93 protein-coding genes, 3 tRNA genes and 1 pseudogene (1 of these 97 cut by a window edge) are annotated in these 115343 nt (G+C 45.4%); 38 read left to right on the top strand and 59 right to left on the bottom strand.

Annotation, left to right across the window (positions count from 1 at the left end; all coding sequences use genetic code 11):
• Positions 1-960, bottom strand: partial view of a glycerol-3-phosphate dehydrogenase gene (gene glpD / locus F941_RS04490; RefSeq protein WP_005008317.1) — the 5' portion only. The gene continues 573 nt to the left of window position 1, outside the view; only the first 960 of its 1533 coding nucleotides appear in the window; it begins with the start codon at positions 958-960; its stop codon lies beyond the left edge, outside the window.
• A gap of 256 nt (positions 961-1216) precedes the next feature.
• Here glpD and F941_RS04485 point away from each other — a divergent pair, with 256 nt between their 5' ends.
• The 3 genes from F941_RS04485 to F941_RS04475 all read left to right on the top strand — a co-directional run bounded on the left by F941_RS04485 (position 1217) and on the right by F941_RS04475 (position 4696).
• Entirely contained in the window at positions 1217-2536 is a 1320-nt protein-coding gene (locus tag F941_RS04485; protein ID WP_018572421.1) for an MFS transporter, read from the top strand.
• A gap of 236 nt (positions 2537-2772) precedes the next feature.
• Positions 2773-4104, top strand: coding sequence for an MFS transporter (locus F941_RS04480; RefSeq protein WP_018572420.1), 1332 nt, complete (start codon positions 2773-2775; stop codon positions 4102-4104).
• Between the two features lie 160 nt (positions 4105-4264).
• Positions 4265-4696, top strand: coding sequence for a hypothetical protein (locus tag F941_RS04475; protein WP_005008311.1), 432 nt, complete (start codon positions 4265-4267; stop codon positions 4694-4696).
• 104 nt (positions 4697-4800) lie between these two features.
• Here F941_RS04475 and F941_RS04470 read toward each other — a convergent pair whose 3' ends face one another.
• The gene (locus tag F941_RS04470) at positions 4801-5469 is read right to left on the bottom strand and encodes a class I SAM-dependent methyltransferase (RefSeq protein ID WP_005008309.1); all 669 of its coding nucleotides are present in this window, start codon (positions 5467-5469) and stop codon (positions 4801-4803) included.
• 167 nt (positions 5470-5636) lie between these two features.
• Positions 5637-6485, bottom strand: coding sequence for a bifunctional methylenetetrahydrofolate dehydrogenase/methenyltetrahydrofolate cyclohydrolase FolD (gene folD, locus F941_RS04465; protein WP_005008308.1), 849 nt, complete (start codon positions 6483-6485; stop codon positions 5637-5639).
• Between the two features lie 152 nt (positions 6486-6637).
• Here folD and F941_RS04460 point away from each other — a divergent pair.
• Both F941_RS04460 and F941_RS04455 read left to right on the top strand, forming a co-directional pair.
• A tRNA-Cys gene (locus tag F941_RS04460) sits at positions 6638-6711 on the top strand.
• Between the two features lie 14 nt (positions 6712-6725).
• Positions 6726-6811 (top strand) — tRNA-Leu (locus F941_RS04455).
• Between the two features lie 140 nt (positions 6812-6951).
• On the opposite strand, the pseudogene F941_RS16365 reads toward F941_RS04455, so the two are convergent.
• The 3 genes and pseudogenes from F941_RS16365 to F941_RS04440 all read right to left on the bottom strand — a co-directional run bounded on the left by F941_RS16365 (position 6952) and on the right by F941_RS04440 (position 9425).
• A pseudogene (locus F941_RS16365) lies at positions 6952-7854 on the bottom strand (helix-turn-helix transcriptional regulator).
• A gap of 146 nt (positions 7855-8000) precedes the next feature.
• The gene (locus F941_RS04445) at positions 8001-8198 is read right to left on the bottom strand and encodes a hypothetical protein (protein WP_005008301.1); all 198 of its coding nucleotides are present in this window, start codon (positions 8196-8198) and stop codon (positions 8001-8003) included.
• A gap of 234 nt (positions 8199-8432) precedes the next feature.
• Entirely contained in the window at positions 8433-9425 is a 993-nt protein-coding gene (locus tag F941_RS04440) for an NAD(P)H-quinone oxidoreductase (RefSeq protein ID WP_005008299.1), read from the bottom strand.
• 131 nt (positions 9426-9556) lie between these two features.
• Between F941_RS04440 and F941_RS04435 the strand changes: the two genes are divergently transcribed.
• On the top strand, positions 9557-10012 hold the full coding sequence (locus tag F941_RS04435) for an N-acetyltransferase (protein ID WP_018572419.1): 456 nt from the start codon (positions 9557-9559) through the stop codon (positions 10010-10012).
• Positions 10013-10089: 77 nt separating this feature from the next.
• Positions 10090-10437, top strand: a complete 348-nt coding sequence (locus F941_RS04430; protein WP_005008296.1) for a thioredoxin family protein — start codon at positions 10090-10092, stop codon at positions 10435-10437.
• Positions 10438-10443: 6 nt separating this feature from the next.
• Here the strand turns inward: F941_RS04430 and F941_RS04425 are convergent, their stop codons facing one another.
• From F941_RS04425 to F941_RS04415, 3 genes are read right to left on the bottom strand one after another with little or no spacing between them, the layout of a single operon-like run.
• The gene (locus F941_RS04425) at positions 10444-10704 is read right to left on the bottom strand and encodes a DUF2798 domain-containing protein (protein WP_005008292.1); all 261 of its coding nucleotides are present in this window, start codon (positions 10702-10704) and stop codon (positions 10444-10446) included.
• Positions 10697-11038, bottom strand: coding sequence for a DUF3861 domain-containing protein (locus tag F941_RS04420; RefSeq protein ID WP_005008290.1), 342 nt, complete (start codon positions 11036-11038; stop codon positions 10697-10699). Before F941_RS04420 ends, F941_RS04425 begins: the two co-directional genes overlap by 8 nt.
• The gene (locus F941_RS04415; RefSeq protein ID WP_005008289.1) at positions 11035-11565 is read right to left on the bottom strand and encodes a PadR family transcriptional regulator; all 531 of its coding nucleotides are present in this window, start codon (positions 11563-11565) and stop codon (positions 11035-11037) included. The genes F941_RS04420 and F941_RS04415 overlap by 4 nt, the downstream gene beginning before the upstream one ends.
• Before the next feature lie 296 nt (positions 11566-11861).
• Between F941_RS04415 and F941_RS04410 the strand changes: the two genes are divergently transcribed.
• Positions 11862-13019: a sterol desaturase family protein gene (locus F941_RS04410; RefSeq protein WP_026253298.1), complete on the top strand. Its 1158-nt coding sequence runs from the start codon at positions 11862-11864 to the stop codon at positions 13017-13019.
• 144 nt (positions 13020-13163) lie between these two features.
• Here the strand turns inward: F941_RS04410 and F941_RS04405 are convergent, their stop codons facing one another.
• From F941_RS04405 to cysD, 4 genes are all read right to left on the bottom strand, one after another.
• Positions 13164-13775 (bottom strand): DUF4276 family protein, encoded by a 612-nt coding sequence (locus F941_RS04405; RefSeq protein WP_005008285.1) that lies wholly within the window; start codon positions 13773-13775, stop codon positions 13164-13166.
• Between the two features lie 9 nt (positions 13776-13784).
• A complete protein-coding gene (locus tag F941_RS04400) occupies positions 13785-14939 on the bottom strand; it encodes an AAA family ATPase (RefSeq protein ID WP_005008284.1) in 1155 nt (384 codons plus the stop codon).
• A gap of 123 nt (positions 14940-15062) precedes the next feature.
• Complete coding sequence (cysN, locus tag F941_RS04395) at positions 15063-16676, bottom strand: sulfate adenylyltransferase subunit CysN (RefSeq protein WP_005008283.1); 1614 nt, start codon at positions 16674-16676, stop codon at positions 15063-15065.
• A 113-nt stretch (positions 16677-16789) separates the two neighbouring features.
• Positions 16790-17704: a sulfate adenylyltransferase subunit CysD gene (gene cysD, locus F941_RS04390; RefSeq protein ID WP_005008282.1), complete on the bottom strand. Its 915-nt coding sequence runs from the start codon at positions 17702-17704 to the stop codon at positions 16790-16792.
• 323 nt (positions 17705-18027) lie between these two features.
• Between cysD and F941_RS04385 the strand changes: the two genes are divergently transcribed.
• The 4 genes from F941_RS04385 to pgaB (F941_RS04370) all read left to right on the top strand — a co-directional run bounded on the left by F941_RS04385 (position 18028) and on the right by pgaB (F941_RS04370) (position 23017).
• Positions 18028-18570, top strand: a complete 543-nt coding sequence (locus tag F941_RS04385) for a hypothetical protein (RefSeq protein ID WP_005008281.1) — start codon at positions 18028-18030, stop codon at positions 18568-18570.
• A 474-nt stretch (positions 18571-19044) separates the two neighbouring features.
• Positions 19045-19686, top strand: a complete 642-nt coding sequence (locus F941_RS04380) for a YqiJ family protein (protein WP_005008280.1) — start codon at positions 19045-19047, stop codon at positions 19684-19686.
• Positions 19687-19782: 96 nt separating this feature from the next.
• On the top strand, positions 19783-21492 hold the full coding sequence (locus F941_RS04375) for a flotillin family protein (RefSeq protein WP_005008279.1): 1710 nt from the start codon (positions 19783-19785) through the stop codon (positions 21490-21492).
• 349 nt (positions 21493-21841) lie between these two features.
• Positions 21842-23017, top strand: a complete 1176-nt coding sequence (pgaB, locus tag F941_RS04370) for a poly-beta-1,6-N-acetyl-D-glucosamine N-deacetylase PgaB (RefSeq protein ID WP_154649273.1) — start codon at positions 21842-21844, stop codon at positions 23015-23017.
• 57 nt (positions 23018-23074) lie between these two features.
• Here pgaB (F941_RS04370) and pgaD read toward each other — a convergent pair whose 3' ends face one another.
• The 13 genes from pgaD to sdhC form a co-directional block, all read right to left on the bottom strand.
• Positions 23075-23677 (bottom strand): poly-beta-1,6-N-acetyl-D-glucosamine biosynthesis protein PgaD, encoded by a 603-nt coding sequence (pgaD, locus tag F941_RS04365; protein ID WP_005008274.1) that lies wholly within the window; start codon positions 23675-23677, stop codon positions 23075-23077.
• Positions 23664-24941, bottom strand: coding sequence for a poly-beta-1,6-N-acetyl-D-glucosamine synthase (pgaC, locus tag F941_RS04360; protein WP_005008270.1), 1278 nt, complete (start codon positions 24939-24941; stop codon positions 23664-23666). Before pgaC ends, pgaD begins: the two co-directional genes overlap by 14 nt.
• Complete coding sequence (gene pgaB, locus F941_RS04355; protein ID WP_005008267.1) at positions 24941-26809, bottom strand: poly-beta-1,6-N-acetyl-D-glucosamine N-deacetylase PgaB; 1869 nt, start codon at positions 26807-26809, stop codon at positions 24941-24943. The genes pgaC and pgaB (F941_RS04355) overlap by 1 nt, the downstream gene beginning before the upstream one ends.
• Entirely contained in the window at positions 26809-29265 is a 2457-nt protein-coding gene (pgaA, locus tag F941_RS04350; RefSeq protein ID WP_005008266.1) for a poly-beta-1,6 N-acetyl-D-glucosamine export porin PgaA, read from the bottom strand. Before pgaA ends, pgaB (F941_RS04355) begins: the two co-directional genes overlap by 1 nt.
• A 249-nt stretch (positions 29266-29514) precedes the next feature.
• On the bottom strand, positions 29515-30405 hold the full coding sequence (sucD, locus tag F941_RS04345) for a succinate--CoA ligase subunit alpha (protein ID WP_005008265.1): 891 nt from the start codon (positions 30403-30405) through the stop codon (positions 29515-29517).
• 12 nt (positions 30406-30417) lie between these two features.
• Positions 30418-31584, bottom strand: a complete 1167-nt coding sequence (gene sucC / locus F941_RS04340; RefSeq protein ID WP_005008264.1) for an ADP-forming succinate--CoA ligase subunit beta — start codon at positions 31582-31584, stop codon at positions 30418-30420.
• 174 nt (positions 31585-31758) lie between these two features.
• Complete coding sequence (gene lpdA, locus F941_RS04335) at positions 31759-33195, bottom strand: dihydrolipoyl dehydrogenase (protein WP_005008263.1); 1437 nt, start codon at positions 33193-33195, stop codon at positions 31759-31761.
• Positions 33196-33255: 60 nt separating this feature from the next.
• Positions 33256-34473, bottom strand: a complete 1218-nt coding sequence (gene odhB / locus F941_RS04330) for a 2-oxoglutarate dehydrogenase complex dihydrolipoyllysine-residue succinyltransferase (protein WP_005008262.1) — start codon at positions 34471-34473, stop codon at positions 33256-33258.
• Between the two features lie 16 nt (positions 34474-34489).
• Positions 34490-37312, bottom strand: a complete 2823-nt coding sequence (locus F941_RS04325; protein WP_005008259.1) for a 2-oxoglutarate dehydrogenase E1 component — start codon at positions 37310-37312, stop codon at positions 34490-34492.
• Between the two features lie 844 nt (positions 37313-38156).
• The gene (locus F941_RS04315; protein ID WP_005008258.1) at positions 38157-38867 is read right to left on the bottom strand and encodes a succinate dehydrogenase iron-sulfur subunit; all 711 of its coding nucleotides are present in this window, start codon (positions 38865-38867) and stop codon (positions 38157-38159) included.
• A 14-nt stretch (positions 38868-38881) separates the two neighbouring features.
• Positions 38882-40780 carry a succinate dehydrogenase flavoprotein subunit gene (sdhA, locus tag F941_RS04310; RefSeq protein ID WP_005008257.1) on the bottom strand — a complete coding sequence of 633 codons (1899 nt, stop codon included), beginning with the start codon at positions 40778-40780 and terminating at the stop codon, positions 38882-38884.
• A gap of 12 nt (positions 40781-40792) precedes the next feature.
• A complete protein-coding gene (gene sdhD / locus F941_RS04305) occupies positions 40793-41158 on the bottom strand; it encodes a succinate dehydrogenase, hydrophobic membrane anchor protein (protein WP_004651296.1) in 366 nt (121 codons plus the stop codon).
• The gene (sdhC, locus tag F941_RS04300) at positions 41158-41556 is read right to left on the bottom strand and encodes a succinate dehydrogenase, cytochrome b556 subunit (protein WP_035361753.1); all 399 of its coding nucleotides are present in this window, start codon (positions 41554-41556) and stop codon (positions 41158-41160) included. The genes sdhD and sdhC overlap by 1 nt, the downstream gene beginning before the upstream one ends.
• 1022 nt (positions 41557-42578) lie before the next feature.
• Here sdhC and gltA point away from each other — a divergent pair.
• The gene (gene gltA / locus F941_RS04295) at positions 42579-43856 is read left to right on the top strand and encodes a citrate synthase (protein ID WP_005008253.1); all 1278 of its coding nucleotides are present in this window, start codon (positions 42579-42581) and stop codon (positions 43854-43856) included.
• A gap of 136 nt (positions 43857-43992) precedes the next feature.
• Here gltA and F941_RS04290 read toward each other — a convergent pair whose 3' ends face one another.
• The 5 genes from F941_RS04290 to F941_RS04270 form a co-directional block, all read right to left on the bottom strand.
• Positions 43993-45606, bottom strand: a complete 1614-nt coding sequence (locus F941_RS04290) for a flavin-containing monooxygenase (RefSeq protein ID WP_005008251.1) — start codon at positions 45604-45606, stop codon at positions 43993-43995.
• A complete protein-coding gene (locus F941_RS04285; RefSeq protein WP_005008250.1) occupies positions 45603-46466 on the bottom strand; it encodes an SDR family NAD(P)-dependent oxidoreductase in 864 nt (287 codons plus the stop codon). Before F941_RS04285 ends, F941_RS04290 begins: the two co-directional genes overlap by 4 nt.
• 35 nt (positions 46467-46501) lie before the next feature.
• Positions 46502-47458, bottom strand: coding sequence for a metal-dependent hydrolase (locus tag F941_RS04280; protein WP_005008248.1), 957 nt, complete (start codon positions 47456-47458; stop codon positions 46502-46504).
• 245 nt (positions 47459-47703) lie between these two features.
• Entirely contained in the window at positions 47704-49146 is a 1443-nt protein-coding gene (locus F941_RS04275) for a VWA domain-containing protein (RefSeq protein ID WP_005008245.1), read from the bottom strand.
• Positions 49134-50636 carry an AAA family ATPase gene (locus tag F941_RS04270; RefSeq protein ID WP_026253296.1) on the bottom strand — a complete coding sequence of 501 codons (1503 nt, stop codon included), beginning with the start codon at positions 50634-50636 and terminating at the stop codon, positions 49134-49136. The genes F941_RS04275 and F941_RS04270 overlap by 13 nt, the downstream gene beginning before the upstream one ends.
• A 132-nt stretch (positions 50637-50768) precedes the next feature.
• Between F941_RS04270 and F941_RS04265 the strand changes: the two genes are divergently transcribed.
• On the top strand, positions 50769-51278 hold the full coding sequence (locus tag F941_RS04265) for a hypothetical protein (protein WP_005008241.1): 510 nt from the start codon (positions 50769-50771) through the stop codon (positions 51276-51278).
• Positions 51279-51647: 369 nt separating this feature from the next.
• Complete coding sequence (locus F941_RS04260; protein ID WP_005008239.1) at positions 51648-53273, top strand: NAD+ synthase; 1626 nt, start codon at positions 51648-51650, stop codon at positions 53271-53273.
• 246 nt (positions 53274-53519) lie between these two features.
• Here the strand turns inward: F941_RS04260 and F941_RS04255 are convergent.
• Positions 53520-53596 (bottom strand) — tRNA-Met (locus tag F941_RS04255).
• A 181-nt stretch (positions 53597-53777) separates the two neighbouring features.
• On the opposite strand from F941_RS04255, the gene F941_RS04250 reads away from it, so the two are divergent.
• Both F941_RS04250 and F941_RS04245 read left to right on the top strand, forming a co-directional pair.
• Complete coding sequence (locus F941_RS04250) at positions 53778-54173, top strand: hypothetical protein (RefSeq protein WP_005008237.1); 396 nt, start codon at positions 53778-53780, stop codon at positions 54171-54173.
• 305 nt (positions 54174-54478) lie between these two features.
• A complete protein-coding gene (locus F941_RS04245) occupies positions 54479-54919 on the top strand; it encodes a universal stress protein (protein ID WP_005008236.1) in 441 nt (146 codons plus the stop codon).
• A 48-nt stretch (positions 54920-54967) separates the two neighbouring features.
• On the opposite strand, the gene F941_RS04240 is transcribed toward F941_RS04245, so the two are convergent.
• From F941_RS04240 to F941_RS04230, 3 genes are all read right to left on the bottom strand, one after another.
• Positions 54968-55288 carry an MGMT family protein gene (locus F941_RS04240; protein ID WP_005008234.1) on the bottom strand — a complete coding sequence of 107 codons (321 nt, stop codon included), beginning with the start codon at positions 55286-55288 and terminating at the stop codon, positions 54968-54970.
• Positions 55289-55360: 72 nt separating this feature from the next.
• Positions 55361-64597: a BapA/Bap/LapF family large adhesin gene (locus tag F941_RS04235; protein WP_005008233.1), complete on the bottom strand. Its 9237-nt coding sequence runs from the start codon at positions 64595-64597 to the stop codon at positions 55361-55363.
• A gap of 405 nt (positions 64598-65002) precedes the next feature.
• On the bottom strand, positions 65003-66502 hold the full coding sequence (locus F941_RS04230) for a cation:proton antiporter (protein ID WP_005008231.1): 1500 nt from the start codon (positions 66500-66502) through the stop codon (positions 65003-65005).
• A gap of 227 nt (positions 66503-66729) precedes the next feature.
• Between F941_RS04230 and F941_RS04225 the strand changes: the two genes are divergently transcribed.
• Positions 66730-67284 (top strand): hypothetical protein, encoded by a 555-nt coding sequence (locus tag F941_RS04225; protein WP_005008228.1) that lies wholly within the window; start codon positions 66730-66732, stop codon positions 67282-67284.
• Positions 67285-67361: 77 nt separating this feature from the next.
• Here the strand turns inward: F941_RS04225 and ypfJ are convergent, their stop codons facing one another.
• The gene (gene ypfJ, locus F941_RS04220; protein WP_005008226.1) at positions 67362-68267 is read right to left on the bottom strand and encodes a KPN_02809 family neutral zinc metallopeptidase; all 906 of its coding nucleotides are present in this window, start codon (positions 68265-68267) and stop codon (positions 67362-67364) included.
• Between the two features lie 33 nt (positions 68268-68300).
• Positions 68301-69245 carry a DUF808 domain-containing protein gene (locus F941_RS04215; protein WP_005008224.1) on the bottom strand — a complete coding sequence of 315 codons (945 nt, stop codon included), beginning with the start codon at positions 69243-69245 and terminating at the stop codon, positions 68301-68303.
• A 190-nt stretch (positions 69246-69435) separates the two neighbouring features.
• Between F941_RS04215 and trpS the strand changes: the two genes are divergently transcribed.
• Positions 69436-70449, top strand: a complete 1014-nt coding sequence (trpS, locus tag F941_RS04210) for a tryptophan--tRNA ligase (RefSeq protein WP_005008222.1) — start codon at positions 69436-69438, stop codon at positions 70447-70449.
• 160 nt (positions 70450-70609) lie between these two features.
• Here trpS and F941_RS04205 read toward each other — a convergent pair whose 3' ends face one another.
• From F941_RS04205 to lysS, 3 genes are all read right to left on the bottom strand, one after another.
• Positions 70610-70867, bottom strand: a complete 258-nt coding sequence (locus F941_RS04205; protein WP_005008219.1) for a hypothetical protein — start codon at positions 70865-70867, stop codon at positions 70610-70612.
• A gap of 16 nt (positions 70868-70883) precedes the next feature.
• Positions 70884-72353 carry a capsule assembly Wzi family protein gene (locus F941_RS04200; RefSeq protein WP_005008217.1) on the bottom strand — a complete coding sequence of 490 codons (1470 nt, stop codon included), beginning with the start codon at positions 72351-72353 and terminating at the stop codon, positions 70884-70886.
• Positions 72354-72589: 236 nt separating this feature from the next.
• Positions 72590-74119, bottom strand: coding sequence for a lysine--tRNA ligase (lysS, locus tag F941_RS04195; RefSeq protein WP_005008214.1), 1530 nt, complete (start codon positions 74117-74119; stop codon positions 72590-72592).
• Positions 74120-74564: 445 nt separating this feature from the next.
• Here lysS and F941_RS04190 point away from each other — a divergent pair, with 445 nt between their 5' ends.
• The gene (locus F941_RS04190) at positions 74565-75071 is read left to right on the top strand and encodes a YqiA/YcfP family alpha/beta fold hydrolase (RefSeq protein ID WP_005008212.1); all 507 of its coding nucleotides are present in this window, start codon (positions 74565-74567) and stop codon (positions 75069-75071) included.
• Between the two features lie 42 nt (positions 75072-75113).
• Here the strand turns inward: F941_RS04190 and F941_RS04185 are convergent, their stop codons facing one another.
• Positions 75114-75656, bottom strand: coding sequence for an adenine phosphoribosyltransferase (locus F941_RS04185; RefSeq protein ID WP_005008210.1), 543 nt, complete (start codon positions 75654-75656; stop codon positions 75114-75116).
• A gap of 494 nt (positions 75657-76150) precedes the next feature.
• On the opposite strand from F941_RS04185, the gene rubA reads away from it, so the two are divergent.
• From rubA to F941_RS04160, 5 genes are all read left to right on the top strand, one after another.
• Positions 76151-76315 carry a rubredoxin RubA gene (gene rubA, locus F941_RS04180; protein WP_005008208.1) on the top strand — a complete coding sequence of 55 codons (165 nt, stop codon included), beginning with the start codon at positions 76151-76153 and terminating at the stop codon, positions 76313-76315.
• A 78-nt stretch (positions 76316-76393) separates the two neighbouring features.
• Entirely contained in the window at positions 76394-77575 is a 1182-nt protein-coding gene (locus tag F941_RS04175) for an NAD(P)/FAD-dependent oxidoreductase (protein WP_005008207.1), read from the top strand.
• Between the two features lie 56 nt (positions 77576-77631).
• Entirely contained in the window at positions 77632-78570 is a 939-nt protein-coding gene (estB, locus tag F941_RS04170) for an esterase EstB (RefSeq protein WP_005008206.1), read from the top strand.
• 13 nt (positions 78571-78583) lie between these two features.
• Positions 78584-79489: a LysR family transcriptional regulator OxyR gene (gene oxyR / locus F941_RS04165; protein ID WP_005008203.1), complete on the top strand. Its 906-nt coding sequence runs from the start codon at positions 78584-78586 to the stop codon at positions 79487-79489.
• A gap of 685 nt (positions 79490-80174) precedes the next feature.
• Complete coding sequence (locus tag F941_RS04160) at positions 80175-80816, top strand: transcriptional regulator (protein WP_005008202.1); 642 nt, start codon at positions 80175-80177, stop codon at positions 80814-80816.
• Between the two features lie 21 nt (positions 80817-80837).
• Here F941_RS04160 and ppk1 read toward each other — a convergent pair whose 3' ends face one another.
• Together ppk1 and mtgA are read right to left on the bottom strand one after the other, a co-directional pair.
• Positions 80838-82919 carry a polyphosphate kinase 1 gene (ppk1, locus tag F941_RS04155; RefSeq protein ID WP_005008201.1) on the bottom strand — a complete coding sequence of 694 codons (2082 nt, stop codon included), beginning with the start codon at positions 82917-82919 and terminating at the stop codon, positions 80838-80840.
• Positions 82920-83044: 125 nt separating this feature from the next.
• A complete protein-coding gene (gene mtgA, locus F941_RS04150) occupies positions 83045-83719 on the bottom strand; it encodes a monofunctional biosynthetic peptidoglycan transglycosylase (RefSeq protein WP_005008198.1) in 675 nt (224 codons plus the stop codon).
• Positions 83720-83796: 77 nt separating this feature from the next.
• Between mtgA and F941_RS04145 the strand changes: the two genes are divergently transcribed.
• Complete coding sequence (locus tag F941_RS04145; RefSeq protein ID WP_005008194.1) at positions 83797-84612, top strand: rhomboid family intramembrane serine protease; 816 nt, start codon at positions 83797-83799, stop codon at positions 84610-84612.
• A 35-nt stretch (positions 84613-84647) separates the two neighbouring features.
• On the opposite strand, the gene F941_RS04140 is transcribed toward F941_RS04145, so the two are convergent.
• On the bottom strand, positions 84648-87149 hold the full coding sequence (locus F941_RS04140; RefSeq protein ID WP_005008190.1) for an ABC transporter permease: 2502 nt from the start codon (positions 87147-87149) through the stop codon (positions 84648-84650).
• Position 87150: 1 nt separating this feature from the next.
• The gene (locus F941_RS04135; RefSeq protein WP_005008188.1) at positions 87151-87876 is read right to left on the bottom strand and encodes an ABC transporter ATP-binding protein; all 726 of its coding nucleotides are present in this window, start codon (positions 87874-87876) and stop codon (positions 87151-87153) included.
• A gap of 47 nt (positions 87877-87923) precedes the next feature.
• Here F941_RS04135 and F941_RS04130 point away from each other — a divergent pair, with 47 nt between their 5' ends.
• Positions 87924-88553: an arylesterase gene (locus F941_RS04130; RefSeq protein ID WP_018572396.1), complete on the top strand. Its 630-nt coding sequence runs from the start codon at positions 87924-87926 to the stop codon at positions 88551-88553.
• 63 nt (positions 88554-88616) lie between these two features.
• Here F941_RS04130 and F941_RS04125 read toward each other — a convergent pair whose 3' ends face one another.
• Positions 88617-89231 (bottom strand): carbonic anhydrase, encoded by a 615-nt coding sequence (locus F941_RS04125; protein ID WP_005008184.1) that lies wholly within the window; start codon positions 89229-89231, stop codon positions 88617-88619.
• 415 nt (positions 89232-89646) lie between these two features.
• On the opposite strand from F941_RS04125, the gene F941_RS04120 reads away from it, so the two are divergent.
• A complete protein-coding gene (locus F941_RS04120; protein WP_005008182.1) occupies positions 89647-90681 on the top strand; it encodes an alpha/beta fold hydrolase in 1035 nt (344 codons plus the stop codon).
• Positions 90682-90720: 39 nt separating this feature from the next.
• Positions 90721-91722: a hypothetical protein gene (locus F941_RS04115; RefSeq protein WP_005008180.1), complete on the top strand. Its 1002-nt coding sequence runs from the start codon at positions 90721-90723 to the stop codon at positions 91720-91722.
• A gap of 48 nt (positions 91723-91770) precedes the next feature.
• On the opposite strand, the gene F941_RS04110 is transcribed toward F941_RS04115, so the two are convergent.
• On the bottom strand, positions 91771-93819 hold the full coding sequence (locus F941_RS04110; RefSeq protein WP_005008179.1) for a TonB-dependent receptor domain-containing protein: 2049 nt from the start codon (positions 93817-93819) through the stop codon (positions 91771-91773).
• Between the two features lie 168 nt (positions 93820-93987).
• Entirely contained in the window at positions 93988-94626 is a 639-nt protein-coding gene (gene nfuA / locus F941_RS04105; protein ID WP_005008176.1) for a Fe-S biogenesis protein NfuA, read from the bottom strand.
• Positions 94627-94784: 158 nt separating this feature from the next.
• Here nfuA and F941_RS04100 point away from each other — a divergent pair, with 158 nt between their 5' ends.
• Complete coding sequence (locus F941_RS04100; RefSeq protein ID WP_005008175.1) at positions 94785-95402, top strand: rhomboid family intramembrane serine protease; 618 nt, start codon at positions 94785-94787, stop codon at positions 95400-95402.
• Between the two features lie 106 nt (positions 95403-95508).
• On the opposite strand, the gene F941_RS04095 is transcribed toward F941_RS04100, so the two are convergent.
• The gene (locus tag F941_RS04095; RefSeq protein ID WP_005008173.1) at positions 95509-95802 is read right to left on the bottom strand and encodes a DUF7710 domain-containing protein; all 294 of its coding nucleotides are present in this window, start codon (positions 95800-95802) and stop codon (positions 95509-95511) included.
• Positions 95803-96018: 216 nt separating this feature from the next.
• Between F941_RS04095 and F941_RS16610 the strand changes: the two genes are divergently transcribed.
• Both F941_RS16610 and F941_RS04085 read left to right on the top strand, forming a co-directional pair.
• On the top strand, positions 96019-96186 hold the full coding sequence (locus F941_RS16610; protein ID WP_005008171.1) for a hypothetical protein: 168 nt from the start codon (positions 96019-96021) through the stop codon (positions 96184-96186).
• A 185-nt stretch (positions 96187-96371) separates the two neighbouring features.
• Positions 96372-97919, top strand: coding sequence for a hypothetical protein (locus F941_RS04085; RefSeq protein WP_005008169.1), 1548 nt, complete (start codon positions 96372-96374; stop codon positions 97917-97919).
• 206 nt (positions 97920-98125) lie between these two features.
• Here F941_RS04085 and F941_RS04080 read toward each other — a convergent pair whose 3' ends face one another.
• Positions 98126-99745 carry an inorganic phosphate transporter gene (locus F941_RS04080; protein ID WP_026253294.1) on the bottom strand — a complete coding sequence of 540 codons (1620 nt, stop codon included), beginning with the start codon at positions 99743-99745 and terminating at the stop codon, positions 98126-98128.
• Between the two features lie 465 nt (positions 99746-100210).
• Here F941_RS04080 and metH point away from each other — a divergent pair, with 465 nt between their 5' ends.
• Positions 100211-103900 carry a methionine synthase gene (gene metH / locus F941_RS04070; RefSeq protein WP_005008166.1) on the top strand — a complete coding sequence of 1230 codons (3690 nt, stop codon included), beginning with the start codon at positions 100211-100213 and terminating at the stop codon, positions 103898-103900.
• A 56-nt stretch (positions 103901-103956) separates the two neighbouring features.
• On the opposite strand, the gene F941_RS16160 is transcribed toward metH, so the two are convergent.
• The 6 genes from F941_RS16160 to F941_RS04050 form a co-directional block, all read right to left on the bottom strand.
• The gene (locus tag F941_RS16160; protein WP_154649272.1) at positions 103957-104901 is read right to left on the bottom strand and encodes a hypothetical protein; all 945 of its coding nucleotides are present in this window, start codon (positions 104899-104901) and stop codon (positions 103957-103959) included.
• A 65-nt stretch (positions 104902-104966) separates the two neighbouring features.
• Entirely contained in the window at positions 104967-106391 is a 1425-nt protein-coding gene (locus F941_RS16155; RefSeq protein ID WP_005008157.1) for a DEAD/DEAH box helicase family protein, read from the bottom strand.
• Positions 106392-106396: 5 nt separating this feature from the next.
• Positions 106397-107158 carry a Hachiman antiphage defense system protein HamA gene (locus F941_RS04060; RefSeq protein ID WP_005008156.1) on the bottom strand — a complete coding sequence of 254 codons (762 nt, stop codon included), beginning with the start codon at positions 107156-107158 and terminating at the stop codon, positions 106397-106399.
• Between the two features lie 221 nt (positions 107159-107379).
• Positions 107380-107613: a hypothetical protein gene (locus F941_RS16705; protein WP_005008151.1), complete on the bottom strand. Its 234-nt coding sequence runs from the start codon at positions 107611-107613 to the stop codon at positions 107380-107382.
• A gap of 18 nt (positions 107614-107631) precedes the next feature.
• Positions 107632-107835, bottom strand: coding sequence for a hypothetical protein (locus F941_RS16700; RefSeq protein WP_005008147.1), 204 nt, complete (start codon positions 107833-107835; stop codon positions 107632-107634).
• A 134-nt stretch (positions 107836-107969) separates the two neighbouring features.
• Complete coding sequence (locus tag F941_RS04050; protein ID WP_005008143.1) at positions 107970-109190, bottom strand: MFS transporter; 1221 nt, start codon at positions 109188-109190, stop codon at positions 107970-107972.
• Positions 109191-109294: 104 nt separating this feature from the next.
• Here F941_RS04050 and F941_RS04045 point away from each other — a divergent pair, with 104 nt between their 5' ends.
• Positions 109295-110077 (top strand): AraC family transcriptional regulator, encoded by a 783-nt coding sequence (locus tag F941_RS04045; protein WP_005008141.1) that lies wholly within the window; start codon positions 109295-109297, stop codon positions 110075-110077.
• 14 nt (positions 110078-110091) lie between these two features.
• On the opposite strand, the gene def is transcribed toward F941_RS04045, so the two are convergent.
• The gene (def, locus tag F941_RS04040; RefSeq protein ID WP_005008139.1) at positions 110092-110577 is read right to left on the bottom strand and encodes a peptide deformylase; all 486 of its coding nucleotides are present in this window, start codon (positions 110575-110577) and stop codon (positions 110092-110094) included.
• A gap of 149 nt (positions 110578-110726) precedes the next feature.
• Here def and F941_RS04035 point away from each other — a divergent pair, with 149 nt between their 5' ends.
• The 3 genes from F941_RS04035 (at position 110727) to F941_RS04025 (ending at position 113068) form a co-directional block, all read left to right on the top strand.
• Positions 110727-111305, top strand: coding sequence for a DedA family protein (locus F941_RS04035; RefSeq protein WP_005008135.1), 579 nt, complete (start codon positions 110727-110729; stop codon positions 111303-111305).
• An 86-nt stretch (positions 111306-111391) separates the two neighbouring features.
• Positions 111392-111595, top strand: coding sequence for a hypothetical protein (locus F941_RS04030; protein WP_005008133.1), 204 nt, complete (start codon positions 111392-111394; stop codon positions 111593-111595).
• A gap of 159 nt (positions 111596-111754) precedes the next feature.
• Positions 111755-113068 carry an MFS transporter gene (locus F941_RS04025; protein WP_005008131.1) on the top strand — a complete coding sequence of 438 codons (1314 nt, stop codon included), beginning with the start codon at positions 111755-111757 and terminating at the stop codon, positions 113066-113068.
• 117 nt (positions 113069-113185) lie between these two features.
• Here the strand turns inward: F941_RS04025 and F941_RS04020 are convergent, their stop codons facing one another.
• Both F941_RS04020 and F941_RS04010 read right to left on the bottom strand, forming a co-directional pair.
• Positions 113186-113683: a DUF2505 family protein gene (locus tag F941_RS04020; protein ID WP_005008129.1), complete on the bottom strand. Its 498-nt coding sequence runs from the start codon at positions 113681-113683 to the stop codon at positions 113186-113188.
• A 233-nt stretch (positions 113684-113916) separates the two neighbouring features.
• Positions 113917-114213 carry a hypothetical protein gene (locus F941_RS04010; RefSeq protein ID WP_005008127.1) on the bottom strand — a complete coding sequence of 99 codons (297 nt, stop codon included), beginning with the start codon at positions 114211-114213 and terminating at the stop codon, positions 113917-113919.
• Between the two features lie 210 nt (positions 114214-114423).
• Between F941_RS04010 and F941_RS04005 the strand changes: the two genes are divergently transcribed.
• Positions 114424-115221: a crotonase/enoyl-CoA hydratase family protein gene (locus F941_RS04005; RefSeq protein WP_018572391.1), complete on the top strand. Its 798-nt coding sequence runs from the start codon at positions 114424-114426 to the stop codon at positions 115219-115221.
• The last annotated feature ends 122 nt before the right edge of the window (positions 115222-115343 follow it).

Raw genomic sequence — 115343 nt, 5'->3', positions numbered from 1 at the left:
CGTGCTAATGATATCTTTACGGCTCAGCTGCGTCTTAAAGTGATCGTTGGATGCGTCCAGCAAATACGCTATTTCTTCATCGGTAATTTCAACACTGTCTGGATCGCCCAGATATTCTTTGTCTGTGGTGCCGATTAATGTGTATTTATTTAAATACGGAATCGCAAACACAATGCGCTGATCATCATTTTGCAGGATATACGCTTTTTGCCCGTCATACAGCTTCGGGACAATTAAATGGCTGCCTTGTATCAGGCGGATGCCATAAGGCGCGTTCAGATGCAAATCCTGCTGAATAAACTCAGCCACCCACGGCCCAGCAGCATTTACCAGCACTTTGGCCTGTATTTGATAAGCGCCCTGTTCTTTTTCCAATTCAATTTGCCAAACATTCTGCACCGCATTCAACTGCACTCTTTTCGCCCCAAGGCACCGCGTGCGGGTGACAGCCTTTGCGCCCAGTTCCCGCGCCTGCATCACATTCAGCACCACCAGCCGCGCATCATCCACAGCACAATCCGAATACTCAAAACCGCGGGTTATTTCAGCGTTCAAAGGGCTGTTGACAGCCTGAAAATCAACTAAATTCGACCCGGCCAAAGTTTCCCGCTTCCCCAAGTGGTCGTAGAAAAACAATCCTGTTCGAATAAGCCAAGCAGGCCGTAAATGCGGCTGATGCGGCATGATAAAACGCATGGGATGAATAATATGCGGCGCTTTCTTCAGCAACACCTCCCGCTCCGCCAGCGCTTCACGCACCAGCCGAAATTCTTTATGCTCTAAATAGCGCAAACCGCCGTGAATCAGTTTGGAACTGGCTGAAGATGTGTGTGAGGCCCAATCATCTTTTTCGCATAAAAACACTGACAGCCCCCGTCCAGCGGCATCCGCGGCAATTCCCGCGCCATTGATGCCTCCGCCAATTACTGCAATATCATAGAGGATGTGATTATCATTCATATGCGCCTCCTTCAGCAGCAGTATTTTTTATTCTTTGGCGCTCACGCGGCCATTCTTGTGATCAAGCTCCCAACATAACAAAAACTCACCGTAAACGGTACGAAATCTTTGCCTGCCAGCCTGTTTATTTAGGTGAAAATTATTTCAAATCATAACTGCCGTAGCCAAAACGCAAAGTACACTTTATATACAAATTGTTTATTTTGTTTACATTTCATTCAATTTTGAAGCATAAGATAAAGAAACAGAATAAAAAATGGATTTCATCATGACTGAAGAAATGGCAGTACAGCCTAATTTAGACACCAAAACACGGGTTAAATCCATTCTTGGCGGTTCTGCAGGCAACTTGGTGGAATGGTATGACTGGTATATCTACGCAGCATTCACCCTGTATTTTGCCCACGCTTTTTTCCCCAAAGGCAGTCAAACTGCACAATTGCTGCAAGCCGCAGCCATTTTTGCTGTCGGCTTCCTCATGCGGCCGATTGGCGCATGGATTATGGGGATTTATTCAGACAAAAAAGGACGAAAATCAGGCTTAACATTGTCTGTTACCCTCATGTGCATAGGCTCACTTTTAATTGCGGTATCGCCCACGCATGACCAAATCGGGGTCTTTGCCCCGATTATCCTTGTGGTTGCACGGCTCATTCAAGGCCTCAGCGTCGGCGGCGAATACGGCGCCAGCGCCACCTATTTAAGTGAAATGGCTGACCGGAACCGGCGCGGATTTTTTTCCAGCTTCCAGTATGTCACCTTAATTGCAGGCCAGCTTACCGCACTGTGTGTCCTGCTGATTCTGCAATGGCTGCTGACCGAGGAACAGCTGCACGACTGGGGCTGGCGCATCCCCTTCTTTATTGGCGCCTGCTTAGCCATTGTGGTCTTCCGCATCCGGCGCGGACTCATGGAAACGCAATCCTTTAAAAATGCCCAAAATGAAAAGAACCTGCCCGAATCCGGCCTCTTCACCTTGTTTAAGCACTATCCGAAAGAAGCCTTTACCGTTCTGTTTTTAACCGCCGGCGGTACATTGGCTTTCTACACCTACACCACCTATCTGCAAAAATATCTGGTAAATACATCCGGGTTCAGCAAACCCGCCGCCACGCAAATTACCACACTGGCCTTATTTATCTTTATGTGCCTGCAGCCTGCCGCCGGCGCACTGTCCGACAAAATTGGCCGCAAGCCGATCATGATCGCTTTTGGCGTCTTAGGCGTCCTCTTTACCTATGTCTTATTTGATGCCCTGGCCAATACGCAAGACTACTGGACAGCCTTCTGGCTATGCTTAGCCGGCTTAATCATAGTCACTGGCTATACATCGATTAATGCCGTAGTAAAAGCGGAAATGTTTCCTGCGCATATCCGCGCACTTGGCGTTGCATTGCCCTACGCACTGGCGAATACCCTATTTGGCGGGACTGCAGAATTCTTCGCGCTGAGCTTTAAAGAAGCCGGACATGAATCATGGTTCTTTATTTACGTCACCATTATGATTTTCATTTCACTGCTGGTATACATCTTCATGAAAGACACCAAGCATCATTCGCAAATTAAAGAGCATTAATTTCAACCCAATCCAAAAACCTCTCAGTTGAGAGGTTTTTCAGTTTTGCTTAACAGTTCACACAATAAAAACAGTACAACTGTTCAGTTACAACCCTATTATTAGACTAAAGTCTCATGATTTTATACGTGAAAAAGCGTATAAATTGCAAAATATAATTCCATCTCCCATTTTCATAAAATATATGTATTTAAGTTTTACACAGAACTTAAATGGATATGTTTTGCCTTCATTCTATGGAGAATGTTGTGTCAAACACGCCCACTCAAACTGTACCAGAGCAGTTTGACCGAAAAACTCGTGTCAAATCTATCCTTGGCGGCTCTGCCGGCAATCTAGTCGAATGGTATGACTGGTATGTCTATGCGGCATTTACCTTATACTTTGCACCGAAATTTTTTCCAGAAGGCGACAGCACTGTAAAATTGCTACAAGCCGCTGCTGTATTTGCGCTCGGCTTTCTGATGCGTCCAATTGGCGCATGGATTATGGGAATTTACGCAGACCGGAAAGGCCGTAAAGCAGGCTTAACCGTTTCAGTGTCATTAATGTGCATCGGATCTCTGATGATTGCCTGCGCGCCCACCTACGATTCAGTGGGCATGCTTGCTCCCGCAATCCTGCTGTTCGCCCGCCTGATTCAAGGCTTGAGCGTCGGCGGAGAATATGGCTCCAGTGCAACCTATCTTACTGAGATGGCAGGAAAAAATCATCGCGGCTTCTTCTCCAGCTTCCAGTATGTCACTTTAATTTCAGGCCAATTGCTCGCGCTTTGCGTCTTGATTATTCTGCAGCGCACCTTATCTGAGCAGGCGCTTGGCGACTGGGGCTGGCGTATTCCTTTCTTCATTGGCGCCTTGCTGGCCATTGTCGTGTTCTGGATCCGCCGCGGCTTAGTCGAAACGCAGTCATCAAAAGAAGCGCAGGAACAGGCCAAAAACGGCGGTCCAAAATCTAGCGCTTTGGCTTTATTCACTAAATATCCTAAACAGGCATTTACAGTGATTATGCTGACTGCCGGCGGTACTTTAGCCTTCAACACATTCACAACCTATCTGCAAAAATACTTAGTGAATACGTCTGGCTTTGAAAAAACCACTGCAACAGAAATTACGACGGCAGCCATTTTCATCTTCATGTTAATCCAGCCTGCTGTTGGCGCACTGTCCGATAAAGTTGGCCGCAAACCGATTATGATTGCCTTTGGCGTACTGGGCGTGCTGTTCACTGTGCCAATCTTTAATGCATTGGGCGGCACAACCGATGCAATGACTGCATTCTTCCTGTGCATGAGCGCAATGGTGATTGTGACTGGCTATACAGCGATTAATGCCGTAGTGAAAGCCGAACTGTTCCCTCCGCATATCCGCGCTTTGGGTGTTGCCCTGCCTTATGCAATCGCCAATACCGTTTTTGGCGGCACCGCGGAACTTGTTGCATTGAGCTTCAAAAATGCAGGTCATGAAAATTACTTCTTCTACTACATTACCTTCATGATTGGCTTGTCATTAATCACTTATATCTTTATGAAAGACACCAAAAAGCACAGCATGATTACGGATAATTAAGTTGATCCATAAAAAAAAGACCCTCGAATTCTGATGATGCGAGGGTCTTTTTTTTATGCTGTCAGCAACTGCCCAGCGGTTGAAAAATCCAGCAAATTCCACATCGAGAAAACAGCGGGCTTATGGCATACTAAAAAGATAACAACATAGGCAGATGCACATGAAAATCATATATAAGACTTTAGCTTTAGGTTTGACGGCAATCACTTTAACTGCATGCCAGAGCGCTCCACGCGCGTATAACGGGCAGTCAGGCTATCAAATTGAAAGCCAAACTGCAGATTCCGCCACTTTGGCCTACACTTTGGCTGGCCGTCAAAACCAGCAGCTGGATGCCAACAAATTACAGCGCGCCTGCCAAAAAGTACTGGGAATCAATAAAACCTTTAAGCTTAACATCTTGAGCATTAATGAAATTGCGAACCCAGCCGCCGCCCAAACAGAACAATTTGGCCGTCAAATTGGCAATAGCCGCGCCAGTTTTGGCTTATCCAACACGCCCGACCTGCGCAACTCCGATAATTTAGGCGCTCAGCAAGCTTTGGATGCCCGCCCTGCGACGTTGCGTGTGGTTCGCTACACCTGCTCTTAATCAGCCTGCTGCGCATCAACATGCTTAACATAGAGCAATGTTCTAAATAGGCAAATTTTTATGCAAAAAATAAGACGCTCGAAGCGTCTTATTTTATTCAATTTTTATAATGTTTTATAAAAACTCACATTACGGAATTCTGGCGACTCATCTAAATCGGGCCAGGTTGTTGCGCTGCGCTCATCCAGCTTTTCATACTTGGGATGGCTGAAATTTTTCACCCGGCTGTCTGCCACCCAAACTTCTGGCGCAAACTTTAAAAACTCATCCAAGAAAAATCGGTTGCATTGGTCATACAGCACATCTGCCGCCAGTAAAATATCGACTTGCTCAGCTTTATACAGATCATCCAGATATTCCAGCTTTACATCATTCAGATCCGCATTGGCGCGGCAGGCATCCAAACTGACTTGATCAATGTCGCAGCAGATCACCCGTTTTGCCCCTGCCATTTTCGCCGCAATAGCCACCACGCCTGAACCAGCGCCAAAATCCAGCACGACTTTATCTTTGACATGATGCGGCTCTGCCAGCAGCCACTGCGCCATCGCAAGGCCTGACGCCCAGCAGAAGATCCAATACGGCGTATCATTCCAGATGCGGCGAATGACCTCATCATCCAGTTTATCGGTTGGGAATACCGGCGGAATTAGCCACAAAGAAATCGGGGTTTCAGGCAATTGCTGTGCATGCAATTCACAGTGTGGAATCACATCATGCAAGGCTTTGAGAAGATGTTCAGGCGCTTTAGGGAATTGAAAAGTACAGCTCATTGGAATTTTATTTTTCGAATATGCAGAATTTTAGTGTCATAAAAGCCTAAATTAAGATTGGAAGTTCCCTCTCCTTTTTAAAGGAGAGGGTTAGGGAGAGGATTATTTATAAAAAAGCACCCTCATCCTAGCCTTCTCCCTGAGGGAGAAGGAACATCCCAATGAAATTAACCCAAAGCTTTCTCAGCAGCTTCAACCGTTTGACGAATCAGCGTGGTAATGGTCATTGGACCTACGCCGCCTGGAACTGGCGTATAGGCTGAAGCAACTTCTTCAATGCCTGCCAATTGAATATCGCCCACACCGCCGCCATCACGCGGATGGAAACCGGCATCAACCACTACTGCGCCTTGCTTGATCCAATCTTTTTGAATCAATTCCGCTTTACCGACCGCACCCACAATAATGTCTGCTTGCTTCACAAAGCTTGCTAAATCTTGCGTACGCGAGTGGCAAATGGTCACGGTCGCATTTGCTTCAAGCAGCATAGCCGCCATTGGCTTGCCCAAAATAGCTGAACGGCCAACAACTACCGCATGCTTGCCTGCAATTTCGATATTGTTTTCTTTCAGAATGGTCATGATGCCTGCAGGTGTCGCAGAACCATAGGCAGCTTCACCCATCGCCATACGGCCAAAGCCAAGGCAAGTAACGCCGTCTACGTCTTTTGCTAAAGAAATCGCATCAAAACAAGCGCGCTCATCAATTTGAGCAGGGACCGGATGCTGCAGCAAAATACCGTGCACGTCTGGATTGGCATTCAATTTTTCAATTTCAGCCAGCAATTGTTCAGTGGTGGTGTCTTTACCCAATTCAACTTTTAAAGAATCCATACCAACACGGCGGCAAGCGTTGCCTTTCATACGAACATAAGTTGCAGATGCACCATCATCTCCGACCAAAATAGTCGCAAGAATTGGGGTACGTCCTGATTTTGCTTTTAACGCTTCTACGCGAGTCAACAAATCAGCTTCAATTTGTTTTGCCAATGCACGACCATCTAAAACTAATGCCACGGCACATCTCCAAGTGTTGATATGAATCAATTTTGCACATAATACATGATTATTTTAAATATTTTCCGCTATATGCTGTTTTTATGCGCATACGAATGAATCCACTATTGTTTTTTTTTCAGAGCTTGATAATATACGCATCAACAAGACGTGGCGGGGTGGCAGAGTGGTCATGCAGCGGACTGCAACTCCGTGTACGCCGGTTCGATTCCGACCTCCGCCTCCAATCTTGTTAAAAATGCCCGAGTGGTGAAATCGGTAGACACAGGGGATTTAAAATCCCCCGCCCACAAAGCGTGCCAGTTCGAGTCTGGCCTCGGGCACCATTTTAATACTTCTTAAAATGGTGCAATAAAATTTCCAGCTTAGGCTGGTTTTTTTATGCCTAGAATTCCATGCTCTACAATTAAACCTAAAATAAAAAGAGAGCGCATGGCCCTCTTTATAAAAATAAAATTGATTTAAATCAAACCACTGGCAACAAATACTGCTGTAAATCCTGTTCCATTTTTTGTTGAAAATGCGCCGGCTGAATGATTTTAATATAAGGAATCCAAAACCGAACCAGCGGTAAAAGCTGCATCTCATGCCGGATTTGGCAACGAATCAGTAAAGTGCCTGCGGCATCTTCTTGTTCAATACTCTGTTCTGGAAATAAATGCCGCTGCTTAAAATACAAGGCTACTTCAGGCCGGACAGACACCAGCACTTCTTGTTTATGCTTTCCAAACCAGATCCCTTCATCTTCCTCAAGCTGCATTAAAATTTCAGGATCATGTGCAAACTGCATGGCCTAATGCTGTGTAACCTGATCAATTTTACTTAAACGATAAGCGCGGAGCTCCCCATCACATGAGGCAGCCAAATACCAATTTCCCTGATAGTGAATTAAGCGGTATGGCTGCACAAGCCTTAAGATGGAATTGTAAATAAAACTGATATGCTTACGTTGATGGATGGCCTCTGCAAGCACCTGAAAATGGGCAGCAAATTGCCCTGCATTTTCAAAATAATAGCCTTTGGCAGAAAAAACCTGGCTGGCGCGCTCGTCCAGCAGTCCACGCAAAAAGGACATATCCAAAGATGGATAAAGCTCACTGATTCCAGAGAGCTGGGCAAAGTTTTGAATATCCTGCAGCTTAAAACGCCCCAGATACACGGGATCCAAAAAGTACTTTTTGCTGCTTTCATCTTGAAGCAGCGGCAAATAGGTATTGAGGCGATCAAAGTCCCGCTCTACCGTCCGCGTGCTGACCTGAAATTCATGTGCCAGTTCTGCCACTCCCAATTGATATCCAGTATTTAATTTAGTCAAAATATTCGCTAAACGCTCCGCAAGGCGTTCATGTGTTGAAGCTTTACGCTTCATATTGCCCTCGCTGCACAATCAATGCTGTGCCTTTTATTTATAGTTGAATACCTAAGCATTACATTCAATATAAGCAACTGAAAAATATTAAGTAAAAAAATAACTGTTCAGCTTTCAAGCGATGTCATGTTTTATTAAAAAAGCAGTCACTGTTTTTTTGATTTCTTCTTTAGGGCAGTTTTCTGATGCGCTAAACGTTCAATATAGCGCTCCAAATGAATTAAAGCTTTATACATTTTATGTAAATCATCACGCAAAATGTAATTATAAATAACTGCCTTATGCAAGCGTTTGAGCGCACGGAAACCATGCGCAGGTGTATATGATGTCGATAAAATTTTCATGACAACCCTCTTTTCTGTTTTATTTTTCATTTAAAACCACGTAAATTTGTCAGGTTTAAATTCAGCTCCAAATGTACACCTCGTTTTTGACAGGTTGTGTCGAACAGTTGTCACTTTTTTAATCTTTGTTAAATTATTTTCATTTTTTCAGTACATTATTTTTATTTTTTGGACAAATTTAGACAAAAGAAAAGCCGACATGATGTCGGCTCTGCTTTCTATATAATAGAAATATTACAAGATTGTTACCACAACTTTCCCCACATGCTCTCCTGTATCCAGGCTTGCATGCGCATCTTGAATTTGGTCAAAGTTGAAGGTTTTATAGATCATTGGCAAACATTCACCTTTTGCCCATAACGGTACAACATGCGATTGCAAGCCTTGCGCAATTTCGGCTTTTTCTGCAGTACTGCGCGCGCGCATGGTTGAACCTGTGATCGTGAGGCGCTTCATCATAATTTGACCGAGCTTCACCTCTTTGGCTTTTGCGCCGCCTAAGAACGCGATATACACCAAGCGGCCATCACGGCGCAGTAAATTCAGATTCTTTTCTAAATACGGCGCGCCCACCATATCCAGCACCACGTCTACACCGCCATCACTGGTCGCCTCATTAATCACGTGTTCAAAATCTTGTGTCTTATAATTAATAGCTGTGGTTAGGTCTGAAATCGCTGCGGCTTTTTCATCCGAACCGACCGTTGCAAAAGTTTTAAGACCCAATGATTTGCACAGCATCAGCGCTGTCGTGCCAATGCCGCTGGCGCCGCCGTGCACCAATACAGTCTCACCTGCTTTGGCATGCGCCATTTGGAACACATTCGCCCAGACCGTAAAGAAGGTTTCCGGAATAGCGGCTGCTTGTGCAAAACTGACATTTTCAGGAATGCTGATGGTTTGGCTTTCAGGCACCACACAATATTCTGCATAACCGCCGCCATTGGTTAAACCGCAGACTTTATCGCCGGCTTTAAATAAAGTAACATCTTCACCGACAGCAACCACTTCACCCGCCACTTCCAAGCCCGGCACCGGCGTTACCCCTTTAGGCATTGGATACAAACCCTGACGCTGCAAAATGTCTGGACGGTTAATGCCAAAGGCATGCACTTTGACCAAGACTTCATCTGCTTTTGCGGCAGGTACGGCTACCGTTTCATAAGCGAGTTTATCGACACCGCCCGGCTCTGTAATAATGACTTGCTGCATGGTTTCCTGTGACATCTTATTTCCTTTTCAATTCTTGACTATTCATCTATCCAGGGCCTATTTGAACATATAAACCGAGCAGAATGAATCACTCTGAACTTATGTATAATCCCCATACTATTCATTCAGATGATACAGCGCTAAAAATGACAGTCATACGACCTGCGCAAGCTCAAGATATCCCCGCTATGCTGCAAATTTGGCTGGATTCCTCCCTGCTGGCGCATGATTTTATTCCAGCAGACTATTGGCAAAGTCAGCTCGTTTCCATGCAGCAGACCTACCTGCCCTTGGCTGAAAATTTTATTATTGAAGACCATGCTGCAGTTCTCGGTTTTGCCTCTTTGCTGCGGGATGTCTCTTACCTCGCCGCGTTGTTCATTGCGCCGCATGCGCAAGGCCGCGGCTTAGGCACTCGGTTGCTGCACGCGCTGCAGCAGCAATGCGATGCCCTTTACTTAGACGTTTATTCGGAAAATCAATCTGCTGTGCACTTCTATCAATCTCATGGGTTTTGCATAACCGGTGAAAGCACGGATGAACATACGGGACATCTCGAATACCGTATGGCATGGTCAAAACACTCTACGCCAAAAAATTAAACTTAGCTTATAATCGTTCTTCTGGATGCAGAATAGCGATTTATGCCGTCTCAACTTTACGGCATAAGGAGATAGCAATGTCTGCAGTTATCGCATACAGCGAAGACAATTACAGTGAATTTGAATGGTTTGATGGTGTTGCCGTCATTCGTTTCTATGCGGACTGGTGCGCGCCTTGCATACAGAATTTTCCTGTATTCGAGCAATGCGCGACGCAAATATCAGCACAGCGTAACAATGTTAAATTTGGCAAAGTAAATGTCGATCAATCACCCATTTTGACTTTGCGCTATAACGTCTACGGATTGCCTTCAACATTAATTTTTTACCGCGGGCAAGTTATAAAACGTATTGCTGGCGTGAAAACACTGACTGAACTTCAGGCCATGGTTGAGCATGTGATCCAAGAACACGCTGTTCGCTAGTTCAAACTATTTTGCAGAGGACTCTGGCGGCATTTGCACAAACTGCATCAGCAATTTACGCACCAATGGCAAGACAATCAGAATCAATGGAAAGGCCATCATCCACGACATGCTCCACGCATGCAGCCAAAGACCTAAAAAGCCATCAATCAACCCCTTATTCAAGAGCATGTTGAAGCATGAGATTGAGCCGCTCATGATGCCTGACAGAATCAGGGGCATCAGCCAAGTCATATGCTTGGGATGAAATTTTGGGAGATTATGCATGATTTTCACCCTGTTCTAATGCTGCCTGTTGAGCATTTTGTGTTTTAACGGTTTGTTTCAATGCCTTCATAAACTGCGAAAAATGCGGCATGAATTCTTTAAACAAAGGAATGTCTTTATTTTCCAGCAAAGTTTCACCAAACAGTTTCAGTCCAACAGCAAAAGCTTTGGTCTTTTCTTCATCCAATATGTTGGCCTTGCTGAGATGCTCTAAGACTTTAAAAATGTCATCATGGTTATAAGCATTGAACTGCAAGGCTTCTGTATAAGCAGATGGATTGCCTTGCGCATCAGCCATGTGTTTTACCGTCACTTCATATTGATGCTGTTTCATTGAGTCACCTCCATACGGCTGATTTCGACTGCCGCCTGATCTATTTTTTCTGCAATGGCAAACACTTGTTCTGGTGTCAGTTCGCAGTGCTGAATTTTGATGCGCAATGCGGCTTTCAGGTTTTCCATCGCGCGTTTGATGTCGACGTATTGTTCGTTGTTATGAATTTGCTTGCGGGTATCAAAACGGCACAGAATTTTCTTTACCGTTGCATGTTCTGCTTCGAGGTGCTGCATGCCAATTTGAGTAATGCTGTACTGTTTGCGCTCATCTGTGTTGAGTTCTGCGTGTATATACTGCTGTTCTTCTAAATAGTTTAAGGTTGGGTAAATCGTGCCAGTACTGGGGCTGTAACCGCCGCCGACCACTGCGCCGACATCTTTGATAATGTCGTAACTGAACTTAGGCGCTTGTGAGATCAGATGCAGCACCAGCAGTTTCATATGCCCGGCTTCAAACAGGCGTTTGCGCGGAGCTGAAGCTTGCTCTAAACCAGCAAGAAGTTCTGAATCAATGGCTTTAGACATAGTTAAGATACAACATACTGCAACTAAGATATATCTTAATAATATCTTTATCTGATTAAAGATGCAATACTGATTACAAAATCATCCTCCTTTTAAAAATATTGAATGCTGAAAACCGCTCAGCAATAAGCATGCGTAGCGGCAAACTGGCATCCTTTATGATCAGGCGCAGATGGATGGGCATAAGAAAAAATCGCTTCAAAGCTGCGAAAACTGTCAGTTTTGTATATAATTCAGGCATGCATTTAAAGTGTATTGATAACAAAGCCAATAACTCAATAGAAAGAATAAAAACAATGACCGACCATCTTAGAAGCAAATTTGAAAATCTTGAGCTCAACGCAGGTCATGGGAAAGTCAGCGCGTTTATGTCGATGTCCCTAGGACTCCTCAGCATCTGTGCAGCGCTCTGCTTTTTATTTCCCAGTGTTTTAACTACCCCAGAACTTCGGCCTTTATACAGCAGGCACTATGAGGTATTTTATTACTGCCTGTTGGCCGGTATTTTCATTGGTGCGGGTTTTGGCGCCTACAGCGCCATTATTAAGCAAAACAGATATGGTTTTTATGGGCTGTGTTTTTCTTTAATTGCCGTGGTTTTAGGCTGCGGCTTAATTCAAGCGCCAGCTCTGCCTGCATTGCCCTTTTATGCAGGCTTTGACTATTTTGTAATTACGCTCATTATTCTGGGTACGGTGTTTATACCGCTAGAAGGCTTTTTCGCTAAGAATAAAGATCAAAAGCTGTTGCGTGTGGGCTGGGTGACCGACATGAAATATTTTATGTTCAGCCATGTGGGAATTCAGCTGTTTTCGTTTTTAACCGTGATGCCTATTCAATACTGGATCACACATTTACCGCATAATCCGATTGTGCCTTATGTGCAGGCCCAGCCGATTTGGCTGCAGTTTATAGAACTGCTGATTGTGGTGGATTTCACCACTTATTGGCTGCACCGCGCCATGCATGAGGTGAATTTTCTGTGGCGTTTTCATGCCATTCACCATTCTAGTGAACATATGGACTGGCTGGCATCTTCGCGTTTGCATATTGTAGAAGTGATTATGACGCGCTTTATAGCCACTCTGCCTATTTTCCTTTTAGGCTTTCATACCTCTGCGGTGTTTGCTTATTTGGTGTTTATTTCCTTTCACGCCATTTTTATTCATTCGAATGTGCGCTTTCGCTTTCCGTATTTGCGCTGGCTTATTGCGACACCTGAATTTCACCATTGGCATCATTCTTCAGAAAAGCCTGCGATTGATAAAAATTATGCTGCCTTTATACCGCTTTACGATGTGGTGTTTAAGTCCGTATATATGCCGAATCATTTGGCGAGTATTTACGGCACAGTCGGCTATAAAATTCCCAATAGTTTTGTGAAGCAGTTTACTTGGCCGTTTAAGCGTTATGTAAATAAGCTGAAAAAGCGCTTTGGAAAAGATTCTGTTTGAGTGGAGTTTTGTAGCGCCTTTAATATCTGCAAAAATCTCAAAACCAGACATAATAAGGATATATCTTAATATTAATTAAAATATATCTTAATGTGCAATAGGTGATTTATCCATAAAAATATTTTAAGTTAAAAATATCCAAGATTATATTTTCTTAGAAAACATTGATAATAGATTATCAACCTCTCTTAAACTTTCGGAAATAACCAAAGCTCTATTTAAGCACCAATAATCATTTACAAAATTTCTTAGACTAATGTTGTAAGCAATTCCAACCCTACTACTCCGCACTCCCTTATCGGGTAGTAAATTTCTCTTAGTTTCATTATTAGCATATTTTCTAACTAAGTTTAATAATATCTGTTTAGCATCCTTCTCATGATCAGGATTTACAGGAAATTTATTTGCAGGAATTCCTGACCACTTAGAAAAGGCTTCAATATCAGCTAAAACCCAACTTTCAATTTCTTTAACAGCAACTAAAAGCAAAAAGTTTTGAGGAGAGTTTATTTTTCCACTCCATTCTTGCCTAAGAGATTCAACACTCTTATTTTCATCTAAATCAGTAACGATTAAAGTTGCTTTATCTGGTATCTGAGCTATATTTTTAAATGCTTCAACTTTCTTTTTCAGCTCCCCCACTCCACCAGTAACTATCACTGGATTATACGTAGATGTCGGGAAATAATATTTCATAAATTGAATACAAAATGCTTCTGATAAAGGGTCTTCACAAGCCAAAAAAAAATGTAACATTAAAACCCCTCACCACAAACCTAATTGTTCAATAAGTACAGGTCTAGTCTGAGGTAAAATAACATCAGCAACTGACAATCCAGCTTCTAAAGCAATTTTATCATTATCACTTACTGAGTTTATAGATGTTCCTTCTTTCTCAGATTTGAGAATTAAAATACTATTAGAATCAATCCCCCTATTACTTAATAAATCTTTACTATGAGTTGTTATAAAAATTTGTCTTTTATTTTTTCTATTACCTTTTAAAACTCTATCTATTAATAATGGAATTTGCTCAACAACTGCTTGATTTAGTGATAATTCAGGTTCTTCCAATAACAATAAGCCATTACTGTCTTGCAAAGACCAGAGAATACCTAATAATCTTAAAGTACCATCAGAAAAACTATCTTCTCTTTGCCAACCTGCATTCGGCCTATGATGCTCATATTTAGCTTCCAGATGAGGATGTCCCATTTCATCTTTAATAAATCTTAACTCTTTAAATTGAGGAACTGCTTGCGATAAAGCTTTACCAATTTTAGTTAATCTAGAGTTTCTAGTTCTTTCAGGAGTTTTAGCCAATCTTTCTAAAAACCCCTGCCCGAAGGGATCATCCTCTATTCGATTTCCTCCTATTTTTTCACCATATTTTAAAAGCTGGGGAACCAAATGTAGGTAAGTAATATTTTGAAAAAAATCAGAAATCTCACGAAAGTCTTTATTAGCTCTCGTTTGCTCCAACGCTGTTTCAGTCAACAGTAATAAATCCGCTTTATCCTTTTTATCTGGTCTAGATAATTTATTTACTCCTTTGTACCAAACTTCTTCGCATGAAATAATATTCCGATGTTTCCCCTTTCCCTCAGGTTTAAACCCTAAAATATATTTCCATATAACTTCTTCATCTTCTAATTTATCAACAAAACTAACTTCCAACCTAATTTCGGTATCATTCCTCGCATGCAAACAACGTAATTTTGAAACCCCACCTCTGTCATTTACAGCTTTTTGTAAACCACCTCCCTCAGATTTTGCTATATCCCTTAAAAATCTAAAAATATCTAGAAAGTTCGATTTCCCTGCAGCATTTGCACCTAAAATATATGAAACTTGTGAAAGTTCACTTTCTGCACTGCGAAAGTTTCGCCAGTTTTTTAGTGCCACCCGCTTAATGTACATCGTTAAATTTCCAATTTTAAGTCTGCTTATCATTGATAATGAATCATATATATTTGTATTACAACTTATTACTCAAAAGAAAAACCCACCTTACGGTGGGTTCCTTCAAATAAGCTCAATCTATTACAGACGAACTAACTCAACAATTTTCTCAGCGACTTCTTCAGCAGTGTCTACTGTGTAAGTTACATCTGTGCCTTCAGCAGCATCCGTAATCACAACCACACCCGTTTCACGAACCAGCGCAACTTGCTCTGCAGAAAGACCAGCTTTCGCAATGGCAACCACACCTTGCTGAATCAGCAGGCTTTCAATCGCTTGCGCATTTTCAATCGCTTTTGCAGAAACTGTTACCGCAGCAGGTTTTTGACCTAAACGCGCAGCACGCGCTTCAGCAGTCACAGGCTCATTGTGTGCAGTCCATTCTACTGCAGACTCAACCATACCCGCACCAACAGTCACGTTGTTCAAACGGTCAATAAAAATAAATGAACCTGTGTAACGGCTGTCTTGATAACGGTCGAATACCACTGGCGCATCAAATTCGATGGTGACGTCAGCAATCGCATTAAGCTCAAGTTCTTCAACTTGCATTTTTTCCAATGTATTGACATTGGTGCGGTAGTTGATTTTAGCCACTTTGGCTGGAATCGTTTGCGTGCCAAACTTCACATTGTACAGTTTGCCCACCACCAATGGCTGATCGGTCATCCATACCACAGATGCGCGAGCAGAACGTGAAATTAACGGCTGTTCGCCTGCTTTTACCAATACGTTGCCGCGTGAAATATCAATTTCATCATTCAGCGTCAAAGTCACCGCTTGCCCTGCAACAGCATGGTCTAAGTTGCCGTCAAAAGTGACAATTTCTTTCACTGTTGAAGACTTGCCCGATGGCAATGCAGTAATGGTATCGCCGACTTTCACTTCACCCAGCGCAACCGTACCGCAGAAGCCGCGGAAGTCGAGGTTAGGACGATTGACATACTGAACTGGGAAACGAAAACCATGCTTGCTGGTATCATGCGAAATTTCAACAGTTTCCAAAGTCTCCATTAAAGTTTGACCTTGGTACCACGGTGTATTTGGCGACTTGTTCACCACGTTATCACCGTTCAGCGCAGAAATTGGCGTGAAGATAATGTTGGCAGGCTTACGGTCGCCCAATTGGTTGACGAACTCGTTGTACTCGGCCTGAATTTCATTGAAGCGCGCTTCAGAAAATTCCACCAAGTCCATTTTATTAATCGCAACCACAATGTTGCGGATGCCCAGCAGGCTGGCAATAAATGAGTGGCGGCGGGTTTGCGTCTGCACACCGTAACGCGCATCAATCAGGATAATGGCAAGATCCGCAGTCGATGCGCCTGTCGCCATGTTGCGGGTGTATTGCTCATGCCCCGGGGTGTCGGCAATGATGAACTTGCGCTTTTCCGTTGAGAAATAACGGTAAGCTACATCAATGGTAATCCCCTGCTCACGTTCAGCTTGCAGGCCATCCACCAGTAAAGCCAAATCAGGCGCATCGCCCGTCGTGCCGACTTTTTTAGAGTCGCGGGTTACCGCTTGCAATTGATCTTCATAAATCAATTTTGAATCGTAAAGCAAGCGGCCGATTAAAGTCGATTTGCCGTCATCCACGTTACCGCAAGTGAGGAAACGCAATAAGTCTTTATTTTCGTGCTGTTTTAAATAAGCCAAAATGTCTTGGCTAATAAGTTCTGATTGATGAGACATTGCTCAAAGCTCCACATATTCTTTAGAAACCGGTTTCTTAAATCCCCCTGTATCCCCCTTTTACAAAGGGGGAAATTCTCCTCTCTTTTATAAAAAGAGGCCGGGAGAGATTTCTAGAAGTAACCTTCCTGCTTTTTCTTTTCCATCGAACCTGCTTCGTCATGGTCGATCATGCGGCCTTGGCGTTCAGATGTGGTTGCTAAAAGCATCTCTTGGATAATTTCCGGCAGCGTTGTTGCAGTTGATTCAACTGCACCCGTCAATGGATAACAGCCCAAAGTACGGAAACGCACCGATTTCATTTGCGGCACTTCACCTTCGTTCAAACGCATGCGTTCATCATCCACCATGATGAGTGTACCGTTACGCTCAACCACTGGACGTTCTGCAGCCAAGTACAAAGGAACCAATTTAATATTTTCAAGGTAGATGTATTGCCAGATATCCAGCTCAGTCCAGTTCGACAATGGGAAAACACGGATGCTTTCGCCTTTGTTCACTTTGCCGTTGTACAGATTCCAAAGCTCAGGGCGCTGGTTTTTCGGGTCCCAGCGGTGTTTAGAGTCACGGAAAGAATACACACGCTCTTTGGCGCGTGATTTCTCTTCGTCACGGCGCGCGCCGCCAAAAGCAGCATCAAACTGATATTTATCAAGCGCTTGTTTTAAGCCTTGAGTTTTCATGATGTCAGTATATTTTGAACTGCCGTAATCAAATGGATTGACGCCAGCGTCTTTCCCTTCTTTGTTTTGATGCACAATCAAATCAAAGCCATGTTCTTTAGCCATGTTGTCACGGAAAGTGATCATGTCTTTAAACTTCCAGCCTGTATCGACATGCAGCAGCGGGAATGGAAGTTTGGCAGGATAAAACGCTTTCAATGCAAGATGAAGCATCACTGCAGAATCTTTACCAATAGAATAAAGCATGACTGGGTTTTCAAACTCAGCAGCAACTTCACGGATAATATGAATACTCTCAGCTTCTAGCTGTTTAAGATGAGTAAGTCTTTCCTCATTTAACGACATGGACAACACCAGCTTAGAAAAAACGTGTCCTTATGACACTTTTGAAAATTTATATTCATTATAGTGATTTAGTTATCTCAACTATTGCTTGTTTTATTATATTGATATGCAAATTCATCATATAGAAGTTTTCTGATAAAGCTTATTGAATTTGATTAATCAACAGCAGCTTAAAAATCAGCGCCAGCTATTATGCCCTGATTTACAGGAAAAAGTTCAAAAGCATGAGCAATAATGTCATAGATAAATCCTCTAAGCCAAATCTTTTCATTCCGCCTTTTCCCGCCTAGAGTACAGGCAGTTCCCCCAGCAAATGACCCACGATGCCTGATAGCCATTTTGACATTGATACTTTAAAAGCGCGTTTAGAACAAGCCAGGCTTGCAGGCTTTATCTATCTGCATAACCGCAATATGCTGACTCTGCAGGACGCATTGAATGAACACGGCGCTGCATTGAATAATTTTGCACAGCATGAATTGACTGCCGATCAGATCGGCCTGCAATTTGGACTTAGACTTTCGGATGGTCAATGGCAGTTTATGATCGGGCTGACCCACAGCAACCAAGACCGCAGCTATGAAATTGGCGCTGGCAATTTAAAAGGCGATCAGCGGGCCTTCAATCTGCTGTATGCCTTTTATAATTACCCTAAAGGCTTTTATACTGTCAGCATGCCTTTAGCCGCCAACGCGCAGCAGCTGGAAGACGCCATTGAACAGCAGCTGCTCAGCCTGCCTGCGCTCAGCTTTCTAAACAGCGCCGTAAAAACCAATCCGATGGGCCAGCAAGTGCAGTGGATGAAATCTTATCTCATTCAGGAAGCGCTGAATATGAAGGTCCGCATTCAAACCGCGCTGCTTTAAGATGCGTATGAAAAAAATTGGCCTTCAATGGCAACATCCGTCAGCCCCAGAATATGAGTGCTTCGCTGCAGCAGTGCTCATAGAAAGCCATTTTATAAAGCTTCTTTGCCGCAGAAGCTTGAGTCTAAAAAATACGGCAAACAGCGTTTTTACTGAATATGCTCATCTAAAAATAGAGCCGTGATTTTTATGATTCAGACTGCCATTAAGCCAGTGTTTCACCGCATCCGGCTTGGATACAGAATAATAAATTAATAACCGAAGGCAATAGGCTTTAACACTGCTTAAAACCCATAAATAAATACGTGATTGTGTAAATAGACAGTTCGGTATATTTTAGGACTGAAATGTGGCTCTTCTTATTCTTTTTATTATACTTTAGTAAAATTAAATGATATGTTTAGCAAATGAAAACACTTAGCCAGTTACCAGAATTTTCATATAATTTATAAGCAAAATATAGAGATAAATAGAATGTGGGAATTGATTACACACCCGTCTAATATTGTCTTCAGCATTAGCCTCTGCCTAATGTTTTTCTTTGGCCTGTTTGAAATGGTGCTGGTGCTGATCGGCGGCAGCTCGCATAGCGTGCTGGATCAATTTCTTCCTGGCGACACTGGCCATCAAACCGATTTAGCGATTGATGCTGATCAGTCTGTATTTATGAAAGTTCTGGACTGGATGTATTGGGGTCGTGTTCCGCTATTTGTTTGGCTGATTATTTTCCTGACCGTTTACAGTCTGACGGGATTCATTATTCAGGGCCTCATGCTGCATTACATCTCCATGACTTTTAGCGCCTGGCTGATTGCCCCGGCCTGCTTATTTTTATGCATGCCGCTGGTGCGTATCAGCACGCAGCTGATTGCCAGAATATTGCCGCAAGATGAAACCACCGCCATTTACAGTGATGAACTTATTGGCCGCACTGCTGTGATTGTATTAGGCCATGCGAAATTGAATTCCCCCGCTCAAGCCAAAGTTTATGATCAGTTCGGCCAATTGCACTATGTCATGGTTGAACCGGAACAGGATGAAACGTTCAAACAGGGCCAGTCTGTTGTGTTAACGCAAAAAACTCAAATTGGTTTTCAGGCAAACCCAACGGCCTAAATTTTTGATAGCACATGCCATCGCGGCGGCCCAATGAATTAAAACATGATTTAAATACAATTTTTACTTTAAAGACAACTATAGAGAAACAACAACATGCTCGATTTTATTCCAAGCGGCATACTGCTTACAGCAGGCATAATCTTTGCCGCCTTCATCTTTATCGGTTTTATTCTTGCCCGGCTTTACCGCCGTTCCAGCAAGGAAATTTCCTTTGTGCGCACGGGTTTTGGCGGAGAAAAGGTGATTTTAGGCGGCGGCGCTATTGTCTTGCCTGTCCTTCACGAAATTATTCCTGTCAACATGAATACCTTGCGTCTGGAAGTGCGCCGCGCGGATGATCAAGCATTAATTACCCGCGACCGCATGCGTGTAGATGTGATGGCTGAATTCTATGTGCGTGTAAAGCCATTAGCCGAATCTATTGCAACAGCAGCGCAAACTCTGGGTCAAAAGACCATGTCGCCCAATGAATTGAAAAATTTAGTGGAAGGCAAATTTGTGGATTCGCTGCGTGCGGTGGCTGCCGAAATGGCGATGGAAGAACTGCATGAGAAACGGGTCGACTTTGTGCAAAAAGTGCAGCAGGTGGTCTCTGAAGACCTGCATAAAAACGGTTTGGAACTGGAAACTGTGTCTTTGACGGGGCTGGATCAGACAGGATTTAAGTACTTTAATCCGCAAAATGCCTTCGATGCAGAAGGCTTGACCAAGCTGACTGAAACCATTGAAGACCGACGCCGCAAGCGCAATGCGATTGAGCAGGATGCAGACCTTGCTATCAAAACGAAAAACTTAGAAGCTGAACAGGCGCGCCTGCAAATCTTACGTGAAGAAGAATATGCCAAATTGCAGCAGGAGCGTGAAATTGCAGTGCGCCGGGCAGAACAGCTGGCAGAGATTGCAACACAGGAAGCCGGTAAAAAGCGTGAAGCTGAAGAAGCCCGCATTGCGGCAGAGCGTGAAGTGGATTTAAAGCGCATTACCGCAGCGCGTGATGTAGAAAATCAAAACATTCAAAAATCGCAAATTATTGAACAGGCGCAGGTCGAGCAGAAAAAAACCATTGAGCTGGCCGAACAGATTAGAGCCATTGCCATTGCTGAAAAATCCCGCGAAGAGTCGGAAGCCAAAGCGCAGGCTGACCGCGCCCGCGCAGAAGCGGTAAAAGCTGAAGAGGAAGTCATCACGGTCCGTGAAACACAGCGCGCGGAACGTCAAAAAGCCGTTGAATTAGTCGCAGCAAAACAGGCGGCAGAAAAGGACGCCATTGCCATTACAGTAGCGGCTGAAGCAGGCAAGCAAGCAGCAGCTGATGATGCTGAGGCCATCCGGATTGCCGCGGAAGCGTCTGCGGAACAGGCCCGCTTGAAAGCCAAAGGCGAAGCCGATGCTAAAATGCTTTTAGCGCAAGCCATGGAAAAACAGTACCAAGTTGATGCAGAAGGTACACGCGCTGTGAATGAAGCAAATAATGTGCTGTCATCTGAGCAAATTGAAATGCAGATCCGTTTAGCGATGCTGAAATACTTGCCGGAAATTATCCGTGAAAGCGTCAAGCCGATGGAAAATATTGATGACATTAAGATTCTGCAGGTAAATGGCCTGCATGGCAGCCACGGCTCTTCTTGCCAAGGCGATGCGCAGCATGACGGAAGCAATGTGGCTTTGTCCGATCAAGTCGTCAACAGCGCCCTGCGCTACCGTTCTCAAGCACCGCTGATTGACAGCTTAATGAGCGAACTGGGCATTCAGGGCGGCGACATTAATGGGCTCACCCAGAGCTTAAAGCAAAAAACGGGCTGATTCAGGCCAGCGCAATGTTCCCTTTTAAAACTGCGGCTGAATGGCCGCGGTTTTTTATAGCGGGTTGTGATGCGCCCCTATTCACAAACCCGAAAACAGCACCGGCTCTTGTAAAACCGGCATGACCGCATCAGCAACAAAGCGTCAACCAAATCACACTTTCATTCTTTCATTGCATTCCTCTATATTAACAACATCAAATACATCAAAAAAAGATCAAGAAATGCAATTCAAGCGTTCAAAAAAATCGCCAATGCGTGAGTTAAGGCCGCATAGACTGGCGCAAAAAAAACTAAGATTTAAGCCCGTTCTGCTTATGCAGTCGAAGCTGCTGAGCATATTGGCCTGCATGGGTTTAGCAATTGCAGGAACCTGCAATGCCGAAACTGTGCAAATTGCGCAGCATCCCATTCAAGACTTAGTGAAGCGCTATGCAGCGTCTGCGCCTGCGCGGCAAAAAACAGCTGAACTGCGGACTGCTCAGCAGCAGAACATGCGCATCATGCATATTGATTTAGACTACGTTTATGATGCCGACCCAATACAGCAAAAGCGCAATCTTCGGGAACTTATCCGCCGCATTCAAACCATTCAGCCCAATACTGTTTTTTTGCAGGCCTTTGCCGATCCTGATGCCAATGGTTCAGCCAATGCCGTTTATTTTCAAAACAGGCACATCCCGCTGCGCGAAGATTTATTTCACCGCGTGCTGCTGGAGATCCGCCAGCATACGCAAGTCCAGGCGGTATATGGCTGGCTGCCATTAATCGCGTGGGAATTCCCTAAAAAGTATCAATTGCAGTACGTGCAGAATAGCGGCGGAAAGAAAGGCTACATCCGCGTTTCGCCTTTTGATGCAAAAAATCTGCAGTATACCGCTGAAATATTTTTAGACTTCATTCAGCAGAACCCTGTTGACGGCATTCTGTATCATGATGATATTACCCTCAGCGATTTTGAAGATGACAGCGCGCCGGCCCATGCCGCCTATCAAAAATGGGGCTTTAACAGCGCATCCTTGATTGAGCAGCCGGAACATCCGCATCAGTTAAAATTTTCCCGCTATAAAACCGCCTATTTAGATCAATTCGCCGCAGGCATCAGCGAAATATTGAAACAGCGCGAGCCGAATCTACGCTTTGCCCGCAACATGTATGCAGAAGCCGTACTGAATCCAGACAGTGAAAAATGGTTCAGCCAATCCAATGCCGGCACCTATCAACACTATGACTATAATGCCATTATGGCGATGCCCTATATGGAAAAAGCTGACGATCACCGTCAATTTTATTTAGACTTGATTCAGCGGGCAAAAAAATACGACCCAAATTTGAGCCGTACCATTTTTGAATTGCAGGCCACTGACTGGAATCATCAAAATCAAATAGCTGATGAAGAGTTAATCGACACCATACAATTGCTGGAGCAGAATGGCGTTCAGCATATAGGCTATTATCCTGATGATTTTGTGCAAGGGCATCCGGATGCCAAGCAGCTGAAAGATGCATTTGCAAAAGCTGAATAACACAGCAGCCTGACGAATGCGGCATGCTTCCAACAGCGCTGCCGGATCATCAATTCTCTAGCGATTGATTCGATAATTTTCCAGCCGCCCTTCTTCTGAGTAATGCAGGGTCATGTTCTTGGACTGGCGCATTTTCGCAATATCGCTCGCTTGGACATTAAAGCTTTGCGCCAGAGCATCATCATTCACATTGTCTGGCGCCTTGCGCCGGTCTTTGCCATGAAAACGCACCCAGTTATAACCGGCCCAGACAAATAGGCAGCCGATCAAAATGCCAATGCAGGCCATCAGCTTCAAGATAGAAATGCCAGTCAAAGGCTGTATCTGCTCAATGACCTGCGTATACGCCACCGCGCCTTCAAACCACCAGAACATGAGGGTTAATATAGGCATAAACAGCCCCATCCAAAACATCCAGCCAACAGCCATTAAGCTATAGCCTGCAGTTTTGCGGCGTACATATTCAGGCTGGTCGATATATTCCGGCAGTTCCAGCAAAGCCTCATCTTTGATGATGTGGAATTCAGCTGTATTGGCTGGCTTCTGTACTGGACCATGAACATCGATATATTCCGGCAGTTCCAGCAATGACTCATTTTCGATAATGCGGAATTTAGCAGCATTGGCTGGCTTCTGCGCTAGATCATTAACTTGGCTCATTGTTTTCCTCCCCTCTAAAACCGCGGTCTGGGCTGACCCAGCGGGCGCGTTTCTGCGTTTTAAAAATGGTTTTCGGCAAGGCAAATACCGTTGTCAGCATGGCCAAGATCCAGAAGAACAGCGGATACCAAATCACCCAAAAATAATTGCGCAGCATGCGGTGCCTATCATAGGGCCGGTCAATCCAAAGGCTCACCAAAAATTGGATTAAACAGGTCAAACCCAAGATCACGCCATACCATTGCGGAATCAGCGATTGAATTGCCCATTCGCCTGGCAGCGAGAAAAACAGCCCATAGAAATACAGCAGAAAAATCCCAAACATGGTGTACGCCCACAGCACACTGATGATGGATTCAAAAGCAATTGGCCACATGCGCCTTAAATGCCATTTACAGATTTTCGGCAAATACGCAAACAGCACTTCAATACCGCCTTGCGCCCAGCGCAGGCGCTGCTTCCACAAGCCGTTAAACGTTTCAGGCATGTAGATATAGCACAGCGCTTGCGGCACATAGTGCAAGTCCCAATGATCAAACTGCAAGCGCCACGACACATCGATATCTTCTGTAATCATGTCATCACGCCAGTAGCCGATCCGGTCCAAGGCTGTTTTGCGGAAACCCGCTATAGCGCCTGATACCGTAAAAATACGGCCATACGTCCGCTGCGCGCGCTTTATTAAGCCAATGATTGAAGAAAATTCTCCGACTTGAATTTTGCCTAAAACGCTGGAACGGTTCACAATGCGCGGATTTCCAGTGATCGCGCCCACCCGCGGGAATCTGGTTAAATGGTGCATCATCCACAGCACAGAATGCGGATGCAGCAGCGCATCACCATCGATGCAAACCAAATACTCAAATTGGCTGACCATTGCGCCAGCCCGCAGCGCATAAGCTTTGCCCTGATTTTCCGCCAGATGCACCACGCGCAGTTTAGGATACTGTTCCGCCAGCCGGTCTAAAATTTCACCCGTCCGGTCTCGGCTGCCGTCGTTTACCGCAATCACTTCAAAGTTCGGATACTGTGTCTGCATGGCAAAACGGATGGTTTCATGCACCTGTGCTTCTTCATTAAAGCACGGCACAATAATGCTGCAGCCGGCATTACTTGGCACGGGCAATTCCGGCTGTTTCCATTCACGCTTTAAATAAAACCAGATGCCGCCGGCAATCCAAACCCATGCCATAAACAGCGGGTATAAAAAGGCAAAGCCAAAGAACAAGTCATTAAAACTCAAATCTGTTATCCATTGTTCCATTACCTGGTTCCTCCTTGCTGATAAGGATCGCGGTAGGTCAGCGGACTGCCATTCATGCTTAAATTTTTATACAGATTTTGCTGTACTCTAGCTCCATCCTGAAGCAGGTAATTATTGACGCCGATCTTTTGAATGGAGGCGGCACGCAGCATCTGATAATTCTGCTGATAGCGCTCCCAGTCTTTGCTGCTCATTTTCGGGTTAATGTCTAAACTGACAATCAAACGCTGTTTTTGCTCTGCGCCTAAGCTATTCAGCGCTTTGACAAAGGCTTTAAACGTTTCCGGCTGCTGCACCGGATTCAAGCTGATATACAAAAAATCCGATGCTGTTAAGGCCTGCATAACTAAAGGCTCTAAGCCTGCAAAGCGGTTGCCTTTTAAACTCAGCTTTAGGGCAGTCTGATTATCATTGCTGATATTGGAATAGTAATGCGCGCTCGCTTTGCTTTGCTCTTTGATGGCAATGACCTGTTTCACTTGCTGTGTACAAGCTTCGGTCCACTGCGCTTGGCTAATGGCGCAGTCCAGCGCATTGCCTGGATCTAAAATCAGTCCTTCCAATGAACTGTTGTTTTTCATTAAGTCTGCCGTCAGATCAGCTAAATTAATGCCCTGCTGCAATTCCAGACTGACCGGCAGTTCAGCATAGACCCGGTTTGAAATGCGGGTTCTCGCTTGCCATACGGTACGGTTCAGCAAGTCCTGCTGCATCGGCAGCTTCGAATTTGGAAAAAACAGCGCATCAATTTTCCCGTCGCCGTCTTGATCAATTGCAGCCTGCAGCAGCAGTGTATTGCTTTTCAATGCATTGACTTGATCCAGCAGCTGACCAAGCTTTTGGTCAAATTCCTCAGGAGTTTTGGACTGCAGTTCCGCCAAATTAAAGCTTAAAAAGCTTTTGCGCTGCTTATACGGCGCGCGGGCTTCATTGATAAAATCATCCATGTTCTGATGAATTTGTTCAGGACTCGGGTTGTCCATAATCAGTATGCGCTGATAAGTCTGAATGGAATCCGCCAAACTGACCACATTGCCTAAGCTGAAAGACATCGGCAAGCCTGCTTGACGCGCCAATCCTTCAATTTCAGGAGTAACAGCGCCATAAGGCCAAAAAATTGCCAAACTGTTAATCCCTAATTGAAGATCAAGCTCTTGTTTTGATTTTTGCAAATCATTCACAATGCGCTTTTCAAACTCTGCCGTATTTTCATAGCGGTTTGCAGCAGGCAGGTATTCCCGGGTGATTGCCGCCGGCTCCATATTTTTCTGAGGATTTGCCAAGATGCCGCGATGCAAATTATCTGAATGCGAGACAAACTCTGCCAAGCCGGACTGCTGCATTTCGCGCATTTGGCCCCAGTTCATTAAACTGCCTTCACCATACGCCTCATAAGCATCTTTGGTATTGCCGTTAATCCAGCTGGTTGGAATGGCGAATACGGCTGGATAGTTATAGGCTTTCAGCAAAGGAAAGACTTTGCTGTAGCTGCTGAGCGCGCCATCATCAAAGGTCAGCATAATGGCTTTTTCAGGCAGTTTTTGCTGCTTCAGCCGCGCCTGCATTACGTCCTGCAGGCGGATTGGCTGCCAGCCCTCACGCTTGATCCAAGCAAAAAACTGTCCTAAGTTCTGCGTGCTGATGGCATACACATCACGGTCGCCGCTTTTAGCCACATCGTCACGCACATCATGAAAAGTCAGCGTGACAAATTGATTTTGGCGCTGCTGTTCCTCACTTAAAGATAAAGGCGCATTGATCCGTACCGCGGCGGTCTTCGCTGCCTGCAGCGCAGTTGCGCTGAATGGCAGCAGCAACCCCAAGACCAAGCCTTGCTTCAAAAATAGCTGTCTAAACTGTCTTTTCATTAGAAGCGCCCCTCAAATCCAAGCGTGGCATAGGTTCGATTTTCATCATCGCCATCATACGGATGTGAACCCCAGCCTATGCCATAATTCAGTTTCCAGGTCCGGGACAGCTGCCAGTCATGCTGATAATAAATATTGTAAAGCGCTTTGCCGGAGTAGCCGTTTTGCCCAAATGTGCCTACTGTTGCTGCGAAATGCTGATTAAAATGGCGTTCATAATTGCGCCAAGTCATCCAGTCGTGTTCTAAAGTAATTTCTGCGCTGTAACTGTGCTCAGGGTTGAAATACGGCACATCAACCTGATCATTTTGGCCGTAAAAGCCGCGGACGGTTGCCGCTGTAATATGATGCGGCGACTGCTGCAGCTGCTGCTTAAAGTAGGCTGAAAGCTCCTGACGGGTATTGCCATCATCGATATCTGTCAATTGGTAAGCCGCGCCGGCTTTGCGCGATTCGTTCTGCTGCCAATTCATCCCGAACAGATACGACTGGCCTTCATGGCCTTGCGCCAAAGACTGCAGCGGAATATCCGCCTGGCTGTCATAGCCCAGCGCATAATCCCAATGATCACTCAGCCGCTGCGCCCAGTTCAGCTGCACGCCAAAACGGTCGCCATCCGTACTCTGTGACAGCAAAGCAGATGCGGCTTTACGGTCTGAAGACCATTCCAGCCCCGCACCAATGCGCTGATCTTTCAGTTTTCCCGTTTCATACTTTGCCCAGCGGTTGCTGTGATCTGCAAAAAGGCGGAAATTTTCATAGAACCAAGGACTATTGATGCGCGTCCAGTTCTCCTGTTCGCGAGAACCTTTTAAGCGCCCCAGCAGCGCGTCATTGTCTGAATCACTTTTTGAAAAAGCGCTTTGATGCTGGATCGTCGCCCGATTGCGGTCATCCAATTCCTTCTTGCTTTGCTGAACACCGGTATCTTCGCTTAAATTCTTGAACAGATATTGATTCATCGCCCGCCATGCCTGAACCTGATTCAGCGCCTGAAAGTTCTGCATGCGGTTAATTTGCGTGGCCTGACTGACTGGTTCAAGACTGTTCAACTGATCTAAAGTGCGCTGCGACTGCTCAGGCTTTTGGCGCCAGCGCTGAATCTGCGCCAAGTTGTTTTGATAGCCGATATTGCCCGCCGCTTTAGCGGTCAATTCATTAAAATACCGCTCAGCCTTGCCAAGTTCATTTCTGTAGGCATAGTTCAGGCCTTTCAGGGCAATAAATTCTGTCCGGTCATCATGCGGCGCTTTATCCACCCCTTTAGCATTACTGTACACAAAGGTTGGCAGCTGTTTATCCATTTCATCAATCAGCTGATTGGCTTCTTTAAATTTTTCCTGCTCAATCAAACTGTAATACAGCCCTGAATACACGTTATAGTCCGCATAATTTTTTTCTGCAAACAAACTCTTGTACAACTGCTCCGCCCGTTTTGGCTGACGGATTTTTAAATAGCTGTCTGCCAGCGCATGACGGACATAAGCGGGCATTTCCATCGCATCCAGCCCAGTTTTGCGTACTTGCGCAATCGCTTGCTTTGAGGCATTTCTGGCATTTAAGGCAAAAATGTATTCATAATAAAATTTGCGCTTACTGGCTTCATCCGCGGGCAAAGAGGGCTCATAAGCCTGCATATCCGCAATCACACTGTCCAAAGATGCGTAAGCCTCTACCCCTCGCTTCATATCAAATGCATTTTTGGATGCTTGAATGCCTTGCTGAATGCGCTGTGAAAATTCATTCATCTTCAAAAGATGCTGCAATGCTGGACGTGAAGCAATCATGCCGTTGGACTGGATATATTGTTCGGCTTTCACAAAATCACTGTTTTGCATTAATGCCAGCACATACTGTTCTTGAGTATCGGTATCCGTTTTTTTATCCAGCGCCAGCTGAGCGGCATGCAATGAATCGGCGGGCATGTCCAATAAACGGTAAGCATAGGCCAACTGCGATAAATAATCGGCTTCAAAAAACTGCAAATCCATCTGGGCAAACTTCTCTCGCGCCCGTTGCTTTTGCCCTGACTCAGCCAGCAATACGCCTTGCCAAATGGGCCATTGCTCAGATAAATCCGTCTGATAAAACTTTTCTGTCCACTGCAGCGCCTGATCATACTGCTTCAGATCACGCAGCCCTTTAATCACACTGACTTTGCCGTAGTCTGGGAATTCAGCCGGCACAATCTGCGTCAGATATGCGGCATCATTGGCTGAAAATTTTGCATTTGCGTAGCGCAGCGCCATATAGTCTGCGATTAGCTTCTGATTGTCTGGATACTGCTTCAATAATGCTTTTAACTGATTAAAGCCTTGATCGGTATTACCGGCACGGATTTCAGCAACACTTATTTCCCGCTGCTGATCAACAAGATCATCAGCCTGCCCTAATACTGGAAGACTCGTCAAAATCGATAAAAAGCAAAATTGGCCTAAATATGTCTTATTGATCATGATTATTCACATTAAGAAAGTTATATTTATTAGCAGCCACATAATGTGACCTGTTTCACAGTATATAGAATAAATTTGGCTAAATTTTCGCCTGAATCATCATTTTTATGTAAGAAAGTGTTTAAAAAGTGATCAACAAAAAAGAGCATCGCTATGTATTTGAAGTTTCTTATTTTTATTACAGGTACAAAAAAGCCCCTTTAAAGGGGCTTTTTCTTGCAGCTGATGAACACAGCCGAAGTCTCTTGCTTAAGCGATATTTTTATCTTTCAGCACTTGCAGCATGGTAGAACCCAATTCTGCAGGGCTGCGCGTATATGCCATTCCCGCTTTTTCAAAAGCCGCAAATTTTTCTTCAGCCGTCCCTTTTCCGCCAGAAATAATGGCGCCCGCATGCCCCATGCGTTTGCCTTTCGGCGCAGTCACGCCTGCAATATAGCCCACAACGGGTTTCGTCACATGCGCCTGAATATATTCCGCAGCCTCTTCTTCTGCCGTACCGCCAATTTCGCCAATCATGATAATGGCTTCAGTTTGCGGATCTTCCTGGAATAGCTTTAAGCAGTCAATTTGATTCATCCCCGGAATCGGGTCGCCGCCAATGCCGATACAGGTTGATTGGCCTAAACCGAGCTTCGTGGTTTGCGCCACCGCTTCATAGGTCAATGTGCCTGAACGTGAAATAATGCCGATTTTACCCGGCTGGTGAATATGGCCCGGCATAATGCCAATTTTACACTGCCCTGGCGTAATGATGCCCGGACAGTTTGGCCCAATTAAACACGCATTATTGCCATAGGTTTCTAAATAGCGCTTGGCTTTCAGCATATCCAGTGTCGGCACGCCTTCAGTAATCACGACAATCAATTCAATGCCTGAATCAATGGATTCAATAATGGAGTCCAAGACAAATGGCGCAGGCACATAAATTGAGGTAGCATTTGCACCGGTTTCTTTCACAGCTTCTTTCATGGTGTTAAACACAGGCAAATTCAGGTGGGTTTGACCGCCCTTGCCCGGCGTGACGCCGCCAACCACTTTTGTGCCGTAGGCAATCGACTGTTCCGAGTGGAATGTGCCGTTTTTACCGGTGAAGCCCTGTACCAATACTTTTGTGTCTTTATTTACTAATACGCTCATAATGGCTACTCCTTAAGCTTTTACTGCAGCAACAATTTTTTCTGCAGCATCAGCAAGGCCATTCGCAGAAATTAAAGTCAAACCTGATTCATCGAGCAATTTTGCACCCAGTTCGGAGTTATTCCCCTCCAATCGAACCACGACAGGCACAGTTACATTCACTTCCTGAACCGCAGCAATAATTGCTTCAGCAATCATGTCACAGCGTACAATACCGCCAAAAATATTAATCAAAACCCCTTTTACAGAGCTATCCGATAAAATAATTTTAAACGCTTCAATCACACGTTCTTTGGTCGCGCCGCCGCCCACATCAAGGAAGTTGGCAGGCTGCCCGCCATACAGCTTAATGATATCCATGGTTGCCATGGCAAGGCCTGCGCCATTCACCATGCAGCCAATGTTGCCTTCTAATGCCACATAGTTCAGATCAAACTCAGACGCTTTCAATTCACGCTCGTTTTCTTGCGATTTATCACGCATGGCGGCAATTTCAGGCAGACGGTACAGCGCATTCGAATCAATGCCTACTTTGGCGTCTACGCAAAGAATTTCGCCATTTTCACGCACAGACAGCGGATTAATTTCAAACAGCGCAAAATCATTTTCAATGAACGCCTGATATGCGGCCGTCATGATTTTAACAAATTGATTGATCTGTTCATTTTTCAGATTTAAAGCAAAGCCGACTTCGCGCGCTTGGAATGGCAATAGTCCAACGAGTGGATCAACTTCAACTTTAATGATTTTTTCAGGGGTTTCTTCTGCAACTTTTTCAATTTCCACACCGCCTTCAGTTGACGCCATAAAGGTCACGCGGCGGCTGGAACGGTCGACCACTGCGCCCAAGTAAAGCTCCCGCTCTACAGGGTACACATCTTCAGCCACTAAAATGCTGTTCACAGGCTGGCCATTTGAATCTGTTTGATAGGTCACCAAACGCGTACCAATAATGCTGTTGGCGTAATCTGCCGCTTCCTGAGCCGTTTTAACGACTTTTACACCGCCTGCTTTACCGCGGCCACCTGCATGCACCTGCGCTTTTAATACTGCAAATTTTCCACCCAGCTGTTCAAATGCTTTTACGGCTTCTTCTGCATTGGTGGCCAAAATGCCTTCCTGTACCGGCATTCCATATTTTTTTAATAGCGCTTTCGCTTGATACTCATGTAGATTCATCGATTAACCTTTTTATTGCTGCTTATTTACTTTTTTGTTGCGCCAAGGATGTTCTCTGTCTCAGCAAACATATTGGATTTTTTTAAACTTTCTTATCTTATTTTTAGATGATTGTTCAAATAAAAACAACCACCAAATGCAAAAAGAGCGGCCTAAGCCGCTCTTTTCTTCATCTTATTTGCGCTTACGCTGAATCGCGTGAATCGCTCGTCCATCCACTGCAAGCGCAGCTTCATGAACCACTTCTGAATAGGTCGGGTGACCGAAAGTCATCAATTGCAAATCTTCAACAGATGATACAAATTCAAGCGCAATCATGCCTTGGTGTACAATATCCGAAGCGCCAGGGCCAATGATGTGCATACCCAATAAACGGTCAGTTTTCGCATCCGCAACAAACTTCACGAAACCAGCAGATTCGTTCGCAGCCAAAGCGCGGCCGTTTACTGCAAATGGGAACTGGCCAGTTTTAACTTCATGGCCTTTCTCTTTTGCCTGCTCTTCAGTCAGACCTACCCACGCCGCTTCCGGGTGTGTGTAAATGACTGAAATGATGGTGTCGTAGTTGACTTGCGCTGCATGACCATGCATACGTTCAACAGCCATCACGCCTTCTTCCATTGCTTTATGTGCAAGCATTGGACCGCGCACCAAGTCGCCAATTGCGTATACGCCTTCAACAGAAGTTGCACACCAATCATTGACTTCAACCAAACCGCGCTCAGTCAATTTAATGCCAGAATCTTCTGCCAATAAACCTTCTGCATAAGCTTTACGGCCTACACAAACAATCAGCTTGTCAAAAACTTGAGTTTTATCATCGCCAGCTTGGTTATATTGAACAGTCACTTCACGGCCATTCACTTCTGTGCCAGCAACTTTAGCGCCAACGCGAATGTCTAGACCTTGTTTAGTCAAAAGTTTTTGGTAGTCTTTCGCCAAAGCTTTATCAGCCATTGGCAAGAATGCATCCATTGCTTCAAATACAACAACTTCAGAACCTAGGCGGCGCCATACTGAACCCAGTTCAAGACCGATTACGCCTGCACCAATCACACCTAAACGCTTAGGCACTTCTTGGAATTCCAATGCGCCAGTTGAATCAACAATTAAGTCTTCATCTACTTTAGCTACTGGAATGTTTACAGGTACAGAGCCTGTCGCAAGAATGACGAATTTAGGTTCTAAAACTTGAACTTCACTGCCTTCTAAAGGTGTGAATTCAACTTTCTTGCCCGCAAGCAATTTACCTGTGCCTTGCAGCCATTCAATGCCATTGCCTTTCAGCAGCTGTGCAACACCGCCAGTCAGGTTGTCGACAACTTTATCTTTTCGAGCCAAAAGCTTTTGAAGATCAAGCTGAACATTTTCAACTGAAATACCGTGAACATCCAAGCCATGAAGCGTGTCTTCATAGTGATGCGATGAATCAAGCAATGCTTTAGATGGAATGCAGCCGACGTTTAAGCAAGTGCCGCCTAAAGATGGCTTGCCTTTATGAACGCGTTTTTCAATGCAGGCAACTTTAAAGCCTAGCTGAGCGGCGCGGATAGCAGCTTCATAACCGCCTGGGCCGCCGCCAATTACTACAAGATCAAACTGTTGAGACATGTGTATCTCCAAAAATGGGCTTAGAGGATCGCCCTAAGCCCATGGATTTATTCTGAAGTATTAAAGATCAAGGATGAGTCGAGCTGGCTCTTCTAACAATTCTTTAATTGTTACAAGGAAGCCTACAGCTTCTTTACCATCGATTAAACGGTGGTCATAAGAAAGCGCTAGATACATCATCGGCAAGATCTCTACTTGACCATTCACCGCCATAGGGCGCTCTTGGATTTTGTGCATGCCAAGAATCGCAGTTTGCGGCGTATTCAAGATAGGTGTAGAAAGCAATGAACCGAAAGTACCGCCATTGGTAATGGTGAAGGTACCGCCAGTCATGTCTTCAATGCCCAACTTGCCGTCACGCGCTTTGCCAGCGTATGCACGGATGCCGTTTTCTACTTCTGCATAGTTCATGCGGTCTGTATCACGCAGAACAGGCACCACTAGACCGCGGTCAGAAGATACAGCAACACCGATGTCATAGAAACCGTGGTAAACGATGTCTTCGCCATCAATAGAAGCGTTTACAGCTGGGTAGCGTTTAAGCGCTTCAGTTGCAGCTTTAACAAAGAATGACATGAAGCCAAGGCGCGCGCCATGACGCTTTTCAAAAGCATCTTTGTATTGGTTGCGCATTTCCATGATTGGTTTCATGTTCACTTCGTTGAACGTAGTCAACATTGCTGTTTCTTGAGTTGCAGCAAGAAGACGTTCAGCAACACGCTTACGAAGGCGAGTCATTGGAACGCGTTTTTCAACACGTTCACCAACTGCAACGCTTAGAGGCGCAGCTGCTGGAGCAGCAGGTTTAGCTTGATGATTCGCAACATCTTCTTTCGTGATGCGGCCGCCGCGGCCAGTACCAGATACGTCAGAAGCAGCAATGCCAGTTTCTGTCAATGCTTTACGCACTGCAGGCGCTTGGTCAGAAACAGGCTGAGCACGCTCAACAACAGGCGCGTTGCCTGCTTGAGTCTGCGCAGCAGCTTGTTCTACTTTTGCTTCAGATTGAACTGCTTGAGTTTGAGCAGCGCCGGAAACAGCGCCTTCTTCAAACTGTGCAATCACTTCAGCAGAAAGCACTGTGTCGCCTTCATTTTTAATGATAGATGCAATTGTACCGTCAGCAGGAGCAACAACTTCTAAAACAACTTTATCTGTTTCAATATCGCAGATCACTTCATCACGTGATACCGCTTCACCAGGCTGTTTGTGCCAAGTTGCGATTGTGCCGTCAGCAACTGACTCTGGGAATACCGGTGCTTTAATTTCGGTTGCCATTACTAAGAATCTCCTGTTATTCAGCTACGATCGCTAAAGCGTCATTTACGAGCTGAGCTTGTTGTTTTGCATGCAAATATGGTGAACCGCAAGCCGGCGCAGCTGAAGCTTCACGGCCTGCATAACTGATGCGTACTTGTTTACCCGCTTTCATCACGTCGTCATACAGACGCGGCGCAATGAACAGCCAAGCACCTTGGTTTTTCGGCTCTTCTTGAGCCCAAACCACTTCAGTAACGTTTGGATAAGAAGCAAGCACTTCAGCAATACGCTTTTCTGGGTATGGATACAATTGTTCAATACGAACGATTGCTGTGTTGTTCAGTTCTTTTTCACGGCGTTTTTCAAGCAGATCGTAATAAACTTTACCGCCGCACAGCACAAGACGGGTTACGTCTGATTTGCTGATGCTGTCGATTTCGTCAATCACCGTCTGGAATGTGCCAGTTGCAAGCTCATCTAAAGTAGATGTTGCAAGTTTGTGACGAAGAAGAGACTTCGGCGATGTGATGATCATTGGCTTGCGGATTGGACGCAGCGCTTGACGGCGCATCGCATGGAAAATCTGTGCCGGAGTCGTCGGAGTCATCACTTGCATGTTGTCTTCAGCGCAAAGCTGTAAGAAACGTTCTAAACGTGCAGATGAATGCTCTGGACCTTGACCTTCAAAACCGTGAGGAAGAAGCATCGTCAGACCGCATACGCGTTCCCACTTGGTCTCGCCAGACGCGATGAACTGATCGATCACAACCTGTGCACAGTTTGCGAAGTCACCGAATTGCGCTTCCCAAATGACAAGGCTCTTCGGAAGCGTTGTTGCATAGCCGTATTCGAATGCAAGAACCGCCATTTCTGACAATAAAGAGTCATAAATTGCAGTGCGCGGCTGGTTTTCTTTCAAATTACATAATGGAATGTAAGTTGAACCGTCTACTTGGTTATGCAGTTTTGCATGGCGGTGTGAGAATGTACCGCGGCCAACGTCTTCACCAGTTAAGCGAACAAGGAAGCCTTCATCCAAAATAGTCGCGTATGCTAAAGTTTCAGCAGCGCCCCAGTTCAATGGCATTTCACCAGTCTGCATTTTCAGACGGTCATCAATTACTTTAGAGACTTGACGCTGCATCACGAAGCCTTCTGGAAGCTCGCGCATTTTAGTGCCAAGCTCTTTTAAGCGCTCGATTGGGAACGTTGTATCCCAGTTGTCTGTGTATTCGTGACCCAAGTAAGGCGTCCAGTCCACAAACATTTTTGTGTTTGGCTCTAGCACCAATGCATTTGCAACGTGTTTGCCTGCTTCAAGGTCAGAACGGTACTGTTCAACCATCGCATCAGCAGAAGCACGGTCTAATACACCTTGTTGAACCAATTGATCTGCATAAAGCGTACGTGTAGTCGCTTTTTTGTTGATCACTTGATACATCATTGGCTGAGTTGCAGCCGGCTCGTCCGCTTCGTTATGACCGCGGCGGCGGTAGCAGAACATGTCAATCACAACATCTTTACGGAAGGTGTGACGGAAGTCATGCGCCAATTGCGATACAAACAATACAGATTCTGGATCATCGCCATTGACATGGAAGATTGGCGCCTGAATCATTTTAGCAATGTCAGTACAGTATTCTGTAGAACGCGCGTCACGCGGATCAGAAGTCGTGAAGCCCACTTGGTTGTTGACAACGATGTGAACTGTACCGCCAACTGTATAACCGCGAGTTTGCGACATTTGGAAAGTTTCTTGGTTTACGCCCTGGCCCGCAAATGCTGCATCGCCATGTACAATCACCGGCAATACGTCATCGCCGCCAATGTCTTTGCGGCGTACTTGGCGTGCGCGTACAGAACCTTCAACAACCGGCCCTACGATTTCCAAGTGTGATGGGTTAAACGCCAATGCCAAGTGAACTTCGCCGCCTGGAGTCATTACGTTTGAAGAGAAGCCTTGATGGTACTTAACGTCGCCTGAACCTTTTTTATGCAGTGATTTGCCTTCAAATTCACCGAAAAGATCCGCCGGGTTTTTACCCATAATATTGACAAGAAGGTTCAAGCGGCCGCGGTGAGGCATGCCGATCACAACTTCTTTACAGCCTACAGAACCTGCACGCTGAATCAGCTCATTCACCATAGGAATGAACGATTCGCCGCCTTCCACGCCAAAGCGTTTTGCGCCAACGAATTTATTGCCGAGGTATTTTTCCAGGCCTTCAGCAGCTGTCAAGCGTTCTAAAACATGCTTTTTCTGTTCTGCGTTATAGCCGAACTGACCGCGGGCGCCCTCAAGGCGCTGTTGAATCCAGCGTTTTTCTTTAGTATCTACGATGTGCATGTATTCTGCACCAATAGAAGCGCAATAAGTCGCTTCCATGGCTTGAACCATTTCACCCAGCGTGGCTTCAGTTTTGCCAATCGCCAAGTTGCCTGTATTGAAAGGCGTATCTAAATCAGACTGAGTCAAGCCATGCGCTGCAAGGTCTAAATCCGGCACGATTTCACGTTTAGCTAAACCAAGCGGATCAAGTTTTGCTTTTTGGTGACCGCGGTTGCGGTAAGCAGCAATGAGTTGTAATACGCCAATTTGACGGCGCTCATGCTCAGAACTTACTGCGCTTTGAACCACAGGCTGAACACGGCTTGAATTACGTCCTAATAATAGGAATTGCTCACGTACATTGCTGTGCGGCTGATCGCCTTTAGGGAATTTATCGAAGTATGCGCGCCAGTCAGCTTCTACTGAGTCTGGAGCGGTTAAATACTGCTCGTAAAGTTCTTCAATATACGCTGCACTGTCAGCGGAAAGTTCAGTGTCAAGACGCAGTGCGTCAGCAACTTCTTGCATTTGTGGACCCATTTCCTATTGCAAAAACATTTCAGGATGCTTTTTAAGCGAACCCATGATCATTAATGTCAAATTGGTAACATGACATTAGTCCCCATTCGGCTTAAGCCATGAGGCGCGTTATCACTACATCAGGAGTTCCCAATGTGATTAATGAACAATAACGCCCCTCAGCGGCATCATTACTCATTGTTATACCCGGCCAAAACCGGGCAATTTTTTGCAAATCGTCTTAGAAAAAATAATCTCTGCGCTTTACTTTTTCTAAATCGACTTCCTTACCTTTATATACCGTCTCGCGGCCGCTAAATGTTGAAAAAATGTACGTTTTTCTGCCCAATTTTCACATATAACAGTGCGATAAATGCTAACACGTTATGCTATTTCAATTGATTTTTTTGACACATACCTCCTATAAATTGGCGAAATACAATAGCGCTATTTTCTACTAAGATATGGTGCGTTATATAAATTGATCTTTCAATTTAGACAAAAGTCTATTTTGCAATTTTTTAACGCAAACCGCTTAATAAAAAAGAGCGTGAATATGCTTTCTACAGCCATTTACGCCCCTTACACGTTATATGATAACATTTTCATCACCCTTTAACAGCGCAAAACAGTTATTCCATCATATTTTAACCAGCCTATTTCACCCGAACCACGGCAATTCACTAAAACCATACCGTTCCGGCGCTGTTTTTAAAAAAACCTGCTCCAGCCATAGCTTAAAACAATCAATTCCACAAGCAGCCCATACACTGCCGCTTAAACTGCTGAATGCCCCGCCACAGCATGCAAAAAAAAAGCGCACCCGAAGATGCGCTTTATTGAATCAGCCGGATTAGCCAGCGTGATCAAACATCATATTACGGATGTGACCGATTGCCTTAGTCGGGTTCAAGCCTTTAGGACAAACAGATACACAGTTCATGATGCCTTTGCAGCGGAACAAAGAGAACGGGTCGTCAAGACGAGCCAAACGCTCTTGAGTTGCTGTATCACGAGAATCGATAATAAAGCGGTATGCATTCAGCAATGCAGACGGGCCCAAGAATTTGTCCGGGTTCCACCAGAATGATGGGCATGAAGTTGAACAGCATGCGCAAAGAATACATTCATACAAGCCATCCAAGTGTTCACGCTCTTCTGGAGACTGTAAACGCTCTTTTGCAGGCGCAGGCTGGTTGTTGATCAGGAATGGATGAATTTTGTCATACTGATCGTAGAACTGATTCATATCCACAACCAAATCTTTTACCACTGGCAGGCCAGGCAAAGGACGGATTGTAATTTCGTTTGGCAAATCGTTCAGGTTCCAAAGGCACGCCAAACCGTTTTTGCCATTGATGTTTACGCCATCCGAACCGCAAATGCCTTCACGGCAAGAACGGCGGAAAGTTAAAGATTCGTCCTGCACTTTCAACGCAAGAAGAGCGTCAAGCAGCATGCGGTGCTTGTCAGTCAACTCAAGTTTAAAAGTCTGCATGTACGGTGCTTTATCCTTATCAGGATCGTAGCGGTAGATATTAAATGTACGAGTACCTCTACTCATCTTACTTCTCCTAATTAGAATGTACGCGGTTTAGGTGGAATTGCATCGACAGACAGCGGCTTGTAGCGCACTGGCTTGTACTCAAGATGGTTATCCGCAGAGAACCATAATGTGTGCTTCATCCACTCGTCATCACGGCGGCCATACGGATAGTCTGCATGATCAGGCGACAATTCAAAATCCACCACTGTATGCGCACCGCGGCACTCTTTACGAGCAGCTGCAGAAATTAACGTTGCTTTAGCAACTTCATACAAGTTAGCGACTTCTAAAGCTTCAATACGCGCAGTGTTGAATACTTTAGATTTGTCTTTCAAATGAATGTTGCGAACACGCGGTTCAATGGCAAGAATCTGTTTTACGCCTTCTTCAAGCAATGCAGATGTACGGAATACACCAGCATGGTCTTGAACGATGTCACGGATTGCATCAGCAACGTCTTGCGCATTTTCACCTGAAGTTGACTCATCTAAAAGAGCCATACGCTTAAAGGTATCTTCAAACACAGTCGTTGGAAGCGGCGCATATTCATCACCGTGATGCTTAGTCACATAGTCGATGATGTGTTCGCCAGCAGCTTTACCAAATACAACCAAGTCAAGCAGCGAGTTTGTACCTAGACGGTTTGCGCCATGTACAGACACGCAAGAACATTCACCGATTGCATAGAAGCCTTTCACAGGTTTTGTGAAGTTGCGCTCACCGGCATTGTGAGAATAAACACCCGTTTCTTTGTTGTAATTCGCTTCAAGCGCTACAGTTTCACGGCTTTCAGGCAGAACAACCTGACCATGAATATTCGTCGGAATACCGCCCATTTGGTAATGGATTGTCGGGACAACAGGAATTGGCTCTTTAGTGATATCCACGTTCGCGAATTTCTTGCCAATCTCAAATACAGACGGCAGACGCTTCATGATGGTTTCAGCACCCAAGTGCGTCATATCAAGCAAGATGTAGTCTTTCTTCGGACCGCAGCCGCGGCCTTCTTTAATCTCTTGATCCATTGAACGCGATACGAAATCACGCGGCGCCAAGTCTTTTAAAGTTGGTGCATAGCGTTCCATGAACGGCTCGCCCGAATCGTTGCGAAGGATTGCACCCTCACCGCGGCAGCCTTCAGTCAGCAATACGCCTGCGCCCGCCACACCTGTTGGGTGGAACTGCCAGAATTCCATATCCTGCAATGGAATGCCCGCACGCGCAGCCATGCCAAGACCGTCACCGGTATTGATATAAGCATTGGTAGACGCACGGTAAACACGGCCAGCACCGCCTGTAGCAAACAAGGTAGCTTTACCTTGGAATACAGCAACATTGCCTGTTTCCTGGTCAATAGCTGTAACACCCAGCACGTCGCCTGCTTCGTTGCGAATTAAATCAAGCGCGATCCATTCTACGAAGAATTGTGTACCCATTTTCACGTTGCTTTGATAAAGCGTATGCAGCAGCGCATGACCTGTACGGTCAGCAGCAGCACAGGCACGCGGAACTGGCTTCTCACCATAGTTCGCTGCGTGGCCGCCGAATGGGCGCTGGTAAATGGTGCCGTCTGCGTTACGGTCAAATGGCATACCCAAATGTTCTAATTCATAAACCACTTGAGGCGCTTCACGAGTCATATACTCGATTGCGTCTTGGTCGCCTAACCAGTCAGAACCTTTAACGGTATCGTAGAAATGGTAGTGCCAGTTATCTTCTTGCATGTTGCCAAGAGATGCACCGATGCCGCCCTGCGCCGCAACCGTATGAGAACGTGTTGGGAATACTTTAGTCAGTACCGCAACTTTCAAGCCTGCTTGAGCAAGCTGATATGAAGCACGCATACCTGAACCGCCACCGCCGACGATGACTGCATCGAAAGTTTGGTGTGGAATATTTGTGTAATCTTCTTTAGGGGTAATAGCGCCCATGATTGTTTCCTATCAATTCGCCCAAAAAATCTGGATTGCCCAGATTGCATATGCAAATACAGCAATAATCACTGCCGATGTCAGCACAAGGCGTAAACCTGAAGCTGAAGGACCCATTTGGCGAGTCGTCACATAATCTGTGAACACCTGCCACATGCCAATCCATGCGTGTGCAACAAGAGATAAGACTGCCAATAAAGATAAAATCTTCATTGGTAATGTCATCATAAAGCCGTACCACTGTTCAAAGTTGAATCCGCCGTTACACAGGATCCAGCCAAATACCACAACGGTATAAACAGCCAGCACAACAGCACTCAAACGCTGGATAAACCAATCGCGAGAACCTGAACCCGAAAAACCAGTAGCACTTTTCATTAGAGTACGATCCATACAAATGCTGCAACAATACCGATTGCAGACAAAATTAATGCGATAGTAGATGCTACTCGGCCACTTTGCAGCTCTTCAGCAATGCCTTGGTCAGCAAGTAAATGCTTAACACCTGCAATAAAGTGGAAAATTAAGCCAGCTACAAATACCCATACGACAAAACGCACAATGAAGCCGCCGAAGATTGCTTGAACTTGAGCAAAACCTTCTGGTGAAGACAAAGATTTGTCTAAAAGCCACAAAAGTACCGGTACGAGTAAAAATACGATGACACCAGAAAGACGGTGTAGAATTGATGCAATAGCCACAGGGGATTTTAAGTTTACTTCTAAAACTTGACCCATGGACAAATTGACAGGTCTGTTGCTTTTCACAGCGGGCATCCTGTAAGTAAAAACTCCATCCGGAGTTTGTTGGAATTAATTCGAAGGAAAGCTGGCATTGTTGAGCCAAAACATATAGTAAAGTCATGACCCAAACATTTAACGACACTGAATTATAAAACGTGAACTATTAAAATACAAACAATGACATTTGCTGAATGAACAAAAAAACCTTTAAATAAGAATCATTAACAACTACTTTACCCAATATAAGAAGTAAAAGCGCTTAAAGAAAACAACTATGTTATTGGTTTTAAAAAGTTAAATCTTAAAAATATTAATCGTTTTTGGCTTTAGAATGTTTTTTCAAAATTTAGACTAAAGATGAACACAGATAAGCCTTTGCCCTGCATTTATTTCTTCTTTTTATAATAGCTATAACCAATAAATCATTTATTAAATAAATAATTATTATTTATTTAAGATAATAAAGTTAAAATATCATGAACTGAAAGAAACACTTAGTCTGTGCATAACTCTTCCTTAACTCGCAATCTTTGCATAGATAAACACCAATTTCAGCCTAAACAGGCGCACATTTGACGATTTAACACGCACTTCACCACAATTAATCAGTCATTTTTTAACCAAACAAACCAGCAAAACATTTACAGTTAGCGCTTTTTAATATGAATAAGAAAACAGCAATCCTAAAATTTAAAACGCTGTAAGTTACGAGATTTATAATATTTTAAGCATCAAAGTTGCTTGAATTTTTGAAAATTCTCAGAGTTTTTAGGAATTAAAAATTGCTTACAATTAAAGCAGCATCGGTATTTTCCTCTGCACCTTCCCTCCAATATGACTTATTATACCGTCCCGATGCTGTGATTTTATTCATGTTCTATCGGAATAATTTTTGACTAATCATCTGTATGAACGTCACTTTTATCCATAAGTATAATTGACAAAATTTCAGTTCTCTCTAATCTTAGAGCAAATTTTTGATCCGTCTGATTCGTGCATTAAAAGATTAGCACTGCGAGTCAGATAAACATTCACCAGGACAGGAGATCTATTGAATGTCTGAAGCAACTGGCAAGAAAGCCGTTTTACAGCTTGATGGCAAAGAAATTGAATTACCAATTTACAGCGGCACATTGGGCCCAGATGTAATCGACGTTAAAGATGTATTGGCCGCAGGTCACTTCACTTTTGATCCTGGTTTTATGGCTACTGCTGCGTGCGAGTCTAAAATCACTTTCATCGATGGCGGCAAGGGTGTTCTTTTACACCGCGGTTACCCAATCGACCAGCTTGCGACTAAAGCAGACTACTTAGAAACTTGTTACCTCCTATTGAACGGCGAACTTCCAAACGCTGAACAAAAAGAAGAGTTCGACGCTAAAGTTCGTAACCACACTATGGTTCACGACCAAGTTAGCCGTTTCTTCAACGGTTTCCGCCGTGATGCTCACCCTATGGCGATCATGGTTGGTGTTGTTGGCGCGCTTTCTGCGTTCTATCACAACAACTTGGACATCGAAAACGTTGACCACCGTGAAATTACAGCGATCCGCTTAATTGCTAAAGTTCCTACTTTGGCTGCATGGAGCTACAAGTACACAATCGGTCAACCGTTTGTTTACCCACGTAACGACTTGAACTACGCTGAAAACTTCCTTCACATGATGTTCGCGACTCCTGCAGACCGCGATTACAAAGTTGATCCTATCCTTGCTAAAGCAATGGACCGCATCTTCACACTTCATGCTGACCACGAGCAAAACGCGTCTACTTCTACAGTACGTTTAGCTGGCTCTACTGGCGCTAACCCATATGCATGTATTGCTGCTGGCATCTCTGCACTTTGGGGCCCTGCTCACGGCGGCGCGAACGAAGCTGTTCTTAAGATGCTTGATGAAATCGGCACTGTAGAAAACGTTGCTGGCTTCATGGAAAAAGTGAAGACTAAAGAAGTTAAACTGATGGGCTTCGGTCACCGTGTTTACAAAAACTTCGACCCGCGCGCTAAAGTTATGAAAGAAACTTGCGACGAAGTTCTTGCTGCGCTTGGCATCAATGATCCACAGCTTGCGCTTGCGATGGAACTTGAACGTATCGCGCTTTCTGACGAATACTTCATCAAACGCAACCTTTACCCGAACGTAGACTTCTACTCAGGTATCATCCTTAAAGCGATTGGTATCCCAACAGAAATGTTTACTGTAATCTTCGCGCTTGCACGTACTGTTGGCTGGATCAGCCACTGGTTAGAAATGCACAGCGGTCCTTACAAAATCGGCCGTCCTCGTCAGCTTTACACTGGCGAAACTCAGCGCGATATCCAAGGCCGTTAATTCTTTAGAATTAACCGTGGATTTAAAAAACCGCCCTTTGTGGCGGTTTTTTTATGCGGATTTAAAAGGTCTAAAATTAAAAAACCCAAGACAAATTCTTGGGTTTTTACGGCTGTGATTTTAAAAACGCCAGCGCTTAAAATTCTAAGTCATAATCTTTCAAATTCAGTGAATTTAAGCGCTGTTTTAATTGCGCCAGCGACCATGGCCACGCCGCAAAATTTTTACCGTTTTGATCCAAATAGTAGCTCCTGCAGCCGCCTGCATTAAAAACAGTGGTCTTCAAATGCTGTTGCACCTGATGATTGTGCTGCTCGATAACCTTTGGATTGATGCTGAATTTAGTGAACTGATACTCTTTCATCTGCAGCAAGCCGCTGACGATATATTCGACCTGCGCTTCAGCAATGCCGATAAAGGAGTCATACACCAAAATATTCGGGCCTAAAATTAAAAAGGCATTCGGCACTTGCTCAAGGCTGGCGCCCAGAAAGGCTTCCGGTGAACTGTTTTTCCAAAGTTCAGATAAATATTCCCCCTGTTCATTGCGCACCCGCTTGCCAATCGGCGGATGCGACACCTCGAAGCCTGTGCCCCAAATAATCACATCAACCTCATGCCGTTCACCATTGGCGGCCACAACGGTATTGCCGTCTATTTCCACCAAACCGCATGGAATCAGGCTGACGTTCTGCTGCTGCAAAGCAGGATAGTAATTATTGGCAAACAGCAGCCGCTTGCAGCCAATAGAAAAATTTGGGGTGACATTTTGGCACAGCTGCGGATCTTGCACTTGCAGTTTCAGCAGTTGCCGGCTGATAAAGTTAACCGGCTCCAGCGCTTTAGGATGGCGCAATCCGAAGTTGATGCCATTCAGAATCTGCGCGACACTCTTGCGCCATGCCTGCTGAACAGCCGGAAACCGAGCGATCCATTTTTTCATGCCATCCCCCAGCTGCATATCCGCTTTGGGCAGCACCCAAGGCGCTGTACGCTGAAAGACGTGCAGCTGTTTGGCCAATGGCTGGATTTGCGGTATAAACTGGATCGCCGAAGCGCCTGTGCCAATCACCGCCACCCGCTTGCCAGTTAAATCATAATCATGATTCCAGCGCGCGGAATGAAACATTTCACCTTGAAAGCTTTCAATCCCTTTGAGTGCTGGCAATGACGGTTCGGTAATTGGGCCTGTGCCAAAAATTACCGTCTTTGCCCAAAACTCGCCCTGTGAGGTCTGCAGTGTCCAGCGCTTTTGATCTTCCTGCCAAACCGCATCCTGCAGTTCATGATTCAGCAGAATTTTATCCTGCAAATCAAACTGTTCTACCACATGTTCCAAGTAACTTAAAATTTCAGGCTGCTTGGCAAACAGATTGCTCCATTGATGGCTAGGCGCAAAAGAAAAGGAATACAGCGCGGATGGCACATCACAGCCGCAGCCCGGATAGGTATTTTCACGCCACGTTCCGCCGATACGGCCGGCTTTTTCCAGTACGATAAAATCCTCATAACCGACTTGCGTCAGCTTATGCGCAGTGGCAATGCCGGAAATGCCAGCGCCGACAACGATGGTGTCATATAGATGAATATGGGCAGACGGCTGCTGAATTTTGCTATTTTCCGCCTGCGCTGAGGTTTTGGTTTTTAGATTGCTCTTGGCTACGGTCTTTCTTGGCGCTTTTTTCTGCGCAGTGCCGCCTTCGGATTCTTCTATTCGGTTTTCCGCATCCAATGCGGTTGGCATATTCATGACGCAGCTCCCGCTTTTTTCATATATCGGTTGAATAAGGGATAGCCGACCCCTAAAAGTTTGGCATACAGCTGCGGTGACAGGCGCTTCATCCACCAAAACAGCTTGGCGTCCGGCTGTGGAATGGTATACAGCTTATTGGCATCCAGCTGATTCAAGGTTTTCTGCGCCACAGCATCGCTGGTGGTAAAAGCATGATTCATCAGCAGCTTGTCCGCCAGCCCCGAATAACTTTCCGGCAAACGGCCATTTTTCATGATATTGGTCGGCACCAAAGTCGGACACAGCACATTGACGCGGATGTTGGCGCTGCGAAGCTCTGCAGACAGGGTTTCTGATAAAGCCAGCACACTGGACTTGGTCACGTTATAAGCCGTCATTTCAGGGGCTGCCGTAAAACCCGCAGCTGAAGCGACATTAATAATGGCTCCGCCGCCATTTTGCTTCAGTTTCGGCACAAAATAGTGGCAGCCATGTATCACGCCCCACAAATTGACATGCATGCACCACTGCCAGTCGTCCAAAGTGACTTCATCAAACTTGCCGCCCAGCCCCACGCCTGCATTATTAATCACCAAAGTGACAGGGTGGCCCAGCAGCTGTTCAGACTGCTCAGACAACGCCTGCACCTGCTCTTTCACACCCACATCACACTGCACGGCATAAGCATTGGATGCGGTCAGGGACTGAATCAAATCGGCCGTTTCCTGCGCCGCCTCCAAATTAATATCCGCGCAGACAATATGTCCGCCGCGCCGCGCCACTTCCAATGCAAAACTGCGGCCAATGCCGCTGCCTGCGCCGGTAATCACCGCATAAGCATTGCAGCTGGGCATGGCCTTTTTACTGAAGAATCCCATGATTTTTTCCTTTTTCTTTTTGTCTTCTGCGCAATTCACGCTTTTAAAGCGGGTGTGAATTCTTTGATAAAATACGGCGTCAGCACGCCAGTTTCCGGGTGCAGCAGGCGCTCTTTGTAATACTCCAAAAATGCCGAAGTATCGTAATCATTCGGGTGAAAACCCGGACGCAGATAGTCAAAAATATGCTTCCAGCTGCTGCCGTAAACGCCGTCTTTTAAGCCAAAAATCAGCTGAAAACTGCGCGGCACATCTTTCCAATATGCGCCGCTGATCAGATTGGAAGGCTTGCGGTAAAACGGCACCACAAGTGAAGCCGCGGAAATCAGCACTAAAATGGTGGTCAGGGCTGCAAAGAATCCCGCCGCCCGCAGCGCATAGTTATTGGACAGGTTTTGAAAGACATCGTAGGCGATATCCTTATGCTCTGACTCTTCCAGCATGTGCCACAGCCAAATAGCGCGCTGCTTTTCATCCTGAGAATCGAAGAAGATCTGCTCATGGTTCATCATGTATTCCGCCAGCACGGCGGTAAAATGCTCAATACCCGCCATCAGCGACAGTTTCATCGGCTGCGGCAGGCGGTTGAAGCCATAATCAAAGACATAGCCCGCCAAGGTTCGGAAAAGCTTCACCGGCAGATCAATCGCCATATAGGCATCATTCATTTCTTCATGCAGCTTAGAATGCAGCGCTTCCTGGCCGATCAATGAGGTTACCCGCTGCTTCAGCAAAGGATCTTTCACAAAATCGCGGTGATAGCGCGCCGTATCAATCACCAAATCTTCGCCAAAAGTCAGAAAAATCGACAGCGATGCAAAATAGGCGCTGGCCAGTTCTGCATTCATATAAAATTTAGGATCAATTTTCTCGGGCTCAAATTCGAACTTCATGTGCCGGATCGGAATAATGGCGGATTGCTTGGCGGCATTAAAAACCGGGCCAGCCAATACGCTGCTGAATGCTTTTTTGATTGGGCTGATTATTTGCATAGCGCTTACTCTTTTTTTGTATTCGCATTCAATTACGAAAGCATCAAGTCTCAGCAATCAATACTGAGGGATATGATCAAAAATTAAGACATGCGCGCCATGAAGCCATTTGCAGAAATGATCTTTGAATTGGCAAATATTGCCGATTGAAAATATTGTCAGACAATAAGGCCTTGAAATTTTCATTCAATGCCATCTTTATATCAATTAGGGTCAGGGCCTTTTTTGCACTCCTGCTGATCCAGTTAATTCAGCTGTTCTACTTTTCCGGTATTCGCCTGATACACCCATTGATGGTCAAACAAGGCGTCATTCAGATGGTCAATACGGAAGTTGCCAATAGCCGCCGCATAAAAGCCGACCCCCTGCTGCTGCAGCTGCTCAATGCCTTCCATTAATTCAGGCGGCAAACCGCCCATGATAAAGTCCGAGATCACCAACACATCGGCATGGCTGAAATTCGGCTGGCGCAGCATGTCTGCCGCATGCTGCATGGCGGGAACAATATCCGTGCCGCCATGAAAGGACTGGCTTAAAAAATGAATCACGTCATCCAGCGCATCGCCCTGCTGCAACTCCAAGGCCGTTAGATTGGTCGAAAAGTTGATGATATGCATGGGCCGTTTAGATTTCATGGCCTGCATGGCCAAATACAAGCTGATGGCTTTGGCAATCAATTCAGGCTGTCCATGCATAGATCCGCTGGTATCCAGACACAGAATCATCGGGCCTTTTTCACCCCGCATTTTACGGGTCCGGCGCGGATCATCAATCACGCGCCCGCTTTGTTCGCCTTGCAAATGAAATCCCAAAAGGTTCGATTCTAAATATTTCAGATCAAATAAAATCTGCAAATCCGGATCTGACAGCAGCGCCAGCTCACTGGGCAACGCCAAATTCAAATGCTGAGACAAATGGATGCCGGTAATTTCTTCAAAGGCGCGCTGATCCGGCAGGGCTTGCTGCGCCTGCACAGGATTCACCGCTAAAGGTTTGCGTTTATATTTGGAAGGCTCGGCGCTGCCCATTATTTGGCACAGCTTCTGCAGCGCTTTGTCCTGCGCTAAATAATTGCTCCACATTTCAAACTGCTGTACATCCTGTTCCGTCAGCTGCCCTTTAGAGTAATCAATAAAGATGCCGGTATCTGCGCCAAAGGCATCCTTATGTTTCGCCATTTTCTGCAAAGCGGCTAAAAAGTCCTTAATTTCATCTAAAAAGGCATCACGCTGCAGCGCCAGCTGTTCAAATTCCCATTGTGCAACAGCTTCAGTGAGTTTGCGCTGCCATTTTTCCTGCAGCAGCTGAAACTGCAGATGCAGTGCGGTTTTGGACTGCACTGCATTTTGCTGAAATTGCCATACCCCCCCCAAAACAGGAATGCCCAGCCCTTGCTGAAAATCCTGAAACTGCTGCTGCATCAGCTCTAATTCAATGCCTGAAACCGCCTTTTTTTCCAGCCATGCCTCCAGCTGCTGCTGTACCGCCTGATAAGGGTGCTGCTGATCCAAGCTGGATTTAGCCTGATAAGCCCATGCATGCACTTTTTCATCTATTTTCTTGGCCGCTTTTTCATCGTCCAGCCAATGCTTTAATGTGGACTGGCGAAGTTCCTCATACAGCTGATCGGTGACTGCCGTCAGCGCATTGGCTGTCTGCTGGGCAGACTGCAGCTTTAATTTCGGCATAAGCGTTCCAAACGCTGGCAGTCCTGACGCTGCAGATCATAACGCTGCAGCGTCAGGGCCAGCTGCGCTTTCAGCTTGGCCGCATCGTCCTGCGCGGCAAAGTCTGAATCAAAATGCGCGGATGCCGCATCAACCCTCTGCCGCAGCACGGCATAATCGTGGCTCAGCTTGCTTTGCAGCGCCTGCACCTCATGCAGCAGGTCATATTGAACCTGCGCTGACAGCTGGGTACGCGCACTGCCCTTCGGATATTTAATATAAGGCGTCACCGCTTCTTCTAAACCGTAATAGCCGCCTTTTAACGTGCACTGCCGCCCGCCATTGAAATTGCAAACAATGCCGCGGATTTCCTCACCGCTTTCATCCACGGCAAAGAAATCTTTTTTGCTGTCCATTTTATCCAGCTCTAAATACAGTACTTTATCCTGATAATGATGATCCAAATTGGTCACAGCTTTTAAATACTCACGGCCGCAGATCAAATAGCTCGCATAAACCTCATCGGTATAATAAAAATGATTCAGAATCCGCTGTTCGGCATCTTCTTTTTGCGCAATGCTGCCGGCCAAATCCAGATCTGAATCCAAGCCAATTTCTAAGATAGCCTGCTCTATGGTCTGCGCAACAAAATCAATGTCATCTATCTGGCTCCATAAGCAGTGCTTTAAAATAAACAGATCCAAAAGATTCACTTCAGTGCGGTCATTAATAAAGGCGGAAGCTTTCAGCAAATACGCTGCGCGCTGCCAGCGCCGGTCAGAGACATAAACGGCATGCTCTTCAAAGCTGTCAGTTAAAGATTGCTTGACCGCATCAAAGATTTTCAAAACTTCCGCCGGCAGCTGCACCTGATGGATTTGTTCGCGCCACTGCTGCAGTTCCTGCTTTTTAATGCGCAGGTCATCCGCCGCTTCTATTTTGGCTGCGCTGGGCTTGGCTTGCAGCAAAGCGTGGAAATTTTGCGCCTGCTGAATAGGCGGCACAACTAAACGCAGGATAAAGCGGTCATACAGCGCATCTAAACCTTGATTGGGTTCAGGAATTTCATTGGACGCGCTCATCAATACTTTTAACGGCACATGCTGAATCATGTCGCCATTTTTAAAAGTCTTTTCATTAATCAGTGTCAGCAGCGTATTTAAAATGGCTGGGCTGGCCTTCCAAATTTCATCTAAAAAAGCAAAATCAGCCTTAGGCAGATAATGTTCTGTTTTACGCAGATACTGATCATCCTTTAAAGCTTTTATCGATACTGGGCCAAAAATTTCTTCCGGCGTGCTGAAGCGGTTCATCAGGTATTCAAAATATTCGCCTACTTCAAAAGCAGAAGCTATACGGCGGGAGATCAGGCTTTTGGCGGTACCCGGTGAACCGTACAAAAAGGTATTCATGCCGGCAATGCCTGCCAGCAGACTCAGCGCCATAATCTGCTCGCGCTCATACATCTGTTCACTGACTTGGGAAATGAGTGCATGCATTCGCGCTTTCATAAAAAACATCACTGAAAAAAGAGAATCCTATTGTAACGGCGCAATAGCGGTTTGCGAAATTTAACGATTTTAAAAATCAGCCCTAAAAATTTGCTATCTTTATCGGCAGTACTCAGCCACCGCCATTGCCCCATGTTCAATTTTCTGCCGCTCTTGATTCGACTTTTAAAGCTGGAACGCTTTAAATGCCGCGGGCTGACGCCTGGCGAGATTGCGCTGTGCCAAAGCGTTTTTGGCGGCCTGATTGACTACTCCAAAGTCAAAGTGATGAACCATCCGTATTTGCCGTGGCAGCCCAGGCATATTGTGATGGCGCCCAGCGGCAATATTCACGCCCGTTCGCCCTGCTTCAGCAATGACTATTCATTGGAAAGCCTTTCCTATCAAGGGCTTTTTATTCACGAAATGGCGCATATTTACCAGTATCAGCAAAACATCAATGTCCTGCTGCGCGGCGCATTGCTGCAAAGCGCTTTCTTTTTAAGTTTCGGCAAATACAATCCCTATGCATATCGGCTTCAGCCCGGTAAAAAGTACTTTGACTACAATATTGAACAGCAGGGAGATATCGCCCGTGATATCTTTTTTAAGCGCATTCGCAACATGATCTTGTCCCCCGAGGACAGGCGGCCGCATCCATAGCATTTTTTCTTCTATCCACTCCGATCTTTCAGCCTTTATCCACCTGAAATTTTCATCCTTGAGCGCTATTTTTTTAATAAATTTAACCCAGTAGCTGCAGCAGCACCGCGATTGGCATAGTTCCTGCTCATATTCGATTTAAAACCTTTGAATTGGCTCTAGCATCTAAGTCAATTTCAGCTAAAATAGCCTCAGGTCTGAAATGCTTTACAAAGCGCAAGAAGATTTTTATATCATCGCTTAAATGATGTTTTTTAAGCCTTTATGGCTGTATTTTTAGTATCAAAATGCACTCTGCTGAATAATACTCATAATAAAAATCAGTTTTTTAGTGCATTCACCCCCCTATAGGAATAGGATTTAGTTGGAATGAATAGTTTTAAAATTGCGCTTGCCCAATTCTCTCCACATACTGGCAACTTGATATCAAATGCCGAAAAAATGCTGGAGCAGGCAAATCAAGCGAAAAAACAAAATGCCGATATTATTGTTTTTCCTGAACTTTCTACTTTAGGTTACCCAGCAGAAGATCTTTTGCTGCGCCCAAGCCTCAGCAAACGCACTCAGCAGGCTTTTGACAAACTGGCAGAAATTAAAGACATCGTTTTAGTCTTCGGTTTTGTCAATCAAACAGCAGACGGCCAGCGCTATAACGCCGCTGCCGTCATGAAAGACGGTCAGGTTCTGGGCATCTACAACAAGCAGAATTTGCCGAATTACAGCGTATTTGATGAAAAGCGCTATTTCACTGAAGGCCATCAGCATTTGGTCTTTGAATACCTCGGCCACAAATTTGGCGTGCTGATTTGTGAAGATGTCTGGGCGCTGCCAACGGTGCAGCAATTGGCGCAGCTGAATGTTGAAACGGCATTGGTGCTGAATGCATCGCCTTATGAAGTCGGCAAACCGCAGCACCGCATTGAAACCATGTCAGCTTTGGCCAAACAAATGAATTTGAACTTGGTTTACTGCAACCAAGTCGGCGGTCAAGATGATTTAATTTTTGACGGCACCAGCTTCGTGATAAGCAAAGACGGTGAAATTGCACTGCAAGCGCCGAGCTTCAAAGAAGATTTGTATATCGCTGAATATGATGCGGGGCAAAAAGCATTTATCAAAGGCGCCATTACCCCTGTCATGGGCACCATGGCTGAAATTTACCAAAGCCTGGTACTGGCAACCCGTGATTATGTACAGCGTTCAGGCTTTTCAGGCGTGATTTTAGGCTTATCCGGCGGCATTGATTCAGCTTTGACCTTGGCGATTGCCGCCGACGCAATTGGCGCTGATAAAGTGCAGGCGGTGATGATGCCCTATACCTACACCGCGCAAATCAGTGTTGAAGATGCGGCTGAACAGGCGAAGAACATGGGCGTGACTTTCGGCATTGCCGAAATCAACCCGATTGTGTCCGGCTTCATGCAGACACTTTATCCGTTCTTTGGTAATGCGCCCGCTGATGCAACCGAAGAAAACCTGCAGGCGCGTTCACGCGGCACTTTGCTGATGGCGCTGTCAAATAAATTCGGAAATTTGGTGCTGTCTACCGGCAATAAATCTGAATTGTCGGTCGGCTACTGCACCCTGTACGGCGACATGGTTGGCGGCTATGCGGTGCTGAAAGATGTATATAAAACCATCGTGTTTGAGCTGGCAAAATACCGCAACAGCATTTCAGAAACACCGGTGATTCCTGAGCGTGTGATTACCCGCCCGCCTTCTGCGGAACTTCGCCCAGATCAAACTGATCAAGACTCTTTGCCTGCTTATGATGTATTGGACGCCATTTTATATGCCTACATTGAAGAAGACATGAGCCAAGATGACATTATTGCCAAAGGCTTCGATGCAGAAGTGGTTGCCAAAGTCATCCGCTTAGTCGATTTCAATGAATACAAACGCCGTCAAGGCGCAATTGGCCCGCGCATCAGTTCACGCGCCTTTAGCCGTGAACGCCGCTACCCAATCGTCAATGGCTGGAAACCCGGTATTTAAGCCGCATTTATTAAAAAGCCCAAACTGAAATTTGGGCTTTTTTATGGCGGATGCTTTTCATCTTTGCCTCTGGCAAGCCTGCCAGCAGCAGAGATATTTAAGCCGCCTTTTTTGCTGTATTATTCATTCACTATAAGGACATGAATTCGCATACAGCGAAACATTAAAACATGATTTGAAGAATACTCTGCGGTACTTTTCTTCAGACAAAAAAAGAGACCAAGCTGAGAGCTTGGTCTTTTAAAATGGTGGCTATGACGAGACTTGAACTTGTGACCCCCGCATTATGAGTGCGGTGCTCTAACCAACTGAGCTACATAGCCTTAAACTGTGTGCGCATTATCTAAAGTTCAGCAGGCATCGTCAAGCTTTTTTCTGCAGAAATGCACAGACTTTAATCAAGCCCGCATCAAGCTGCTAAAAAATAAGCAGCAAAGTGATTTTTTATGGCGATTTTCACATTTTTATTTAAAAATTACACAGTTATTCCAAAGGTGAAAAACATTGAAAAAGACCATTTTATTAAGCTTAGTGCTGAGCCTTGGCGGCTGCCAGCTCGTTTCCCCTATTTTTGTCGATTACAATGGCGTACGCATGGATGCTGCAAAATGGATTAATAGCCAATCACTGCTCAGCATGCAGCAGAAACGCAGCCTTGCACAGCTGAGCAAAGCACAGCAGCAGCTGCGTCATTACAGCGATCAGGATGGCCCGACACGCCTTGCAATTGCCAAGCAAAACCAAATTGCACTGCATTGCGCCCATTTGTACCTCAGTGAAAAGAAAATTTCCCAGCTGCAGCAGCAGCTCTTTGGCGATGAAAAGCAGCAAATATTAGCGTTTTATCAAGAAAATGCGCCAATGATAAAATTAGATGAAAAATCAATTCAATGTGAATAGGCCCGTTCTAAGCAGGCCAAAGCAAGTCTTTGGACTGCTTTTTATTTTCCTAGAGCCAGCTCAATAAAAAAACATACTTAAACTTTAGTTAAATAAAATATCAGCAATACATTTCAGCAACAAACTGTACACAGATAAGTCATTAATATTCTTTGAATTATTTGATAATCTTTAAAATATCCGTATGAATTTGCTAGGTTTTCTTTCATTTTGTTTCGCGCTATGATCAAGCTGAGGCTGTTGTTTTATATACAGTGAGCAGCATGTGCCTGCTCTAAAAATGCTGAAAAATAAGGAGAATTATTATGTCATTTCAAAATATTGTAGTCCCTGTAGACGGTTCCGAAACTTCTCTTGCCGCCGTGGCAAAAGCGACTGATTTTGCTAAAACATTTAACAGTAAAATTACCGTCGTTCAAGTCATGGTGCTCGATCCGTATATCGCGGCTGAATATATTTCTGCAACGCAAACCAATGACCTGATTGAACGTGCGCGCACATCGATTGTGGATAATTTAAGTGCCGTCAAGTCTAAATTAGCGGCGCAGGGCATTGATGTTGAAACGAAACTGCTTGAAGGGCAAACAGTGCATACTGAAATTGTCAAAGCAGCTCAAGATGCTCAAGCAGATCTGATTATTATTGGCTCTCATGGCCGTACAGGGCTGAAGAAATTCTTCCTCGGCAGTGTTGCGCAAAGCGTCTTGGGTTCATCTGACATTCCTGTCATGGTTGTCCGCAAATAAATCATTGCTATGTCCAAATACGGTCTTGCAGGCACTGTCTTGCAAGACTCACCCTTTCCATTGATATTTTTTCAAATCAATTTTTCCGGCGATGACGGCTACACCTTCCGCCAATAATTTCTGCTGCTGCACATTAGCCCCATCATCATCCAACTTGCCTAGGCCGATTTTCCCTTGGCTGTTGATCACCCGATGCCATGGCAAATCTGCGCCTGCATCAAGCTGTTTCAGCACGTAGCCGACCAAGCGCGCATGCTGAGGCAACCCCGCCAAACGCGCCACTTGACCATACGATGCCACCTGCCCCCGCGGAATCAAGTCAACCACAGTCAGGATCTGCTGCGCAAGTTCGTCACTGTGCTTTGCCATATAATGCTTTTGCGCCTAGAAATGAATAAGAGAGCCTTAAGGCTCTCTTATTGTTGCACCATCGCGGTAAAATTAGAACACCAGATGATTGTTATCCAGCAACTCCTGCAGGCCAATGTCGGTGTTTTTCAGTGTCAGCAGTTCCACCTTATCATGCGCTTTAGCAGACAGGCCGTCACGGTCAATGCTGATGACGGTATTGCCTTTCCCATCGCCAGCAACAGAAATAAACTGGCCAATATTGCTCTTATCGGCACCCTGCCCTTGCAGCAGCTGACTGACGTCAATCTTATCGCCTTGCGCTTTGCTGAAGTCCGCCCATGTATCATGGCCATTGCCGCCAGCAGCATCTGAGCTGTTCAGCACTTTGAAAATGATGGTATCTGCGCCCGTTTTGGCATTAAATACATCATTGCCAGCTGTACTGGTGATCACATCATTGCCTGTACTTGCAGTAAAATTCACACTGGCTTGGATGCTCAATGTAGCAGTAGACGCATCACCATTTGGCGCAGCCAGCTTGTAGGTAAATTCTTCTGAATGGCCCGAAAGCGCTTTTGCATCGGTGGCCGTATACGTATAGCTGCCATCCGCTTTCAGGTTCAGTTTGCCGTATTGCCCTTCAATCTCAGTTCCCGTGCTCTTCACCGCGGTGTAGGTCAAACCGCCATCTTTCGAGATATACAGATCTGTGTATTTAGAGGCCAGCGTATCTGTGCCGTGGCCGTCATTGTCACTGAAGATATTGCCCTTGCTTTGCACCGCGGCAGATTTCACCGTAAAGTCATCCAGATCAATCACGCTGCGGCTGATGGTCGCGTTAACACTGCCAAAGATGCTGAAGCCCTTGTTTGTAATGGCCTCAACAATATATTCACCGGCTTTTAATCCGTTCAAATTCAAACTGTTTCCATTTGGCAGCAAGGTAATAATATCGATCAGCGTTGAGGCGCCAGTTGTTGCAATCAATTTATGCGCTTTGTCATAGATATTGACCACTGTTCCGCCCAAGAAGGATGCGAGCTGAACCGAACCAAAGCTGATTTTCACATCTTCAATGGTGCCGTCAGCAACCGTCAGTTTGGTTGAGCCGGACTTCGTTCCGCCCGCGCCTATGGCCCAGCTATAGCTGATAGAGCCGGCTTTTCCGGCCGTGACTGTATTTGATGCATCAACGCCAATGAAGTCCTTGTTGTCTGTCGCTGCGACCGTAGAAGCATCCTCTTTTGGATGGCTGTCATTCCAGTTCAGCGCCAGATCACTCTGTGTGCCAATATGAATGATCAGCTCTGCCGTACTTTCTTTTCCGCTGGCAGGATCTCTGACGGTATAGCTGAACACGTCCGCTTTACCGATTACCGCCACATCTGCTTTTGGCGCATAGCTGTAAGACCCGTCCTTCTGGATGGTTAAGCTGCCGTAAGCGCCGTCAATCACCGTGGCGCCATTTACCGCTTTGCCGTTTACACTGCTGATGACCGAACCCGCAGGAACGCTGTCTTTTCCATATACCGAATCAGTATCGCTGATGACGTTTCCAGTTGCCTCAGCAGTCCCGCTCACCGCCGGATTGACCGAAGTATCAAATACTTTCAGCGACAGATTTGCGCTGACTGAGGTGAATAGGCCAATCGCCGATCCGCCAACAAATTCAAACTTATAATTGCCCGGCTGAAGATTATTGGCGCGCACTGCAGCGCCTTCTCCAAATAGTCCAAAAATATCCAGCAATCCAGAATCTTTATTCGATGCAATCAGCTTCCAGCTGCCATCTGCATCCATTTGGAACAAACGCATTTCCGCTTTATCAAACAGATTCACCAATGAGCCTGTTTTTACACTGATCGTTGCTTCTCCAATTTCCTGATCGCCTACATTGAAATAGCCGGCATGTGTTTTCGTGCCGATATTGACCGCATCAAATACATTGAAAAGCTTCGATGTGCGGGTTTCTTCAACGGGGTAGATAAAGTTCACATTTGCAGTAACTAAATTATCTGCAGCATCCATTGCAATGCTTTGTGCAGTCAACGCTTTCGGATCAGATTCGCCGCCCTTATCCCGCGCAGTCACCAAAATCTGCTGCGCATCTGTTAGCGCTGAAGGAAGCTGAATACTGAAGTGTCCTGCTGAATCCGCTTTATCCTGCGCCAAAATCGTTTTGCCGTCTGCAGCATAGACGGTGATTTCAGCAAAAGCCTCTGAATGGCCTGTAACATTTTGCCCTTGAGCATCCAAGGCGGCTTCAGGCGCTGCTGGCGCATACAAATCAGGGGCAATAGCAGGAGCAGCCAGAGATTCGCCGCCTGGGTCTTTTGCCGTGACTTTAACAGCTTCGCCATCCACCAAAGCAGGATTCAATGCAACGGTATAACTGCCATTGGCATCGGCCTTACCAACAGCCAGCACAGTCGTGCCTTTGCTGCCGCCATAAACCGTAATTTCCGCATTGGGCTCTGTAGATCCTGTTACGGCTTTGCCATCCGCCGTCACTTGAGCTGCAGGCGCATCTGGCGCATAGAGATCAGGCGCAGATGCCATTTTCGGCAATGACTCGCCTCCAGGATCTTTTGCAGTCACTTTAACGCTTTCACCATCCACTTGTGCAGGATTCAGGCTGACTGTGTACCGGCCAGAAGCATCAACCGTGCCTTTGCCCAATACCGTTTTTCCATCAGTACTGTAAACAGTAATCAATGCTCCCGGCTGCGCCTGACCAAATACTGTTGCGCCATCATTCTGATTCACTTCTGCTGTCAGCAATCCCGGCACAGTGGTATCGGTTAAATCATCACTTGCATGGCCTTTATTGCCTGCCTGATCTGTTGCTGTGGCTGTGTAGGCGCCTTCAGCCGCCAGCGCTGGAACTGATGCCGTGAATGTGCCGTCCGGATTGACCGTGACTGGAATGTCTTTGCCGTTCGGATCTTTCACGGTCACTGCCGCACCCGGTTCTGTCTTGCCGCTCAGCGTTGCCGTGCCGTCTGGATGTGACTCAACATTGAATCCGTCAATTTTCGGCGCAACTGCATCTTTCAGCTCTTCCACTGCTGTACCGCGGTTGCCTGTCTGATCTGTTGCTGTGGCCGTGTAGATGCCTTCAGCTGCCGGCGCAGGAACTGATGCCGTGAATGTGCCGTCTGGATTGACCGTGACTGGAATGTCTTTGCCGTTCGGGTCTTTCACGGTCACTGTCGCGCCCGGTTCTGCCTTGCCGCTCAGCGTTGCCGTACCGTCTGCATTTACTGTGACTGTCAAACCGTCAAGCTGAGCTTGAGTATCCACTGTCAGCGGTGTCGAGGCTTTATCACTCACATTGCCTGCGCGGTCTTTGGCTGCCGCTTCTACAGTATAGTCACCATCTGCAAGCGCCTTCGCGCTGTATATCCAGCTGCCTTGAGCATCTACAATGCCTGCGCCTGTTTCAACAACATTGCCAGCCTTGTCTTTCACTGTCACAGTGACCGTTGAACCCGCTTCTGTTTTTCCGCTGAAGCTTGGAGCCGCATCTGCAGCTGTGCCAGCTTGATCAATTTCAATCTCCGGCTTCACCGTATCAATAATGAAATCTTTATACGACGGAGCGCTGACGAGGCCGCTCGCATCGGTAGAAATCGCTTCAAGCGTAAACAAGCCATCTGCCAAAGGTTTAGATGGCGTAAATGTCCAGCGCCCGGTTGCTGTATCCAGTTTCGCTAAACCCGAATCAATCAGCTGATTTGAAGAATCATAAATATGGATTCTGACTTCAACACTTTTCGTGGATGTGCCAGAGAACGTTTGTGATGGATTATTCGTTGCTGGCGGCAATGGCGCAGCAGCCAGCATTGTGCGTGCAGCGAACATTGCAACTGGCGCGGCAAATGATGCTGCAAAGAAATCAAAGTCATCAATCCCAACTGTCGGCGGAATAATATCGCCGCTGGCATCTCCTTTCAGACCTTGATTGCCAGCTTGATCCTGATAGGAACCGGCATCAATGGCAAGTTTTACAAAGTTGGTCACACCTGAAACCGCGGGCTGAACTTTTGCGGTCCACAGCGTATCTGATACTTTCACAAAATCAGTTAAAGTGCCGCCTGTAACGTTAACGTCTGCTGCATCAAAGTTGAATACTTTTTCACTGAAAGTGAATTTAACCAAGCCATTCTCATCTAAACCAATCGTTACTGCCGGCGCGGTGCTGTCGATGCTTGGCACGCTGATATTATTCGCACTGCTGCCTTTGCCCGCATTGCCGGCGAGGTCGCTGTAGCTGCCGTCGGCAACTGTGACGGTTACTGGCGCCGAAGCACCCGTGCTGCCGTCTGCAATCACCTGGCCTGTCCAGCTGCCGTCCGCCTGCTGGCTTAAGCCGCTGACGGTGCCGCCTGACACTTGCACATCTGATGCGTCAAAGCCTGTTACCGCTTCGCTGAAGCTGATGCGGAAGCTGCCGTCCGCATCCAGCGTCATGGCCGAAACAGGCGCAGTGCTGTCAACACTTGGCACAGTTTGCGATTGGGACGCCGCCTGGCCTGCATTGCCCGCATGGTCAGTATATGATCCTGCCGGAATCGTGACATCCACTTGCGCGGCGGCGCCTGTGCTGCCGTCTGCAATCACCTGGCCTGTCCACGTGCCGTCCGGCTGCTGCGTCAGGCCGCTTAATGTGCCGCCTGCAACTTTCACATCCGATGCATTAAAGCCTGTTACCGGCTCACTGAAGCTAATCATCACGTCGCCATTTGGCGCAATGATGATGCTTGCTGCCGGCGCAGTGCTATCAATGCTCGGCACGCTGACATTATTCGCGCTGCTGCCTTTGCCTGCATTGCCGGCAAGGTCGCTGTAGCTGCCGTCGGCAACCGTGACCGTCACTGGAGCCGAAGCGCCCGTGCTGCCGTTTGCCGTTACATGGCCTGTCCAGCTGCCGTCCGCCCGCTGGCTTAAGCCGCTAACGGTGCCGCCCGAAACTTGCACATCTGATGCGTCAAAGCCTTTTACCGCCTCGCTGAAGCTGATGCGGAGGCTGCCGTCTGCATCCAGCGTCATGGCCGAAACGGGCGCTGTGCTGTCAATGCTCGGAACCACTTGAACTGCTGTTGAGCCTTTGCCAGCATTGCCTGCAAGGTCAGTATAGCTGTTGGCTGCAACTTCAACGGCAATGCTTCCCGCTGCGCCAGTAGTGCCATTGGCAGCGACTTTGCCTGTCCAAGTTCCATCAGCCTGTTCTGTTAAGCTGATCAATGTGCCGCCCGCCACTTTCACATCCGATGCATCAAAGCCTTTCACCGGTTCATTGAATGAAATGACAATATCGCCATCCGCGCTTAATTGAATAGATGATGACGGCGCTGTGACATCAATGCTTGGCACAGTTTGTGACTGTGCAGCGGCTTGACCTGGATTGCCCGCATGATCTGTATATGCACCTGCAGCAATATTGAGTTCAACTTTTCCAGGTGTGCCTGTTGGATCATTTGACACAGCATGGCCTTTCCAAGAGCCGTCTAGCTGCTGTACTAAATCAAGCAATGTGCCGCCTGCGATTTTCAAATTGGATGGCTCAAAATCTTTGACGGGCTCACTGAATGTTACTGTCACATTGCCACTGGCATCGACTGCAATTGATGCGGATGGCGCTGCCGTATCTGCGCTTGGTACTGTTTGTGACTGAGATGCTGATTGACCTAAGTTGCCTGCATTATCCGCATATGAGCCTGCAGGAATACTGACATTTACTTGCGCTGCAGCGCCTGTGCTGCCGTCTGCAATGACTTGGCCTTTCCATATGCCGTCCGCCTGCTGCGTCAGGCCGCTTAATGTGCCGCCTGCCACTTGCACATCCGATGCGTCAAAGCCTGTTACCGGCTCGCTGAAGCTGATGGTGATTTCGCCATTTGGCGCAATGCTGATGCTTGCCGCCGGCGCGGTGCTGTCTGCACTAGGAATATTCTGAAATTGAGACGCGGCTTGGCCTGGATTGCCTGCCAAGTCTTGATATGAACTTGCATCAATGCTGAGTTCGACTTTGCCTAATGCGCCAGTCGAGCCGTTTGCCACCGCATGGCCTTTCCAAGAGCCGTCTGCCTGCTGCACCAAATCAGCCAGTGTGCCGCCCGCAACTTTGACATCCGATGCGTCAAAGCCTTTCACCTCCTCGCTGAAGCTAATTATCACTTCACCATTAGTCGCAATGCTGATGCTTGCTGCTGGCGCGGTGGCATCTACACTTGGAACCGTTGCATAAATAAATCCGCCTTTGCCGGCATTGCCTGCGAGATCCGCATAGCTGCCGTCCGCAATAGAAACGACAACACTGCCAGGCAGGCCTGTATTTCCATAGGCTGCCACTTTACCTGTCCAGCTGCCGTCCAGCTGCTGGCTCAGGCCACTGACGGTACCGCCATCCACTTTGACAGCAGTGGCATCAAAGCCTTTCACCGGCTCATTGAAGGTGATGGTTAAATGACCATTTGCATCTAAAGCTAAAGTTGGCGCAGGGGCTGTCGTATCCAGGCTAGGCACAACTGCAGAAACTGATGCAGCTTGCCCTAAATTGCCGGCCAAATCTGCATATGCCCCAGCTGAAATAGATATTCCGACTTGAGCTGAAGCGCCTGTAGCACCATTTGCGGCAACATGGCCTATCCAGCTGCCGTCTGGCTGCTCGGTTAAATCCAGCAGGTTCCCGCCCGCAACTTTAAGATCTGAAGGTTCAAAACCTTTGACCGGTTCACTGAAAACTACCGTCACCGCGCCATCTGTAGCTACTGAAATAGATGCAGATGGCGCTGTTGTGTCAAGACTTGGCACATCCACACTTGCAGAAACAGCACCTTTGCCTGCATTGCCGGCAAGGTCAGTATAGCTGCCATCTGCAATTTTTACAGTTACACTGCCTGATGCGCCGGTCTTGCCGTCCGCCGTCACGCGGCCTGTCCAGCTGCCGTCTGCCTGCTGAACCAAATGAGTTAATGTGCCGCCTTGTACCGTGATACCTGATTGATTGAAGCCTTTAACAGTTTCACTGAATGAAATTATCACGTCGCCATTTGGGCTAACCGTCAATACTGACGTGGGCACTGCAGTATCAATTTGCGCTGATGCACTGACATCTGCTGTAACATTGCCTGCCTTATCTTTTGCATTGGCTGTGATCTGATAAGCGCCATCGGCCAGATTTGCGCTGAGGGTATATTTCCATGTGCCGTCTGATGCAACTGCCGCTTTTCCTGTTTCAATGACAGTTCCAGCCGCATTCACCACTTTCACTGTCACTGCAGACGCCGGCTCATTGACCTTGCCTTTCACATCTGGGGTCGCATCATTGCTTAAGCCAACATCTTGAATTTCAATAATTGGCGATTGAATATCCACAATAAATGCTTTGGCTGCCGGCTCACTTTGGTTGCCTGCCACATCTTTTGAAATGGCTTGAAGCATGTAATAGCCTTCTGCCAAATCATGCGATGGCGTATACGTCCACTTGCCAGTTGCTGTATTTAATTTTGCCAAGCCTGAATCCACCGTTTTGCCAGTTCCATCCTGCAAATAGATCATGACTTCAATACTCTTGGTTGATGAACCAGAGAAAGTCGGCTTGATTTGATTGGTCTGCGGCACAGTTGATGCAGTTGCGCTTGCAGCGCTCATCAGCATGCGGGATGCCGCTGCAGCAAATAAATCATTGATATCTACCGTTGGAGGCACAGTATCAACTTTTAGGTTTGGATCTGCTGCAAAAGCGCTATTTCCCGCCGCATCAGTGGCAGTGGCCGCCACAGTATAAGCGCCATCTGCAAGCGATGCTTTGGGCGTATATGTCCAGTTGCCGTTTCCATCCACTGCTGCATTGCCGGATTCCACGGTATTGCCGCCAGCATCTTTGATTTCCACTTTGACCGCCGCGCCTTTTTCAGCAGCGCCTTGAATGGCAGGAGTATTATCATTGGTTGGTTTAAGCGGCTCAATCGAAACGGCAGGTTTCACAGTATCTACCGTTAAGCCGCTGCCTAATGCTGTATCTGTATTTCCCGCCGGGTCAGCAGCAGTGGCCGCCACGGTATAAGCACCATCTGCAAGCGGCGCTTTGGGCGTATACGTCCAATTGCCATTTCCATCCACTGCTGCATTGCCGGATTCCACGGTATTGCCGCCAGCATCTTTGATTTCCACTGTGACTGCTGCGCCTTTTTCAGCAGCGCCTTGAATGACAGGAGTATCATCATTGGTGAGTTCAAGCGGATCAATTGAAACAGCCGGTTTCGTGGTATCTACCGTTAAGCCGCTGCCCGATGCTGCCGATTCATTGCCGGCAGGATCTTTCGCTTTTACTTCTACGTCATATTCGCCTTCAGGCAACGGATTCTTTGGCGTATACGTCCAGCTGCCGTTAGCGTCTACAGCACCTTTGCCGCTGTCAATCACATTGCCGCTTTGATCTTTGATGACAACGTCGATTTCAGACTCCGGTTCACTGGTTTGCCCTGAAATCACCGGTTTACTGTTATTGATTTCACCCAGATCATCAATACTGACCGCTGGAACTTTCGTATCTACAGTGAAATCCAAAACATCCGATTTTGGCCCTTCTGCGCCGTTCACTGTTTGCGTGACCGTAATTGAATGCGCGCCGTCCAGCAGTTCTTTTGGAACTTCAACACTCCATGTGCCGTCTGCTTTCGCTGTCGCCGAAGCAATCACTTGTCCAGCATCATAGACCTTAATTGCTGCACCTGGCTCTGCACCGCTGCCGGATACCACAGGGGTTTTGTCATTGGATACATCACCTGATGCGAGCTTGCCGATCTTTGGCGCAGCATTATCCGCAACTTCAAAAGCGGCGAGTTTTTTAGGCGCCGCCGCTGGCTGAGCATTGCCCGAGTCATCGGATGAACCGCCGCCGCCGCTGGCTGCCGCGCCAATCAGGCCGGCACCGCCTGCGCCCAGCGCCCAAGGCAAAATCACGCCCGTTAAGGAATCTTTATACAGCAGCGGCTCAATTTCACTTAATGGCTGATATTGAATGACATCCCCAATTGCGCCTGTTCCATCGGTAAATTTTGCCCAATACAAACTTCCGTCTTCACCCTCAAAAACCAAGCTGTTGTCTGGATTTGCCATGTTGAAATAATTTTCAACAACAATGACTTGACCATTTTTTAAATTAATCATTATGCTGTCGCCGCTGCGGGTAATCGAGGCAACATCTTCTTTGGGGATTTTAACAACAACAACTGAATTTTCAGATAGGCTCACAGTATTGGAATCAACCTGATTCAGCAGCGTGTGGCTTTCCTTCGCGATCACAGAAATTTGCGTCATAGCTAAACTCTCTATTTCTTTTAATAAGGTCTTATGAAGTTCTATTTTTTTTAACAATTTGTTTTATTTAATAATTTATTTAAATACAAATCATTAGCAACATTTTTTAATTGTGTGTTTTATATCACACTTTTTTTGTATTGCTAGCATTGCTTGAAAGCGGTCATTTTTTTACTTGCATCTTCATATTTTATTTTTCAAATTCACAATAAATAACAAACACTTGTTTTTGCGATTCACTTCACGCTATTTTTTGTAAACATACGGGTTTTTTGACTCCTTCCGCACCTGCTGCATGAGCCTGCCCTATCTGCAGCACCAATTGAAGATAAAAAAGCGGAATCCCTCTTCAGGAATTCTGCCTGTGCACCATGCAGGATGCTTGCGAATCCGCCATTTGCCTTTTTAGAAGTTATCAGGGTGTTCCAGCCTTTTCACTTCCTGCACCCGTTCAGGATTATGCACGGCCGCTACACCATCATCCGCTTTTTCATCAATTAAACTTTCCGGCTTATATACAGTAATATTTTCATTGCCAAACGCATCTTCCCCGACAATATACTGAAAGCCTTTGCGGTTCATTTTATGGCACATGCGCTGATACCAGCCTTTAAAGCCTTGTGTTTCTTCATTCGGGTTGTGATAAAACGCATTCATCACCGCTGGCAGGCCTAAGCCGCAGACAATGCCTGACAGCAACACCGAAATAAAAGTATAGCCAATTAAAATACTGCTGTATGCACTCAATTCAGGCACGTTGGCCACCGCTAAAATCAGCGCCAGCGAAATACCGCCGCGCACCCCGCCCCAGGACAAAATGGCTAAACTACCGTTATAGCTTTTATGGCGGAAACTGGGGAAAAATGCGAATGACAGGTAGTTGGCCGCAAAACGTGAAGCATGCAGGATAAAGAACGCCACAATGCCGCCTAAAATCAGGCTGACGCTGAGATCGAGAATGAACAGTTCTAAGCCAATCAAGGTAAATAAGAACGAATTGATAATACCTTCTACCGTGTGCCAAAAATGATTTATTTCGCGGATTTCACGCGCTTCTAAAATTTCCTTCCAGCGGTTGCCAACAATCAGGCCGCCAATGACGCAGGCAATCGGCGCAGACGCATGTGCAAACAGCGCCACTAAATACGAACCGCAGGCCAATAAAGCGGTGGTTAAAATCAGTGATTCCATTTCATGCTTGCCGCGCAGCAGGCGCAGAATCGCTTGCCCAAATCCCCAGCCAATGATGACAGCCACGACAATTTCATACAGCAGCGTTTTCAGCACGCCGAAAACGGTGACATGCGCGCCTTGCAGCACATTCATCAGCGTCATGAACAAGGCAATACACATGGCGTCATTAAACAGGGATTCGCCTTCCAGTTTCACGATCAAATGATGCGGCGCGCGTACCGAACTCAGCACGCCTTTAATGCCAATCGGGTCAGTTGCGCCTAAAGCCGCACCCAGCAGCAGCAGCACCAGCAACTCTACAGGCTGGCCCACCAAGAACTGATAGCCGTACAACGCCAAGCCAAAAAACGTTGCGCAAAGCACTAAAGCAATACTGGCTAAAATACTGATAGGTTTCCAATAGCTGCGTAAATCAGAAACTTTAAACTTCAGCGCAGACGAAGTCAGAATGAAACAAATGACACCATTAATCAAAAAGTCATAAAAATCAATATGTCGGACAGCTTCTTCAATATTGTGGATATTGATGGTAATAAATTGATTGCCATTCAGCAGGCTGGCGCCCCACTGTAAAATAAACACGAAAATCGCAGAGACCAGCGGCACGCCGATGGCTTGCGGAAAGTCTAAAATCCGCTTATTAAAAATCGTCGTTGCAATGGAGAGTGCAAAAATGACTGTGAAGACCTGTAAGAAAAAAAAGTTTCCCATTCTGTATCCAATTCTGTGCTGCGCGCTATAGCGGGGAATTCACGCAATTATTCAAAAAATAAATGATTTCGCAAATGTCATTTATATTTGAAATATTATACTGAAAGTATAAGCCTCGGCATGTATCAATTAAGTTTATTTCACAAATGCATGCATTGCGATAACATAGCGCTTCATGCAGAATTTTTATGCATCCGCTCTAACTTTATACTGTCTGTGCTTTTCTTATGCATCATACCATTAAGCTTATTTTCCGCATTTGCTTTGCCGCCGTTATTTTTATGGTGACAGCAGCCTTAATTTTAACCTGCCTGGCGAAAAGCAATGAAATTTTTCGGGCAGAACAAAATTTTGCGCAAGCGAAAAAAATACATGTGCAATCCACAGCCAAAGAACAGCTGGTGCTGCTGTCCAATAATCAAAAACCGGATCAGGCTGTATATATTGCGATTGCGCAAAATGGCTATATCGCCAAAACCAGCTGCGCGCACTATCCTGAAATCTGCATTGATGACTATAACCAGCAGCAAACCCGTCAAATTCATGATGCCGATTTGATTCATGCGGGAAATTTTTATTATATTCAAAAGGTAAATTACACTGACAGCCGAACCCAGAAGCGACAGTCGCTCCACTACCCGGACTCGCAGATTCGGCAGTTTTATGCTGCTGATATTTCCAATCTGAAATATGTGGTTTTTGGCATAGGATTATTTGCCTTGGCCGCCCTGTATGTCAGCATCCGCATATTGCGCAATTTAAATAAATTCATTCATAAATAATTTAACGCAGTCCTTTGCCAAGGCTGCAAAAAAAAGAGGATATTTTTATCCTCTTTTGATCCGTTCATTTTCAAAAATCAGCTTGAAGCCTGAAAAGTATCGCAGCTGTCAATTTTTCCAGATTTAAGGCCCGTCTCAAACCATTGCATGCGCTGCTGGCTGCTGCCGTGGGTAAAACTGTCTGGCACAACTTGCCCCGTTGCGCTTTTCTGCAAATAGTCATCGCCAATTTTATGCGCAGCATCAATCGCTTCTTCGACATCACCCGGCTCTAGGAACTGCGTGCGCTCCTGATTTTTATTGGCCCAGATGCCGGCAAAACAGTCTGCTTGCAGTTCTAAGCGCACAGACAGCTGATTGGCCTGAACCTTAGACACTTGCGCCTGCGCTTTCTGCACCTGAGATGAAATGCCCAGCAAATTCTGCACATGATGCCCAACTTCATGAGCCACCACATAGGCCTGAGCAAAATCGCCGGCCTGATCCTGACGCTGCAGTTCAGTCTGATTCTTTTCGCCGCCAATGCCCATCTGTGTTCGCATATCCTTAAAGAATGCGGTATCAATATAGACTTTCTGATCCGTTGGGCAATAAAACGGGCCCATTGCCGACTGCGCTGTGCCGCAGCCCGAGTTGACTGCGCCATTGAACATCACCAGTTTAGGCGCTGCGTATTGCGCATTCAGCTGCGTTTTAAAAATTTCAGACCAGGTATCTTCCGTGTCCGCCAAAACCGTTCCGACAAAATCCATGGCTTCCTGCTGTTCCGGCGTCGGATTATCCAGTCCTTTCACTTCCGCTGAAGATGCCTGCTGGGTGGCCTGTTTCGTCGCTTGATATGCCTGCTGCGGGTCTGCGCCAAAAAATTTCCACGCGACAAATGCAACCACTAAGCCCAAAATACTGATGCCGCCGGCTTTGGCTCCGCCGCCGCCGCGGCGGTCTTCAACATTGCTGCTTACCCTTCGGCCTTTCCAGCGCATAGTGATCTTCCTTATTTTTAAATTCCGCTGCTGTCAATGTGTTTCATCAGATGAGGCTTTATTGGATTTTGGCCAAATTTTCTGAATTAAGGCAACAATCAGCAGGACAATCAAACCGGCTGCAAAGCCAGTGACCAAGTTAATCAAGGTCGGCGTTAAAGCGCCGACAATGCTTCCAACCGTAGGGATATGCTCTGCATAATCTACAGAACCTTCAATCAAATGATGCAGCTGCGGAACACCATGCGTAATGATGCCGCCGCCCACTAAAAACATAGCAATGGTGCCGACAATGGTCAGCAGCTTCATCAACTTAGGTGCAAATGCAAGCAAACCGCGGCCAATGGCCTTTTTAGATTCAGAGGCTTGCTGTGTTAAATATAGCCCCAAATCATCAATTTTCACAATCATGGCCACAAAGCCATAGACACCTACCGTCATCACAATTGCAATCACCGACAAGACCATCACTTTGCTGGTAAATGCCGCCGTCGCCACAGTCCCCAATGAAATCACCACAATTTCAGCAGATAAAATAAAATCCGTCCGTATAGCGCCTTTGACTTTTTCTTTTTCAAATTTCACCAGATCGGTTTCAATTTGCTGCATTTCCTGACTGGCGACATCTTCGGTCTGGGCTTTTTTATGCTGCAGGCTGTGCAGCACTTTTTCTACACCTTCATAGCACAGAAATAAGCCGCCAATCATCAATAATGGAGTAATCAGCCACGGCGCGACCACGCTGATCAGCAATGCGGCTGGCACTAAAATCAATTTATTGACAAATGAGCCTTTTGCTACCGCCCAAACAACAGGCAGCTCTCGCTCAGAACGCACGCCGCTGACCTGCTGCGCATTCAAAGCCAAATCATCCCCTAAAACGCCCGCCGTTTTTTTGGCGGCCATTTTACTCATTACAGCAACATCATCCAGCACTGTCGCAATATCATCTAAAAGCAATAAAAGGCTGCTGGCCATTGTTATTTTTCCTGGTCATTTTTCTGCAATTCTAATGTGTTTTAAACTTTTATATTGTATTTACTTGATTAAATCATGGATATTTTTCATCTGCGATTTATTGTGACTGACATATTAAAAAATAATGCCGTACAATGTTGCCATTCTTTGAGAAACCTAAGCAGCGCTGGCTGCTATTATGGAATAAATAATGAGCAATCTAGATAATCGTCCAGTGATTTTGACTGGCGACCGTCCAACTGGACAACTTCACCTTGGTCACTTTGTCGGTTCTTTACGTTCACGCGTAGGTTTACAGGATTCTCACCATCAGCACCTTCTGCTGGCTGATGCTCAAGCGCTGACAGATAATGCGGATAACTTTGAAAAAGTCCGCCGCAATATTATTGAAGTCGCAACGGACTATTTGGCCGTTGGCATTGATCCTGAAAAAACAACAATTTGCGTTCAATCTTGTTTGCCGGCGTTAAACGAATTGACCATGCTGTATTTGAACTTTGTGACCGTGTCACGCCTGGAACGCAACCCAACGATTAAATCTGAAATTCAAATGCGCGGCTTTGAGCGCGACATTCCAGCAGGTTTTTTATGCTATCCGGTGGCGCAAGCAGCCGATATTACTGCATTTAAAGCGACTGTCGTGCCTGTCGGTGAAGATCAGATTCCAATGATTGAACAGACCAACGAAATCGTGCGCCGCCTGAACCGCCAAATTGGCCGTGATATTCTGCCTGAATGCAAAGCGCTTTTATCCAACGTAGGCCGCCTGCCCGGCTTTGACGGCAAAGCAAAAATGTCTAAGTCATTAGGCAACACCATTGTGCTGGATGCATCTGACAAGGACATCAAAAAAGCGGTAAATGCGATGTATACCGATCCAAATCACTTGCGCATTGAAGATCCAGGCCAAGTTGAAGGCAATGTGGTCTTTACCTATTTAGATGCCTTTGACACCAATAAAGAAGAAGTTGAAGAACTGAAAGCGCACTACCGCCGCGGCGGATTGGGTGACGGAACGGTGAAAAAACGCCTTGAAGGCGTGCTGAAAGAATTGATTACGCCGATTCGTGAACGCCGCATGGAACTTGCCAAAGATCCGGATTACATCATGGATATCCTAAAAGCAGGTACAGACAAATGCCGCGACATCACACAGCAAACTTTAGATGAAGTGAAATCCGGTTTAGGTGTGTTCCACTTCTAAATCGCTGCTCACCCGCATTCACGGTTTGTAAATAAAAAAGCCTTTCTTTATGAAAGGCTTTTTTATTTAGATATGCTTAAGCAATGATTACGAAACACAGAGATATAAGTCACAAAAATTACCATTTACTCACATTGATTAACACATATTAACCTGAATGCTAATGAAATGACTCATCGTTCATCTTAAAATGATCCCAAGTTTTAAGAAAACTTGAAGTCATACATTTCTCCTTTGCCGGATCTGTGAAAGCAGATTCGTTGTTATACGCAATGAAAACCCCAATCATTGCGTATTTTTTTGCCTTAAATTCAGCGCTCCCGCTTACTGTTGCGATATCCAATACCTGATTGTCTATAAATAGATGAAAATCACCCCAATAATAATCCCAGCTTAAGCTGGGATTATTGTTTTGCATCATCGCCGCATGTAAATTAGTAGCTGAACAGCCTCTTATCTAAAGGCAGTTCGATCCCAATTGAAGCGCCGGCATCATTGCCTTGCCGATCCGAATCACTTACCCAGCCATTCAGCTTCAATGGCAAATCCGGACGCAGATAATGCGTCCAGGTTAAATCCAAGGCTTTGATTTCATCTGCTGCCGGAAAAGCCGCATTAATTTTCCGCACATCCGGCCGGCTGTCGACGCCTGACATTTTGGCAAACAGCACACGGCCATTGACACGGTTCATTGGATCGATACGGATATTACCGCCGACAGACACCATTTGACCGTCACCGCCCATGGCATGGCCGAGCGGATAGCCGTGCTGATAATATCCATCAGTATAAATATGATGATTATAAGAAATACCGCGCGCTTCGCCATTGGTGCGGGTGTCCGCCCACTCGGCGTACAGCTGATATGGCATTGCCTTCACAGCTGATGAATAATCCACACCCGCTAAATACATTTTTTTGGACGGCAAACCGCCCGCCTCATCTTCACCTGCATATTGGCCATATACGCTTGCCGGCACTTGCAGCAAGGGCTGTAAATTCAAACGGCCATCAAAGCCCGCAATTTGGTTTGAAGCATTTTTCTCTCCGCGGCAGCCTTGATCGCTACATTCATTATCTTTGCCAATAAATGCATTCCAATAGGCTTTAGCGCTGCCTGGCTGCCCCTCGCCATCTATTTGGAAAGTACGCGAAGCGCCTAATTCCAAATATGGCAATGGTTGAGCCGTAATACGCAAACCAATCAAGTTCGCATCAGGCACAGCTTTATAATCATCTAAGCGCCCAGCAAATGCTTGGTACTGCCAAGGCCCAACCCAAGATAGCCACTTCGTTTCAAATGCATTCTGGTCTGCACGCTGTAAAGTCACACCATACACTGGTCGGCTGGCATCTCCGCGGATTAAGCTGCCGTCATGACCCGGTCCCCAATAGCTTGGTATTTGTCCAGCAATCAGCCATTGGTTCCATAATTTTCCAGCTAAATAAGAGCCTTCTAAATTTACATCCTGATCATTGTCTATTTGCGGATCTTTTTCTGCATTGGCGCGCAATTTAACATCCCAGTTTTCAGCACCTGCATTAAACTCTAATGCGCCTTGATATTGAGCCTTTTGATGATCGCCAAAATTCTGCGGAATGTTTTTTTGATCAGACTCGGCGAACAGCTCAGCCTTGATCATTGCATTGTCAGCATTCAGCTTATTTTGCACGGCCTGCATCACTTTCTGCTGTGCCGCAGTATCCACTTGCGCTTGAGATAAAGCACGCGCAATTTCATCACCGCTCATTGGCCATGTTGAGGTGCTGATTTGAATCACACCCTGCTGATTCAGCCAGTTTAAATCTGAACGGAGCGCTTCATCATTCAGAACAATGCCTTGCGCCCAAGTAGACTGAACAGCCATAGCAAGAGCCAATGCGGATAAGACTTTTCTCTTCATGCGTTATATAAGATCACGATCATTCAATATAATTGTGTACTATTTTCATGATTTTTAACCTAAACATTGCATTTTAATTTATTTAATTACACAATAAATACAAAATAACACCAAAAATACAATAACTTAAAAATAATTTATTTCTTTATTTTTTAACAAATGGTTAAATTAAACCTAAAATCCCACCACTAAAAACAAAAAAACCCGCACTTGGCGGGTTTTTTAGGACTTAATATTTATACATTTTTATGGCGCATGTGCGGGAACAAAATCACATCACGGATACTCGGCGCATTCACAAACAGCATCACCAAACGGTCAATACCAATGCCTTCGCCTGCTGTAGGCGGCAAACCGTATTCCAGCGCTTCAATAAAGTCAGCATCATAATGCATCGCTTCATCATCGCCTGCATCTTTCTCTGCAACTTGCGCTTGGAAACGCTCTGCTTGATCGATTGGATCATTTAATTCCGAGAAGCCATTGGCCAGCTCACGGCCGCCAATAAAGAATTCAAAACGGTCCGTAATGTGCGGATTGTCATCATTACGGCGCGCCAATGGCGAAGTTTCCGCAGGATACTCCGTAATAAATGTCGGCTGACGAAGCTGGGTTTCAACCGTTTCTTCAAATACGATTGTTTGCAATTTACCCAAACCAAAACCTGGCTTTACTTGCTCTTTCAATTCTTCTTTGATGAATTTTGCAAGGAATTCGCGGTCAGCCACATTTTCTGGCGTAAATGTTGGGTTATGTTCAAGAATCGCATCAAACATAGAAATTTTCTTGTATGGTCCTTTAAAGCTATACACTTCTTCGCCATACGGCACATCTGTAGAACCTAGGATGTCGATTGCCAGCTTCTCAAGCATGCTTTCAGTCAAAGCCATCAAGTCTTTGTAGTCTGCATACGCTTGGTAGAATTCAATCATGGTGAATTCCGGGTTATGACGGGTCGAAACACCTTCATTACGGAAGTTACGGTTAATTTCGAAGACACGCTCAAAACCGCCCACAACCAAACGCTTTAAATACAGTTCAGGTGCAATACGCAAGAATAATGGCATATCCAAAGCATTGTGATGTGTTTCAAATGGACGCGCAGATGCGCCGCCCGGAATCACATGCATCATTGGCGTTTCAACTTCCATGAAACGTTCATTAGTTAAATAGTTGCGGATACCAGACACAACTTTTGCGCGGATTTCAAAAGTTTTACGTGTTTCTTCGTTCACAATTAAGTCTAAATAACGCTTACGGTATTTTACTTCGGTATCCGTCAAACCGTGGAATTTGTCTGGAAGCGGGCGAAGTGATTTAGTCAGCAATTCAAAATGCTCAATATGAACATACAGATCGCCTTTACCTGAACGGCCGATATAGCCTTGAACCGCGATAATATCGCCAAGGTCTAAACTTTTTACAGTTTCTAAAACGTCAGGCGCAAGTTCTTTGCGCGGCACATACAGCTGAATGCGGCCGGTCATGTCTTGGATCACAATGAATGAACCGCGGTTCAGCATCACACGGCCGGCTACTGAAACATGAACTGGCTCGCCGGCTTCAATTTCTTCTTTTGATTTTTCAGCGAATTGATCCTGCAAGTCCTGAGCATAATGCTCACGCTTGAATGTATTCGGCCAAGGGCTAACGCCAGTTTCCTTTGCGCGGTCCTGAATTTGCTTTAATTTGGCATGACGCTGTGCAATTAAATCGTTTTCGGAAATGTGTTGTTCAGAAGTCGATTGAGCGTTATTTTGCGTCATCTCTGCCTCGAATAGATTAAATAAAATTGGAAGTCGCATAGCATAGCAGAAATACATCAAAATTCGAAGGCAATCCAATCATTTCAATTGCAATTCTGCGCTTGGATTGCAGCCAGATTTCTGCAAATTCATTCATCCCCAAATTCTTTAGCATTGCCTTGCAGCAGATCGATTTTTATTGCCTGCAAAGCCAGCATCCATTTTGCGTGCTGTTCAAAATTCAAGAGCGCTTGATTGAATTTATAATATAAAAAATAAAACTTTATTCTTGAATTGCCGCCGCCGCCAAATGCGCCTTAAGCCAGCTCTAAGCCCTTAGTAGATTAGACCAAAATCTAAATTATTTATTTGCTCTCCCGCACTACAATATTAAGCAAGTTTTGTTGAAAAGTAACTTATTTTCAACCTTCATTATTCATAGATAAAGCCAGTGTGAACAAAAAAAATGAATGCATGTGTATCAAAAATACTCTTTCTGCATGGCTTAGATTCATCGCGTGAATCTACAAAATTCCATGCAATTGATGCAAAGCAGAAATTTTGCATTGATGTCGATTACCGCAACCTGAATTTTCAGACAGTTGCCGACTTTTATCATGAAATCATTGAGAAAATTAAGCCGGAAATTATTGTAGGCCATAGCTTAGGCGGCTATTGGGCGCTTAAAATGTCTGCAGCGCACCGCATTCCCTGCGTCATTGCCAACCCCAGCCTGACTCCCAACTTCAGAGAAGACTATCCCGCCATTTGCAATGATGATTTAGACAATGACATTCCGCAGCTGGCCTATTTAGAACTTGGGGATGAAATGCTGGATATGCATAATGTTCAGGAACAGCTGGAAGACTACATGCAAATTCAGGCAATTGAAGGCGGACACCACCGTTTGGAAAATCCTGAGAATATCAACATGCTGATTCAGCAAATTGAACAGTCATTCTTGAGCAAATAAAAAGCCCTGCTTCAGGCAGGGCTTTTTATTCAGGCAGCAGTTTTAGGCTGCGTTTGATTCCGGTTTAGATTTTTCATCTAAAACAGACCAGATCTTCATGCCTAAATCTTGATGCAAATCGGGTAAATCCAGGAAAATACTCGCGCCAAGCACTTGATGATGGCATTTCTCAACCAGCTGCTTCACTGCGCGCAAAGTCCCGCCTGTCGCAAGCACATCATCAACCACAATAACTTTTTGGCCTTTGATATCTGCAGACATTTCCAAACGGTCTAAGCCGTATTCCAAACTGTAGCCTACACCGACCACTGGCGGCGGCAGTTTACCCGCTTTGCGAACCAAAATCAGGCCTTTTCCAGTGCGCTGCGCCAGCAGGCTCGCCAGCACAAAACCGCGCGCTTCAACAGCAACAAAGCTCTCCACTTCCGCTAACTGCTCAGCAGGAATGCTTTCGATTAAAGCATCTGTCAACTGTCCAATGTTATTCATGAATAACGGCGTAAGGTCATAGAAACAGATGCCTGGTTTTGGAAAATCTTGGACAGTACGAATGTTCGACCACAATACAGTAGACAAAGTGCTCATAGGAGAAATATAAAATAAGAAAGGAATGTGTGAATTTTAACGCTAAATTCGAACAATGAACAGCCAATTTTAATTTACAAGCGATTGTAAATTACATAAGTCACTGATTTTATTATCATCATTTTTTAAATAAATATTAGCTATGCAATAGCCTGATCATAATTTAACAAATAGCCAATCAAAAGGCTTCACGACTTTAGTCTAGATAGTCTTCATTAAGACTGGCATCCGCCGCATGCTGACTCTGATTGCAGTATTCAGCCTTTAAATTGTCAGACAAAAATTATGTAAATCGTGATTTTTCTGACATTTTTTGTCCCTGCTGGACATTCTGCTTTTTATTTCGCTGATTAAACTCTTATTCACTTTACTTTATGATCAGAACTGCGTAAAAATTTACGCCAAGAGTTTGCTGTTAAAGTCATATTATTAGAGTCTTGCAGTATCTGGAATTTTAGCTGATCCCCGGTTTAGATCAGTTTTTGGAGAATCAAATGAAAAAGTATCAATGCATCGTTTGCGGATGGATTTACGACGAAGCAGAAGGCTGGCCGCAAGACGGTATTGTCGCCGGCACAAAATGGGACGATATTCCAGATGACTGGACTTGTCCGGATTGCGGCGTTTCAAAAGCCGACTTTGAAATGGTTGAAATTTAATTCATAAAAATAAAAGACCATGCCGTTATGGTCTTTTTTTACGTCTTTAAAAATAGATTAATGCGCTTGGAGTAGAGTATGCACCCTATTGTGATTATTGGTTCAGGTATGGCGGGCTATGCAGCTGCACGTGAATTCCGCAAGCTGAACGCCGAACAAGAACTTATCATGATTTGTGGCGATGACGCAGCGAACTACGCAAAACCCACTTTATCCAATGCCTATACAGGCAAAAAAGCGCCAGAGCAAATTGCATTAGGCGATGCGGCAAAAATGGCTGCGCAGTTAAATATGCAAATCATCAACCACACTTGGGTGAAATCGGTTGATGCCGCCGCGCATCAGCTGCATCTTGAGAACACTGAGGGTTCAGCAGCAGTTCGAGCCTATTCCAAATTAATTTTAGCGGTCGGCGCAAATCCAATCCGCCTGGCGATTGCAGGTGACGGCAGCGATGATATCCATGTCGTAAACAGCCTGAATGACTATAAAGCCTTCCGCAGCCAAATCGATCAAAGTACCGATAAGCGTGTGGTGATTTTAGGTGCAGGCCTAATTGGCTGTGAATTTGCCAATGATTTGCAAAATACAGGCCACAGCGTAACTGTCATTGACCTTGCGCCACAGCCGCTGGGCCGCTTATTGCCAGCGCATGTTGCAGACGCATTTAAAGAGAATTTAGAAGAGACGGGCATTCACTTTGTACTGGGAACTACCGTCGAAAAAATTTCCAAAGCCAGCCATGGTCACTATTTAGTCACTTTAGCCAATGGACAGAGCCTGAAAGCGGATACCGTTCTTTCTGCAATTGGCCTGCAGCCGAATATTGACTTGGCGAAAGCGGCTGGCATCCATACCAGCCGAGGCATCTTGACCAATGCCGGCCTAGAAACCAACCTGCCTGATATCTATGCCATGGGCGACTGCGCCGAAGTCAATGGCACCCTGCTGCCTTATGTCATGCCGATCATGCAGCAGGCGCGCGCGCTGGCGAAGACGCTCAACGGCGAGCAGACCGCGGTGCATTACCCGGCTATGCCCGTCGCGGTGAAAACACCTGCTGCGCCGCTGACGGTATTGCCTGCGCCTGTCGATGTCGACGTCACATGGGAAACAGAAGAAACAGAAGACGGCATGCTGGCAAAAGCGACTGACAGCGCAGGCACATTGCGCGGCTTCGTGCTGCTGGGCGCTGCCGCTGGCAAACAGCGCCTTGCGTTAACTAAGCAGGTTCCGGACTTGATTCCTGCATCCATTTAAGCGTTTAATATAAGGACGTTTTTCACATAAAACGTCCTTGAATGGGGAGAATAATAATGAACAGCGCATTACAATTTAACAATTCTCCGTACACAGCATTTATGCATGAAACCAAAGTCGATTTAGGCAATGGCATTGAGCTGCACGTAGAAGCTGGGGGAAACCCAGAACATCCGCCAATCATGCTGGTCATGGGCTTAGGCGCTCAAATGCTGTATTGGCCCGATTTCTTTTGCAAATCCCTGATCGATCAAGGCTACCGGGTTATCCGCTTTGATAACCGCGATATTGGACTGTCTTCAAAAATCAGAAATAAAGGCCCGCGCCTGAATACCCTCAAACTGATGGGCCGATTTATGCTGGGGCTGGAAAATCAAGGCGCGCCATATAATTTGCATGATATGGCGGAAGATGTTTCGCTGCTGATTGACCGCATGGGTTTAGACAAAGTGAATATCATTGGCGCCTCAATGGGCGGAATGATTGCGCAAATACTCTCGGCAAAATATCCTGAAAAAATCAATAAGCTGGGCTTAATGTTCACCAGCAACAATCAGCCGCTCTTGCCGCCGCCGTTTCCAAAGCAATTATTCAGCCTGATTGGCAAGCCTGAATCACATGACGAAGAAGGAATCGTCAATCATAGCCTGAAGGTTTTCAATATTATTGGATCGCCTGGCTATATCAATCAGCTGGAAGCCATCCAAACCGCCCGCAAGCTATATCAGCGAAGTTATTATCCAGCGGGTGTACTTCAGCAGTTTTTAGCAATATTATGTACAGGTTCACTGCTGAATCTGGACAAACAAATACAGAAAGAAACCTTGGTTGTTCACGGGTCATGCGATCGCCTGCTCCCGCCCAGCCATGGCAAAGCTGTTGCGAAAGCAATTTCCGGCGCTAAATTTGAATTAATTGATGGAATGGGGCATGATATCCCTCCGCATTTTATTCCATATATTAGCGGTTTATTTGCTGATCACTTTAATTCATAAACATTAGGTCACTATGGCTGCATTACCATCTCTAAGACAGCTGTCATATCTCGTAACGCTGTCAGAAACGCTGCATTTTACTGAAGCTGCGCGCCGTTCATTTGTCACCCAGTCCACATTGTCTGGCGGCATTATGGAGCTTGAGCGTTTGTTAGGCGGCGTACTTGTTGAACGCGACCGCCAAAATGTCCGTTTAACACCGCTTGGTGAGCAGGTTGTTGCCCGAGCACGTGTTCTCTTGGCCGATGCGCAGGACTTAATGCGCCTGAGCCGTGAAATGAGTGAGCCGCTCACAGGCGATTTGCACCTCGGCATTATTCCCACCATTGCGCCATTTATTCTTTCACAGCTGCTGGATGAAGTGCACAAGCAGCTGCCGAAAATTCAGCTGCATCTGCATGAAGCGCAGAGTGAAAAAATTGTTGAAAAATTGGAGCACGGCAACTTAGATATGGTTGTTTTGGCATTGCCATTTGATACACGCAGCCTGAAAGTTGCTGAAATTGCAAAAGAAAGCTTATATTTAGTTTATAACCGGGCGGACCAGAACGCTGCCAATGCCGTTTCTCTAGATGATTTAGATTTATCACGCTTGATGCTGCTGGAAGAAGGCCACTGCCTGCGTGACCACGCATTAAGCGCCTGCCCGGTTGGCGAGCGTAAAAATGACCACCGCTTAAAAGCCAGCTCACTGCCGACCTTAGTTGAAATGGTTTCTGCAGACCTAGGCTTTACCCTGCTGCCGGAAATTGCTCTGCATGCCAATATGCTTAAAGCCGATGCAAACATAGCTGTTAAACCCATCGAAGCAGGCCCTAGCCGGACGTTGGCATTGATTACCCGCAAGAGCACGCCGCTGCAAAGCGAGTTCGACGTGTTACTGCAAATCATGCAAAAAATCATGCACAATCTGCATTAATGCAACTGTAATTCTTATATTAAAAGGAGCCTGCATGGCTCCTTTTTTTCAATTAAAAAAAAGAAAAAGGGCAAGCCAATTCGGTTGCCCTTTTAAGGAAATAATACAAATGATTTCAAACTCGAAGATCAAATCATTTGTATCCTTGATAAATCTTCTTCCTAGCCAGATAAGTCAGAAGATGCGGCTATACTAGAGCGCCATCAGCTTTTGTCCTATCCCTATTTTTGGGTATTTTTTAACAATTCTTTGATTAAAAGCAAATATAATTCCTGTTAAATCATCGATTTTAATTTATTTTGTGATATACATCACACTTAAGAATAACTATGTAAAAATGAATGCGCCGCTCCTCCCCCTCATTTCCTATACAGCCCGCCTTGCATCAGCGCATATAAAAAGAGAATGGTGAGCAATAGTTTTTATACTCTGCATGCATATTGCCCTTGGCATGGTGATCCAATACATTCCTCTTCAGCAAAGTTTACACATTGCATCATCAATGCCGAAAATAAATAAAAACATTCAATTATTAAAATAAATATTATTCAACAAATACTTAAATATAATAAATTAATTTAAATCCCTATTTCTAGGGATAGATATTTAAATCAATTTAATGCAAAGTTTCAAAAACTAAGCATAACCATATTCATAATTTTCTGATGTTAGAGTGACCCAATTCATGCATAACGAATTAATTCTGCCCGTGCCCGTACTGATTATTCATCAGGGCAGAATCACGCCGGCCTTGCAGCCGCACAGCATCGTTTTGCACATCATTTTGAAAGACTTAGGTTACCCTGAAGAACTGGTGTTATCTGCAAACTCCGAAGAACAAGCAAATCAAGTCACCGCTGAACATCTACCCAATTTAATTTTTTTAAATATTCAAGATCACAGCAATTTGCGCGCCATTCAAAACATCAAACAGCTTTATCCGTTCAGCTATCTCATTACAATTCATGAAAGCATATTCAAGTCAGCTGAAATTCTTGAAGCCATTCAACTTGGCGCGGATGCCTATTTGCTGAGTAATGCGCCGGCAGAACAGCAATTTCAGCATCTTAAGTGCATCTTAAGCGGCGGCGCCATTTTGCATCCGCAGCTGGCTCAACTGCTGCAAAAGCAGTTCAGCTCAGCCAGCAATCTGCCAGCGCATCATGTATTCAGCCCTGCAGAAACGGCAATTTTAGGACACATCAGCCACTCAGAATCGCCAGAAGAAACAGCGTCCTCTTTAAAAGCCTCTGAATATCAAATATACAGCTTTATTAAGAATATATTCCGGAAAATCGCCCTGCAGCATAAACAAAAAAAGGGCTAAGCCCCTTTTTTGTTTATGCAATTACTTGATTAAATCCAGTAAAATACGTTGCGCATTATGCGGCTCTTCATCATCAGCCGCCTGCACCCGCACCCATATTCCATCCGCCTGAAGCTGCCATGCCTGCTGATTATCTTTTAAGTAATTTACTAAACCTTGCTGATAAATTCGCTTCTTCAGCGCTGCATCTTCAATAGGAAAACAGGCTTCTACACGGTTAAACAAATTTCGGTCCATCCAGTCAGCGCTAGAGCAATAAATACGGGCATCGCCATTATTGCTGAAATAATAGACACGGGTATGTTCCAGAAAACGGCCGACAATCGAACGGACACGGATATTTTCTGACAGGCCAGGCAAACCTGGGCGCAGGCAGCAAATGGAACGGATAATCAAGTCGATTTGAACGCCTGCCTGCGACGCTTCATAAAGCTTGTTGATCAGCTGAACTTCCGTCAGGGCATTCACCTTCACAATAATTTGTGCAGGCTTTCCTGCTTTGGCATTGGCAATTTCATCGTCAATAAAGTTGATCAGCTGCGCATGCAGAGTAAATGGCGCATGCAGCAGCTTTTTCAGTTTCGCCATTTTGCCCATGCCGGTCAGCTCTTGGAAAATGCGGTGCACATCTTCACACAGCTCTTTATCTGTAGTCAGCAAGCCATAGTCTGTATAAATGCGGGCATTGCCGGCATGGTAATTGCCTGTGCCTAAATGCACATAGCGCACCAGCTTATTATTTTCACGGCGCACCACTAAAATCATTTTGGCATGCGTCTTGTAGCCCACAATGCCATAGACCACCACGGCGCCAGCTTCCTGCAATACATTGGCAACCTCAATATTCGATTCTTCATCAAAACGGGCGCGCAATTCAATTACAGCGGTTACTTCTTTGCCGTTGCGCGCAGCTTCCGCCAGCACCTGTACGATTTCAGAGTCTGGGCCGCTGCGGTACAAGGTTTGCTTAATCGCTAAAACTTGCGGATCCCGCGCAGCTTCACGCAGCAAATTAATCACGGGCGCGAAAGATTCAAAGGGATGATGCAGCAGGATATCCTGCTTCTGCATTGCGCTGAAAATATTCTCAGCTTTTTTCAGCACTTTGGGAATGACCGGCGTATGCGAGTCATAACGCAAATGCGGGCGCTTAAAGTTGGACAATAAGCGCGCCAAGTTCACAGGGCCATCGACTTTATAAAGCTGCTCTTGTTCAAGATCAAACTCATCCAGCAGATAATCATAAATATGCTTAGGGCAGTTATGCGTAACTTCCAAGCGTACTGCACGGCCAAAACGGCGTGAATTCAATTCGCCTTTTAATGCTTTCGCCAAGTCCTCGACATCTTCATTCAAGGCTAAATCGGCATTGCGTGTCACACGGAACTGATAACAGCCTGTTGCCGTCATGCCTGGGAACAAATCGGACACATGCTCATGAATAATCGCCGACAGCATCACGTGATGCTCTTTGCCGCCTGTCAGCTCATCCGGCAAGCGCACAACACGCGGCAAAGAGCGCGGCGCAGGCACAACAGCCAAGTCAATTTGCCGGCCAAAAGCATCTTTGCCTTCTAAGGTGATGATAAAATTCAGGCTCTTATTCACCAAGCGCGGAAAAGGATGCGCAGGATCGAGGCTGATCGGTGTCAGTACGGGCGCAACCTGTTCCTGAAAATACTTTTTCACCCATGCCGATTGAGCTGGCGTGAGTTCGCCGCGGCGCAGGAAACAAATATCTTCTTCACGCAATTTAGGCAGAATTTCTTCATTCAAAATCCGGTACTGGCGCTCAATCGCCGCATGCGCCGTTGCTGAAATTTGATCTAAAACCTGCTTTGGCGTCAAACCATCCGGCGTATGGCTTTCATTGCCTAAATCCAGCTGCTCCATCATGCCTGCAACACGGATTTCAAAAAATTCATCTAAATTCCGCGAAAAAATCAGCAGGAAATTCATGCGCTCAAGCAGCGGATGCAAAGGGTCAACCGCCTGTTCCAAAACACGCAGATGGAAATCTAAAATCGAAAGCTCACGATTGATGTAGCGATCATTATAAGTATATTCAGTAGATGCCAAAGATGTGTCAGCTGCCGTATTCATGTCTAACCTATGATTTTTGAAAGTGCGGTGCATAACGCTAAGTATGCTTCAAATTTATGACAATTTCATAAAAAAAGCCTAGAAATCCAGGCTTTTTATTAAAACTTTTTACTTCGGCCGCTGCATTATGGAATATGGCTGTAGCGCATGTATTTTTGAATCATGCGCTTACGGTATTTAAGCTTAGGATCGTTGCGGTGGTCTTGATAATATTTTGGATTCGGCAAAATGGCGGCCAAGAATGCAGCCTGCTCACGGCTTAAACTGCGCGAGCTTTTGCCAAAATAGTGCTGTGACGCAGCTTCCACGCCATAAATATTTTCGCCAAACTCCACCGAATTTAAATACACTTCCAAAATACGCTCTTTAGACCACATGCGCTCCATCATCCATGTCGCGACAGCTTCCTGGCCTTTACGTACAAATGACCGCTTATTATAGAGAAAAAGATTTTTTGCCAACTGCTGTGAAATGGTTGAGCCGCCAGCAACCACCCGCCCTTTGTCCTTATTGCGTTCAAGCGCAAACTGCATGCCGGCCCAGTCAAAACCATTGTGCTGCAGAAACTTGCCGTCTTCTGCCGCGACAACTGCATGTTTCACATAATCGCTGATTTGATCGTAGTCACGCCATTGGTGCTTAATCGGTTCTGACGGGTCTGACCAATAGTCCAGGCGCATCATCATTGTGGTTTCAACGGAATGGGTACGCCACCACGCTAAACTGGCAAAAATCCATAACTGAACCAAAAGCACTAAACTAACGAGAATGAGTAAAGTGCGGGCAAGAAAGGCTTTCATGTCAGTCTGATGCTCCAGAAAATTGCTTTTTTCATGTTAAGCTTGTTATTAAACGAATAATCATCCAAAAGAATAGCATGCCAGAACTTTCTCCTCCTCAAGTAAACCGTAAACTGGAAATTCACCTGTGGTGGTTCACTGCACTGATGATCGCTGTCAATGTCGGCCTATTTGCGTGGCAAGTGCTGCATGGCATGGATATCAGCAGCCCAAGCACTGCTGATGCTATCCGCTGGGGTGCTGATTATGCGCCTTTAAGTTTTTTAGCGGAACCCATCCGCCTCATCAGCAGCATGTTTTTTCACTTTGGCCTGATTCACCTGATGCTGAATATGTGGGCGCTGTATATTTTCGGCAGCATTGCTGAACAGATGCTGGGGCGCGTGTATTTTATCGGGCTGTACTTTTTAGCCGGCATCAGCGGCTCTCTGCTGAGCGGCTACGTCTCTATTCAAGACAGCTATGAACTGATCCGCCTAGGCGTAGCCAACCGCGAATTACTGCCAAGTGTCGGCGCCGGCGCTTCTGGCGCAGTGATGGGGATTGGCGCCGCACTCACGGTACTGTCCCTGTTTCCGGTCTTGCCGCAGCAGCATTTCCTGCTGGATAAAAAGACCTTAGTCAGCGTCATGGCCATCAACTTAGCCATGGGCTTTATGATCAGCGGCATCAACAATGCCGCCCATATCGGCGGCATGCTGATGGGGGCATTTCTGGCAGGCGCATGGTATTTGGGTCAGAAAATTCAGCGCAGCGCTGCGGTAAATTGCTGCAGCCTCTTGATCGGCGCAGCGCTGTGCTGGATCACGTATCAGTATTGCCTGTCTCTGGTGGTCTATATTAAACCGCTTTGGCAAGAGCTGGTGCTGATGATGAACAGCGCTATCCGCTAGGCCAAGCGCCGGTACTGCAAAACAGCTGAGATGAATTACTGATTCATCTCGCGCAGGCTCTGCAAAGGCGGAATCTCCGTCAGGTAACTCAGGCGGTAGCGCCCAATCAGCGCGCAAAGCAGCGTCATCAGCACAGGTAAAATCAGCCAGATTTCCCAATGCGGCTGTATTGCCAGTTCCATATGGTAACTGGCAATAGCGCTGATTACTTCTGCAAACAGGCAGGAAACAACTCCTGCAATCAAACCCATAAAGCCAATTTCCAGACTCAGCATGCGTTTCAGCCTGTGCTTGGAACTGCCGAATGAACGCAGCAGCGCCACTTCGCGCTTGCGTTCATCCATCAGTAAATTCAGGCAGGCAACCAGTACTAAAATACCGGACAGCGCAACCAAAATGGCTAATATCGTAATAATCTGCACCAGCAGGCTGACCACACGCTTCACCTCATCCAAAATTAAGGTCACATCAATAAATACGGTGCTGGAAAACTGCTGAATCAGCTGAATCAGCTGCGGTTTTTCGGCTTCAGGCACATAGAAGCTGCCCAGATAACTGCCAGCATTTTCATCCATGCTCTTCGGAGAAAAAATAAAGAAGAAATTGGGACTGAAGCTTTCCCATTCCACACTGCGCAAATTCACGACTTTGGCCTGCAGCAGGCCCTCAGGCAAACTGAAGGTCAGGCGGTCACCAATTTTAATGCCCAGTTCTTCCGCGGTTTTGGCTTCAACTGAAACTTCATTGGCATGGCCGAATTTGGCGGCGCCGCTGACCGTTTTATTGTCGGCAGGAAATTCAGAAGCTTGCGTTAAATTCAATTCACGGCGCAGGGAGTTATTGTTTTTCACCAGCTCATCGGCAAAAGGCTGATCATTTTTGGCAACCAAACGTCCACGGATGTTCGGATACAGCGGCGTGCCTTTCCAGCCATGCGCTTGCAGCTGCTGCTGAAAGGCCGGCATGTCCATGGGCGGCAAGCCGTAGACAAACTGGTTGGGCGTGCCTGCGGGCAATTGCTGCTGCCAGCGCTCCAGCAAGTCCGTGCGCAATACAGCCAATACCGTAATTAAGCTCAAACCCAGCGCCAGAGCTGTAATTTGAAATGCTGTTTGATACGGTGTGCGTACATAGGCAGAAATGCCGATCTTTAAGTTTCGGATGAATTTCAGCACAGCCCAAATGAAAGCATACAGGACTGTGCATAAAACCATAATGGCGCCAATCACCCATGCCGTTAGTATCAGATTCTCAGTCAGCACAGCGCTGAACAGCACCAAACTGGCAGTGCCTGCCAGCAGCATCCACAGCATCGACTGCACCGACTTTTCCTGCTGGCGGATTACCCGTATCGGCGGTGTGTGCAGCAATTGCCACAGGCTAGGCATGACAAAGCCCAGCAGCACCGCAGCGCTGGTCAGCATCGCAATCGGCAAAGGCCCCAGCAGCAGATCCAGCGCGGAGAATGCAATATTCAATTGCGGAATCAACTGCAGCATCAGCTGCAGCAAGCCGTAGCCCAGGGCAATGCCGGCAGCGCTGCCCAAAATGACCGCCAGCCCAAACACCACTGCCAGCAATGACAAATAGGCCCAAAGAATCTGCTGTTTGGATGCGCCCATGCAGCGCATAAGCGCAATGCAGTCTTGATTCTGCTGTACATAGCGCTGACTGGTTAAAGCAATGGCAATCCCGCACAGCAAAATGGTTAAGATATTCGCCAGCTGCAAAAAAGTATCCAAATTGGCAATCGGCTTCATCAAACGAGTATTGCCTTCACTGGCATTTCTCAGGTGCAGGCTGCTGTGTTCATCTGCAGATTGATTTTCAGCATTTGCAGCGTTCTGCTGATCGCCTTCCCCTTCTTTTTTGACGGGGCGGATCTGCTTGAACCGCTGTTCAAATTGCTGCGTCTGCTTTGCATCGCCTGCCAGAAGCAGGCGGTATTCAATCCGGCTGCCCGTCTGCACGGCATTGGTTTTTGCCACATCTTGCCGTGAAATAATTACAGTCGGTGAAAACCCGCTGAAGCCCAGCTCCTGATTGGAATCATGAGCAATTTTGGCGGCCACCTTAAATGTGCCGTCTGCAATCTGCACCGCATCGCCTATTTTGAGATGAAGCAAATCCATTGCCCGCTGGCTCAGCCAGATTTCCCCCGGCTGAATGGCTTTCGCCGCAGGCCTGACACGCAGCTCGCCCCTTAAAGGAAAACCGGGATCAATGGCTTTTACATTGACCATGACAAACTGATCTGCTGTATGCGCCATGGTGCCAAACATGGTGACTTCGGACTGCCGCAGCTGCTGCCGGGATGCTAAGTCTTTCCAAGACTGGTCGATCGGCTCATTGTCTGAAAGCACTAAATCTCCAGCTAGCATTTCTGCCGCCTGCAGCGCCACTGCCTGCTGCACCTGCTCATTGCTGAACTTCAAGGCTGTCGTGGCGCTGATTGCTAAAGTCAGCGCGATCAGCAGCAGATAGCCTCCTGTGCTTCTAAAACTTTGCGTCAATAAAGGACGAAATAAAGCATTCATTTCATCCTCCCTGCCTGTGCTCAATCAGCTGTCCATCCGCCAATTCATAATGCCGCTGACACTGGGCTGCCAGTTGCGGATCGTGCGTCACTAAAATTAAAGTCGTCCCCAATTCACGGTTCAGCTGGAACAGGAGCCGTTCAATTTCTGTAGCGGTCGCACCATCAAGATTGCCTGTGGGTTCATCGGCAAAAATAATTGCCGGTTCGCTGACCAGCGCGCGGGCAATAGCGACCCGCTGCTGTTCGCCGCCAGACAATACTTTCGGGGTTTGCATGGCTTGGCGCGCCAGCCCTACTTTAGTGAGCAATGCATGCGCCTTTTTCTCAGCGGCCGCATAGTGAAAGTGTGGATGCAGACGCAGCGGCAGCATGACATTTTCCAGCGCCGTCAAATGCGGCAGCAATTGAAAAGACTGAAAAACGAAGCCAATATGCTTCAAGCGCACGACGGCGCGCTGTTCTTCATTTAACTGCTCGATGGATTCTCCGCAGACCTTAAGATGTCCTGCACTGGCCTGATCCAGCGTGGCCAAAATGCCCAGCAGCGTTGACTTGCCTGAACCCGAACGGCCGGTAATCGCCACCTGTTCCCCGGCAAAAATTTCTAAATTGATCTGCTCAAAAATGCACAGTTCTTGAGAACCCAGCTGTATCTTTTGTGTCAATTGCTGTGCAGAAATTATCGCTTGTGGCAAGATGGATGGGTCAGTCGGAATTTGGCTCATATCTTTCCTATCTTCAGGGTTATATGCAGGATCTTATGCAGAGTCTTATGCAAAATCGCTATCTTAAAAATCAGGTGCTGCCGTATTTGGCTATCCTCGGCTTCAGCCTATTTCCCATGCTGGCCTGTGCCAAAACCATTCTAATTGTCGGCGACAGCTTAAGCGCCGGGTATGGCATGCAGCCGCAGCAAGGCTGGGTGTACCTGCTGCAAAAACGCTTAGACCAACAGTATCCGAAAGCGCATAAAGTGGTCAATGCAAGTGTGAGCGGAGAAACCACCAGCGGCGCTTTGGCGCGCCTGCCCAAACTGCTGCAAATGCATGCGCCGCACGTGGTGGTGATTGAGCTGGGCGGCAATGACGGCCTGCGCGGGCAGCCGCCGCAGATGATTCAGAAAAACTTGGCGCAGCTGATTCAAAAAAGCCAGCAGGCCAAAGCTGAAGTGATTTTATTGGGCATGAAAATTCCGCCTAATTACGGAACAGCCTACAGCAAAGCTTTTGAAAACAGCTACAAAACCGTCAGCCAGCAATACAAAGTGAAGCTGCTGCCCTTCTTTTTAGCAGGTGTCGCAGGCAAAAAGGACTTGATTCAAAATGATCAGATTCACCCCAATGCCAAAGCGCAGCCAATGCTGCTGAAGCATGCCTATCCCTATATCGTCGGCGCGCTCTAAAAACACACAAAAAAAGCGCTGTTGATCAGCGCCTTTGATGCATTGCATAATTTTGACTTTGACTTAGAAATCGTAGAAAGTTACTTCGCCGGTTTCCAATGAATACTCAGCGCCAACCACTTTCAGTTTGCCTTGGGCAATTAAGTTTTCCAGCACGGCAGAACCGTGACGCAGCTGATTGACGGATGCAAATACATTCGAACGCACCGCATGCATCGATAATTTACCTAAATCATCTTTCAATTCAGTTTGCAGCAGAATTTCAACCGATGGGCGCACACGGTTCACAATAGACATCAGGTTTGCTGATGGCGGTGCTTTAGGGTTCATCAATGCTTCAATCGTTGAGTGAATTGCGCCGCAATGCGTATGGCCTAAAACAATCACCACAGGACAGCTGAAACTTTCCGCTGCAAATTCCACACTGCCGACTTGCGAGGGCGCAACAATATTGCCAGCCACGCGAATCACAAATAAATCGCCCAAACCTTGGTCAAATACCATTTCGGCAGGAACACGCGAGTCTGAACAGCCCAATACAATGGCAAACGGTTCTTGGCTTTCCGCCATTTCTGCGCGCTGCTGATGCGTCAAAAGCTTAAGATGCTGCGTTTGACCATTTACAAAACGTTCATTCCCTTTTTTTAAACGATCTAAAGCTTCTTCTGCTGTTAGCATGGTCTTCCACCCTGATTTTAAGTTGGATTATTTTAATCCCCTGTCTGGTGAATGTCACTTGCAAAAACAGCTGAGAATCGGCTTTTCTTCATGCATGTTTTCACAGGATCAATTTTGCAGCCGCGCTATGCTTTTTCTGCATTCAGCTGCCCGTCGCAGAATATTTTTGGAATAAATAGGAAGAAAATGCCAATCCGAAATATTTTGATCTAATTTTTTTCGGTCATTTTCAAGACACAGTTCACATTTTATTCAAGCTCAATTAACTCCGTCAAAAAGCTGCGCGTGACAATCACAACATTTAAACTACAATCATCTTCATAAATAATTCAATTAAGCGAATGTGCTCATTCAGTTAATTTTTAAATAAATGAAAGAACAAATTCCTGCTGTTTTTTAGGGGTAACATCAGTCAATGAAGGGACTACATTCGACTTTCGGCCGGGTATTGAAATGTGCAAGCCTTTGCGGCCTGTTCATATTTTCTCAGCCCAGCTTTGCCGCCGGCAATCACCCAGCGGCAGCCGCTCAGCCCGCAATTTTGCAAAACTATTTAGTGCAGGAACGCAAAGCCGCCGGCCTCAGCTCTAAAACAGTGCAAATCGGCAATATTACATGGAGCTACAATGAAGGCGGCTCCCGCGCCAATCCGTCCATTTTGCTGATTCATGGGCTGGCTGGAAACCGAGACAACTGGAGTCGCGTCGCGCACTATCTGACGCCCTATTATCATGTGATCATTCCCGATTTGCCCACCAATGGCGACACGAAAGTTCCTGAAAATTTTGACATCTCCATTCCAAACGTCACTGAGCAGCTGCGCCAGTTTGTTGAAAAAATTGATATAGAAGATCGGCTGAATGTTGCCGGCCATTCACTGGGCGGTTCGATTGCGACGGTTTATGCTGCGCAGTATCCATTTGATACGCAAAGCTTATTTCTGCTGAACAGCGCCGGCATTTATAAGCATGCGCTGACGCCTTATACGCAGAATCCATCCTCCTTAAAGCAGCTGATTGTATCCAAGCCGGGCGATTTTGACGGCGTGATGCATCAGCTGATGCAAAACCCGCCTGCTGTGCCTTTTAAGCTCAAGCAAGCGCAAGAACAGCAACTGATTGCCCAAGCGGAGCAGACTCAGAAAATGATTGATCAGGTGGTCACTTTAAACCGGATTTATACCCCTGACAGCTTTGCCCGCTTAACCAAGTCAGTTGAAGCGCCAACGCTGATTCTATGGGGCAGGCAGGATAAAATTATTAATGTTGAAGCGGCAAATGAATTAAAAACATTATTGAAACGCGCTGAAGCACCTGTCATCCTTAACAATGTGGGCCATGTACCCATTATTGAAGCGGAGCAGGCCGTTGCAGACCATTACTTGCCATTCCTTGCAAAAAGCCAGAAGTTTAAAAATCCACTGATGGATAAACTTATTCCTTTAAACTAATTCACCCGGTTTTAAATAGACTGGGGATTCAGGGACAGCATGCAGAAGCATCCAATGATTGAGCGCTTGATCGAAGCTCATCTTAATTTTTTAGACCAGACCTTTGCTGAATCTGGCACTGTCCAATCTGAGTTTTTAAATTTTTATCACTGGTTCAGAAAGCAGCCCTTGCAGCAGCTGTGGTCTTTTGAACAAATCCACAGCCTGATTGAAAAGCAAATTTTAGACACGCCTGCCAGCGGTTTTCTGATAGAACAAATTGCAGAACACATTAAATTCGCGCTGATTCACCCGATCAATGAAACCACGCAGATTGCGGATGTTATTCCGGTACTGACCATTGATAAAATTGCGCAATATGTGGCCAGCAAAAGCGGCCACCGCCAGCGCCTGATTAAGACCGTGGTCAACAGCCCAGCTTTTTCCGCCATGATCAGCCAGCTGATTCAGCACTCCATTCAGGACTATTTGGACAATTCGGTTATCGCAAAAAACGTCCCGGGCGTGTCGCGTTTTATGAAAATGGGCAAGTCTGTTTTAGAAAATGTCACCGATACCAATTTAGATGATGCTGTCGGCAAATACCTGCAGAAGAATATTCTTAAACTCAGCCAAATGAGTGAAACTGTCCTCAATCAGCACTTTGACGATCATAAGCTGTACCATTTTCAGGCCAATTTGTGGCATAAAATTAAAGCCATGCCGGTGTCTGTGCTGAAAAACTATATTGAAGTGCCAGATTTACCGCAAACGGTTGGCATGGGTGCAGAGATTTTGGACTTTATCCGTCAAAGCGGATATCTAAAGCAGCAAGTGCATGACGGCGTCTATGCATGGTATATCCGAAATGCAGAGCGTCCTTTTGATTTATTGCTGCGGGATTTAAACATTGATGAGGCGCTGATGGAGACAGAGCTGCAAGGCTTACTCAACCCTGTCATTCAGCAGATGATCCGTTCAGAATATTTGCGTGAGCGCGCCCGCGTCTATTTAGCTCAGTTTTATTATTCTGAAGAAGCGCAAGCGATTTTAAAGCCTTAAATTCAATGTTAAAAAAGCCGCTTAACGCGGCTTTTTTTTATGTGCGGATTAGAATTTGATGTTCATGCCTACAGTATATCTTCGGCCATCAAGCACAATATCGTATTCGCTATTGGTGATTTCTTTATTGGCAATATTATAAACACCCGCCGTCAGACTGAGTTTTTCACTGGCTTTAAAAACAGCGCCTGCATCAAAAGTGCCATAGGCCGGCGTGCCGCTGCCCATCGAAGTACGGCTTAAATAATCGCTGGTTTTACCGCGATAATTATAGTCCATCCACGTATTCCATGTATCTGAAACATCATAATCCAGCCCCATGTTCAGCATATGCTTTGGCATTTTATTTAAAGCTTGCCCCTTAAACTCACCGCTTTTCTGCTCAGATTTTGTATAGGTATAGCTGGTGCTCGCGCGTAAGTTATAAAGCAAGTCATAGTCTAATGCGAATTCAACACCTTTCATTTCGGCATCAGAAACGTTCATCATTTGGCTGACAAATCGGTATGGGTTGCCATTTGCTGAACATTTCCAGTCCTGAACAGGAGAACTATTGGTTGTCCCAGGGGTTTCACACAAGCGGTTTTCTACAATTTTGTCTTTAAAATCTGATTTAAAGACCATCAGACTGCTGGTTAAGCCCAGTTCAGGATCTGAAAAATTAAAGCCTAACTCATAGCTGGTGCTTTTTTCTGGAGACAAATCAGGATTGCCGATAATCACCCCGCTGCCTTTGCCTGTGCGGCTGCCAAAACCTTCAGAAATTTGGCTAATGGCCGGCTGCTTATAGCCTGTACTCACACCGCCTTTTAAAGTTAAAACGTCGGTTAAGTGATACACACCGTAAATTCGCGGAGTAACTTCTCCGCCAAAGTACTCATCTTTATTGAATCGGGCGCCCAGCGTTAAAGCAAAATCATCCGTGATGTTCCATTCATTTTCTGCATATAAAGCAAATAGCCAGCGGTCCAGTGTGGTCAGGCCCGTTACGCTGGCCAAACCATTCGTCGTATCGGTAATTTTTTCTGTTTGATATTGACCGCCCAACGTTAAAGTATGATCGCCCAAGAAGAATGTCCCTTGCGTATTGAATACTTTCAACTCTTCCTGCTTTTGATCACTGACCGCGCCGCTATACACTTTCTTGGTTGTTTCATCCTGATAGTATGAATCAACCGTAAAATGATCGTAATTTGCTTTATGCGTTAAGGTATACAGCTCTTTTTCATTTTCATTGGTTGACGCTTGGCTTGCAATACCCACGCTTTTGCCTAAGGTTGTTGTGTACTGCTGGTTTGTAAAGTCATAACGCAAACCAATATCATGGTGCTCATTCACATTCCACACCAATTCCGTGCCTAACTTTCTGATTTTCTTTTCAGATTCGCTTGAACCCGATTTTTGCCCCTCCCCGCCAACATAGTCACTTTCGTCATTGCCCTGAAAATTACCGTCTAAGCTTAAAGATAATTTGTCTTTAATCAGCGGGCCTGCAGCATAAAAACCAACACCATAACTGTCATTGGCATAGTCATTATTCGATTTTGTATATTCAGGAGAAATGCTGCCATGCCAATTGCTGGATGAGGCTTTCTTCGTAATGATGTTAATCACACCGCCCATGGCATCCGAACCATACAGGGATGACATTGGGCCACGGACCACTTCTATGCGCTCAATCATGTCAATTGGCGGTAAATAGGCACCAATTTTACCGCCGTCTGTGCCATTGCCATTCACTGTTCTGCCCGCACTGACAGGACGCCCATTGACCAGATACTTGGTATAACTTGCCCCCATGCCGCGAATCGTGATTTCTTTATTATTCCCGCCGCCTTGCACTGATACGCCCGGCATGTTTTTCACTGCATCAATTACATCGGTATATGATTTTTTTTGTAATTCTTCACCAGTAATAACCGAAATTGAAGCAGGCGCATCTGCAATATTCTGTTCAAAGCCGCCCGCAGTTGTCACTACAATGGTTTCTAATTTTGTCACATCGTCCTGCACCATTTGCTCTTCTGCATGAACGGCTGCACTCATTGCTGACATCACGGCAAAAGCCAAAGCGGATTGTAAAAACGGCTTATTCATATACGTATACCCACAAAAAATAATGGAGAAATAAAGTAAATTTGCGGGCAATATTAACAAAATAGAAACATAATGCAATTAATATTGATAATTATTATCATTTCTAATATTAATTTTGTGTAAAAAAATAGCCTCAAACTTGAGGCTATTTTTATTTATTCAAATGGCTTATTTAAAATAAGCGCCTTCCGTATTGCTGTGATCCGTTTGATCCACAACACGCGCAAGTTCAGGTACATGCTGCTTCAGCGTAGTCTCTACACCTTGCTTTAAAGTCAGGTCAATGGATGAACAGCCTTGGCAGCCGCCGCCGAATTTAAGCACAGCGGTTAATCCGTGCTCGGCATCTTCAACCACTTCAACCAATGCGCAGTTGCCGCCATGCCCTGCAAGGCCCGGGTTAATTTCAGACTGAAGCACATAAGTAATGCGCTCTTCTACTGATGCATCAGGGCCGACACGCGGCACTTTAGAGTTTGGCGCACGGAAAGTTAATTGCCCGCCAAAACGGTCTTTGTTGTAATCAATCACGGCATCCAGTAAATAAGGAATGGATGGCGCATCGACAAAGGCAGGGAAATCAGGATAATCCTGTTTATAATCTGTCGGCACAACTTCTTCAGGCGCACTGTAAGCCATGCAACATTCAGCACGAGGCGTACCCGGATTTTCCACAAATACACGCACACCAATACCCGGCGTGTTTTGTTTATCCAAAAGATCCTTCAAATACTCTTGAGCAGTTGGCGTGATCAATAGGTTTGGAATTTCTTCAGCAACTGCTGTGCTGTTGTTCTCAGTCGACATGACAATATTTCCTCAAGCTGAAGCGGCTATTTTAGCTTAAGATGCGGTTTATTACGAAAAAATCAACCAAAATTGTCGGAATTATATTGAAAGCTAACGCTTATCGGGCATTTAGTGGCATTATGATCAGCAAATATTGATCAATAGACCGCCAATTTATGCTGGATTTACATTTAAACCATACCGTCACTATAATTATTATTACGGTCATTGTTTCTTTTATGGCATTCCAAAATCAGAACCTCATGAACCGGCTGATTTTTTGGCCGCCAGCCATGCAACGCGGGCAATACGACCGCTTTATCACGCACGGCTTTGTGCATGCGGACGGCGCGCATCTGCTGTTCAATATGATTACGCTGTTCTTTTTCGGCAGCATTATCGAATCCTTTTACCGCCAGTATTTTTTTGATTTAGGCTTTGTGCTGTTTTATCTGGGCGGGCTGATCGCCGCGATTATTCCAAGCTATCTGCAGCATAAAAATGATGCGCGCTGGGCAAGCTTGGGCGCGTCTGGCGCAGTTTCTGCAGTATTATTTGCCTATATTCTCTTTGAACCGTGGAAACTGATTTTCGTATTTTTCATCCCTGTACCCGCAATTATTTTTGCAGTGCTGTATGTGGCTTACAGCGTTTGGTCCGGCAAGCGCGGCAATTCCAATATCAACCACAGCGCGCATTTATGGGGCGCGGCTTATGGCGTGATTATGACCATTATTATTGAGCCTCGCCTGCTGACGCATTTCCTGAATAAATTAATGCAGATCCCTTTTTAGACAGCATTCAAATACTCAATATCAGCCATAAAAAAGGAATTCCGCGGTATGCGGAATTCTTTTTTATTTTGAAAATCACGGTTCTGATCAGTTTCAATACATCTGATTATCCATCAATATTTTCAACAAGCTGGCCATTCGCAAAATGCCAGTTCCGCTGATAGGCGGACACAAACTTAGCGATGAAAATGGGCGCACGGTCTATGGCGGAGCGTTCTTTAAAATGGCCTTGAGCTTTTGCCCAGTCATAGCAGCTTTCATTCAATGGATACTCAATTAAAATACCGCTCAAATAATTTCTTTTTATCCAAAATTCAGCCTGACGGTAACTGGAAAACACAGCCGATGCCAAACCTGATTTTTGCCCATTAAAGACATAGACTTGATTAGATTTATTCATAAAGCCACCCTGCTCTTCTTGTTTTTCTGCTTAAATCATAAATGTGACTCAAGTCACATTTCAATTACTTTCTATTAAATATGTCAGATAATTGTAAGCAGGTGTAGTTTTAAACAAATTGCTGGCCATTCAGACATTCCGCTGCAAATTTCATCTGGATCTTCACCGAAATCTGCTTATCATAAAAAGTGACCAGAATAAAAAAGGAAATTTCATATGAAAAAAAAAGCTTTAATGTTCAGCATGATTCTGTGCAGCCTATTATCAGCCTGCGCAGTTCATACGCGGGAAGGCAGTATTATTGTCGATCCAGACCGCGGCTCTCACCCGCATGGCCATAGCGATTTCTGTCCGCCCGGCCAAGCTAAAAAAGGACACTGCTGAATACAGCTCAACTGCAAAAAAAGCCTTCAAGCTGAAGGCTTTTAAAGTATTGCATACCACTAAAGTTCTGCATCTTTCACGATAAATCATCAAATTTTGGAACCTTATGCCACCTAGGAATTTAATTTGGCATAGATAATGTATACATCTGTATAGTAATGATTAGATCAGGTGAGATATTTTGCATGTCCAATTCTTTAGACGGTCTTCAATTTCCAAATCCATCTCAAAAGCAAAAACCCAGCACCTCTAAAGCAGGGCGGGAAATTATTGCCGAAGCCTTAGCCAGTGTAGATCACAGCGCTTCGCAAAAAGCTGCCGCTGAAAAAAACTGGCGCAAGCAGTATCCGCAATATTTTAAAGCGCTGGTGGAACACGGCATTCAAAACAGCCAAAAGCCGCTTGAAATTGCTGAAGCCGGTTTAAATAAAGCGCATCACACTTTTGAATTTTTCCGCAATGGCCAGAAGCATTTGCTGAAAGATGTTATGCAGCTGGAAGCCCAGCCTTTATATACCGTTAAACTCAAAGGTGAAAGTGAAGCAGCGCCCGATTGGTATGTGCCCTACCATGGTCAAAAACTGCAAGGCGAAGCGCTGCTGGCGCAGATCCAGAAATGGCAGGATAACGGCATTATTGAACCGAGCCATGCGGATGCTTTACGTGAAGCGGCGTCACATCCTGAATGGTTTGATTTATCTGACCGCACCATGGTCTTATTTGGCGCTGCGTCTGAAGCAGGCCCTTTAACCTGGCTGTCAAAGTGGAAAGCCAATATTGTTGCGCTGGATTTGCCCAATAGCCGTGTCTGGAGCAAAATTTTAGATACCGTACAGCAAGGCAATGCCACTCTGTATGCGCCTTCGGCCGAGGCCATTCCGCAAAATACCGAGACAGCCATTTTAAAAGAAAAACTCGGCGCAAATTTATTGACGCAGATCCCTGAAATTGCACAGTGGCTGGTGCAAAACGAGCATCAGCTGGATTTGGCCGCCATTGCCTATTTAGACGGTGAAAAGCATGTGCGCGTATCCATGGCGATGGATGCCATCATGCAGTATGTCAGCGCGCAGAAAGCCGACACCAGCCTGATGTATATGTGCACCCCGACTGATGTATATGCCGTGCCTGAAGAAGTGATCCATGCGTCTGCTGATAAATTCACGCAGCGTTCCAAAGCGCAGCAGCTGATCAGCACGGGCATTTCCGCCCTCTCGCGCCAGCACTTTTTCAAGCAGAACCTGCACAGTGTGATTCAGTCTGAAAATGGGCAAAAATATGGCATTGCTGACTGTCTTGTGGTTGAGCAGGGGCCAAACTATGCCTTGGCAAAACGCATTCAGCAATGGCGCGCGACATTGGCGCGTCAAAATGGCCAGCGCGTCAGCATCAATATTGCGCCATCGACCACCACTTATTCAGTCACTAAAAATCCGCTGCTGAAAGCGGCTTTTAATGGCGCCAGCCTGTTTGATGTGGAAGCCTTCAAGCCCGAAACCACCAATGCCATTATGGCGGCTTTGTGGATTCATGACCTGCGCAATCCACAGTCCGCAGCCAACCCGGAAGTGGAATTGCAGCATCCGCTGGAGCTGATGATGAAAGGCGCCAATCATGGCGGCTTGTGGCGTGTGGCATACTTAGCGCGCACTGCCCTGCCTTTTGCCGCAGTATACGGCTTTGCTGCGGATAAATTGCCTTTAAATAAAGTCTTGGCAAAACTGAAAAAGTAAGGCTCAGCTGCCCTCTTCCATGTACGGTTTAAATCATCTGCAGGGATCAGGGCGCAGCCTTTGAATAGGCCAAAATTGAAGATCAAACTGCAGTAAAATGCCCATCCAATGCGGCTGAGATTAAGCGCCGCCTCTCACTATTTCCCATAAAAAAACGCTGCCGATGCAGCGTTTTTTTATCAGTACTGAAGACCTAAAAGCAGGCTTTAGAATACTTTCAGCAATATCCAGTACAAAGCGCCGGATAAACAAATCGTGGCCGGCAATGTAAAGATCCACGCTGATAAAATCGTACGGACCATTTGCATATTTAGGCCAGACCGATTCGCCACCATGGTGCCGGCAACCGCACTGTTCAATACGTGTGTGGTTGATACCGGCATGCCTAAACCGTCAGCCGCTGCAATCGTCGACATTGCCACCAATTCAGCAGACATGCCTTGACCGTAAGTCATATGGTTCTTACCAATACGCTCACCCACGGTGACGACAATGCGCTTCCAGCCCACCATGGTGCCCAGGCCTAAGGCCAGCGCCACCGCTACTTTCACCCAAGTCGGGATGTACTGCAGGAATGAATCCAAATTGCTGCGGTATTCTTTAACCGTTTTTTTCTGATGCGCATCCATCGCCGGAAGCTGATCCGCTTTGTCTAAACGCTTGAACGCCGTTGTGCTCAAGTACATATCATTGCGGATGACAGAAATTTCCGCCTCAGGAATTTCATGCACATCGCCATATTTTGCAACACGTTCGCCCAAATGATCCGTCAAACTTGCCAAAGCCGGAACAACTTGCGCATTCACTTCTTTGGTTTGGATATATTTGGTAATCACTGCACGCGCTTTTTCATCAGGAATATCAGCATGCTGCGGATAAATAACCGCCGCAGTTTGAGCAGAAAGCTGCTCAAATGACTGAATATGCTTGCTGTCTAAATTCTTGTTTAAAGAATACGCCAGCGGCACGCAGCCAATCAGAATCAGCATGATTAAGCCCATGCCTTTTTGACCGTCATTTGAACCATGCGCAAAGCTCACACCTGTGCAGGTAAAAATCAAAATCGCACGGATTAATGGCGGCGGCGGCTTATTGCCTTCAGGCGGATGGAAAAGCTCCAGCTGTTTGCGGAAGACTTTTTTCACCAAAAGAAACAGCAGCGCTGCAAATGCAAAGCCAATCAATGGAGAAAACAGCAGCGCCTTACCGACTTTAAGCACTTGCTCCATATCGACGCCGCTGGCGCCCGCGCCAGCATGCAGCAAGTAATTCATAATGCCGACACCCAGGATCGAACCGATCAGAGTGTGCGAACTTGATGCTGGAATGCCTAAGAACCAAGTGCCTAAGTTCCAGAGAATCGCTGCAATCAGCATGGCAAAAACCATGGCAAAACCGGCGCCTGAACCGACATTCATGATCAGTTCAACAGGAAGCAAAGCGATAATGCCGTAGGCGACCGCCCCGCTGGCCACCATGACACCCAGAAAATTACAAAAACCCGCCCACATCACTGCGACAGGCGCAGACAATGCATTGGTATAAATGACTGTTGCTACAGCATTGGCTGTATCGTGAAAACCATTCACAAACTCAAAACCGAGTGCAATAAATAACGCTGTTCCCAATAAGATCATTGAATAAAGACTTAATGCGGGAACGTGTGCCAAATCAGAAGTTAATTGAAAGCCGATATAAATCAGCGTCGAAATTATTACCGTCAAAAAAACCGGCATAAAAAATTTCGGTGTAGGCACATGAACATTCGTCGACTTAACGGCTGTCGAGGGTTGTGCTGAATCTACGGGAGTTTGATTAGAATTCATGCAAGCAGGAATGGAGGATTTAAGAATCCCCATATTGTTCAGTTTAATTGTGACAATTATATGACAAAGCGCTGTCATATAAAGCAGTTTCTCATACTTTATTGCATCTGATTCCGCACCCAAATACCACCAAAAAATTCATGTTAATTATTATTTTTCAAATATTTAATATCGTATATAAACATCAGCAACTTTACAGTTTGAAATATTTCAGCCCTGAAATTATTTTGAAATATTCCTGTCACAATTGCCATTACCGCCTAACAAGACACTATGATGCGGGATCAATGCTGCAAAATCATGAACTGGACAATCAGAACAGCTGCATGCTTCCGCCGCCCTTCATCTGCCGAAAAAACCGCCAATATCTTTTTTTTGACAGCCGCATAAACCATGAAGATCAGTAATCATATTGACAATCTGTTAATATATTGCACGTTTTTAAAAACCGTCTGAGAGTTTTGAATGTCGACACTTGCCACCTTAAAAGAGCTTCTCGCCCAACGCATCCTGATTATTGACGGCGCGATGGGAACCATGATCCAACGCCATAAACTCGAAGAAGCCGACTACCGTGGTGAGCGTTTTGCCGACTGGGCATCAGACCTCAAAGGCAATAATGACCTTTTGGTGCTGACTCAGCCGCAGATTATTCAAGGCATTCATGAAGCGTATTTGGATGCCGGCGCAGACATTATTGAAACCAACTCGTTCAATGGCACAAAAGTTTCCATGTCTGACTATCACATGGAAGAGCTTGTCCATGAGATTAACTTTGAAGCGGCCCGCATTGCCAAAGCGGCCTGTGAAAAATACTCGACCCCTGACAAACCGCGTTTTGTAGCAGGTGTGCTTGGGCCAACTTCACGCACCTGTTCAATTTCTCCAAATGTAAACGACCCTGCTTTCCGCAACATTACCTTTGATGAACTGAAAGAAAACTATATTGAAGCGGCGCATGCCTTGATTGAAGGCGGTGCCGATATTCTGCTCATTGAAACCGTATTTGATACGCTCAACTGTAAAGCGGCCATTTTTGCGGTCAAAGAAGTGTTCCATCAAATCGGCCGCGAATTGCCATTGATGATTTCAGGCACCATTACCGATGCTTCTGGCCGCACACTGACCGGCCAAACGGCAGAAGCATTCTGGAATTCTGTGCGCCACGGCGATTTATTGTCGATTGGCTTTAACTGCGCCTTGGGTGCAGACGCAATGCGTCCGCATGTCAAAACCATTTCCGATGTGGCGGATACTTTTGTTTCAGCGCATCCCAATGCTGGCTTGCCGAATGCCTTTGGCGGCTACGATGAAACCCCTGAAGAAACCGCGGCATTTATCAAAGAATTTGCAGAAAGCGGCCTGATTAACATTACCGGCGGCTGCTGCGGTACGACGCCTGATCATATCCGCGCCATTTACAATGCCGTGAAAGACATCAAGCCCCGCCAAGTGCCTGAAACGAAGCCTGCTTGCCGTTTAAGCGGTTTAGAGCCGTTTAATATTACTGATGATTCTCTGTTTGTGAACGTTGGTGAACGCACTAACGTGACGGGTTCGAAAAAATTCCTGCGTTTAATCCGTGAAGAAAACTTTGCCGAAGCGCTGGATGTTGCCTTGCAGCAAGTGGTTGCAGGCGCGCAGATCATCGATATCAACATGGATGAAGGGATGCTGGATTCGCAAGGCGCGATGGTTCATTTCCTCAATCTGGTTGCCTCTGAACCTGAGATTTCAAAAGTACCAATCATGATTGACTCATCGAAATGGGAGATCATTGAAGCAGGCTTGAAATGCGTGCAAGGCAAGCCGGTCGTAAACTCAATTTCCTTAAAAGAAGGTTATGACGAGTTTGTGGCAAAAGCACGTTTGTGCCGCCAGTACGGCGCTGCGATTATCGTTATGGCCTTTGATGAAAATGGCCAGGCGGATACAGCTGCGCGCAAAAAAGAAATCTGTAAGCGTTCGTATGATGTCTTGGTCAATGAAGTGGGCTTCCCTGCGGAAGACATCATTTTTGACCCGAACGTGTTTGCTGTGGCAACAGGGATTGAAGAACACAACAACTATGCGGTTGATTTCATTGAAGCCACAGGCTGGATCAAGCAGAACTTGCCGCATGCCATGATTTCAGGCGGCGTGTCGAACGTATCGTTCTCGTTCCGCGGCAATGAGCCTGTCCGTGAAGCGATCCACTCTGTGTTCTTGTACCATGCGATTAAGCAAGGCATGACCATGGGGATTGTCAACGCAGGTCAAATGGCGATTTACGATGACATTGACCCTGAGTTAAAAGCTGCGGTTGAAGATGTGATTCTGAATCAGAATCAAGGTGAAAGCCAGCACGATGCAACTGAAAAATTGCTTGAAGTAGCTGAAAAATACCGCGGTCAAGGCGCCGCACAAAAACAAGTTGAAAACTTGGAGTGGCGTGAGCTTCCTGTCGAAAAACGCCTTGAGCATGCCCTAGTCAAAGGCATCACCACCTATATTGATGAAGATACCGAAGAAGCGCGTTTAAAATCGGCACGTCCTTTGGATGTGATCGAAGGTCCCTTGATGGACGGCATGAACGTGGTCGGCGACTTGTTCGGTTCAGGCAAAATGTTCCTGCCGCAAGTGGTGAAATCTGCGCGTGTGATGAAGCAAGCTGTGGCTTGGTTGAACCCGTTCATTGAAGCTGAAAAAACCGGTGCGCAATCTAAGGGGAAAATCCTGATGGCGACGGTGAAAGGCGACGTGCATGATATTGGTAAAAATATCGTGGGCGTAGTTCTTGGCTGTAATGGTTATGACATCATTGACCTTGGCGTGATGGTGCCTGCGGAGAAAATTCTGCAAACAGCGATTGATGAGAAAGTTGACATTATTGGTCTATCTGGCCTGATCACACCATCGCTGGATGAAATGGTGTTTGTCGCCAAAGAAATGCAGCGTAAAGGCTTCCATGTGCCGCTGATGATTGGCGGCGCCACCACATCGAAAGCGCATACTGCGGTGAAGATTGACCCGCAATATTCAAATGATGCGGTGATTTACGTTGCGGATGCTTCCCGTGCGGTGGGTGTTGCAACTACACTCCTTTCTAAAGAAATGAAGCCGAAGTTTGTTGAAGAAACGCGTGCTGAATATGAAAAAGTGCGTGAGCGTATTGCCAACAAACAGCCGAAAGCGGCCAAACTGACTTATGCGGAATCTGTTGAAAATGGCCTGAAAATTGACTTTGCAGCCAATAAGCCTGCCAAGCCAAACTTTATCGGCACGCAGACCATTACCAATTATCCGCTGGAAACGTTGGTGGAATATTTTGACTGGACACCATTCTTTATTTCGTGGAGTTTGGCAGGTAAATTCCCAGCAATTCTAACTGATGAAGTGGTGGGTGAAGCAGCAACTGACTTGTACAATCAAGCGCAAGAGATGCTGAAAGACATCATTGAGAATAAACGCTTCGATGCGCGTGCAGTGTTTGGCATCTACCCGGCCAGCCGTTCTGCGGCAGATTCTGTAGAGGTATACGATGAAAATGGCGCTACGGTGACGCATACCTTCCATCATATCCGTCAGCAGTCGGACAAAGTCACAGGCAAGCCAAACTTGTCTTTGGCTGACTTTGTTGCGACTAAAGATCAAGCTCAAGACTGGCTGGGCGGGTTCACCGTGTCGATCTTTGGCGCGGAAGAAATGGCGCATGAATTTAAAGCCAAAGGCGATGATTATTCTGCCATTTTGGCGCAATCGTTAGGTGACCGTTTTGCCGAAGCATTTGCCGAGCATTTGCATGAGCGCATCCGTAAAGAGTTTTGGGGCAACCAAGCGTCTGAGTCTTTAAGCAATGAAGATTTGATTAAAGAGAAATATGTCGGTATCCGTCCTGCGCCAGGCTACCCTGCTTGCCCAGAGCATTCTGAGAAAGCGACTTTATTTAATTGGTTAGATTCAACAGCTAAAATTGGTACTGAGTTAACTTCTAGTTTTGCAATGTGGCCACCTTCATCTGTCAGCGGTTTTTATTATGCAAACCCTGAAAGCCAATACTTTAACGTGGGTAAAATCGCTCAAGATCAGCTTGAGGATTATGCGAAGCGTAAGGGTTGGACGCTGGATGAAGCGAAGCGCTGGTTAGCGCCGAATTTGGATGATTCGGTTTCTTAATAAACACCAAGACTCGAATTATTAATATAGTTCGAGTCTTTTCTATACATTATTATTTAAAGTAATCTAGAAATTTCAAACTTCTTCATTTCATCCAATGTATCCATAAATATGAGAAATTCTTTGTTGCCCTGTAACTTTCCATTAGTTACAGCTATATTTTTCAATTGTTTTTTTTCTTTTAAAAAATTAATAAGTTGAGTACTTAATCCTGCTTTAAAAAAAGCAATATTTTCTCTATGCTCACTTCCATATATAAAAATATTATATTCACCTTCAGTAATAAGCTTTATTTCATATAATATATGAACAAATTTAGAAAGATCAAAGTTTACAAAATCTGTTTCATTTTTCAGGTGAACCAATGCTAGATTGGCACGTTGTTTTCTACTCTTTGATGATAAATCGATACATGTCTTATTTTTATTACCACTCCAATAAGGAATCTCCCCAAACCCAGTACCTATGTAAAATTTTTTATATTTAGGGATATTGTTACGCCCCAACCAATCATAGTACTTTAGAATGTGATTAATATGCGATTTTAAAGATAAATTATGTATTCTATAAACAAAATTATTATAATATTTTCGAGTATCTTTGTAATTGAATCTCAAAAATTTTTTCGACTTTATTTTTAGATCATAATCAAAATCCTTAATAAAGAAATAGTAAATTTTGTCTATTATGTTTAATTTCACCCAAAATGGTGAAATTAAACACCTTTGCATTCTTTCAAATAGAATTTCATGCACTTGATTAAATTCATTATAAATACTATGTACATCTTGTTCAATTATGGTCTTCAATAACGAATTATCTTTTTGATCATCATAAATTAGAAAGTCTTCTAATTCTCTTACAGTGCTTATATTTTCAATAGAGTTATCCTGAACAACATTAATACCAGTATTTTTATTTTTTAGTTGGTCATTTATTGTATTTAGCAAGGCAGGATTTTCTACACTATCCTCAAATAAACTACTTTTCAATAATTTCATTTTATGATACATATCCCGATTCTTACCATTAAAGTAAGTATCATTGACAAAATGAACACTTGGATTTAATTTTGATAGATCCTCATTGGCATTACTAAAACCTCATTCAATCTATTAACTCTTCCAATTAAATTAATCAAGTTCTTAACCTTTAGATCTGTTGTATTTAAAATAAATAACACCTCAATTGGAAAATTAATACCTTCCAAAACCACAGAGTTTGCAACAAGATACTTAATATCAGATTCAGTTTTAAACTTATATTCCAAAAAATCTTTTATTAAATCAGGAATACCACCATGCAAATAAATCAATCCTTTTTTGATGTAATCAACACAATAAAAATCTTCATGTAAATTCTCAGATAAAATTTTAGATAAAGAAGCTAATTTTCCATTGAAGCCTAATCGATGACAAAGCCTTTTTGAAAACTCCTCTACTTTTTTTGGAGATCTTAAATAAATGAAATTTTTATTCTTTTGATTGTATTTAATGTATTCATATAAATTTTCACACCAACCTAACCTGTAACTTTCATCTAAAAATCGATTGTATTTAAAAAAATCTCCCGTCTCTTTAAATTCAAAATAGTCTGGATCTTTGATATTTAAATTTATTTTACGTTCAAAAAAAACCTGATCAGCCTCAAGTTGTAAGCTTTTAGATTCATTAATCAATGGAGACAAATAATAATGCTTTGAATTACTCGATCTAAATCTATTTCTTCTAATAGCTCTGGCTAATATTACAGCTCTATAATCATTAGGCAGTAAATTATGTGCTTCATCAACTATCATCACATCAAAGTATATTTCTTTGTTTTTTGAGAAGAATCTCAATGCTCTTTCTTGTGTAAAAACACTTATAAAACTCTCCTCATTGTCATACATATCTTCATTAAATATTATTTTCTTATCAGGGAAAATTTTCTTTAAATCAATTATACTTTGTGAAAGCAAAGACTTACTTGGAACTATTATTGAGATTTTCTTATTAAAATTTTTTCTTATTATATCGAAAATCAATGAACTTTTACCAAATGAAGTAGGTGCAATATATACGTTATCTAAACTTTTACTTGATAAAATTTCAGTTCTATTCAAACGTTGTTGATACATTTCAATGTGTTTATCATATCTATAAGCATCAACTTCAACATCATTTTTTATGCTCTCTAAACTCAATGATTCTATTAGTTTTTTTTCAAAAATAAATCTATTTATCGGATAAAATCCAACATTAAGGCTAAGATCAAATAAAGGTTGATATAATTTATTTATCAATGCTACTTTCAGAATCACAAAATAAGCAAAATTAAAATAAGCTATTCGCCTCTTATCCTTCTGATATTCTTGTAAAAATATAATTGAAACTGAAAGTATAAAGCTTAATTCATCATACTCAAGCTGTACGCCTATAGTTAATTTCCTAATTATTGTTTGAAAAATATCTACATCCTTCAATTTTTTTATTTGATTTATTCCATCCATTTTTTCTATACAGCCTCTAAATACTTCATGAAATTATTCATATCTTTATTCGTTACTGATAAAATTTTTATGGTTTTTCCTTTTAGACTCATCAACTTTGTCTTTTCAAGTAATAAATTATCTGACCATAAGTTACTCCATTCTCCATTTAAATAAATTGTTGAACATGGAACTAAATTAAAGTCTGGAACTTGTGAAAAAATCCCATTTTGAAAATCTGCTCTTAACTGCCAAATTTTATCTATTATTTTTTCTTTAGATTTTACATCTTTCTGATTTGCATGATTATAAGCATTAATCCAAGGATTCCCATCCCTTCGGATACTTGTCCCTGTTAGGTATTGCTCTAACCCACTATGTGATTCTCTAATTTTATTTAAATGCGAAATATTTTTGGTTGAGCACCCACCTGATTTACTTTCTACTAGAAATATTTCATTATTTTTACTATATACTCCATCAAATCCTTTTTTGGGACCACTGTCTTCAAGATTAAAAAACAAACAATCTTGCTTATATTTATTGTTATTTAAAAATAAGTGTATAAAAAATTCAGATATAGCCCCTTGACGCCCCCGCAAATCTTTCGTTTTTAAATAATTCAATAATCTCTTTTTTACTTCTTCAATACTACTGCGAGAATACCCTTCACAAATTTTTACTATGTCTTCGTCAATTTTTTTTATATATTCACTATCGAATTCACCAATGTGCATAACATGTAATTCTATGTTTGGTGCAAGTCTCTCCTTTTTATATACCTTCATTCTGCCACCTATAATTTTAAATATAAATACAAATAAATTAAGCAGTTAAAAAACTAAATCATCTTACTTTGATTAATAATAAATCACAACAGCTTTTCAGCATCCGTCATGTTATTTCGTAGATCACGAGACGGTTGTTTCAAATTTTTATTATAAGGTTGCATTACAACTCAATTGGTGTTTATATCTTCTTTTAAAAATCTTGGCATAATAAATAGCACTCAAAACCAAAACTGTTCTAATTTAACCTCCACCACATTCCAGTGATGCATCATTTCCCGCAGCACGATAAAGTAAATCAAACTAGAAAGACCATTATCGGCCACTTGAGACACATAGTATTCCCTGCGCTCAACAAAGGTATTAAAAGCACTTTCAAGCTGCACACGGTCAATTTGCTGCTGATCTGGAAAGAATAATGCTAAAACTCTTTGGAATAAGCCATCTGAAGTCATGGCAGTCTTGGGTTGGGCTTACTTCATCTGAACGGATTCTAACAGCTCCTCAATCACATAAATCATCGCCTCAATCGCAAGCTCATCCAGAAACCCATGGCGCATACTGTTTGACTGTATATAGCTTAAACCTTGATCTAGCTGTATATGCTGTCCATCCATTTCAAATGAAAGTTGATCTACGCCTAATGAAAATTTGAGTACACCATTCAGATCAGTCATCGCTTCAAAACTCCAAAGTCAAAACACACATACCCAATGCATTTACATAACGATAATCATCCTGCCGAAATGCAATCGCGCCATCTTCGTTTGATAAGATAGCGCGATTAAAACTGAAGGTCAGCAGTATTCAGTTAGTTTGCTTGAGTCTTCGGTAAAAAGAAGGTCGCCAAACCGAGTAAAGGCAATAACGAACACATGCCAAACACCCATTCAATGCCTTTGACATCGGCCAAATATCCTAAGCCTGCTGCTGCGATGCCACTCACACCGAACATTAAACCAAACATTAAACCTGCAATCATGCCAACTCGTCCCGGAACGGCTTCTTGAGCATAGACCACCATTGCGGCAAAGGCAGAAGACATTACTAAACCAGTAATAATCGAAAGTATGGTCGTCCAAAATAGATTGGCATGCGGCATCATCAACGCAAACGGTGCCATGCCAACAAAAGACACCCAAATCACGGCTTTACGCCCAATTCGGTCTCCAATCGGCCCACCGGCAAATGTACCAAGTGCCACCGCTGCCAAAAAGGCAAAGAGATGTAACTGGGCGTTTTGTAAACTGAGCTGAAACTTGTGCATTAAATAAAAAGTGAAATAGTTACTGATGCTGGCGATGTAAGTAAATTTGGCAAACATCAACACACAAATGGTCGACAGCGCGATGACGAGTTGACGCCCATGTAGTTTGCTTTGCACTTGATGCGCTTTGGCAGCCAATTGTTTTTTACTGTGGCTGATGCTCCAACGGCTGACACCGAACAGCACCCAAATCGCCAGTAAGGCAAATACAATCAACCATGCCACTGCATGCTGTCCAAAGGGCACAATGATCAGCGCTGCCAATAAAGGCCCAATGGCTGTACCCGTATTGCCACCAACCTGAAAGGTCGATTGTGCTGTACCAAAGCGCCCGCCCGAAGCCATACGCGCGACACGTGAGGCTTCAGGATGAAAGGTCGAGGAACCCACACCAATCAATGCCGAGGCCATAAGTAGTACGATAAAATTCGGTGAAAACGCCAACAACAAAATACCGCTAAAAGTCACTACCATGCCGAGTGGCAGTAAATATGGTTTCGGATGTTTGTCGGTATAGAGTCCAATCCAAGGTTGCAGTAGCGATGCCGTAATTTGATAAACCAATGAAATCAATCCGACTTGCGCAAAGCTTAAGGAGAAATTGGTTTTCAGCATCGGATAAATGGCTGGTAGAACGGCTTGAATCAAGTCATTGAGCAGATGCGCAACCGCCACAGCCCCCACTACTTTTATGATCATGCCTTGCGGCTGCTCATTGATCGTAGCTTCGCCCATACCCTCTTTCATTTGAATTGAAGACGACATACCTCGCAAACTCCATGTATTTTTCATCAGGCATTGATTGTAAAATGTCATTCATAAGACTATCTTCCAATAATCATTGTATAACTGACAATTTAAAGACACACATGCCAAATTCTCTGATTCAAACCGAAATGTCCGAATTGGTGATTGGACTCTCTTCTGAGCATACCTATCGGGAAATTACCCCTGCGCATACACATTCGCGGGCGCAGTTTCTGTATGCTTCGACAGGAATGATTCAGGTGTTCACCCCAAATCATGTCTGGATCGTGCCGCCGATGTGCGCGCTATGGATTCCGACCCATGTTGAGCATAGTGTGATTTCATTAAGTCGAGTTAAGCTCAATACCGCATTGGTTCAAGCCGATGCGGCTGCACTGCTTGGGCAACATTGTTTTATTATTCGGGTCAGTAAGTTATTGCATGAACTCTTGATTCGACTCAATGCGATTGAACACATTCCACCCTCCGAACTGATTAGCTCTGATGAACTGTCTCGATCTTTACAGATTTTAATTTTTGATGAAATTCATAAAGCCAATCTGTTGCCCATTCAAATTCCGTGGCCACAAGACAAACGCTTAATGAATATTTGCCAAGCACTATTAAGTACGCCCGATCAGTTAAAAGATTTAAGCACATGGGCAGATGAAATTGGCACCAGTTCCAGAACCTTGATGCGCATGTTTCAAAAGGAAACGGGGTTGTCTTATCGCGCATGGGTTCAGCAAATGCATATTGCCCATGCCTTAAGTAAAATTGCCAGTGGTGAATCTGTTGCGCAGATTGCAAGATCACTCGGCTACAGTAATCCGAGTGCGTTTAGCACCATGTTTAAACGTCATTTGGGACAAACCCCGCAACAGTTTAAATATAAAGATGAATAGAACGATACTCGTGCCTACGCACTCAGGCGATCGACAAATAAAATACCATTGAGATGATCAATTTCATGTTGCACAATGCGCGCAGGAAAACCTTCAAAAGTGCTTTCCATCACCTCACCAGTCAAAGTGTGATACAACACCTTAATGCTTTGTGCACGCTGTACCTGACCGCGTTCATTCGGCACACTTAAACAGCCTTCTTCACCTAAGGTCGTTGCTTGCGAAAACTCTAAAATTTCAGGATTGACCATCACCACGGCGTCCATTTCAGGCGCATCGGGATAGCGTAAATTTGGCCGTGAAGCCACAATAATGACCCGCTTTGAAATATAGACTTGCGGTGCAGCAATGCCCACACCGCTGCGCTCCAGCATGGTCACAAGCATGGCAGAAGCCAGCTGCATGAGCCAGTCGCTATTAAATTCTGCATCTGCGACGCGGGCGGCTTTGAGTCTTAAAATATCTTCGCCGCGCTGGGCGACCGGCAATACTGTGCTCATACATGATCTCTTGCGAATGAAAGGCGTAAACTAGACTGTACAGAAAAAAGTCTATGAATATTTTGCATGCTTTAATCATAGCTTAAGCTTAGTAGGATAAAACAGACCGCTTCTGCAAGATTCCTCATTCACTGATAAGTAAACTCCCTATGTTTGACTGGTCCTCGCTGGTGCAGCATTACGGCTATCTTGCTGTTTTAATCGGTTCTTTTTTTGAAGGCGAAACCGTGCTCATGCTTGGCGCGTATGCCGTGCATCAGCACATTTTGTCTTTTTGGCCGCTGGTTGGCATTGCGATGTTTGGCGGCTTTCTCGGGGATCAGTTTTATTATTTTATCGGCTATAGATATGGCTACAATTTCATCCGCAGCCGCCCAAAGCTGAATAAAAAGTTTAAACGCGCCAGCCAAATGATTGTCCGCTTTCCAACCCTGTCTATTTTACTGATGCGCTTTTTATGGGGCCTCAGAACGATTATTCCCATGAGTTTCGGCATTCTGCGCTATCCCGCAATGCGCTATTTGGCCGTCAATCTACTGGCCAGCTTTATCTGGGCCTTTGTCGTGATCAGTGTTGGCATGCAGGTCAGCCATTGGCTGCATGTGTTTTGGCATATGCTCCTGCCGCATCAAAAGAAAATCATCATTATCGCCGCCGTCATCAGCTGCATTATTATCGCCCGCATCATCTACGGCAGAGTCGTTAAATTGCAGGATCATTCTGAATAAGCGTACAGAGCAATAAACAAGCGCTCTTGTTTAAGGCTGGCTTCATCACGCTTTGGTATACCTCAAATTATTTAGGGGGAATTGCAATGAATACAGCAGCGCTATTGCTCAGTGTCGTTTTTAGTTCAATCGGCTTTGGCTATTTTATTTACGGCAAAAAACAGCAGCAGACGCTTCCCCTCGTCTGCGGTTTGGCGCTGATGATCTACCCTTATTTTATTGACAGCGCGGCAGTCATGACGGCTATCGGCCTTTTGCTGATTCTCGCCCCAAGGTTTATCCGGCTTTAAAGGCCGCCCCATACAAAAAAATTTCCATTTAAATAATATAAATTTTACAGTTTGATAAAAAAAAGTTATTTACGATGCAATAAAGATTGATTATTCAACAATTTCTCAGTTCTTTAAAATTTCAGTTTATTAACAGCCAACCGCACATGGTAAATCTGCATGGACATTCAGCCACGCTTGACCAATGAAGACAAACGCACACTGGGGCTTTCCTCCTTAGGCGGCGCCTTGGAATTCTATGATTTTGTGATTTATGTTTTTTACGCCAAAATCATTTCTGAATTATTTTTTCCCAGCACACTCAGCCCATTTTGGGCCATGCTGAATACCTACGGCATTTTTGCAGCGGGGTATTTTTTCCGCCCGCTAGGCGGTGTGGTCATGGCGCATTTTGGCGACTTGATTGGCCGCAAGCGCTTATTCAGCCTGTCTATTTTGCTTATGGCAATGCCGACCTTAATGATTGGGGTGATGCCGACCTTTGAAAGCATTGGCTATGCGGCTCCTGTTCTTTTATTGCTGATGCGCGTGGTGCAGGGCATTGCCATTGGCGGTGAAATTCCAGCAGCATGGACTTTTGTTTCAGAGCATGTGCCGGAAAAGAAAATCGGCATTGCCAATGGCTTGCTGACTGCTGGGCTGTCTTTAGGCATCCTGCTGGGCGCACTGATGTCGCTGTTTATTTCGCTTAAATTCAGTGAAACCGAAATTCATGGCTGGGCCTGGCGCATTCCATTTATCGTTGGCGGCATTTTTGGCTTTGTGGCGCTGTATCTGCGCAGCTACCTAAAAGAAACCCCTGTGTTTAAAGCCATGCAAGCGAAAAAAGCCCTAGCGAAAGAGCTGCCGGTAAAACAGGTTTTGGCAGAGCACAAAACCGCCGTGGCCATAGGCATGCTGTTTACCTGGTTCTTAACAGGCTGCGTGGTGGTGCTGATTTTAGCCATGCCGAACCTGCTGACTGGCGCTTTCGGCTTTGAACGCGCGGATGCGTTTAAAATGCAAAGCGCAGCCATTGTCATGCAGATGGCAGGCTGTATAGCTGCAGGCTTATTGGCGGACCGTTTGGGTGCAGGCAGAGTCATGCTGTTCGGCTCATTGTCTGTGGCGGCAATAGCTGGCGTGTTTTATAACAGCCTAGGCCATGTCGCGCCATCGACCGTATTTATGCTGTATATGCTGCTGGGCTTCAGTTCAGGTACTGTTGGCATGGTGTCTTACAGCATGGTGAAAATGTTCCCTGCGCAGATCCGTTTCTCAGGCATCTCTTTTTCCTATAACCTGGCCTATGCGATTGCTGGCGGCATGACCTTGCCTTTGGTTCAATGGCTCAGCGCCTACAGCAAAATTGGCGCCTTGTACTACATTTGGGCGGTGTGCTTGGCAGCATTTTTAACTGCTCTGCTGTACCGGGCGCGTTTTGAAAAGCAGGCGGCCAGCCAAAGCAATGCCGCAGAAACAGAGTTCAGCTAAACACAATCACTGAAATTTAAAAATAAAAAAGAGCGGCCGATCCGCTCTTTTTTCAGCTTAGGCCTGTATGGCTAAACATACATGCACCGCAGCTTTCAGCACTCAAATATTCAGAGTTTAAGCCTTTAAATTCTTGCGCAGCTCATCTTCCACAATCTCAATTTCCAGCTGGCTGAAACGGCGGATTTCGCCTTCTGCATGCTTTTCCAGCATCCCGCCAATCAAAGGCACCTTCACTTTCACGGTCCATTCCAGCTGAAAGTTAATTTGCGAATCATCGCCAGTGACGCTGCGCTGACAGTTGGCCTCTAAAGGCAAATTCGGATCTAAAGTCACCACCGAAGTCATTTGAGCTAAATTGCTGACATCGGTACGCTTTAAGCGGAATGCATCCTTTAAGAACTTTTTTGCGACATCTGGAAGATTCACTTCTAAATTATACGCGCGCTTTAGCGTATAAATATCGCCGGCTTTTTGCGATTCTAAAATTTCTAAATTTTCACCGGGAATTCGTCTGCACACAGCCTCGTGCAATGAAATATTTTCGGCCAAGCGTTTAAAATCATCCAATGAAACGCCCTGAATTGCAGCATTCACCGTAAATTGATGCGCCATTTTACTTTCCTATTCTTAGTTACTTTATTTGTTTTTATTGCTGATGCACAATACAGCTTGCGGCGTATTAAATCCTGTTATTTTTGGGCTGTCATTGACTCAAATGCAGTCAATTTTCGCAGCAATGCCACCCCCAATATGCGGCCTGATATTCTTCTGCAGCCGGACTCAAAAAGATCTGTTGTCAAAAAAAATAGCATGCGCATCCTAACCCGCACAGCGCAGCCGCTCCGCTAAGATTGATACAGATGCTTTTCACCCGCTTTCTCATACAGTACCGACAGCCTATTTTCGGCATAATCAATCCATAAAAACTGCGTTTTATACTCAATACGGATGCAGTATTCCTCTGCGCCGTCATCCAAGCCGGTTGCCGACCACACGGTGCCCTTAGGGAACTGCTGCAGCCAATCCGCCTGATAAAAATCACTGATGCAGTCAAAACTTAAATAAGCGCCGGGCTGCTGCAAAATATCAAACGCCAGCGCATCAAATTTTTTCTGCTGTTCGTGCTGAAAGTCGATGAGCATCTTTCATCCTCAACAAAATTTTTCAATTTTCCCCTAGTATAGCGCTTATAACACACACCGCGGCGTTTGCATGACTGAACTTAAAACGGTGAATCCGGCGCGCGGCCCTATTTGAATGGCGCAGTCACTTTTATTGCATTGACAGTATTCTAACGATCGTTTAAAAATAAATTCAGCCTAAAGAATGATCAAAAAAAAAGGAACTGCATGATGGAACTGCAAGAACACAGCAGCCAAGGCAAAGTCAGCCGGGAGATCCGCGGACAGCTGATGCTGATTGGACTGGACCGTGCTGAAAAGCGCAATGCCTTTGACAGCCATATGATTCATGACTTATCGCTGGCGCTGACCGAATATGAAGATCATCCCGATTTACTCTGTGCGGTGATTTTTGCGCATGGTGAACACTTTACCGCGGGACTGGATTTAGTGGAACTTCAGCCTAAGCTCACATCAGGTGTTTTCGATTTTCCGGACACTCAAATTAACCCTTGGGGCACCACTTCCCGCAAGCGCAGCAAACCTGTGATTGCCGCTGTGCAAGGCTACTGCTATACCGCAGGCATTGAACTGATGCTGAATGCAGATTTGGTGATTGCGCAAGACAACTGCCAATTTGCGCAAATGGAAGTGCAGCGCGGCATTTTACCTTTCGGCGGCGCCACCGTGCGCTTTGTACAGGCTGCCGGCTGGGCCAAAGCCATGCGCTATCTGCTGACCGGCGACAGTTTTAATGCGCACACCGCCTTAGACTTAAACCTGATTACCGAGATTACCGAGGCATCGCCGCTGGCCCGCGCGATTGAATTGGCGGAACACATTTGCCGCGCAGCGCCTTTAGCGGTTCAAGCGACACTGGCTTCGGCGCAGGAAGCCGCGCTGCATGGCCCCGAAACTGCTTTTGCGCAATTGCAGCAGCATTTGAACCCGCTGCTGCACAGTCAAGATGCACAGGAAGGCGTGATGGCGATGCTGCAGCGCAGAGCGCCTCAATTTAAAGGGCAGTAATTTAAGGCTAGCTGCTCAAAACCATTCATGCGGCTGAATTTCTTTCATTAGTTGAATTTCTGTCATTGGCTGAATGGCTGAATGGCTGAATGGCTGAATGGCTGAATGGCTGAATGGCTGAA

It is taken from the genome of Acinetobacter bouvetii DSM 14964 = CIP 107468 (assembly GCF_000368865.1).
Lineage (GTDB): Bacteria > Pseudomonadota > Gammaproteobacteria > Pseudomonadales > Moraxellaceae > Acinetobacter > Acinetobacter bouvetii.
The sequence above is the reverse complement of the archived record's forward strand: the minus strand, read 5'-3'. Positions and strand labels throughout refer to the sequence as shown.

Excerpts from the sequence above, each read along its gene's own strand:
- sdhD (WP_004651296.1), bottom strand. The coding sequence starts at position 41,158 with ATGAAAAGTGCTACTGGTTTTTCGGGTTCAGGTTCTCGCGATTGGTTT.
- sdhA (WP_005008257.1), bottom strand. The coding sequence starts at position 40,780 with ATGGGCGCTATTACCCCTAAAGAAGATTACACAAATATTCCACACCAA.
- F941_RS04435 (WP_018572419.1), top strand. The coding sequence starts at position 9,557 with ATGACAGTCATACGACCTGCGCAAGCTCAAGATATCCCCGCTATGCTG.
- F941_RS04270 (WP_026253296.1), bottom strand. The coding sequence starts at position 50,636 with ATGAAAGCGCGAATGCATGCACTCATTTCCCAAGTCAGTGAACAGATG.
- F941_RS04470 (WP_005008309.1), bottom strand. The coding sequence starts at position 5,469 with ATGAGCTGTACTTTTCAATTCCCTAAAGCGCCTGAACATCTTCTCAAA.
- F941_RS04430 (WP_005008296.1), top strand. The coding sequence starts at position 10,090 with ATGTCTGCAGTTATCGCATACAGCGAAGACAATTACAGTGAATTTGAA.
- F941_RS04080 (WP_026253294.1), bottom strand. The coding sequence starts at position 99,745 with ATGAATTCTAATCAAACTCCCGTAGATTCAGCACAACCCTCGACAGCC.
- sucD (WP_005008265.1), bottom strand. The coding sequence starts at position 30,405 with ATGAGCGTATTAGTAAATAAAGACACAAAAGTATTGGTACAGGGCTTC.
- gltA (WP_005008253.1), top strand. The coding sequence starts at position 42,579 with ATGTCTGAAGCAACTGGCAAGAAAGCCGTTTTACAGCTTGATGGCAAA.
- F941_RS04385 (WP_005008281.1), top strand. The coding sequence starts at position 18,028 with ATGCCTGATAGCCATTTTGACATTGATACTTTAAAAGCGCGTTTAGAA.
- rubA (WP_005008208.1), top strand. The coding sequence starts at position 76,151 with ATGAAAAAGTATCAATGCATCGTTTGCGGATGGATTTACGACGAAGCA.
- estB (WP_005008206.1), top strand. The coding sequence starts at position 77,632 with ATGAACAGCGCATTACAATTTAACAATTCTCCGTACACAGCATTTATG.
- sucC (WP_005008264.1), bottom strand. The coding sequence starts at position 31,584 with ATGAATCTACATGAGTATCAAGCGAAAGCGCTATTAAAAAAATATGGA.
- F941_RS04475 (WP_005008311.1), top strand. The coding sequence starts at position 4,265 with ATGAAAATCATATATAAGACTTTAGCTTTAGGTTTGACGGCAATCACT.
- F941_RS04240 (WP_005008234.1), bottom strand. The coding sequence starts at position 55,288 with ATGGCAAAGCACAGTGACGAACTTGCGCAGCAGATCCTGACTGTGGTT.
- ypfJ (WP_005008226.1), bottom strand. The coding sequence starts at position 68,267 with ATGCGCTGGAAAGGCCGAAGGGTAAGCAGCAATGTTGAAGACCGCCGC.
- F941_RS16700 (WP_005008147.1), bottom strand. The coding sequence starts at position 107,835 with ATGACTGATCTGAATGGTGTACTCAAATTTTCATTAGGCGTAGATCAA.
- F941_RS04100 (WP_005008175.1), top strand. The coding sequence starts at position 94,785 with ATGCTGGATTTACATTTAAACCATACCGTCACTATAATTATTATTACG.
- F941_RS04200 (WP_005008217.1), bottom strand. The coding sequence starts at position 72,353 with ATGAAGAGAAAAGTCTTATCCGCATTGGCTCTTGCTATGGCTGTTCAG.
- F941_RS04445 (WP_005008301.1), bottom strand. The coding sequence starts at position 8,198 with ATGAAAATTTTATCGACATCATATACACCTGCGCATGGTTTCCGTGCG.
- F941_RS04005 (WP_018572391.1), top strand. The coding sequence starts at position 114,424 with ATGGAACTGCAAGAACACAGCAGCCAAGGCAAAGTCAGCCGGGAGATC.
- F941_RS04485 (WP_018572421.1), top strand. The coding sequence starts at position 1,217 with ATGGATTTCATCATGACTGAAGAAATGGCAGTACAGCCTAATTTAGAC.
- F941_RS04010 (WP_005008127.1), bottom strand. The coding sequence starts at position 114,213 with ATGCTCATCGACTTTCAGCACGAACAGCAGAAAAAATTTGATGCGCTG.
- pgaA (WP_005008266.1), bottom strand. The coding sequence starts at position 29,265 with ATGATCAATAAGACATATTTAGGCCAATTTTGCTTTTTATCGATTTTG.
- cysD (WP_005008282.1), bottom strand. The coding sequence starts at position 17,704 with ATGTCGTTAAATGAGGAAAGACTTACTCATCTTAAACAGCTAGAAGCT.
- pgaC (WP_005008270.1), bottom strand. The coding sequence starts at position 24,941 with ATGGAACAATGGATAACAGATTTGAGTTTTAATGACTTGTTCTTTGGC.
- F941_RS04030 (WP_005008133.1), top strand. The coding sequence starts at position 111,392 with ATGAATACAGCAGCGCTATTGCTCAGTGTCGTTTTTAGTTCAATCGGC.
- F941_RS04325 (WP_005008259.1), bottom strand. The coding sequence starts at position 37,312 with ATGCAAGAAGTTGCTGACGCACTGCGTCTTGACACTGAACTTTCCGCT.
- F941_RS04480 (WP_018572420.1), top strand. The coding sequence starts at position 2,773 with ATGGAGAATGTTGTGTCAAACACGCCCACTCAAACTGTACCAGAGCAG.
- lpdA (WP_005008263.1), bottom strand. The coding sequence starts at position 33,195 with ATGTCTCAACAGTTTGATCTTGTAGTAATTGGCGGCGGCCCAGGCGGT.
- F941_RS04035 (WP_005008135.1), top strand. The coding sequence starts at position 110,727 with ATGTTTGACTGGTCCTCGCTGGTGCAGCATTACGGCTATCTTGCTGTT.
- F941_RS04045 (WP_005008141.1), top strand. The coding sequence starts at position 109,295 with ATGCCAAATTCTCTGATTCAAACCGAAATGTCCGAATTGGTGATTGGA.
- F941_RS04420 (WP_005008290.1), bottom strand. The coding sequence starts at position 11,038 with ATGAAACAGCATCAATATGAAGTGACGGTAAAACACATGGCTGATGCG.
- F941_RS04175 (WP_005008207.1), top strand. The coding sequence starts at position 76,394 with ATGCACCCTATTGTGATTATTGGTTCAGGTATGGCGGGCTATGCAGCT.
- F941_RS04280 (WP_005008248.1), bottom strand. The coding sequence starts at position 47,458 with ATGCAAATAATCAGCCCAATCAAAAAAGCATTCAGCAGCGTATTGGCT.
- F941_RS04085 (WP_005008169.1), top strand. The coding sequence starts at position 96,372 with ATGTCCAATTCTTTAGACGGTCTTCAATTTCCAAATCCATCTCAAAAG.
- F941_RS04205 (WP_005008219.1), bottom strand. The coding sequence starts at position 70,867 with ATGCAAAACAATAATCCCAGCTTAAGCTGGGATTATTATTGGGGTGAT.
- F941_RS16155 (WP_005008157.1), bottom strand. The coding sequence starts at position 106,391 with ATGGATGGAATAAATCAAATAAAAAAATTGAAGGATGTAGATATTTTT.
- F941_RS04315 (WP_005008258.1), bottom strand. The coding sequence starts at position 38,867 with ATGAGTAGAGGTACTCGTACATTTAATATCTACCGCTACGATCCTGAT.
- F941_RS04060 (WP_005008156.1), bottom strand. The coding sequence starts at position 107,158 with ATGAAGGTATATAAAAAGGAGAGACTTGCACCAAACATAGAATTACAT.
- lysS (WP_005008214.1), bottom strand. The coding sequence starts at position 74,119 with ATGACGCAAAATAACGCTCAATCGACTTCTGAACAACACATTTCCGAA.
- odhB (WP_005008262.1), bottom strand. The coding sequence starts at position 34,473 with ATGGCAACCGAAATTAAAGCACCGGTATTCCCAGAGTCAGTTGCTGAC.
- F941_RS04020 (WP_005008129.1), bottom strand. The coding sequence starts at position 113,683 with ATGGCGCATCAATTTACGGTGAATGCTGCAATTCAGGGCGTTTCATTG.
- F941_RS04400 (WP_005008284.1), bottom strand. The coding sequence starts at position 14,939 with ATGTACATTAAGCGGGTGGCACTAAAAAACTGGCGAAACTTTCGCAGT.
- F941_RS04265 (WP_005008241.1), top strand. The coding sequence starts at position 50,769 with ATGTTCAATTTTCTGCCGCTCTTGATTCGACTTTTAAAGCTGGAACGC.
- sdhC (WP_035361753.1), bottom strand. The coding sequence starts at position 41,556 with ATGCCCGCTGTGAAAAGCAACAGACCTGTCAATTTGTCCATGGGTCAA.
- F941_RS04245 (WP_005008236.1), top strand. The coding sequence starts at position 54,479 with ATGTCATTTCAAAATATTGTAGTCCCTGTAGACGGTTCCGAAACTTCT.
- F941_RS04025 (WP_005008131.1), top strand. The coding sequence starts at position 111,755 with ATGGACATTCAGCCACGCTTGACCAATGAAGACAAACGCACACTGGGG.
- F941_RS04120 (WP_005008182.1), top strand. The coding sequence starts at position 89,647 with ATGAAGGGACTACATTCGACTTTCGGCCGGGTATTGAAATGTGCAAGC.
- F941_RS04125 (WP_005008184.1), bottom strand. The coding sequence starts at position 89,231 with ATGCTAACAGCAGAAGAAGCTTTAGATCGTTTAAAAAAAGGGAATGAA.
- F941_RS04140 (WP_005008190.1), bottom strand. The coding sequence starts at position 87,149 with ATGAATGCTTTATTTCGTCCTTTATTGACGCAAAGTTTTAGAAGCACA.
- F941_RS04110 (WP_005008179.1), bottom strand. The coding sequence starts at position 93,819 with ATGAATAAGCCGTTTTTACAATCCGCTTTGGCTTTTGCCGTGATGTCA.
- F941_RS04145 (WP_005008194.1), top strand. The coding sequence starts at position 83,797 with ATGCCAGAACTTTCTCCTCCTCAAGTAAACCGTAAACTGGAAATTCAC.
- F941_RS04425 (WP_005008292.1), bottom strand. The coding sequence starts at position 10,704 with ATGCATAATCTCCCAAAATTTCATCCCAAGCATATGACTTGGCTGATG.
- pgaB (WP_005008267.1), bottom strand. The coding sequence starts at position 26,809 with ATGAAAAGACAGTTTAGACAGCTATTTTTGAAGCAAGGCTTGGTCTTG.
- pgaD (WP_005008274.1), bottom strand. The coding sequence starts at position 23,677 with ATGAGCCAAGTTAATGATCTAGCGCAGAAGCCAGCCAATGCTGCTAAA.
- F941_RS16160 (WP_154649272.1), bottom strand. The coding sequence starts at position 104,901 with ATGAAATTATTGAAAAGTAGTTTATTTGAGGATAGTGTAGAAAATCCT.
- F941_RS04135 (WP_005008188.1), bottom strand. The coding sequence starts at position 87,876 with ATGAGCCAAATTCCGACTGACCCATCCATCTTGCCACAAGCGATAATT.
- F941_RS04260 (WP_005008239.1), top strand. The coding sequence starts at position 51,648 with ATGAATAGTTTTAAAATTGCGCTTGCCCAATTCTCTCCACATACTGGC.
- F941_RS04190 (WP_005008212.1), top strand. The coding sequence starts at position 74,565 with ATGAATGCATGTGTATCAAAAATACTCTTTCTGCATGGCTTAGATTCA.
- nfuA (WP_005008176.1), bottom strand. The coding sequence starts at position 94,626 with ATGTCGACTGAGAACAACAGCACAGCAGTTGCTGAAGAAATTCCAAAC.
- F941_RS04275 (WP_005008245.1), bottom strand. The coding sequence starts at position 49,146 with ATGCCGAAATTAAAGCTGCAGTCTGCCCAGCAGACAGCCAATGCGCTG.
- F941_RS04230 (WP_005008231.1), bottom strand. The coding sequence starts at position 66,502 with ATGGGAAACTTTTTTTTCTTACAGGTCTTCACAGTCATTTTTGCACTC.
- F941_RS04115 (WP_005008180.1), top strand. The coding sequence starts at position 90,721 with ATGCAGAAGCATCCAATGATTGAGCGCTTGATCGAAGCTCATCTTAAT.
- F941_RS04290 (WP_005008251.1), bottom strand. The coding sequence starts at position 45,606 with ATGAATATGCCAACCGCATTGGATGCGGAAAACCGAATAGAAGAATCC.
- mtgA (WP_005008198.1), bottom strand. The coding sequence starts at position 83,719 with ATGAAAGCCTTTCTTGCCCGCACTTTACTCATTCTCGTTAGTTTAGTG.
- F941_RS04095 (WP_005008173.1), bottom strand. The coding sequence starts at position 95,802 with ATGAATAAATCTAATCAAGTCTATGTCTTTAATGGGCAAAAATCAGGT.
- F941_RS04050 (WP_005008143.1), bottom strand. The coding sequence starts at position 109,190 with ATGTCGTCTTCAATTCAAATGAAAGAGGGTATGGGCGAAGCTACGATC.
- F941_RS04225 (WP_005008228.1), top strand. The coding sequence starts at position 66,730 with ATGCATCATACCATTAAGCTTATTTTCCGCATTTGCTTTGCCGCCGTT.
- F941_RS04235 (WP_005008233.1), bottom strand. The coding sequence starts at position 64,597 with ATGACGCAAATTTCTGTGATCGCGAAGGAAAGCCACACGCTGCTGAAT.
- F941_RS04405 (WP_005008285.1), bottom strand. The coding sequence starts at position 13,775 with ATGTTACATTTTTTTTTGGCTTGTGAAGACCCTTTATCAGAAGCATTT.
- F941_RS04375 (WP_005008279.1), top strand. The coding sequence starts at position 19,783 with ATGCTCGATTTTATTCCAAGCGGCATACTGCTTACAGCAGGCATAATC.
- F941_RS04410 (WP_026253298.1), top strand. The coding sequence starts at position 11,862 with ATGACCGACCATCTTAGAAGCAAATTTGAAAATCTTGAGCTCAACGCA.
- F941_RS04160 (WP_005008202.1), top strand. The coding sequence starts at position 80,175 with ATGCATAACGAATTAATTCTGCCCGTGCCCGTACTGATTATTCATCAG.
- F941_RS04185 (WP_005008210.1), bottom strand. The coding sequence starts at position 75,656 with ATGAGCACTTTGTCTACTGTATTGTGGTCGAACATTCGTACTGTCCAA.
- oxyR (WP_005008203.1), top strand. The coding sequence starts at position 78,584 with ATGGCTGCATTACCATCTCTAAGACAGCTGTCATATCTCGTAACGCTG.
- F941_RS04130 (WP_018572396.1), top strand. The coding sequence starts at position 87,924 with ATGCAAAATCGCTATCTTAAAAATCAGGTGCTGCCGTATTTGGCTATC.
- F941_RS16705 (WP_005008151.1), bottom strand. The coding sequence starts at position 107,613 with ATGACTTCAGATGGCTTATTCCAAAGAGTTTTAGCATTATTCTTTCCA.
- metH (WP_005008166.1), top strand. The coding sequence starts at position 100,211 with ATGTCGACACTTGCCACCTTAAAAGAGCTTCTCGCCCAACGCATCCTG.
- F941_RS04380 (WP_005008280.1), top strand. The coding sequence starts at position 19,045 with ATGTGGGAATTGATTACACACCCGTCTAATATTGTCTTCAGCATTAGC.
- F941_RS04415 (WP_005008289.1), bottom strand. The coding sequence starts at position 11,565 with ATGTCTAAAGCCATTGATTCAGAACTTCTTGCTGGTTTAGAGCAAGCT.
- trpS (WP_005008222.1), top strand. The coding sequence starts at position 69,436 with ATGAGCAATCTAGATAATCGTCCAGTGATTTTGACTGGCGACCGTCCA.
- def (WP_005008139.1), bottom strand. The coding sequence starts at position 110,577 with ATGAGCACAGTATTGCCGGTCGCCCAGCGCGGCGAAGATATTTTAAGA.
- F941_RS04440 (WP_005008299.1), bottom strand. The coding sequence starts at position 9,425 with ATGTCACAGGAAACCATGCAGCAAGTCATTATTACAGAGCCGGGCGGT.
- pgaB (WP_154649273.1), top strand. The coding sequence starts at position 21,842 with ATGGGTTTAGCAATTGCAGGAACCTGCAATGCCGAAACTGTGCAAATT.
- F941_RS04285 (WP_005008250.1), bottom strand. The coding sequence starts at position 46,466 with ATGGGATTCTTCAGTAAAAAGGCCATGCCCAGCTGCAATGCTTATGCG.
- cysN (WP_005008283.1), bottom strand. The coding sequence starts at position 16,676 with ATGTCTCATCAATCAGAACTTATTAGCCAAGACATTTTGGCTTATTTA.
- F941_RS16610 (WP_005008171.1), top strand. The coding sequence starts at position 96,019 with ATGAAAAAAAAAGCTTTAATGTTCAGCATGATTCTGTGCAGCCTATTA.
- ppk1 (WP_005008201.1), bottom strand. The coding sequence starts at position 82,919 with ATGAATACGGCAGCTGACACATCTTTGGCATCTACTGAATATACTTAT.
- F941_RS04215 (WP_005008224.1), bottom strand. The coding sequence starts at position 69,245 with ATGGCCAGCAGCCTTTTATTGCTTTTAGATGATATTGCGACAGTGCTG.